The sequence below is a fragment of the Primorskyibacter marinus genome, assembly GCF_003313245.1.
GTDB lineage: Bacteria > Pseudomonadota > Alphaproteobacteria > Rhodobacterales > Rhodobacteraceae > Primorskyibacter > Primorskyibacter marinus.
Genome location: NZ_QJSD01000001.1, coordinates 284,930 through 398,721 on the forward strand (window position 1 = coordinate 284,930; position 113,792 = coordinate 398,721).

The 113,792-nt window shown below is 60.3% G+C and carries 109 protein-coding genes and 3 tRNA genes (2 of these 112 running past the window's edge); 57 read left to right on the plus strand and 55 right to left on the minus strand.

Annotated elements, in window-relative coordinates; translation table 11 throughout:
• The 3 genes from DMZ65_RS01345 to guaB all read right to left on the minus strand — a co-directional run.
• Positions 1-1,443 carry the 5' portion of an ATP-binding protein gene (locus DMZ65_RS01345; protein WP_116597108.1) on the minus strand. Its footprint begins 858 nt before the window's first position, so the window shows 1,443 of its 2,301 coding nt (coding positions 1-1,443); its start codon is at positions 1,441-1,443; its stop codon lies off the left edge, out of view.
• Positions 1,444-1,570: 127 nt separating this feature from the next.
• Positions 1,571-2,722 carry an RsmB/NOP family class I SAM-dependent RNA methyltransferase gene (locus DMZ65_RS01350; protein WP_116597109.1) on the minus strand — a complete coding sequence of 384 codons (1,152 nt, stop codon included), beginning with the start codon at positions 2,720-2,722 and terminating at the stop codon, positions 1,571-1,573.
• A gap of 268 nt (positions 2,723-2,990) precedes the next feature.
• Positions 2,991-4,439 carry an IMP dehydrogenase gene (gene guaB / locus DMZ65_RS01355; protein WP_116597110.1) on the minus strand — a complete coding sequence of 483 codons (1,449 nt, stop codon included), beginning with the start codon at positions 4,437-4,439 and terminating at the stop codon, positions 2,991-2,993.
• Between the two features lie 142 nt (positions 4,440-4,581).
• Here guaB and DMZ65_RS01360 point away from each other — a divergent pair, with 142 nt between their 5' ends.
• The 5 genes from DMZ65_RS01360 to DMZ65_RS01380 all read left to right on the plus strand — a co-directional run bounded on the left by DMZ65_RS01360 (position 4,582) and on the right by DMZ65_RS01380 (position 9,364).
• Entirely contained in the window at positions 4,582-4,863 is a 282-nt protein-coding gene (locus DMZ65_RS01360; protein ID WP_116597111.1) for a hypothetical protein, read from the plus strand.
• A 92-nt stretch (positions 4,864-4,955) separates the two neighbouring features.
• Positions 4,956-6,998 carry an ASKHA domain-containing protein gene (locus tag DMZ65_RS01365; protein WP_116597554.1) on the plus strand — a complete coding sequence of 681 codons (2,043 nt, stop codon included), beginning with the start codon at positions 4,956-4,958 and terminating at the stop codon, positions 6,996-6,998.
• A 353-nt stretch (positions 6,999-7,351) separates the two neighbouring features.
• Complete coding sequence (locus DMZ65_RS01370) at positions 7,352-8,497, plus strand: DNA cytosine methyltransferase (RefSeq protein WP_116597112.1); 1,146 nt, start codon at positions 7,352-7,354, stop codon at positions 8,495-8,497.
• 19 nt (positions 8,498-8,516) lie between these two features.
• Positions 8,517-9,233, plus strand: coding sequence for a GIY-YIG nuclease family protein (locus DMZ65_RS01375; protein ID WP_116597113.1), 717 nt, complete (start codon positions 8,517-8,519; stop codon positions 9,231-9,233).
• A 56-nt stretch (positions 9,234-9,289) separates the two neighbouring features.
• Positions 9,290-9,364: transfer RNA gene (locus tag DMZ65_RS01380), tRNA-Gly, on the plus strand.
• A gap of 210 nt (positions 9,365-9,574) precedes the next feature.
• Here the strand turns inward: DMZ65_RS01380 and DMZ65_RS01385 are convergent.
• Positions 9,575-10,693, minus strand: a complete 1,119-nt coding sequence (locus DMZ65_RS01385; protein ID WP_116597555.1) for an acetoin utilization protein AcuC — start codon at positions 10,691-10,693, stop codon at positions 9,575-9,577.
• Between the two features lie 117 nt (positions 10,694-10,810).
• Between DMZ65_RS01385 and DMZ65_RS01390 the strand changes: the two genes are divergently transcribed.
• Positions 10,811-11,890, plus strand: a complete 1,080-nt coding sequence (locus DMZ65_RS01390) for an AbrB family transcriptional regulator (protein ID WP_116597114.1) — start codon at positions 10,811-10,813, stop codon at positions 11,888-11,890.
• 51 nt (positions 11,891-11,941) lie between these two features.
• On the opposite strand, the gene DMZ65_RS01395 is transcribed toward DMZ65_RS01390, so the two are convergent.
• The 3 genes from DMZ65_RS01395 to DMZ65_RS01405 all read right to left on the minus strand — a co-directional run bounded on the left by DMZ65_RS01395 (position 11,942) and on the right by DMZ65_RS01405 (position 15,161).
• A complete protein-coding gene (locus DMZ65_RS01395; protein WP_116597115.1) occupies positions 11,942-13,762 on the minus strand; it encodes an ABC-F family ATP-binding cassette domain-containing protein in 1,821 nt (606 codons plus the stop codon).
• A 122-nt stretch (positions 13,763-13,884) separates the two neighbouring features.
• Positions 13,885-14,640: a GNAT family N-acetyltransferase gene (locus DMZ65_RS01400; protein ID WP_438942692.1), complete on the minus strand. Its 756-nt coding sequence runs from the start codon at positions 14,638-14,640 to the stop codon at positions 13,885-13,887.
• 59 nt (positions 14,641-14,699) lie between these two features.
• Positions 14,700-15,161, minus strand: coding sequence for an outer membrane protein assembly factor BamE (locus DMZ65_RS01405; RefSeq protein ID WP_116597117.1), 462 nt, complete (start codon positions 15,159-15,161; stop codon positions 14,700-14,702).
• Between the two features lie 86 nt (positions 15,162-15,247).
• On the opposite strand from DMZ65_RS01405, the gene DMZ65_RS01410 reads away from it, so the two are divergent.
• From DMZ65_RS01410 to DMZ65_RS01450, 9 genes are all read left to right on the plus strand, one after another.
• A complete protein-coding gene (locus tag DMZ65_RS01410; RefSeq protein ID WP_116597118.1) occupies positions 15,248-15,814 on the plus strand; it encodes a YceD family protein in 567 nt (188 codons plus the stop codon).
• A gap of 170 nt (positions 15,815-15,984) precedes the next feature.
• Positions 15,985-16,191 (plus strand): 50S ribosomal protein L32, encoded by a 207-nt coding sequence (gene rpmF / locus DMZ65_RS01415; RefSeq protein ID WP_084349852.1) that lies wholly within the window; start codon positions 15,985-15,987, stop codon positions 16,189-16,191.
• A gap of 21 nt (positions 16,192-16,212) precedes the next feature.
• Positions 16,213-17,319 (plus strand): phosphate acyltransferase PlsX, encoded by a 1,107-nt coding sequence (gene plsX, locus DMZ65_RS01420; RefSeq protein ID WP_116597119.1) that lies wholly within the window; start codon positions 16,213-16,215, stop codon positions 17,317-17,319.
• Positions 17,316-18,287, plus strand: a complete 972-nt coding sequence (locus DMZ65_RS01425; RefSeq protein ID WP_116597120.1) for a beta-ketoacyl-ACP synthase III — start codon at positions 17,316-17,318, stop codon at positions 18,285-18,287. Before plsX ends, DMZ65_RS01425 begins: the two co-directional genes overlap by 4 nt.
• Positions 18,288-18,370: 83 nt before the next feature.
• Positions 18,371-18,673 (plus strand): integration host factor subunit alpha, encoded by a 303-nt coding sequence (ihfA, locus tag DMZ65_RS01430; RefSeq protein WP_084349849.1) that lies wholly within the window; start codon positions 18,371-18,373, stop codon positions 18,671-18,673.
• 10 nt (positions 18,674-18,683) lie between these two features.
• The gene (locus DMZ65_RS19805) at positions 18,684-19,739 is read left to right on the plus strand and encodes a MerR family transcriptional regulator (RefSeq protein ID WP_232824844.1); all 1,056 of its coding nucleotides are present in this window, start codon (positions 18,684-18,686) and stop codon (positions 19,737-19,739) included.
• 78 nt (positions 19,740-19,817) lie between these two features.
• A tRNA-Pro gene (locus tag DMZ65_RS01440) sits at positions 19,818-19,894 on the plus strand.
• Between the two features lie 70 nt (positions 19,895-19,964).
• Entirely contained in the window at positions 19,965-21,038 is a 1,074-nt protein-coding gene (locus tag DMZ65_RS01445) for a 2'-deoxycytidine 5'-triphosphate deaminase (RefSeq protein ID WP_116597121.1), read from the plus strand.
• Positions 21,039-21,217: 179 nt separating this feature from the next.
• Positions 21,218-21,880, plus strand: a complete 663-nt coding sequence (locus tag DMZ65_RS01450) for a DUF1236 domain-containing protein (RefSeq protein WP_116597122.1) — start codon at positions 21,218-21,220, stop codon at positions 21,878-21,880.
• A 74-nt stretch (positions 21,881-21,954) separates the two neighbouring features.
• Here the strand turns inward: DMZ65_RS01450 and DMZ65_RS01455 are convergent, their stop codons facing one another.
• The 8 genes from DMZ65_RS01455 to DMZ65_RS01490 form a co-directional block, all read right to left on the minus strand.
• Positions 21,955-22,170, minus strand: coding sequence for a hypothetical protein (locus DMZ65_RS01455; RefSeq protein WP_232824845.1), 216 nt, complete (start codon positions 22,168-22,170; stop codon positions 21,955-21,957).
• 69 nt (positions 22,171-22,239) lie between these two features.
• A complete protein-coding gene (gene scpB, locus DMZ65_RS01460) occupies positions 22,240-22,911 on the minus strand; it encodes an SMC-Scp complex subunit ScpB (protein WP_116597123.1) in 672 nt (223 codons plus the stop codon).
• Positions 22,908-23,705: a segregation and condensation protein A gene (locus tag DMZ65_RS01465; RefSeq protein WP_116597124.1), complete on the minus strand. Its 798-nt coding sequence runs from the start codon at positions 23,703-23,705 to the stop codon at positions 22,908-22,910. The genes scpB and DMZ65_RS01465 overlap by 4 nt, the downstream gene beginning before the upstream one ends.
• Complete coding sequence (locus tag DMZ65_RS01470; protein ID WP_232824846.1) at positions 23,705-24,739, minus strand: glycoside hydrolase family 3 N-terminal domain-containing protein; 1,035 nt, start codon at positions 24,737-24,739, stop codon at positions 23,705-23,707. The genes DMZ65_RS01465 and DMZ65_RS01470 overlap by 1 nt, the downstream gene beginning before the upstream one ends.
• Positions 24,715-25,644 (minus strand): SPOR domain-containing protein, encoded by a 930-nt coding sequence (locus DMZ65_RS01475; protein WP_232824847.1) that lies wholly within the window; start codon positions 25,642-25,644, stop codon positions 24,715-24,717. Before DMZ65_RS01475 ends, DMZ65_RS01470 begins: the two co-directional genes overlap by 25 nt.
• Before the next feature lie 77 nt (positions 25,645-25,721).
• Positions 25,722-27,467 carry an arginine--tRNA ligase gene (gene argS, locus DMZ65_RS01480; RefSeq protein WP_116597126.1) on the minus strand — a complete coding sequence of 582 codons (1,746 nt, stop codon included), beginning with the start codon at positions 27,465-27,467 and terminating at the stop codon, positions 25,722-25,724.
• 52 nt (positions 27,468-27,519) lie between these two features.
• Positions 27,520-29,370, minus strand: coding sequence for a cation:proton antiporter (locus DMZ65_RS01485; protein ID WP_116597558.1), 1,851 nt, complete (start codon positions 29,368-29,370; stop codon positions 27,520-27,522).
• Positions 29,371-29,477: 107 nt separating this feature from the next.
• Entirely contained in the window at positions 29,478-30,641 is a 1,164-nt protein-coding gene (locus tag DMZ65_RS01490) for a deoxyguanosinetriphosphate triphosphohydrolase (RefSeq protein ID WP_116597127.1), read from the minus strand.
• A 77-nt stretch (positions 30,642-30,718) separates the two neighbouring features.
• Between DMZ65_RS01490 and DMZ65_RS01495 the strand changes: the two genes are divergently transcribed.
• Positions 30,719-31,042, plus strand: a complete 324-nt coding sequence (locus DMZ65_RS01495; RefSeq protein WP_084350279.1) for a HesB/IscA family protein — start codon at positions 30,719-30,721, stop codon at positions 31,040-31,042.
• Here the strand turns inward: DMZ65_RS01495 and DMZ65_RS01500 are convergent.
• The 3 genes from DMZ65_RS01500 to DMZ65_RS01510 are packed head-to-tail and all read right to left on the minus strand — an operon-like array spanning position 31,010 to position 33,722.
• The gene (locus DMZ65_RS01500; RefSeq protein ID WP_116597128.1) at positions 31,010-31,930 is read right to left on the minus strand and encodes a DMT family transporter; all 921 of its coding nucleotides are present in this window, start codon (positions 31,928-31,930) and stop codon (positions 31,010-31,012) included. The genes DMZ65_RS01495 and DMZ65_RS01500 overlap by 33 nt on opposite strands.
• On the minus strand, positions 31,927-33,009 hold the full coding sequence (locus DMZ65_RS01505) for a DUF6902 family protein (RefSeq protein WP_116597129.1): 1,083 nt from the start codon (positions 33,007-33,009) through the stop codon (positions 31,927-31,929). Before DMZ65_RS01505 ends, DMZ65_RS01500 begins: the two co-directional genes overlap by 4 nt.
• Before the next feature lie 56 nt (positions 33,010-33,065).
• Positions 33,066-33,722 carry a DUF6749 family protein gene (locus DMZ65_RS01510; protein ID WP_198662601.1) on the minus strand — a complete coding sequence of 219 codons (657 nt, stop codon included), beginning with the start codon at positions 33,720-33,722 and terminating at the stop codon, positions 33,066-33,068.
• A 385-nt stretch (positions 33,723-34,107) separates the two neighbouring features.
• Between DMZ65_RS01510 and xth the strand changes: the two genes are divergently transcribed.
• Positions 34,108-34,887, plus strand: coding sequence for an exodeoxyribonuclease III (xth, locus tag DMZ65_RS01515; RefSeq protein WP_116597130.1), 780 nt, complete (start codon positions 34,108-34,110; stop codon positions 34,885-34,887).
• A 68-nt stretch (positions 34,888-34,955) separates the two neighbouring features.
• Here the strand turns inward: xth and DMZ65_RS01520 are convergent, their stop codons facing one another.
• Both DMZ65_RS01520 and dksA read right to left on the minus strand, forming a co-directional pair.
• Positions 34,956-36,137 carry an FAD-dependent monooxygenase gene (locus DMZ65_RS01520; RefSeq protein ID WP_116597131.1) on the minus strand — a complete coding sequence of 394 codons (1,182 nt, stop codon included), beginning with the start codon at positions 36,135-36,137 and terminating at the stop codon, positions 34,956-34,958.
• A 75-nt stretch (positions 36,138-36,212) separates the two neighbouring features.
• A complete protein-coding gene (gene dksA, locus DMZ65_RS01525) occupies positions 36,213-36,635 on the minus strand; it encodes an RNA polymerase-binding protein DksA (RefSeq protein ID WP_084349835.1) in 423 nt (140 codons plus the stop codon).
• 181 nt (positions 36,636-36,816) lie between these two features.
• On the opposite strand from dksA, the gene DMZ65_RS01530 reads away from it, so the two are divergent.
• From DMZ65_RS01530 to DMZ65_RS01565, 8 genes are all read left to right on the plus strand, one after another.
• Entirely contained in the window at positions 36,817-37,656 is an 840-nt protein-coding gene (locus DMZ65_RS01530) for an AAA family ATPase (protein ID WP_116597132.1), read from the plus strand.
• A gap of 119 nt (positions 37,657-37,775) precedes the next feature.
• The gene (locus DMZ65_RS01535) at positions 37,776-38,669 is read left to right on the plus strand and encodes an AEC family transporter (RefSeq protein WP_116597133.1); all 894 of its coding nucleotides are present in this window, start codon (positions 37,776-37,778) and stop codon (positions 38,667-38,669) included.
• Between the two features lie 273 nt (positions 38,670-38,942).
• Complete coding sequence (locus DMZ65_RS01540) at positions 38,943-39,398, plus strand: GNAT family N-acetyltransferase (protein ID WP_116597559.1); 456 nt, start codon at positions 38,943-38,945, stop codon at positions 39,396-39,398.
• Positions 39,398-40,765, plus strand: coding sequence for a DUF2927 domain-containing protein (locus DMZ65_RS01545; protein WP_116597134.1), 1,368 nt, complete (start codon positions 39,398-39,400; stop codon positions 40,763-40,765). Before DMZ65_RS01540 ends, DMZ65_RS01545 begins: the two co-directional genes overlap by 1 nt.
• Positions 40,762-40,929: an apolipoprotein acyltransferase gene (locus tag DMZ65_RS01550; protein ID WP_116597135.1), complete on the plus strand. Its 168-nt coding sequence runs from the start codon at positions 40,762-40,764 to the stop codon at positions 40,927-40,929. Before DMZ65_RS01545 ends, DMZ65_RS01550 begins: the two co-directional genes overlap by 4 nt.
• A 6-nt stretch (positions 40,930-40,935) precedes the next feature.
• Entirely contained in the window at positions 40,936-42,120 is a 1,185-nt protein-coding gene (locus DMZ65_RS01555; protein WP_116597136.1) for a vWA domain-containing protein, read from the plus strand.
• A gap of 87 nt (positions 42,121-42,207) precedes the next feature.
• A complete protein-coding gene (locus DMZ65_RS01560; RefSeq protein WP_269801524.1) occupies positions 42,208-42,636 on the plus strand; it encodes an OsmC family protein in 429 nt (142 codons plus the stop codon).
• Positions 42,637-42,697: 61 nt separating this feature from the next.
• The gene (locus tag DMZ65_RS01565; RefSeq protein WP_116597137.1) at positions 42,698-43,381 is read left to right on the plus strand and encodes a M48 family metalloprotease; all 684 of its coding nucleotides are present in this window, start codon (positions 42,698-42,700) and stop codon (positions 43,379-43,381) included.
• A gap of 170 nt (positions 43,382-43,551) precedes the next feature.
• Here DMZ65_RS01565 and DMZ65_RS01570 read toward each other — a convergent pair whose 3' ends face one another.
• From DMZ65_RS01570 to DMZ65_RS01585, 4 genes are all read right to left on the minus strand, one after another.
• On the minus strand, positions 43,552-44,094 hold the full coding sequence (locus DMZ65_RS01570; RefSeq protein WP_116597138.1) for an RSP_2648 family PIN domain-containing protein: 543 nt from the start codon (positions 44,092-44,094) through the stop codon (positions 43,552-43,554).
• Entirely contained in the window at positions 44,091-45,287 is a 1,197-nt protein-coding gene (locus DMZ65_RS01575) for an RSP_2647 family RNA methyltransferase (protein ID WP_116597139.1), read from the minus strand. The genes DMZ65_RS01570 and DMZ65_RS01575 overlap by 4 nt, the downstream gene beginning before the upstream one ends.
• A gap of 166 nt (positions 45,288-45,453) precedes the next feature.
• Positions 45,454-45,702: a hypothetical protein gene (locus DMZ65_RS01580; protein WP_116597140.1), complete on the minus strand. Its 249-nt coding sequence runs from the start codon at positions 45,700-45,702 to the stop codon at positions 45,454-45,456.
• Between the two features lie 36 nt (positions 45,703-45,738).
• Positions 45,739-46,113, minus strand: coding sequence for a hypothetical protein (locus tag DMZ65_RS01585; RefSeq protein WP_116597141.1), 375 nt, complete (start codon positions 46,111-46,113; stop codon positions 45,739-45,741).
• Between the two features lie 478 nt (positions 46,114-46,591).
• Here DMZ65_RS01585 and edd point away from each other — a divergent pair, with 478 nt between their 5' ends.
• The 3 genes from edd to DMZ65_RS01600 all read left to right on the plus strand — a co-directional run bounded on the left by edd (position 46,592) and on the right by DMZ65_RS01600 (position 49,846).
• On the plus strand, positions 46,592-48,397 hold the full coding sequence (edd, locus tag DMZ65_RS01590) for a phosphogluconate dehydratase (RefSeq protein WP_116597142.1): 1,806 nt from the start codon (positions 46,592-46,594) through the stop codon (positions 48,395-48,397).
• Between the two features lie 167 nt (positions 48,398-48,564).
• Complete coding sequence (eda, locus tag DMZ65_RS01595; protein WP_116597561.1) at positions 48,565-49,206, plus strand: bifunctional 4-hydroxy-2-oxoglutarate aldolase/2-dehydro-3-deoxy-phosphogluconate aldolase; 642 nt, start codon at positions 48,565-48,567, stop codon at positions 49,204-49,206.
• Between the two features lie 103 nt (positions 49,207-49,309).
• Positions 49,310-49,846: a hypothetical protein gene (locus tag DMZ65_RS01600; protein WP_116597143.1), complete on the plus strand. Its 537-nt coding sequence runs from the start codon at positions 49,310-49,312 to the stop codon at positions 49,844-49,846.
• Here DMZ65_RS01600 and DMZ65_RS01605 read toward each other — a convergent pair.
• A complete protein-coding gene (locus DMZ65_RS01605) occupies positions 49,838-50,110 on the minus strand; it encodes a hypothetical protein (RefSeq protein WP_116597144.1) in 273 nt (90 codons plus the stop codon). The genes DMZ65_RS01600 and DMZ65_RS01605 overlap by 9 nt on opposite strands.
• Positions 50,100-52,907 (minus strand): bifunctional [glutamate--ammonia ligase]-adenylyl-L-tyrosine phosphorylase/[glutamate--ammonia-ligase] adenylyltransferase, encoded by a 2,808-nt coding sequence (glnE, locus tag DMZ65_RS01610; RefSeq protein ID WP_116597145.1) that lies wholly within the window; start codon positions 52,905-52,907, stop codon positions 50,100-50,102. Before glnE ends, DMZ65_RS01605 begins: the two co-directional genes overlap by 11 nt.
• 101 nt (positions 52,908-53,008) lie before the next feature.
• On the opposite strand from glnE, the gene DMZ65_RS01615 reads away from it, so the two are divergent.
• The 4 genes from DMZ65_RS01615 (at position 53,009) to DMZ65_RS01630 (ending at position 55,558) form a co-directional block, all read left to right on the plus strand.
• A complete protein-coding gene (locus tag DMZ65_RS01615) occupies positions 53,009-53,479 on the plus strand; it encodes a YbaK/EbsC family protein (RefSeq protein WP_116597562.1) in 471 nt (156 codons plus the stop codon).
• A 192-nt stretch (positions 53,480-53,671) separates the two neighbouring features.
• Positions 53,672-54,109, plus strand: a complete 438-nt coding sequence (locus tag DMZ65_RS01620; protein ID WP_116597146.1) for a DUF2852 domain-containing protein — start codon at positions 53,672-53,674, stop codon at positions 54,107-54,109.
• 97 nt (positions 54,110-54,206) lie between these two features.
• Positions 54,207-54,653 carry an RDD family protein gene (locus tag DMZ65_RS01625; protein ID WP_116597563.1) on the plus strand — a complete coding sequence of 149 codons (447 nt, stop codon included), beginning with the start codon at positions 54,207-54,209 and terminating at the stop codon, positions 54,651-54,653.
• Positions 54,654-54,739: 86 nt separating this feature from the next.
• Positions 54,740-55,558, plus strand: a complete 819-nt coding sequence (locus DMZ65_RS01630) for an arginyltransferase (protein ID WP_116597147.1) — start codon at positions 54,740-54,742, stop codon at positions 55,556-55,558.
• A 231-nt stretch (positions 55,559-55,789) separates the two neighbouring features.
• On the opposite strand, the gene DMZ65_RS01635 is transcribed toward DMZ65_RS01630, so the two are convergent.
• Entirely contained in the window at positions 55,790-56,770 is a 981-nt protein-coding gene (locus DMZ65_RS01635) for a YihY/virulence factor BrkB family protein (RefSeq protein WP_116597148.1), read from the minus strand.
• 343 nt (positions 56,771-57,113) lie between these two features.
• Here DMZ65_RS01635 and DMZ65_RS01640 point away from each other — a divergent pair, with 343 nt between their 5' ends.
• A complete protein-coding gene (locus DMZ65_RS01640) occupies positions 57,114-58,868 on the plus strand; it encodes an acetolactate synthase 3 large subunit (protein ID WP_116597149.1) in 1,755 nt (584 codons plus the stop codon).
• 88 nt (positions 58,869-58,956) lie between these two features.
• Entirely contained in the window at positions 58,957-59,517 is a 561-nt protein-coding gene (ilvN, locus tag DMZ65_RS01645) for an acetolactate synthase small subunit (protein WP_084350271.1), read from the plus strand.
• A gap of 1 nt (position 59,518) precedes the next feature.
• Here ilvN and DMZ65_RS01650 read toward each other — a convergent pair whose 3' ends face one another.
• On the minus strand, positions 59,519-59,863 hold the full coding sequence (locus DMZ65_RS01650) for a hypothetical protein (protein WP_116597150.1): 345 nt from the start codon (positions 59,861-59,863) through the stop codon (positions 59,519-59,521).
• A 298-nt stretch (positions 59,864-60,161) separates the two neighbouring features.
• On the opposite strand from DMZ65_RS01650, the gene DMZ65_RS01655 reads away from it, so the two are divergent.
• A complete protein-coding gene (locus DMZ65_RS01655) occupies positions 60,162-60,923 on the plus strand; it encodes a helix-turn-helix domain-containing protein (RefSeq protein WP_116597151.1) in 762 nt (253 codons plus the stop codon).
• 37 nt (positions 60,924-60,960) lie between these two features.
• Here DMZ65_RS01655 and DMZ65_RS01660 read toward each other — a convergent pair whose 3' ends face one another.
• The 5 genes from DMZ65_RS01660 to DMZ65_RS01680 form a co-directional block, all read right to left on the minus strand.
• On the minus strand, positions 60,961-61,773 hold the full coding sequence (locus DMZ65_RS01660; RefSeq protein WP_116597152.1) for a DUF2189 domain-containing protein: 813 nt from the start codon (positions 61,771-61,773) through the stop codon (positions 60,961-60,963).
• 180 nt (positions 61,774-61,953) lie between these two features.
• The gene (prfB, locus tag DMZ65_RS01665; protein ID WP_116597153.1) at positions 61,954-63,078 is read right to left on the minus strand and encodes a peptide chain release factor 2; all 1,125 of its coding nucleotides are present in this window, start codon (positions 63,076-63,078) and stop codon (positions 61,954-61,956) included.
• A gap of 146 nt (positions 63,079-63,224) precedes the next feature.
• Positions 63,225-65,747 (minus strand): penicillin-binding protein 1A, encoded by a 2,523-nt coding sequence (locus tag DMZ65_RS01670; protein WP_116597154.1) that lies wholly within the window; start codon positions 65,745-65,747, stop codon positions 63,225-63,227.
• 108 nt (positions 65,748-65,855) lie between these two features.
• Entirely contained in the window at positions 65,856-67,082 is a 1,227-nt protein-coding gene (locus DMZ65_RS01675) for an N-acetylmuramoyl-L-alanine amidase (RefSeq protein WP_116597155.1), read from the minus strand.
• Between the two features lie 134 nt (positions 67,083-67,216).
• Positions 67,217-68,371, minus strand: coding sequence for a pyridoxal phosphate-dependent aminotransferase (locus tag DMZ65_RS01680; RefSeq protein ID WP_116597156.1), 1,155 nt, complete (start codon positions 68,369-68,371; stop codon positions 67,217-67,219).
• Positions 68,372-68,470: 99 nt separating this feature from the next.
• On the opposite strand from DMZ65_RS01680, the gene DMZ65_RS01685 reads away from it, so the two are divergent.
• From DMZ65_RS01685 to DMZ65_RS01695, 3 genes are read left to right on the plus strand one after another with little or no spacing between them, the layout of a single operon-like run.
• A complete protein-coding gene (locus tag DMZ65_RS01685) occupies positions 68,471-69,751 on the plus strand; it encodes a M48 family metalloprotease (RefSeq protein ID WP_232824848.1) in 1,281 nt (426 codons plus the stop codon).
• Positions 69,752-69,784: 33 nt separating this feature from the next.
• Complete coding sequence (locus DMZ65_RS01690; protein ID WP_116597158.1) at positions 69,785-70,540, plus strand: DsbA family protein; 756 nt, start codon at positions 69,785-69,787, stop codon at positions 70,538-70,540.
• A complete protein-coding gene (locus DMZ65_RS01695) occupies positions 70,533-71,222 on the plus strand; it encodes a hypothetical protein (protein ID WP_116597159.1) in 690 nt (229 codons plus the stop codon). The genes DMZ65_RS01690 and DMZ65_RS01695 overlap by 8 nt, the downstream gene beginning before the upstream one ends.
• A gap of 123 nt (positions 71,223-71,345) precedes the next feature.
• Here DMZ65_RS01695 and ispG read toward each other — a convergent pair whose 3' ends face one another.
• The 3 genes from ispG to hemA form a co-directional block, all read right to left on the minus strand.
• On the minus strand, positions 71,346-72,476 hold the full coding sequence (ispG, locus tag DMZ65_RS01700; protein WP_116597160.1) for a flavodoxin-dependent (E)-4-hydroxy-3-methylbut-2-enyl-diphosphate synthase: 1,131 nt from the start codon (positions 72,474-72,476) through the stop codon (positions 71,346-71,348).
• A gap of 84 nt (positions 72,477-72,560) precedes the next feature.
• The gene (locus DMZ65_RS01705; RefSeq protein WP_116597564.1) at positions 72,561-73,784 is read right to left on the minus strand and encodes a helix-turn-helix domain-containing protein; all 1,224 of its coding nucleotides are present in this window, start codon (positions 73,782-73,784) and stop codon (positions 72,561-72,563) included.
• A 126-nt stretch (positions 73,785-73,910) separates the two neighbouring features.
• Entirely contained in the window at positions 73,911-75,134 is a 1,224-nt protein-coding gene (gene hemA / locus DMZ65_RS01710; protein WP_116597565.1) for a 5-aminolevulinate synthase, read from the minus strand.
• 290 nt (positions 75,135-75,424) lie between these two features.
• Here hemA and DMZ65_RS01715 point away from each other — a divergent pair, with 290 nt between their 5' ends.
• Both DMZ65_RS01715 and DMZ65_RS01720 read left to right on the plus strand, forming a co-directional pair.
• A complete protein-coding gene (locus DMZ65_RS01715) occupies positions 75,425-75,757 on the plus strand; it encodes a 5-aminolevulinate synthase (RefSeq protein ID WP_116597161.1) in 333 nt (110 codons plus the stop codon).
• A gap of 66 nt (positions 75,758-75,823) precedes the next feature.
• Complete coding sequence (locus DMZ65_RS01720) at positions 75,824-77,203, plus strand: M20/M25/M40 family metallo-hydrolase (RefSeq protein ID WP_116597162.1); 1,380 nt, start codon at positions 75,824-75,826, stop codon at positions 77,201-77,203.
• Positions 77,204-77,269: 66 nt separating this feature from the next.
• On the opposite strand, the gene DMZ65_RS01725 is transcribed toward DMZ65_RS01720, so the two are convergent.
• On the minus strand, positions 77,270-78,145 hold the full coding sequence (locus DMZ65_RS01725) for a glycosyltransferase family protein (RefSeq protein ID WP_116597163.1): 876 nt from the start codon (positions 78,143-78,145) through the stop codon (positions 77,270-77,272).
• Between the two features lie 147 nt (positions 78,146-78,292).
• On the opposite strand from DMZ65_RS01725, the gene DMZ65_RS01730 reads away from it, so the two are divergent.
• Complete coding sequence (locus DMZ65_RS01730; RefSeq protein WP_116597164.1) at positions 78,293-79,045, plus strand: hypothetical protein; 753 nt, start codon at positions 78,293-78,295, stop codon at positions 79,043-79,045.
• 42 nt (positions 79,046-79,087) lie between these two features.
• Here DMZ65_RS01730 and DMZ65_RS01735 read toward each other — a convergent pair whose 3' ends face one another.
• Positions 79,088-79,714, minus strand: coding sequence for a LysE family translocator (locus DMZ65_RS01735; RefSeq protein WP_116597165.1), 627 nt, complete (start codon positions 79,712-79,714; stop codon positions 79,088-79,090).
• Between the two features lie 348 nt (positions 79,715-80,062).
• Here DMZ65_RS01735 and DMZ65_RS01740 point away from each other — a divergent pair, with 348 nt between their 5' ends.
• Entirely contained in the window at positions 80,063-81,064 is a 1,002-nt protein-coding gene (locus DMZ65_RS01740; RefSeq protein WP_116597166.1) for a LacI family DNA-binding transcriptional regulator, read from the plus strand.
• 33 nt (positions 81,065-81,097) lie between these two features.
• Here the strand turns inward: DMZ65_RS01740 and DMZ65_RS01745 are convergent, their stop codons facing one another.
• From DMZ65_RS01745 to DMZ65_RS01755, 3 genes are read right to left on the minus strand one after another with little or no spacing between them, the layout of a single operon-like run.
• The gene (locus tag DMZ65_RS01745; RefSeq protein ID WP_116597167.1) at positions 81,098-82,231 is read right to left on the minus strand and encodes a Gfo/Idh/MocA family protein; all 1,134 of its coding nucleotides are present in this window, start codon (positions 82,229-82,231) and stop codon (positions 81,098-81,100) included.
• Positions 82,232-82,282: 51 nt separating this feature from the next.
• Positions 82,283-83,173: a sugar phosphate isomerase/epimerase family protein gene (locus DMZ65_RS01750; protein WP_116597168.1), complete on the minus strand. Its 891-nt coding sequence runs from the start codon at positions 83,171-83,173 to the stop codon at positions 82,283-82,285.
• Between the two features lie 21 nt (positions 83,174-83,194).
• Entirely contained in the window at positions 83,195-84,298 is a 1,104-nt protein-coding gene (locus DMZ65_RS01755; protein ID WP_116597169.1) for a Gfo/Idh/MocA family protein, read from the minus strand.
• Between the two features lie 131 nt (positions 84,299-84,429).
• Here DMZ65_RS01755 and iolC point away from each other — a divergent pair, with 131 nt between their 5' ends.
• From iolC to DMZ65_RS01775, 4 genes are all read left to right on the plus strand, one after another.
• Positions 84,430-85,410 (plus strand): 5-dehydro-2-deoxygluconokinase, encoded by a 981-nt coding sequence (iolC, locus tag DMZ65_RS01760; RefSeq protein WP_116597170.1) that lies wholly within the window; start codon positions 84,430-84,432, stop codon positions 85,408-85,410.
• Between the two features lie 14 nt (positions 85,411-85,424).
• Positions 85,425-86,267: a 5-deoxy-glucuronate isomerase gene (locus tag DMZ65_RS01765; protein WP_116597171.1), complete on the plus strand. Its 843-nt coding sequence runs from the start codon at positions 85,425-85,427 to the stop codon at positions 86,265-86,267.
• A complete protein-coding gene (locus DMZ65_RS01770) occupies positions 86,264-87,103 on the plus strand; it encodes a class II fructose-bisphosphate aldolase (RefSeq protein WP_116597172.1) in 840 nt (279 codons plus the stop codon). Before DMZ65_RS01765 ends, DMZ65_RS01770 begins: the two co-directional genes overlap by 4 nt.
• 180 nt (positions 87,104-87,283) lie before the next feature.
• Positions 87,284-88,072: an SDR family oxidoreductase gene (locus DMZ65_RS01775; protein WP_116597173.1), complete on the plus strand. Its 789-nt coding sequence runs from the start codon at positions 87,284-87,286 to the stop codon at positions 88,070-88,072.
• A 111-nt stretch (positions 88,073-88,183) separates the two neighbouring features.
• On the opposite strand, the gene DMZ65_RS01780 is transcribed toward DMZ65_RS01775, so the two are convergent.
• Entirely contained in the window at positions 88,184-88,690 is a 507-nt protein-coding gene (locus DMZ65_RS01780; RefSeq protein ID WP_084349793.1) for a hypothetical protein, read from the minus strand.
• 133 nt (positions 88,691-88,823) lie between these two features.
• On the opposite strand from DMZ65_RS01780, the gene DMZ65_RS01785 reads away from it, so the two are divergent.
• The 4 genes from DMZ65_RS01785 to DMZ65_RS01800 all read left to right on the plus strand — a co-directional run bounded on the left by DMZ65_RS01785 (position 88,824) and on the right by DMZ65_RS01800 (position 93,430).
• Positions 88,824-89,234, plus strand: a complete 411-nt coding sequence (locus tag DMZ65_RS01785; protein ID WP_116597174.1) for a SufE family protein — start codon at positions 88,824-88,826, stop codon at positions 89,232-89,234.
• A 144-nt stretch (positions 89,235-89,378) separates the two neighbouring features.
• Positions 89,379-91,037, plus strand: coding sequence for an alpha/beta hydrolase (locus DMZ65_RS01790; RefSeq protein WP_116597175.1), 1,659 nt, complete (start codon positions 89,379-89,381; stop codon positions 91,035-91,037).
• 289 nt (positions 91,038-91,326) lie between these two features.
• Positions 91,327-91,770, plus strand: a complete 444-nt coding sequence (locus DMZ65_RS01795) for a sugar dehydrogenase complex small subunit (RefSeq protein WP_116597176.1) — start codon at positions 91,327-91,329, stop codon at positions 91,768-91,770.
• 43 nt (positions 91,771-91,813) lie between these two features.
• A complete protein-coding gene (locus DMZ65_RS01800; protein ID WP_116597177.1) occupies positions 91,814-93,430 on the plus strand; it encodes a GMC family oxidoreductase in 1,617 nt (538 codons plus the stop codon).
• 273 nt (positions 93,431-93,703) lie between these two features.
• On the opposite strand, the gene DMZ65_RS01805 is transcribed toward DMZ65_RS01800, so the two are convergent.
• The 4 genes from DMZ65_RS01805 to DMZ65_RS01820 all read right to left on the minus strand — a co-directional run bounded on the left by DMZ65_RS01805 (position 93,704) and on the right by DMZ65_RS01820 (position 97,217).
• Positions 93,704-94,054, minus strand: coding sequence for a DUF488 domain-containing protein (locus DMZ65_RS01805; protein WP_116597178.1), 351 nt, complete (start codon positions 94,052-94,054; stop codon positions 93,704-93,706).
• Between the two features lie 183 nt (positions 94,055-94,237).
• The gene (locus DMZ65_RS01810; protein WP_116597179.1) at positions 94,238-94,894 is read right to left on the minus strand and encodes a 5-formyltetrahydrofolate cyclo-ligase; all 657 of its coding nucleotides are present in this window, start codon (positions 94,892-94,894) and stop codon (positions 94,238-94,240) included.
• 2 nt (positions 94,895-94,896) lie between these two features.
• Positions 94,897-96,084 (minus strand): HPP family protein, encoded by a 1,188-nt coding sequence (locus tag DMZ65_RS01815; protein WP_116597180.1) that lies wholly within the window; start codon positions 96,082-96,084, stop codon positions 94,897-94,899.
• A 200-nt stretch (positions 96,085-96,284) separates the two neighbouring features.
• Entirely contained in the window at positions 96,285-97,217 is a 933-nt protein-coding gene (locus DMZ65_RS01820) for a cation diffusion facilitator family transporter (protein ID WP_116597181.1), read from the minus strand.
• A gap of 219 nt (positions 97,218-97,436) precedes the next feature.
• On the opposite strand from DMZ65_RS01820, the gene DMZ65_RS01825 reads away from it, so the two are divergent.
• The 3 genes from DMZ65_RS01825 to DMZ65_RS01835 are packed head-to-tail and all read left to right on the plus strand — an operon-like array spanning position 97,437 to position 101,496.
• Entirely contained in the window at positions 97,437-98,468 is a 1,032-nt protein-coding gene (locus DMZ65_RS01825; protein WP_116597182.1) for a succinylglutamate desuccinylase/aspartoacylase family protein, read from the plus strand.
• Positions 98,455-99,990, plus strand: a complete 1,536-nt coding sequence (locus DMZ65_RS01830; RefSeq protein ID WP_116597183.1) for a sulfatase family protein — start codon at positions 98,455-98,457, stop codon at positions 99,988-99,990. The genes DMZ65_RS01825 and DMZ65_RS01830 overlap by 14 nt, the downstream gene beginning before the upstream one ends.
• 18 nt (positions 99,991-100,008) lie before the next feature.
• Entirely contained in the window at positions 100,009-101,496 is a 1,488-nt protein-coding gene (locus DMZ65_RS01835) for a M81 family metallopeptidase (RefSeq protein WP_116597184.1), read from the plus strand.
• Here the strand turns inward: DMZ65_RS01835 and DMZ65_RS01840 are convergent.
• The 4 genes from DMZ65_RS01840 to DMZ65_RS01855 form a co-directional block, all read right to left on the minus strand.
• Complete coding sequence (locus DMZ65_RS01840) at positions 101,489-101,911, minus strand: DUF1801 domain-containing protein (RefSeq protein WP_116597185.1); 423 nt, start codon at positions 101,909-101,911, stop codon at positions 101,489-101,491. The two genes, DMZ65_RS01835 and DMZ65_RS01840, sit on opposite strands and share 8 nt — an antisense overlap.
• A 96-nt stretch (positions 101,912-102,007) precedes the next feature.
• Entirely contained in the window at positions 102,008-102,895 is an 888-nt protein-coding gene (locus DMZ65_RS01845) for an ABC transporter permease (RefSeq protein ID WP_116597186.1), read from the minus strand.
• Positions 102,885-103,832, minus strand: coding sequence for an ABC transporter permease (locus tag DMZ65_RS01850; protein ID WP_198662603.1), 948 nt, complete (start codon positions 103,830-103,832; stop codon positions 102,885-102,887). Before DMZ65_RS01850 ends, DMZ65_RS01845 begins: the two co-directional genes overlap by 11 nt.
• Before the next feature lie 108 nt (positions 103,833-103,940).
• Positions 103,941-105,512, minus strand: a complete 1,572-nt coding sequence (locus DMZ65_RS01855; RefSeq protein ID WP_116597566.1) for an ABC transporter substrate-binding protein — start codon at positions 105,510-105,512, stop codon at positions 103,941-103,943.
• A 265-nt stretch (positions 105,513-105,777) separates the two neighbouring features.
• Between DMZ65_RS01855 and DMZ65_RS01860 the strand changes: the two genes are divergently transcribed.
• Positions 105,778-106,446: a GntR family transcriptional regulator gene (locus tag DMZ65_RS01860; RefSeq protein WP_232824849.1), complete on the plus strand. Its 669-nt coding sequence runs from the start codon at positions 105,778-105,780 to the stop codon at positions 106,444-106,446.
• On the opposite strand, the gene DMZ65_RS01865 is transcribed toward DMZ65_RS01860, so the two are convergent.
• Together DMZ65_RS01865 and DMZ65_RS01870 are read right to left on the minus strand one after the other, a co-directional pair.
• A complete protein-coding gene (locus tag DMZ65_RS01865; protein ID WP_116597188.1) occupies positions 106,427-107,842 on the minus strand; it encodes a sulfatase-like hydrolase/transferase in 1,416 nt (471 codons plus the stop codon). The two genes, DMZ65_RS01860 and DMZ65_RS01865, sit on opposite strands and share 20 nt — an antisense overlap.
• Before the next feature lies 1 nt (position 107,843).
• Positions 107,844-108,962, minus strand: a complete 1,119-nt coding sequence (locus tag DMZ65_RS01870; RefSeq protein WP_116597568.1) for a mandelate racemase/muconate lactonizing enzyme family protein — start codon at positions 108,960-108,962, stop codon at positions 107,844-107,846.
• Positions 108,963-109,189: 227 nt separating this feature from the next.
• Between DMZ65_RS01870 and DMZ65_RS01875 the strand changes: the two genes are divergently transcribed.
• The 3 genes from DMZ65_RS01875 to DMZ65_RS01885 are packed head-to-tail and all read left to right on the plus strand — an operon-like array spanning position 109,190 to position 112,438.
• A complete protein-coding gene (locus DMZ65_RS01875) occupies positions 109,190-110,188 on the plus strand; it encodes an ABC transporter ATP-binding protein (RefSeq protein WP_232824850.1) in 999 nt (332 codons plus the stop codon).
• Complete coding sequence (locus tag DMZ65_RS01880) at positions 110,181-111,191, plus strand: ABC transporter ATP-binding protein (protein ID WP_116597190.1); 1,011 nt, start codon at positions 110,181-110,183, stop codon at positions 111,189-111,191. The genes DMZ65_RS01875 and DMZ65_RS01880 overlap by 8 nt, the downstream gene beginning before the upstream one ends.
• Complete coding sequence (locus tag DMZ65_RS01885; RefSeq protein WP_116597191.1) at positions 111,188-112,438, plus strand: sulfatase family protein; 1,251 nt, start codon at positions 111,188-111,190, stop codon at positions 112,436-112,438. The genes DMZ65_RS01880 and DMZ65_RS01885 overlap by 4 nt, the downstream gene beginning before the upstream one ends.
• A 207-nt stretch (positions 112,439-112,645) precedes the next feature.
• Here DMZ65_RS01885 and DMZ65_RS01890 read toward each other — a convergent pair.
• The 3 genes from DMZ65_RS01890 to DMZ65_RS01900 form a co-directional block, all read right to left on the minus strand.
• Positions 112,646-112,731, minus strand: a tRNA-Leu gene (locus DMZ65_RS01890).
• A 77-nt stretch (positions 112,732-112,808) separates the two neighbouring features.
• Positions 112,809-113,615, minus strand: a complete 807-nt coding sequence (locus DMZ65_RS01895; RefSeq protein ID WP_116597192.1) for a metallophosphoesterase family protein — start codon at positions 113,613-113,615, stop codon at positions 112,809-112,811.
• On the minus strand, positions 113,612-113,792 hold the 3' portion of the coding sequence (locus DMZ65_RS01900; protein WP_116597193.1) for a diacylglycerol/lipid kinase family protein. The gene runs 737 nt beyond the window's last position; only the last 181 of its 918 coding nucleotides appear in the window; the start codon falls outside the window, past its right edge — the gene reads right to left on this strand; the stop codon is at positions 113,612-113,614. The genes DMZ65_RS01895 and DMZ65_RS01900 overlap by 4 nt, the downstream gene beginning before the upstream one ends.

Consider the following 113,792-nt stretch of genomic DNA (forward strand, 5'->3'; position numbering starts at 1 on the left):
CAATCCGACTTTCTCACCGACAAGGCGGTTCAGAAGATGGGTAAGGTCAGACAATGTGTCGCGCAGATCAAGAACTTCCGGTCGCAAGGTCTGCTTGCGGGAAAACGCCAGCAACTGACCCACCAGCGCCGCGGCTCGGTTGGCGTTCTGATTGATCTGCACCAGGTCGCTGAAATCCGGATCCCCCTGATCGTGCCGCAGCAACAACAGGTCGCAATGCCCTGAAATCGCGGTCAAAAGGTTATTGAAGTCATGCGCCACCCCACCCGCCAACTGACCAATTGCCTGCATTTTCTGGCTTTGCACGAATTGCGCTTCAAGCGTCTTCAATTCGGTCGCGTCATTGATGACTGCAATCAACGCGGTCTGCCCGTTCTCGGAAATCCGGTTCAATGTGACCTGAACGAAAACTTCCTTGTCCGCCCGCGTCAACCGGAGAAACTCTGAATGGCTGGTGCCACGTCCCGAAGCCATTTCCTGTATCCAGTCGGTCAGCGGTCGCCCCAGGCCTTCCATATAGTCCGACAGTTGTTTTCCATTGGTGCAGGTGTCGCCAAAAAGCGCCCGCGCCTCTTTGTTGGACCGCAGCACCGCGCCGTTTGGTGAAAGTTTGAGAAGGCCCACCGGCAGCGCATCAAACGCAGCCGCGGCATCATCGGTCGCGGTTTGCCTGGGTGCGGGCAGCAAGAACAGTTCTGACTTGCCGACACCCGCCGGAACGCAAGTCGCCAAACGCGGCACAACGCCATCTTCGGTCTGAATACGATGCACGGTTCCCGACACAAGCGGCGGATCAAGAATCAGGCGATCAAGCGATGTAATCCTATGGCCAGCCATCTCACGCGCGGCTGCGTTCAGGGAAATGACAACGTTATTGCGCCCAAGTGTCAGCATCGGCACATGTTTCATTGCGGCACAGGACGACGGCTTTTCGGTCGCGGTGCCTTCCTCGACACGCCACAGCAAGCCGGAGCGGCCAAGCGCGTGCACCGAAATGCGCACGCTACCCTGCCGGGTCACGACCTCTTCGCGTGCGGTCCCACCCGCGTTGATGCGCGTTTGCAGCCGGTAAAGCACATTGCCGGGATTGGCGAGGATATCCCGCAACTCACCGGCCAGCGTCGTGCCTTCGCTTTTTCCATAACGTGCCTCGGCCGCTTGGTTGCGAAAGATGATTTCCCCCTCGGGATCCGTGAAAAATGCAAAGGCGCTGTCATGGGCGATAACCTCGGCCAAGGCATCATATGCACGGTCGCGGCGACGTTTGTGAAGATATGTCAAAGATCTGGACAGCGCCGCCAGACAAGCCGCCGTCAGCCCGCCAACCGATAACGCCAACTGTAATTGGTACGAACTGACCAGAAAGGACAGGGCCAATAGCAAACCGGCGGCCATCAACAACCAGCCAAGCCGTTGCGAGACGCGGTCAGAAGCGCGCGTCATCGGTCCGGGATTCAATGCCGTATAGGCCAAGGCGACCCCCTGTGTTTCTCATCCCGGCCATTACGACGAGAGATTCGTTAACCGCTCGTTAAAGCTGAAAATATCGTCTCAAGGTTGTGCGTCCCGGTCAAGCATCCGCCGACATCAGCGCCAGGAAAAAGCCGTCACCGCCATCGACAGGCAGAAACTGTCGCCGGTCTGCAACGCGCCAGTCCGGGCGATCCGCCAGAAACCGGTCAATCACAATGTCATTTTCATCGGACAGGATCGAACATGTGACATAGGCCAAATGCCCATCCGTGGTCAGATATGCCGACGCCTCACGAAGAATATCCAGCTGAATATCCTGCAATTCCTGCAACCGGGCCTCGGTCAACGCCCACTTGCCCTCAGGCGAACGACGCCACGCACCGGAGCCTGAACAGGGCGCATCGCAGAGGATCAGATCGTAGAGCCCGTCGGGCTTGTCAATCCGCGCGATCTGCGCCCCCGCCCGCGCTGCGCGTTTCGGCAGATCAGACATGCGGCGCGGATCTGCGTCATGGGCTTCGACCGGGCCGCACAGGTGTGCCGCCATCGCGAGCGCTTTGCCACCGCCGCCAGCGCAATAATCCAGCACGCGCATTCCCGCGCGCAACGGCAATTGATCGACGACGGCCTGGCTGGCGGCGTCCTGAAGCTCTACCAGACCCTCGGCATAGGCCTGAGACAGATGCACCCGGCGCGCGCCCTCTGTGACGTCCAGCGCAGAGGGAGACAAACCATGCGGTTGCGTGGCGATCCCCTCGGCCAAAAGAGACTCTAGTGCCACCTCAACTGTTCCGCGCAACCTGTTGACGCGCAAGAAAACAGGGGCCCGTTCCCGAAGAGCCAGCGCGGTCGGCTCCACCTCGGGCAGTGACGCCTTGAGCCGTGGAAGCAGCCAGTCCGGCATGTCCAGGGCTTCGGCGCTGTCTGGCGCGCGCCCCGCGGACAGTTCAGCACCAGTCAGCGGCTCTGGCCCGTAGCCTTCGCCCGTAAATACGTCAGCCGGGTCCGCACCTTCATCGCGCAGCAAACCAAGGATCAGCGCGCGACCGGCTTCGCCTCCGCCGAGCGCCGCGCAGCTTCGTTTGCGCCGGATCACGGTGTAGACGTGGTCGCGGACCGCCGCGCGGTCTTTGGACCCGGCGAAACGTGCGCCGCGTGCCCAGTTGGTCAGTGCTTGCTCGGCAGCGACCCCCGTGGTGACACGGTCCAGAACCTCGATGGCAGCTTGGTAGCGGGCAGCAGGCGTCACGTCAGAACCTCATGCGTCATTTCAAAATCGCTTCCTGATAGATCGTCTTCAATGCCGAAATTGATCGAAGCCAGAGACCTCTGCGCGAGCCATACTGTCAGAAGACGTGAAGGGCTGCGTCATAAAGCCAATATGCCGTGATGACCGCCACTGTTCTACGAACATACCCTTTACAGAGCGCGACACGCCGCGGAACCGGAGCCAGTGAGCCGCGCGGATCATCGCCAGCCGCAGATTGACGCTGCCAGACGCAGACGTCGCGCCCCGATTAGCCAATCCGGTAGTTCGGCGACTCCCGGGTGATCTGCACGTCATGCACATGGCTTTCGTGAAGCCCTGCCCCGGTGATCTTTACGAACTGACAGTTCCGGCGCATTTCATCGACCGTGGCGCAACCTGTATAGCCCATCGCCGCGCGCAAGCCCCCGACCAGTTGATGGATCACCGCCGTCGCCGTGCCCTTGTAGGGAACCTGACCCTCGATGCCTTCCGGCACCAGCTTGTCGCTGGCGGCGTCTTTCTGAAAATACCGGTCGGCAGAACCGCTTGCCATCGCGCCCAATGACCCCATGCCGCGATAGCTTTTGAAGGTGCGGCCCTGATAAAGGATGACTTCGCCGGGGCTTTCATCCGTACCCGCAATCATGCTGCCGACCATCGCGCAGGACGCGCCTGCGGCAATCGCCTTGGCAAAATCACCCGAAAACTTGATCCCGCCATCGGCGATCACCGGAATATCCCCCGCCCCTCGGGCGCAATCCATGATCGCGGTCAGCTGCGGTACGCCGACGCCTGCAACCATGCGCGTGGTACAGATGGATCCCGGCCCGATGCCCACCTTGACCGCATCCGCCCCCGCGCCGATCAGCGCGCGTGTCGCCTCTGCCGTGGCGACATTGCCGGCGACGACCTGAACCTCGTTGGACAGCGCCTTGGCACGCTCGACGGCGATCGCCACGCCCTCGGAATGGCCATGCGCCGTGTCGATCACGATCATGTCGGCACCGGCATCGACCAGCGCCTGACTGCGTTCAAACCCGGCATCGCCCACGGTCGAGGCCGCAGCAACGCGCAGCCGCCCCAGATCGTCCTTGCAGGCGGTCGGGTTCAGCACGGCCTTCTCTGTATCTTTCAGCGTCAGAAGGCCCGTCAGCTTGCCGCTTTTGTCGGTGACCAGCAGCTTTTCGATCCGCCGGCCCTTCATCAGGTTCTTGGCCTCGTCCCGATCCGCGGGTTCCTGAAGGATCGCCAGATTGTCCGAGGTCATCATCACCCGCACGGGCGTGTCATCATGTTCGGCAAAGCGCATGTCGCGGTTGGTGACGATGCCGACCACCCGGCCCTTTTCGTCCACCACGGGAAAGCCGGTGAAGTTATAGCGTTCGATCAGCGCCTTGGCATCCGCCAGCGTCTGATCCGGCGTCAACGTTACCGGGCTGTAGACGATGCCGGATTCGAACCGCTTGACCCGGCGCACTTCACGGGCCTGCTGTTCGATATCAAGATTGCGGTGGATCACCCCCATCCCGCCGGCCTGTGCCATCGTTATCGCCATCCGACTTTCAGTGACCGTGTCCATGGCAGAGCTGAGCAGCGGAATGTTCAGCGCAATCGCCTTGGTCACCTGTGTGCGGGTGTCGGCGGTGCTGGGCAGCACGCTGGAAGCTGCGGGAACAAGCAGAACATCGTCGAAGGTAAGCGCCTCGCGAATCTCCATGGCAGTAACCTTTCGGTGGGAGCGTCGTTTGACGCGTCCCTATCTCACGAGGTGGCCGAAAAGGAAAGGGTGAAACGTGCAACCACGCCCCATCCGGCACCTGCCAATTGCCGTTGCTCTGGCCGGGACCGACACGGCCGCCATGATGACGCACCTAGATGACACCGGCATCTGGGCCCCGGCAAGAACCCCAAGGGCACCGCATTGCAACGCAATCGACATCGGCCTGGCCAGCCCTGGCGCAGCCTCTTGTGCCGTGCAAACCGAAGATTGCGCGACGCTCGACGAGACCAGATCCATGCGGCGCAAGCCTGCGTGGACGCAGCGCAGATCCTTTTCCACAAACGCGCGGGCCGTGCATTTGCGCGGCCGGTATGCGGATGTGTCAGGCAGACAGATTGACGCGAATGCCGGTGTCGCCTGATGTTCCGGCGTTTCCGGCCTTTCACCTTTCGCCGCAATGGCTATGGTCGCCGCACACCCAGTTGCGGCAGAACAGCAGACAGGCAGGCGCAGATGAGCACCGATCCCCTCGTGATTTTCACCCCCTCCGGCAAACGCGGACGGTTTGCCGTTGGCACACCCGTCCTGACTGCGGCGCGCAAGCTGGGCGTTGATCTCGATTCCGTCTGCGGCGGTCGCGGCATCTGCTCGAAATGTCAGGTCACGCCGTCTTATGGCGAATTCTCCAAGCATGGCGTGACGGTGGCCCCCGATGCGCTGTCGCCGTGGAACGCGGTCGAGGAACGCTATGACAGCAAGCGCGGGCTGAAATCCGGCCGCCGCCTGGGCTGTCAGGCGACCATCCAGCGCGACGTGGTGATCGACGTGCCTGCCGAAAGCCAGGTCCACCGGCAGGTGGTGCGCAAGGCAGCCTCGGCCCGCGTGATCGAGATGGACCCCGCCACGCGGCTTTACTATGTCGAGGTGGAGGAGCCCGACATGCACGAACCCACAGGCGACTTCGAGCGTCTGGAACGCGCCTTGAAGGCGCAGTGGGACATTCCGGAAATCAAGACGGATCTGGCCACGCTTGCCCGCCTGCAACCGGTTCTGCGCAAGGGCAACTGGAAGATCACCGTTGCCCTGCACAAATCGCATCTGCCGGGCGCGCATCACCTGATCGATGTCTGGCCGGGCCTGCATGAGGACGGGCTTTACGGGCTGGCGATTGATCTTGGATCCACCACCATCGCCGCGCATCTGACCGATCTTGCGACGGGCGAGGTCAAGGCATCGTCGGGCATCATGAACCCGCAGATCCGGTTCGGCGAGGATCTGATGAGCCGGGTCAGCTATGTGATGATGAACCCCGGCGGCGATGTCGAGATGACGCAAGCCGTGCGCGAGGCGCTTGATACATTGATCCGCGAACTGGCGGCAGAGACCGGCGTGGCCGAACGCCTGATCGTCGAGGCGGTCTTTGTCTGCAATCCGGTCATGCATCACCTTCTGCTTGGCATCGACCCGCTCGAACTGGGTCAGGCGCCTTTTGCGCTGGCAACCTCCGACAGCCTGTCCTTCCCCGCCCGCGATCTGGATCTGACGGCGCTCAACACCAGCGCGCAGGTCTATATCCTGCCCTGTATCGCGGGCCATGTCGGTGCGGATGCCGCCGCCGTGGCGCTGTCCGAAGAGCCGGGCAAACGCGAGGATCTGTCGCTGATCGTGGATGTCGGCACCAATGCCGAGATCTTTCTGGGCAACTCGACCCGTGTGCTGGCCTGTTCCTCCCCCACCGGTCCCGCCTTTGAGGGTGCACAGATCAGTTCCGGCCAGCGCGCCGCCCCCGGCGCGATCGAGGCGATCCGGATTGACCCGCAAACCCGCGAGCCGCGGTTTCGCGTCATCGGATGCGAGCTTTGGTCCGATGAGGACGGCTTTGCTGCCGCGACGGCAGCGACCGGCATCACCGGTATCTGCGGATCCGGCATCATCGAGGCTGTGGCAGAAATGCGCATGGCGGGTCTGCTGGACCCTTCCGGGTTGATCGGGTCGGCGGCGCAGACCGGCACAGCGCGCAACATCCCCGAAGGCCGGACGCATTCCTATGTCATCCATGACGCCAGCGCCGAGGGCGGCCCGCTGATCACCGTGACCCAAGGGGACATCCGCGCCATTCAACTTGCGAAATCGGCGCTTTATGCAGGCTCTCGCCTGCTGATGGACGAGATGGGCGTGGATCAGGTTGACCGTGTGGTGCTGACGGGTGCCTTCGGCGCGCATATCTCGCCCCTGCATGCGATGGTGCTGGGGATGATCCCGGACGTGCCGCTTGACCAGGTGACCAGCGCCGGAAATGCCGCCGGCACCGGCGCGCGGATCGCGTTGTGCAATGTCGCGGCGCGCGCCGAGATCGAGACCACAGTGCGCAACGTCGTCAAGGTGGAAACCGCGATCGAGCCGAAATTCCAGGAACATTTCGTCAATGCCAACGCCATCCCCCATGCGACCGATCCGTTCCCGAACCTGTCCGCAATCGCGCCCCTGCCCGCCGTTAATTTCAATTCCGGCGGCGAGGATAAAGGCGGACGACGCAGACGCCGGCGCAGCAACTGATCGGAACGTCGCGGATTTCAGCGCCAAGGGATAACGGGCGCTGTGGCGAAGCTGCTGCGTGAACGTTGTTGTACAAGTCCGGCGACGGGGCTTCACTTCGCGACGTCATGCCGTGTCTGGCGAACGTGCATCTGCTATGGATCCACCCACATCCGAGATCGCCTGCACCGGCTTCACGTCAAAGAGCCAGGCGGCATTCACACCTTCAGCGGAATTCGCCCAGAAATGCCCTAAAGGTTCCACTTTTGTTCTTGCTCCGCAGAACTTTTCAGGCCACCTTCCGCAGGCACCGAAGGTTAACCTTGGACAAGCGATATTGGCTTGGGCTAATCACATTTAGCGAAGGAGGGATCATGCCGCACACATACTACGATTTCTTTGCAGGTGGCGGCATGGCCGGGTTCGGCCTCGGGTCGGATTGGCGATGTCTGTTTGCAAACGACATAGACCCGAAGAAGGCAGCAAGCTATCGCGCTAACCACGATGGCGGGAAAGAATTGCTGCTTAAGGATGTCTCTCAGGTCACGGTGGATGAACTGCCCGGATCGCCAGACCTTGTGTGGGCGTCCTTCCCTTGCCAGGATCTTTCACTCGCGGGCAATGGCGCGGGCCTTGCGGGCAAGCGTAGCGGTATGTTCAAACCGTTCTGGAAACTGATGCGCTCGCTTCACGCCGGCGGTCGCGGCCCCAAGATCATCGCGCTCGAAAATGTCTATGGGGCGATCACCAGCAACGGTGGTCGCGATTTCGCAACGCTTTGTGCTGCTTTCTCAGGCCTCGGGTATAGATTCGGGGCGGTCGTTGTCGATGCGGTTCACTTCCTGCCCCAGTCGCGCCCACGGTTTTTCATGGTGGGCATTCGCGGCGACCTGACGATCCCGGAGGGGCAGACAGCAGATGGGCCTTGTGCGCTGTGGCATCCGGCCGCGTTGGTCGAGGGGTGCAACCTGCTTTCACGAACAGCCGCGTCGCGTTGGCGCTGGTGGAGTCTTCCGACGCCCCCGGCACGGAATACGAACCTGGCTTCGCTGATCGAAGATAAGCCAACAGGTGTGAAATGGCACACCAAAGCAGAAACGAAGTATCTGCTCGACATGATGACCGATCACAACCGCAAGAAGGTTGACGCAGCCAAACAGTGTAAAGGGCGCGTGGTTGGAACGATATACAGGCGCACGCGCGCCGATGCCAACGGTGTGAAGCGGCAGCGCGCGGAGGTGCGCTTTGACCAGATTGCTGGATGCCTACGCACGCCCGCCGGAGGATCGAGCCGTCAGACAATCATGCTGGTAGAGGGAAAAAAGGTGCGCTCGCGCCTGCTCTCGACACGCGAAGCGGCTTCTCTTATGGGCCTGCCTGACACTTACGTCCTGCCAGAGCGCTACAACGACGCCTACAAGCTCGCAGGGGACGGTGTTGCCGCTCCGGTGGTTCGGCATCTGGCCGAGGCAATCTTTGAACCGATCCTGAAGCGGAATCGACTCGCCTTGGTTGCCTGAAATCCGGTAAGTGTCGGTCATGGCTGACCGAAATCCCGACGACACCAATTATCCGCCTTTTGAGACCGAGGATCTTCGGTCAAATTTGACCAAGTTTCTAATTCAGGAATTCGATGATCCGATCACGGGAAAGCCGCGCGCAATCGGCAGTTTCAAGTGGGGCGTCTATGCGTTCTTCGATTATGATGGCGAACCTATCTACGTCGGACAGACAAAGGAAAAGGTGAGCACCCGAATTAGGCGGCACCTGACAAATCAGCGGACAGACGCCGTTGCAATGTCGGTCCTTGATCCGTTCGAGGTTTACGAGGTCGAAGTTTGGCCGCTTCCCCAGTTTCAGAAAACCGGCGCAACCGACCCCGACGCGAAAGCGCATTTAGACGCGCTGGAAGATCTTGTGTATCAGGAGGCGATAGCAGGCAGCACGTTCAAGGCGGTTCTAAATGAAAAGGATCCACCAGCGCCGACAATGGTGATCACGAAGCCACCTTCGCTCCGCTTTCGGCTCGTCTCGGACGACGTTCACAAGATCAGGTCACACCCCGACTTTCGCATTGCTCGGCGCGCCTTGATCATCTCGCGCCTTGCGCAAGTCATATCAGAGCGCAAGGTCCAAGGCGGGCTTCGTCGCGTCCTTGTCACGCAGGCGAAACGTCTGCAATGGTTGGCCGAACGCCGCTACAACGCTCTGGGCGGTGCGTCGTCGGTCGAAACCGAAGACGACGAAAACAACTAGCGGCACTCACTTGATGCCTTGCGAAGTCCCCCACGAGACAGTATCAGAACTGTGTCGCGGGTGTAGCTCAGGGGTAGAGCGTCTGCTTCCCAAGCAGAATGTCGTGAGTTCGAATCTCATCACCCGCTCCACCATCAAATTGCAGGCACACCGGACCTGCCTTCATATTGCCGGCGAAATTGATCGTTAAACCAACCTAACCCACGACAAGCAAAGCAGTAATCCTGCCTGGCACACATGTTTTCCAAGCTCCGGGCGAGGGTTGATTTTGCCTCACCCGCTTCAACGCGCCTTGCGTACATCCTGCGTATGTTACCCCCGTCAGCGCGTTAATCCGCATGTCAAACCTGCACAAGCAGCCGCGCTGTCAGAGCTTTTGCACGCATGCGAACCTCTTCGCGGATCAGGCCATTGCGCGGCGCATCGCGCAGGGTGGTGAACCAATGCTCGGGCGGGTTGCGACCGGCGGCGCGGCTCCAGGTCAGGCCGCGCAGCACAGTCTCTGCCTCGGGCGGCAGATGGTCCGGGATTGCGTGCCCGTTCAGGGTCGCCCAAACCCCCGTCCAAAGGCGCCCGACCGACCACGGATTATATCCCCCGCCCCCCAGGACAAGCAGCCGTGGTGCGAGATTACGCAGCCTTTTGACGGCCTGCCAATGCGCGTTGTTGGACAGCGACAGCCGCGATAACGGATCTTCGGCCACCGCGTCAGCACCGCATTGCAGCACAACCGCGCCGGGCCGGAACGCCGCAGCGGCAGGCAAGATCACCTCGTGCAGCACCAGCGCGAACTCATCGTCGTTGAATCCGCGCGGCACCGGCAGGTTCAGCGCAGCCCCTCCTGCCACATCCCCCAGCGCGCCGGTGAAGGGCCAGCGCGCTTCTTCATGGACAGAGATCATCCGCACATCCTCGGCACCGTCAAAGGCACTGGCGACGCCATCGCAATGATGCGCGTCGATGTCGATATAGACGACAGGCCCGCAGCCCAGGGCAAGCAGGCGTTGAATGGCCAGAACCGGATCGTTGAGATAGCAAAAACCGCCTGCCCGATCCGCCATTCCGTGATGCGTGCCGCCACCGGGATTATAAACCGTGCCGCCGTGGACCAGCAGCTCGGCCGCAAGGAGCGCCCCGCCCGCAGCGGTGGCCGGCCTGCGAAACATCTCGGGGAAGACCGGGTTCGACAAAGTTCCCAGCCCGTGACGCGCCTGTGTTTGTGTATCCACGGCCTGTGCGGTCTCTGCCGCCTGAAGGGCAGCGATATAGGCCGGAGTGTGAAATGTGGTCAGTCCGGCGGGACGCGCGCGCGGCGAGACCCTGTATTGCGCGTGCGGCAGCCACCCCATGGCGCGGGCGAGGTCCATCACGGTCGGCACGCGCGGAATGGACAGCGGGTGCATCCGCCCGTAGCTGGACCCGCGATAGATATTGGAACCGATGAACAAGGGCGTTTGCATGTAACCGCAGATTAGCGCCCTGCCCGCGCTTGCCAAGGCCGCAACCCGCCAAGCCCCGATTGCAAGCCACCGGCCATGGCGATATTCGGAGAGCATGTTCAAGAACCGGCGCGGAATATGAGACCGCGATTCCTACTCATCACCTGGATCATGCTTTTGGCCGGCGCTGCCGGGGGCGTTCTGGCTGCGAGCCTACATCTGCCGATGCCGTGGATGCTGGGCAGTCTCGCGGCAATTGCCGTGATCGTGGCCACGACACCTGATCGGCTGCTCGGCGATTATGTCTTTCCGCGCAGGCTGCGAGAGACCTTCACAGGCGTGATCGGCGTGATGATCGGCACCCAGGTGTCACCAGAGATGATCGCGCATCTGGGGTTTCTACCGCTCAGCGTGGTCGCGCTGACGCTGTTCGTGATCCTGGCGCATGGAGGCAACTATCTGATTTTCCGACATATCGGCGGCATGGAAAAATCGACCGCCTTCTTCAGCGGGTCGCCCGGCGGGCTGATGGAAAGCATTGCGCTTGGCGATGCCTCTGGTGCCGATATCCGGGTGTTGTCGATTCAACAGTTCCTGCGGATCATTCTGGTGGTGGGTCTTCTGCCTCTGGGATTTTCGATCTGGCGAGGCGCCCCGGTTGGCAGCGCCGCCGGGATGGCACCGATGGGCCATACGGCCGGGGATCTGCCACTTTGGGCCGGGTTGGTGCTGATGGGGCTTTTGGTATTTCTGGGCCAGGCCGTCGGGCGCCGCATACGGCTGCCAGCCGCCCAGCTGATCGGGCCGCTGGTTCTGACCGGCGCGCTTAACGTGACGGGGTTGATGCCACTGCATCTGCCGGGATGGGTCATCGGCGTGGCGCAGGTGGTGGTCGGGGTCGGGCTTGGCATGCGGTTTGTCGGCGTGACCGGGCGGATGCTGACACGATCAGTGGGGCTAAGCCTGTTATCGGTGTCCTATATGATGGTGATCGGCGCGGGGTTTGCATGGGCACTACATGCCGCCACCGGCATTCCGTTCGAGCATATGCTACTGAGCTTTGCGCCGGGCGGTGTGACAGAGATGTCGCTGGTGGCCCTCAGCCTTTCGGCCAATCCGGCGCTGGTCAGCATACACCATCTGATCCGCATCCTGCTGACAGTGCTGGAACTCAGCCTCGTTGCGCGTCGGTTGAATTTAAGCCAACGCATCCCATAGCTGGACGAACACGTCAAACTTGCCGCGCAAGCCACTGATCTGTAGTTATTTTCAGCTTTCCGCCTTCTCGGCCAGCTCCAGCCATTCTTCCTCTGCCGCGGCAAGCGCCTGCTGACGTTCTGCCAAGGCTTCGGTCGCCTTCTTGAATTTCAGCGGCTCAGCGGTGAACATATCTGGCGCAGAGAGGTATTCCTCCAGCTTGCCGATCTCGGCTTCCAGACGCTCCAGCAGTTTTGGCAACGCGTCCAGCCGGTGCTTTTCGGTAAAACTCAACTGGTTGGGCGCGGGTCTTGAAGCACTGGCGGCAGGCTTGCTCGGCTTGTTCTTCTGCTTCGCACCCCCCGAAACGGCCCCGCCATCAGAGCCTGCTTTCTGGGATTGATAATCGCTCCACCCGCCGGCGTAGATGGTGGCGCGCCCGTTACCTTCCATCGCCACGGTGCTCGTGGCGACCCGGTCGATGAAATCGCGGTCGTGGCTGACCAGAAGCACGGTGCCCGGATAATCGCCAAGGATGTCCTGCAACAGATCCAGCGTCTCGACATCCAGATCGTTGGTCGGTTCGTCCAGCACCAGCAGGTTCGATTCGCGCGCCATTATCTTGGCCAGCAACAGCCGCGCCTTTTCGCCCCCCGACAGCGACCGGACGGGTGCGCGCGCCTGCGCATCGTCGAACAGGAATTCCTTGAGATAGCCCACCACATGTTTCGGCTGTCCGCGGACCATGATCTGATCGGCCTTGCCGCTGACGCGCATGTCGGGGTCGCCGGTCAAGCTGTCCCACAGCGTCATGTTCGGATCAAGCTGCGCACGGCTTTGGTCAAACACTGCCATGGCGAGATTGGTGCCCAGCGACACCTTGCCTGCATCCGGCTCGATCTCTCCGGTCAGCATGCGGATCAAGGTGGTCTTGCCCACCCCGTTGGGTCCGACAAAGGCCACACGATCGCCGCGCTGCACCTTCAGATCAAAGCTCCGCAAGATCGGCACGTCGCCGAACGCCTTGGCGATTCCCTCGGCCTCGATCACCTTCTTGCCGGATTTCGGGCCAGCCGCCAGATCCATCGCTGCCGTGCCCTGCCGCCGGATCATGCCCGCGCGCTCTGCCCGCAGATCCTGAAGCGCACGAACCCGACCCATATTGCGCTTGCGCCGGGCGCTGATGCCTTCGACGGCCCAACGCGCCTCGGCCTTGATCTTGCGGTTCAGCTTGTGGCGGCTCTGGTCTTCTTCCTCCCAGATCTTGTCGCGCCACGCCTCGAATCCGCCAAAGCCGGTTTCCTGCCGCCGCACCTGCCCCCGGTCGATCCACAAGGTCGCACGGGTCAGTTCGGTCAGAAAGCGCCGATCATGCGAGATCAGGACAAAGGCAGCACGGGTGGTTTTCAGTTCCGTCTCCAGCCAGCCGATCGCCTCGATATCCAGATGGTTGGTCGGCTCATCCAGCAGCATCAGTTCCGGCCTGCCAGCCATCAAGCGCGCCAGTGCAGCCCGCCGCCGTTCACCGCCAGAGGCAGACCGGATCAGGCGGTCGGGGTCGAATTTCAGCCCCTCACCCGCGCGTTCCACCATATACATTTCGCCCGGCTCCAGCCCATATGCGGCAAAATCGCCGAGCGTTTCGAACCCCGTCAGGTCCGGTTCCTGCTCCATATATCCAACGCTGACGCCGGGGCTGACAACACGGGTCCCTGTGTCAACCTCGACCAGCCCGGCCATGACCTTCATCAAGGTGGATTTGCCAGATCCGTTGCGCCCGACCAGTGCCACTCGGTCCCCCGGATGAACCACCAGCGAAAGATCGTCGAAAACCGGGTCGCCGCCAAAGGTCAGCGCGATATCGGAGAGTTGTAAAAGAGGAGCTTGTGCCATGCCGCTCCGCTAGGCCCGCGAGGTCGAAAGGTCAAGGCCGTGTGGCTGTTCGCGTGTCGGTAAACCAGCAAATCAGCCGCCCGGCCGGATTTGCAAGCGGCACGCGCCACGGACAAATCAGTTTAGCCCACCATCGCCCGCAATAACCGTTTTCGTGCGGCCGGAATGGCGCTGATCTCGACACCCGTAAACACATGCAGCGTGTTCATGTCGCGGTCGACCACGGCATGATCGCTGACCTTTCCGCCCATTTGCAGATAGCTTCGCAGCAAGGACGGCATTCGCTGCAACCCCGACTGTTCGTCGAATCCCCCCCCGTCGTCAGGCCACGACCTGACGACCTCTGCCGCCTTGCGCCCCGGACGCCAGCGGTCTGGTGCCACATACCGCGCTGCCAGAACGGCCAGACTGTCACGATGAAGCGTCGCCTCTGTCCCCGGTAAGGACGCACATCCGAACAACATCGTGACATCGTGCTGGTCAACCAGACGCGTTATCGCGGCCCATGCCAAGCGCAAGATGTCCGGATCATACAGGCCGGGACGGCTGCAAAACCGGCCCATCTCGACCATCCGACCGTCAAGACGCGACAGCGCGGACAGATCGTAAAACTGGGCCACATAGCCCTGTTGGATTTCCGCCCCGGATTGCAGCACCAAGAATCGGTAACAGCAAACCACCTGCCCGGTCACCTGCACCTCGACCAGCATATGCGAAAATACCGAGTCAAAGATGTCTTCATCCCAAGCGTCTGTTGCCGCACGACCACGAAACGCCAGTTGCCGCAGCGACTGTGCCGCCCGAATATCTTGCGGGGTTTCGGCAATCCTCACCTGGTAGCGCCCGCAGCGGATCATCTTCATCAACCTATCACTCACACTCCCTCCGCACGCGAAAGGCACATGCCGATCATACGGCGAGACGGCGGCGCAGGCCCTCAGCCGTCGCCGAGCAAATCCGCAGCCGACAGACGTCCGACATTCCCGAAGAGTTTGCGAATGAAGCTGATATCGCCATCGGTGGTTCGGGTAATGCGGCGCGTAAGCGGCACGACACGGCCGTCTTCCAGCCCGTAGCGTTCAATATTCGTGACCACGCCCGCCTGGTCGAAGGAAATCGCCAGAACGGTGCGGTCGATCACCTCGGGCTTCCTGTAGGCAAAACGCCGCACTTCGCTTTCAACGTAATAAAAGCCGCTGTCATTCTGCACGCCGGTCGTTGACGGCACGCCGGCCACATCCTCGACCGTGGCCCGGGTATCCACCCCAACCACGATTTCTGACAACACGTCCTCCGGCGGCACATAACCATGGCTGCGATGCTGCGCCACGCAAGCCCCGAGAAACAGAAGTGCTGCGCCGCCAATTGCCGCTTTCAGCCCGATAATCCTGCCTTGCATTCTGCCCTCTTGCCTTGGCCCGTCTGCCCTTCTATCCCGATTACAGAAGGAATGCACCCCGTTCAAGAAAGGAAGCGCACGCTTTCATGGCAGATCATCCGGAAGACGCAGGGATTTTTCGTGCGGCAGCACTCTCAACCCGGCACCCGACACCATTTTCATTGACCCCCGACGCTGCGGCCCGCGCCGAATTGGCGCAGGCACTGGGCATCGAAGCGATCCGCAAGCTGACCTTTGCGGGCAGCCTCGCGCCCATCGGACGACGCGGCTGGCGGCTGGAAGGCAAGCTGGGCGCGACGGTCGTGCAATCATGCATTGTGACGCTTGCACCGGTCGTCACCCGTATCGACGAGCCGGTGTTGCGAAAATACGAACCCGTTTCAGCCGACGATCAGCCAGAATCAGGGTCCGAGCTTGAAATGCCCGAGGATGACACGATCGAACCATTGCGCGATGTCATAGATGCAGGCGCGGTGATGGCCGAGGCCCTGTCTCTGGCCCTGCCGCCCTATCCCCGCGCCGCCGATGCCGAACTGGAACGCGCGGTCTTTGCCGAGCCCGGCGTCACACCGATGTCGGATGAGGACGTCAAACCCTTTGCCGGCCTTGCCGGCCTTGCCGGCCTGCGCGACAAGCTCAAGGACAAAGAATAGTCACCGCAATGGCACGAATCCCTTGCGCGCAGATGATTTCACTGTATTTTCGCGCCTTCACCCGATTTCAGGGCTTGTGCCAGACCCCGCTTCCACACTAAGAGGCGCGGCACAGTTGAATGACACCGGGCATGACCGCCATGCCCCCGAATATAGACCGAGGTTGAGACATGGCCGTCCAACAGAACAAAGTATCCAAATCGCGCCGCAACAACCGTCGCGCGCATGACTCGCTGGTTGCAGCCAACCCGAACGAATGCGACAATTGCGGCGAACTCAAGCGTCCGCACCACGTCTGCCCCGCATGTGGCCACTACGCCGAGCGCGAAGTGATCGCGCAGGCGGACGAGATCGACCTGGAAGACGACGCAGCTTAACGTCAGGACCCGCGGCCCTTCATGACCGGTTTGCACGACACAACCGGAAACGGATCCGGGCCGACCGTTGTTTCGATCGACGCCATGGGTGGCGACCGGGGACCGGTGGCAGTTGTCGCCGGTATTTCTCTGGCCGCAGACAAAAGTCCGAACCTGCGGTTTCTTCTGCACGGCCCCGCCGAAGAGCTTGAGCGACTGGTCGCCAAGCGCAAGGATCTGGCGGGACGCTGTGAGATTCGCGACGCGACCGGCGTTGTCACCATGGAAGACAAGCCCGCCCAGGTTATGCGCAACGGCAAGAACACCTCGATGTGGTCTGCCATTGATTCGGTGCGCGCGGGCGAAGCGACGGTTTGCGTCAGTTGCGGCAATACCGGCGCGCTGATGGCGCTGTCGATGGTGCGCCTGCGCAAGCTGCCCGGCGTCAACCGCCCCGCCATTGCCGTGCTCTGGCCCTCGCGCAGCGCGTCCGGATTCAACGTGATGCTGGATGTGGGCGCCGATATTCGCGCCGACGCACATGACCTTCTGCAATACGCACTTATGGGCACCTCCTACGCCCGCAACGGCATGGGCATAGCGCATCCCCGAGTCGGGCTGCTGAATGTCGGGACCGAGGAACACAAGGGCCGTGCAGAGCTGAAAGAAGCCCATGACCTGATCGGCGCACAGGCCGAAGAGGCGAGTTTCAACTTCGTCGGATTCGTCGAGGGCGGCGATCTTCCCGGCGATGTCGCTGACGTGATCGTCACGGATGGATTTACCGGCAATGTTGCCCTGAAAACCGGGGAAGGCACCGCCAGCCTGATCGGTGACCTGCTGAAAGAAGCCTTTGCTTACTCCCTTCTTTCACGGCTGGCCTCGATCCTCGCGCTCAGTTCGCTGAAGCGGCTGCGCAAGCGTATTGACCCGCGACGGGTGAATGGCGGCGTCTTTCTGGGCCTCAACGGCACGGTTGTGAAATCACACGGGGCCGCCGATGCCACCGGTGTCGCGGCCGCTGTGCGGCTGGCAGAACAACTCGCACTTTCCGGTTTTTCTCACAAACTCGCCGCACGGGTTGCATCTACCGCTCCGCAAGCCCACCATGCGCCACCTGACGACGAAGAAAACGGAAAGACACCATGACAAAGCGCGCCGTAGTGGCCGGGATCGGCCACTACCTGCCCGAACGGGTAGTGCCCAATTCGGAATTCGAGAAGTCGCTCGACACTTCTGACGAATGGATTCGCGCGCGGTCGGGGATAGAGCGGCGACATTTCGCCGCCGAAGGCCAGACGACCTCGAACCTCGCAACCCAGGCCGCGCAAGCCGCCCTGGATGATGCCGGGCTGACGCCGGACGATCTTGATGCGCTGATCGTTGCGACATCCACCGCTGACCTCACCTTCCCTTCTGCCGCGACGATGGTGCAGGCCCAGCTTGGCATGCGACAGGGGTTTGCCTTTGACGTCCAGGCGGTCTGTGCGGGCTTCGTCTTTGCGATGGCCAATGCCAACGCGCTGATCGTGTCCGGTCAGGTCAAGCGTGTCATGGTGATCGGTGCCGAGACGTTCAGCCGGATCATGGATTGGACCGACCGCTCAACCTGTGTGCTGTTCGGCGACGGTGCAGGCGCGATGATTCTCGAGGCGCAGGACGGCACCGGCGACAATGCCGACCGGGGCATCCTGTCGGTCGATCTGAACTCTGACGGGAATTACCGCGATATTCTGTATGTCGATGGTGGCGTTTCGACGAATACGACCGGCTATCTGCGCATGGAAGGCAAAGAAGTCTTTCGCCACGCGATTGAAAAGCTCGCCGCCACCGCCGCCACCGCGCTTGGGAAGATCGGATTGAGCGGCAGCGATATTGACTGGATCGTACCGCATCAGGCGAATATCCGTATCATTCAGGGCACCGCCCGCAAGATGGGCCTGTCGATGGATAACGTGGTCGTCACCGTGCAGGACCATGGCAATACGTCGGCCGCGTCGATCCCGCTGGCATTGTCGGTCGGCAAGGCGCGCGGACAGATCAAGACCGGCGATCTTCTGGTCACCGAGGCGATCGGCGGAGGCCTTGCATGGGGGTCGGTTGTGCTGCGCTGGTAGGCGCATAAACGCACCTCTGCAACCCATTGATATTGACTCGGAAAATGCTCTGCCGCATTCTCTGCGGAAACCGGAGGGATGTGATGAGCGAAAAAACATTAACGCGGATGGATCTGAGCGAAGCGGTTTTCCGCGAAGTCGGCTTGTCACGCAATGAATCTGCTGAACTTGTTGAAAGCGTTCTGGGGCATATTTCTGATTCGCTTGTCGAGGGCGAGCAGGTGAAGATCTCGTCTTTCGGCACATTCAGCGTGCGCGGCAAGGCGGCCCGCATCGGCCGCAATCCGAAAACCGGCGAAGAAGTGCCGATCCAGCCGCGCCGCGTGCTGACCTTTCGGCCTTCGCATCTGATGAAAGATCGCGTCGCCGCAGGCAATAAAAGCTGAGGCCTGAGCGATGAGCAAATCGCCCGACGCGTTCCGCACGATCAGCGAAGTCGCCGAGTGGCTGGAAACACCCGCGCATGTGCTGCGGTTCTGGGAGAGTAAATTCACCCAAGTGAAACCGGTCAAACGTGCCGGCGGGCGCAGATATTATCGTCCCGCCGATATGGAACTGATCGGCGGCATCAAGAAACTGCTGCACGACGATGGCATGACCATCAAGGGTGTGCAGAAAATACTGCGCGAACAGGGTGTGCGCAAGGTTTCGAAACTGTCGCAAGCCATTGACCATACAATGGAACCCGAAATCGAGCCTGCTCCGTTTCACGAGATGGCCGAAGCCGAAGGCACCGTCGTGCCCTTCGGTGTGCGCGAGACGCCTTCCCATGGTGCATCCCCTGCTGAAACCAGTGCGGACCTTCCACCCCCGGTGACTGAGCCGCCAAACCCGGAGGCGCAAGCGCCGTCAGCTCCTGTGGACATTCCAACGGAGATGGCTGCTTCCCAACCTGTCGCCCAGAAAGCTCCGTCGCCGGAACCGAATATGGTTGCACAAACGTCGGCGCAAGCCGAACGGCCCTCTGAGCCAGATGAGGGTGCCTCGCCTTTGACGGCCCCCGAACACCGTCCGGATCTTCCGACGGATATGAAGGCCGCGCAACGGGACGAACCTTTGCAAGAAGCCGCGATACCCGCTGCTGACACCGCCGACTTGCCGGAATTTCTGACCAGCCCGACCTTTTCCGATCCCGGCTCAGAACACCCAGAGCCGAATTTGCCCCCCGAAACGCCGACCCCTGTCGCGGAAGAGCCAAAGCTTGCCGATGCACCGGAAGACGCAGATCACATCGAGGATGTCATCCCTGATCCGCAGCACGATCCAGAACCCGCCTCCGGGGCGCAGATGACCGAAGTCGCCTTTGTCCCGCCGGATGCGAAGATCAAGGCGCAGCCCGGCGCGTTGACGCTTCTGTCGCGTCTCCATCGCCTGACACTGGAGGACGCCGTGAAGATCAATGACGTCGCCGAGCGACTGCGCGAGATCAACGACCGTTCCTTCAACCACTGACACCGGGCCATGGTTTTTCACAAAGCCGGGATTTTGGGCTTGCTCACAGCGCCAGAAACAGTAAGAAGCGCCCTATGTCGGGCTATAGCGCAGCCTGGTAGCGCGTCCGTCTGGGGGACGGAAGGTCGCAGGTTCGAGTCCTGCTAGCCCGACCAAACAAAATCGCCCGTGGCTTCTTGGCCCGGGCGTTTTTTATAAGAGCCAGAGCATTTTTCGGAGAAGCACATGACCGGCGTCATTCCCAGCCAGCAGATCCAGAACATGATCGACGGCGGAGCGATTGCCGCCGATACGGAATTTCTGGATGGTCAGGTACAGCCCGCCAGCCTTGATTTGCGGTTGGGCACCGTCGCCTACCGCGTGCGTGCCTCTTTCCTTGCCGGACATGGACGCAAGGTCACTGAGCGGATCGACGAGTTCAAGATGCACGAGATCGATCTGACCGGCGGTGCCGTTCTGGAAAAAGGCTGCGTCTATGTCGTGCCGTTGATGGAGCGGCTTGCCCTGCCCGATGACGTTCAGGCCGTGGCAAACGCCAAAAGCTCGACCGGACGGCTGGACCTGCTGACCCGCGCGATTACCGATGGCGGCACCGAGTTTGACCGAATCTCCACCGGCTATGCCGGCCCGCTTTATGCCGAGATTTGCCCGCGCAGTTTTTCGGTTCTTGTGCGTCCCGGAATGCGACTGAACCAGATCCGGTTCCGTGAAGGTCAGGCCGTTCTGGACGATGTCGCCCTGCGCGCGCTGCACGATGACAGCCCGCTGGTCGATTGTCCCCCGGTGATCGACGAAGGCCTGGGCTTTTCGGTCGATCTTAAACCGGACAGTGGCGATCTGGTCGGCTACCGCGCCAAGCCCCACACCGGCGTGATCGATCTTGATCTGATCGACCATTACGATCCCGCAGAATTCTGGGAGGATGTGCGCAGCACCAATGGTCGCATCATCCTTGATCCCGGCGCGTTCTACATCCTTGTCAGTCGCGAAGCCGTGACCATCCCGCCCAGCCACGCCGCCGAAATGGCACCCTATCTGGCCATGGTCGGAGAGTTCCGCGTGCATTACGCAGGCTTCTTCGATCCCGGCTTTGGCTACGCGCTGGCGGGCGGTGCCGGGGCACGCGGCGTGCTTGAAGTGCGCTGCCATGAGGCACCCTTCGTGCTGGAGCACGGACAGATCGTCGGACGTTTGGTCTATGAGAAAATGGCCGAGATACCCGCACAACTTTATGGTCAGGGCATCAAGTCAAACTACCAGGGTCAGGGGCTGAAGCTGGCCAAACATTTTCGCAGCTAGGCAGGTTCCGGTCAGCCCAGCCATCCGGCGAAGATTTGCCATTTGAAGGACGTGTCAGCAAGAACCTGCTGCTGCAAAAAAACTGTCGGGATTATTCAGGAACACCGAACGGCTCTTCGTCATTGGGGCGTCGAGAAGGCAATGCCCTTTTCGGACGATCCAAAGTAGGAGAGACCAAAATGAAACCGATGAAACTCGCACTCGCAACCACCGCCCTGACAGGCTTGGCCGCAGCCCCTGTTGCCGCAGCTCTCAGCGCGAACGCCACCACGGATCTGAACCTGCGCGCAGGGCCCGGACCGCAATTCCAGATCGAAGAGGTCATTGCGGCCGAGGACGAAGTGACGGTCGAGGGATGCCTCGACAGTGGCGATTGGTGCGAGGTCAGCTATGATGGCACCACCGGATGGGCTTATTCGGCGTATCTGACAACGCCAGGCGAGAATGAGCCAGTGGTGATTTACGAAAACCAGGATGACATGGATGTTGCCATTGTCGAACATGAAGAGGGCAACAAGGCCCTGGGTGCCGCAGCGGGCGGAACTTGGGGTGCCGCAGCAGGCTCGCTGCTGGTCGGCGGTCCGGCGGCAGTTGCCGCAGGGGCCGTGCTTGGCGGCATGACTGGCGCTGCCTCCACGCTTGATGAAACGACCGTGACCTATGTCGAGAAGAATCCGGTCGATCCGGTCTATCTGAACGGTGAGGTCGCTGTTGGCGCGGGCATCCCGCAGGAAGTCGAACTCTATTCTGTGCCCGAAAGCGACTACGACTACATCAACGTGAACGAGCAATATGTTCTGGTGAACCCGGAGAACCGCCGCATTGTTACGGTTGTCCGCTGAAGCTGAGATACTTGTGACCTGGCAATACAAAAGGGCGGCGTCGTGGCGTCGCCCTTATTCACGTCCCACGTCGTTCAAAACCGCCGGATTTTCCGGGTCGCGCGCATCGCCTGCTTGGCCTGTCTTGTCTGCTGACGCATTTTGCGACGCTGTTTTCGCTCTTCCGGCGTCAAGTTTTCCTGTGGTTTTTTCGGTCCCATCGCCTTGTCGATCCCCGCATTGACGCCGCGCCCGATCAGCCGACGCGTCACCATCCGAAAGATCCTCTGCAAGATCCGGTCTGCATTCATGTCACTCTCCTGTTCGTTTGCGAATGCCGGCGTTTCGGCCCTGCCAGTCTGTTAGCATAACGCAGACGGTCAATCTTCGAACAACTCGCTTTGGCCCTCGGCGGTTTCTTCCTCGGCATCGACATCGCCTTCGCCAGTTTTCGGCATCATGCTTGGGGGCGGACGATTTTCCAACAATCCGGCAGCGCGCAGTTCCTTCAGCCCCGGCAGATCGCGGGCCGATTCCAGTCCGAAATGGTCCAGAAAATTCTGTGTGACGACAAAGGTCACGGGCCGTCCCGGTGTCATCTTGCGTCGCCCGAACCGGATCCATTCCATCTCCAGCAGTTGATCGACAGTCCCCCGACTGACCGAGACGCCCCGGATTTCTTCGATTTCCGCACGGGTCACAGGCTGGTGGTACGAGATGATCGCCAGGGTCTCGATCGCAGCGCGTGACAGTTTGCGCGTCTCGACGGTTTCCTTCTGCATCAGAAACGCAAGGTCCGGGGCCGTGCGAACCGCCCAGGCATCGCCCACCCGCACCACCCGCACGCCGCGCCCTTCATAGCGTTTGCGCAAATGCGCAAGTGCTTCGGCAGGGTCGCATCCATGCGGCATGCGCGCCTCAAGCTCTCGCACGGTCACGGGTTCGGACGTGGCAAAAAGGATCGCCTCGACCATCCGTTCCTGTTCGGCAATTGGCGGCGCTTCAAAAAGGCTTTTCTCTACGTCTTCAGGTGCTTCGGCCTCTTTGTTCATTCTCTGGGATCCCTTCGACGCAGCTGGATCGGGGCAAAGCTTTCGGATTGGCGGATCTCGACCTTACCCTCTTTTGCCAATTCCAGTGAGGCCGCAAAAGTCGCAGCCGTGGCGGAACGCCGGCGGATGGGGTCGTCGCTCCAGCCATCGGGCATATAGTTGGAAATCTCGGTCCAGGTTCCGGCAAACCCGATCAGGCCGCGCATGCGTTCCAGCGCCTGTTCCATCGTGAAGACATGATCCCGGTCCATGACAAAGGGTCGGAACTCGTCACGCGTGCGTATTCGGGCATATCCCTGCATCAGGTCCAGAAGTGTGGCCGTGTAATGCACTTTGCGAACGCGTTCCACGGATTCCGGCAAGCCGCGCACGAAGATCTCACGCCCCAGACGGTCGCGTGCCATCAATCGCGCTGCGGCATCGCGCATGGCTTGCAGTCTCTCCAGTTGAAAGGCCAGATGCGCGGCCAGTTCCTCACCCGAGGGGCCTTCCTCGGTAGGGTCCGGCGGCAGAAGCAACCGGGACTTCAAAAACGCAAGCCAGGCGGCCATCACCAGATAATCGGCGGCCAGCTCGATCCGCAGCGTCTTGGCCTTGTCCACAAAGGACAGATATTGCCGCGCCAGATCCAGCACCGAGATCTTGCGCAGATCCACCTTTTGCGTCCGGCTGAGCGTCAGCAGCAGATCAAGCGGGCCTTCAAACCCGTCGACGTCAACGATCAGCGCCTCTGACGCCAGCCGTTCCGCGACGCTGAGATGCGCGGTCGTGTTTTCGACATCCTCTTCCGCCATTATGCGACATCCCCAAGAAGCGCGTCCAGCTTGGCGCTGAGCGCTTCGATGTTAACTGTCGTGGCGTCAGGCCGCGCGGCAATTGCGTCGGCTGCGCGATCCTTCGCCAGCCCGGCAAGCGGGTCCAGCGCGCCCATCAGCGCCCGCATTTCCGCCAGCTCGCCGTTGCAATGCAAGATCACATCGCAGCCTGCTTTTTGGGCCGCCGCCCCCCGGTCAGCGACGCTGCCGGACAGCGCCTGCATCGATATGTCGTCGGTCATGATCAGCCCGCCAAAGCCGATCTCGCCACGGATCAGTGCCATCATCAACGGCGAGATCGTGGCAGGTGCCTCGTCATAGGCCTCATAGACCAGATGCGCCGTCATTCCCATCGGCAGGTCGCGCAGTGCCCGAAACGCGGCAAAGTCCTGCGCCTGAAGCGTGGCGCGATCGGCAGAAATGCGCGGAAGATCGAGATGGCTGTCCAGTTGCGCCAACCCATGGCCGGGGATGTGTTTGACCACCGGCAGGCAACCGCCCGCCAGCGTGCCTTCGGCCACGGCCCGCCCGAGGGCAACCACCGTGTTCAGGGTCTCGCCATAGCAGCGGTTGCGCAGAAACGCATGCGTGTCCGGCCGGGCAATATCAACCATCGGTGCGCAATTGCTGTCGATGCCAAGCGCGCGCAGTTCCGCCGCGATGATCGCATAGCGCAGGCGCATCGCCTCGGCCGCACGCGGACCGGCGACCGCGGCAAAATCAAGCGGTGGCGTCCAGTCACGGGCCAGTGGCGCGCGCAATCGTTGCACCCGCCCGCCTTCCTGATCAATCAGGATCGGTGCATCCCGGCCGACGGCCCCTCGAAGATCGCGGCACAGACGCCGGACTTGATCCGGCGTCTCTAGGTTTCGGGAAAACAGGATGAATCCGAACGGATCGGCTTGCGCGAAAAAACGATGCTCTTCAGCCTGCAAGACTGTCCCGGCGCAGCCCAAAATGGCCGCTCCCTTGCCCGTCGCTACGGGTCTCAGCGCGTTGTTACCGGAATGCACTCGGCTCTCCCGGCCTGCAACGCAGCACATAACCTGCGCGCGTCGTTTATGTCGACGAACCCATGCGCACGCAGCCGATAGAACGTCCGCCCGCCCGAGTTTGCTTTCTGAACGACCCGTGATTTATCTTCCAGAAAATCGCTGAACCGGCCGCTCAGCCGGTCCCATTCGGCGCGGGCAATCTCTGCGCTGTCAAAGGCCCCAAGCTGCACGACAGGTGTTCCGGCCGCGATGGTTTCGGGCGCAAGCTCTGCCACCGTCTGGCTGACAGGCACCGCCGCCAATGACACCGCCCGAAGATCCTGAGGCCGCAGGCGTGGACGAAGCGAACGCGTCAGGGATCCCGCGAAACGCGGCGCGGCGGAAGCCTCTTCTACCTCGAACGCAGCGCCTCCGCCCTCCGCGCCAGCGTTGAGTTTGGCCGCTGCATCCGCCGCGATCTGATCTGCCAGCGACTGGATCGCCGCGTCAGAACCCGGCTCGGCTTTGCTGTCCTCTGAAAGCTGCAACCGGGCGTTCATGTCACGGTCGGATGCGTTGTCTGCCTTGGCAGACAGCATCGGTTGCGGGGCGTCCTCCTGCGCCAGATCAAGCGGTCGTGGCGCAAGCGTCAGTTGATCCGGCGGCGGTGCGGAGGTGCCTGTGCCGGCAATCTGATTGACGGCCAGGCCCTGATGCGCCGCAGAACTGCCGCCGGGATTGTCCGGTGCCACACGCATTGGCCCCTCGGCCGCGCGCACCACAGGCACGCCGCTCACGTCGCGCATGATCAGTTTGTAGCCCCAGATCCCGACGCCGACCAGCAGTGCCATCGACACTGCCGCGCCGGCCCAATTGGCCATCGTCGTAAATCCATGGGCTGACGAGGGCCCGTTGCCGTGCCCGGTCATCTGCATTTCCGCCATGTCTGCCTCTCTGCCCCGGACGCTGGTACGATCCGCGGATTACTTGCACTGCCTCACCCGGCCATGGCGCGATTTTGTCATCGCATCTCTTCGGCCGGTGCTACGCCCAAGATACCAAGACCGGCGGAAATAACAACCGTAACGGCCCGCGCCAGCGCGATTTTCGACTGGCTGGTGGCGGCATCGTCATCTTGCAGAAAACGCAGCGACGGCTCTTCGTTGCCCCGGTTCCACAGCGCATGCAGGTCCGATGCCAGATCGTAGAGATAAAAGGCCACGCGGTGCGGCTCGTGCGTGCGCGCGGCAATTTCCACCAGGCGCGGCCATTCGGCCAACTTCTTTGCAACAGCCAATTCCGACGGGTGCGTCAGGCCGGACAGGTCGGTGCCTGCCAATGTGGCATCATCGACCGCAATTCCGGCCTCTACCGCTTTGCGCAACACCGAACAGATCCGCGCATGGGCGTATTGAACGTAGAAAACCGGGTTCTCGCGACTTTGCTCCAACACCTTGTCAAAGTCGAAATCCAGCGTGGCGTCATTCTTGCGCGTCAGCATGACAAAGCGGGTCACGTCCGGGCCGACCTGTTCGACCACATCGCGCAGGGTGACAAACGTCCCTGCCCGCTTCGACATCTTGAACGGCTTGCCATTCTTGTACAGCTTGACCAGCTGCGTCAGCTTCACATCCAGCGGCACACGACCTTCCGACAGCGCAGAAACCGCCGCCTTCATGCGCTTGACATAGCCACCATGGTCGGCACCGAACACGTCGATAAGCGCGTCGAAGCCTCTGGTCACCTTGTTATAATGATAAGCGATGTCGGGCGCGAAATAGGTCCAGCCGCCATCCGATTTCTTGATCGGACGATCAACATCGTCGCCATGCGCCGTGGACCGGAACAGCGTCTGTTCGCGCGGCTCCCAATCGTCGGGCACCTTGCCTTTGGGCGGCTCCAGCGTGCCGCGATAGATCAGCCCCTTGGCGTCCAGATCGGCGATCGCCGCCTCGATCAGCCCGGTGCCGTATAGCGATTTCTCCGAGAAGAAACTGTCCATCTCGACGCCCAGCATTTTCAGGTCGGCGCGGATCAGGTTCATCATGGCTTCGGTCGAAAATTCGCGGATTTCGGACAGCCAGACCTCTTCGCCCTTGCCGATATAGGCGTCGCCAACCTTCGCTTTCAGCGCCTCGCCGACATCCACGAGGTAATCACCGGGGTAAGTGCCGTCCGGAAACTCGACCTCCTGCCCATGCGCTTCGAGATACCGAAGATAGACCGACCGCGCCAGAACATCGACCTGTGCGCCGCCATCGTTGACATAGTATTCGCGTGTCACCTCATGGCCGGAATAGGCCAGCAGACTGGCAAGCGCATCCCCGAAGACCGCGCCCCGCGTGTGGCCGACATGCAAGGGACCGGTGGGGTTGGCGCTGACATATTCGACATTGACCTTTTGCCCCTGCCCCATCTGGGACCGGCCGAATTCGGTTCCGGCAGTCAGCACCGCCTTGGGCACGGATTGCCAGACCGATACATCCAGCCGCAGATTCAGAAAGCCCGGCCCCGCCACTTCGGCAGAGGCAATGCGCGGATCATCGGTCAGCTTTGCGGCCAGTGCTTCAGCAATATCGCGCGGCTTCAGACGCGCCGGCTTGGCAAGCACCATCGCGGCATTGGTCGCCATGTCACCATGGGCCGGATCACGGGGCGGCTCGACCGTGACATTGGCAAGATCCAGCCCCTCGGGCAACATGCCTTCGGCGGCCATCGAGGCAAGCGCTTCGTTCACAAGCGCGCGGATATCGGCAAACAGGTTCATACCGTACTTTCCTTAACGGGGCGGCGTGGGTCTAGCATCTTTGTTCCCGAGGTCAATCCTGCGCAGCGGCTTCATCCTCGGCGGGGCGCGAGGCCGTCTCTGATTTCGGGGAAAGATGGATCAGCCGCGCTTCCTTGCTGGGTTCGGGTGCCTCATCGGGATTAACCTCGAAAATCCGCAAGCCATTGCGGTCCTGCAATTCGCCGACAAGGATGCCGTCGGGGTTGCGGTCGCGGAAGTTTTCGATGGTGAATTCGTCGCTCAGCCGCGTGCTGCGCAGTTGCCAACCTTCGCGGATTTTCTGTTGCAGTTCCCCATAGGTCAGCCCGCCGACAAAGCGTTTGCCCCCCAGCGTCGAGGGTAGGCTGTGACGGCCGGTTTCAGGATTGTCGCGTCGCAGCTGGAACACGTTCTCCCGACCGTATTCCGGCGCAAGGTCGGTGGCCACCAAAGTGTTGTAGGCATCATTATCGGTCGCGGCGATAACCTTTTCATAGCCGATCAGGTCCAGACCGAATTCCGCCGTTTCCGACAGAATGTCGCCGTAGAACGTCTTGACGCCGGCGTTTCGCGCGGCGCGCAGTCGTGCGAGATTGTAATCCGAAATCAGCACCGGCACATCGAGCTTGTCCAGCACCTCTGCCATGGCCTTCGCAAAGGGCGATCCGCCGACGATCACCACGCCCGGCTGGCCTGCCGCCGTCAGCCCCAGAAGCCGTGCAAGCGGTGCCAGCGTGAACCCGTGCAGCACCACGGTTGCCGTCACGATGACAAAGGCAAGCGGCGCAATGATGGCACCGTCCTCCATCCCCAGCGCCGTGATGCGTTCGCCGAACAGCCCCGCCACGGCCACCAGCACAACACCGCGCGGCCCGGTGAATGCCACCAGCAGACGTTCCTTCCACGGCACCTTGGTGAAGGACAGCGCCAACAGGACCGAAACAGGCCGCGCCAAGACGATGATGACCACAACGAAAAGCCCCGCGCGCCAGGTCAGCACCGAAAGCGTGTCCAGGTTCATGCTCGCGGCCAGAAGGATGAACACACCCGACACGAGCAGAATGGTGGCATGCTCCTTGAACCGCCGCATCTCTGCATAGGATGGCAAATCGGCATTGGCGATCCAGATGCCCATGATCGTCACCGCCAGCAGGCCGGATTCGTGCAACATGGTGTCGGCCAGCGCGAATGTGCCCAGAAGCAGCGCAAAAAGCACCGGCACCTTCATGTATTCCGGCACTTTTCCACGTTTGAAACTTTGCGAGATGCCCCAACCGGCGGCAACACCGATTAACGTTGCAAACCCGATGCCGCGCACCAGCTCCCAGATTGCATGACCCGCCTCCAGATCGCTTTGCGTGACGACAAGAACCTCGAATGCCAGCACGGCGGCCAAGGCCCCCACGGGGTCGTTGACGATCGCCTCCCATTGCAGCAGCGCCGAGGGGCGACGTTGTAGCCGTGCCGTGCGCAAAAGCGGTGCGATGACGGTAGGTCCGGTGACAATCAGGATACCACCGAACACCGCCGCACTGCCCCAACCCAGCCCCGCAACGTAATGCAGCGCCAGAGTCGAAGTCAGCCAACCCAATGGAGCGCCCAGCACCACGAGTCGTCGTACCCCTTCGGCGGCACCGACCAGCGAATGGATATTCAGCGTCAAGCCGCCTTCGAACAGGATGATGGCCACTGCAATGGAAATCATCGGTGTCATCAGCGGGCCAATATCGCGCACCGGATCGAAAACACCCAGCACCGGCCCGATCAACAGTCCCGCCGCCAGCATAAGCACGATGGCAGGCAGCCGCAGCTTCCAGGCCAACCATTGCGAGCCCACACCAAGCGCGCCGACCAGTGCAAAAGCCGTCACCGGCGTCAAAGCGCCATCTGCGGGTGTCGCCATCATTCGTCCCTTCGTTCACCCGAAAAACGATCAAATCGACCGCAAACGGTGCTGTTTGCATTTACCTATCACCGCCGAGAAGCCCACTGAAACGCAACAAAAGACTTTCAGGAGAACAATCGCTCATGCTCCTGAAGGGCAAACCGGTCGGTCATTCCAGCAATATAGTCCGATACCAGCCGCGCCAAGGTGGTTTCGTCCTGCGCCTCGGCCACGTCCTTACGCCATTGTTTCGGCAACAGATCCGGACGCGAGATGAACAGCGGGAAAAGGTCGCGCACAACTTGTGTGACCTGCTTGCGCATTTCCACGACTTCCGGCGCGCGGTACATCCGATGAAACAGAAATTTTCGTGTGACCTTGAGGTCCGCCCAAACTGCCGGGGTGAAGCGGATCATCATCCGTCCTGCCGCGCGAATGTCATCCACCGATTGCGGCTGCAACTGGGCCAGATTGGCATTGGCGACGCCGATCACGTCCTCGACCAGCACGCCGAAGAACCGTCGCAGCGCCTCATGCCGACGGCGGTAGTAATTGAGACCGGGATATTTCTTGTCCACTGCCGCGAAACAATCGTGCAGGATCGGCAGGTCGGCAAGTTCATCGGTCGAGAAAAGCTCTGCGCGAAGACCGTCGTGCAAGTCATGGTTATTATAGGCAATATCGTCAGCCAACGCGGCGACCTGTGCCTCGGCGCTGGCATGGGTGTGCAGTTCCAGATCGTGCCGCTGGTTATAGGCTGCCAGCGCATATGGGATCTCTCCCACCAGCTTTCCACCCGCGCCAAGCGACGCAACCGGGCCGTTGTGTTTTGCAATCCCTTCAAGGGCTTCCCAGCTAAGGTTCAACCCGTCGAATTCGGCATAATGCCGTTCCAGCGCGGTCACGATGCGAATGGCCTGAGCGTTATGGTCGAACCCGCCGTACTCCTGCATCAGATCGGCAAGCGCCTCTTCCCCAGTATGGCCGAACGGCGTGTGACCAAGGTCATGCGCCAGCGCCACGGCCTCTGTCAGCTCGCTGTTCAGGCCCAGCACACCGGCAATGGTTCGTGCGACCTGTGCCACTTCGATGGAATGAGTCAGTCGGGTGCGATAGAAGTCACCCTCATGCTCCACAAAGACCTGTGTCTTGTGTTTCAGACGCCGAAAGGCGCTGGAATGAATGATCCTGTCGCGATCACGCTGAAAGCATGAGCGGAAAGTGCTTTCCTCCTCCGGATACAGCCGTCCCTTGCTGTTTGCCGGATCGGAGGCATATGGGGCACGCATTTGCCTGTAATCCTTGTCGCCTGTCCTTGTCGCCCATATATACTGACAGACGCGGAAATGGAAACGCCGAGGATATGATGCAATTGCCCCCAAAGGTTACGGAACGCGCGTTCGAGCGCCTGTCGGAAATTGGTGCCGCCGGCCAGGGTCAGGCCCTGCGCGTCGCGGTCGAGGGCGGCGGCTGTTCCGGCTTTCAATATGAGATCAAGCTGGACGCTCCCGCCGACGACGATCTGGTGCTGGAAGGCAATGGCGAACGGGTTGTGGTGGATTCCGTGTCACTGCCATTTCTGTCCAACGCCGTGATAGATTTCACAGAAGAGCTGATCGGTGCCCGGTTCGTTATCGAAAATCCGAACGCCTCCAGTTCATGCGGATGCGGGACGAGCTTTTCCATGTGAGGGCTGTGGTGCCTTCGCTGCCATCCCGATCTGATCGTAAAGCAGCCAGACGCCCGACGCGATGACGATCCCGACCCCAAGCAACGTGCCGACGCTTGGCAGTTCATCGAAAAACAGCGCGCCAATGACGACCATCCAGACAAATTGCAGATTCATCAACGGCGTCGCCACATAGGCAGGCAACAGGCGAAGTGCGATCACCACGACCCACCGTGCGGCGAACAGAAAGACCGCATAGGCCCCGGCCCAGCCCAGATCCGCCAGCCCCATCGGGGCGATGACGAAGGGCAGCGCCAGCGACATGGCCGCGAAGATCGCCAGGTTGGGATAGAAGACCTGCGCCAGCGCGTTGGTTTCAAACCGCCCGATATAGCGCGCGGCCACCATTGATCCGGTCCCGCTCACAGCTGCGGTCAGCGCCCAAAGATGGCCAGTGCTGACCCCGTGTATTCCACCTGGCATCAGGCACAGCATACCGATCACCCCGGCAACCAGCGCGGCCCAGACCTGCGGTCGCACCGGCTCGCCCAGGACAGGGCCACTCAGCAGCCCGGCGATAATCGGCATCAGGCCGATAAACAGGAAAACATCCGCGAGTGGCAGATCCCGAAACGCGTTGAAAAACGCAATACAGGCCAGCACGGTCAAGCCAGAGCGGATCGCCATGGCGCGCGGCGCGGATGTCCGCAGCCCTTCGCGCAAACGGCCCCGCCCGGACGACAGCCGGGTGAAGCCGATGGACAGCGCCATCACGATTGCCGAGGACAGGACAAACAGTTGTGGCGCAGCATAACTGCCTGCGATCAGCTTGGTGATCCCGTCCGCGGACGAGATCATCAGCGTATAAAGTGCAACAAGCCCGGCCCCAACTGCGACCCCGCCTTTCATAGCGCAGGTCCGGCGCTCGCGGTTCCGGCGCGGGCAAAGCCCTCGAAGAACCCGGCAAACTGATCCGACGACGTTTCGGCCGCCTCCAGCACGAAACGCGCATCCTCGGACAGGGTGTCATTGACCAGATCGCGCATCACATGCCAATCGCCCGAGCGTTGATCGTCCAGTTGGTATATGCATTCCGAAAGTTCGCGCAACGGTCCGGCGCGGTGCGTGCCACGGTCAAACCGCATACGCCCATGCTCTACAGGTTTGTTGAAGGCGCGCCCCCCCACGATGGCCTGATGCCAGTTGCAGACAAGGAATTCATGGTAATCGTCCGCGATCGACACATCCTCGGCGGCGGTTAGCCCATAAAGATTGGTCTCGCGGTCAAGCCAGGCTTCCCAGACGCTGGGTGGCGTCTGACCGGCAAAGCGCATCGCCACGCAGACCTCTGCCAGAAGATCGGCATTCTGGTCGATGAAGGCCAGCAACCCGGCATAGTGCAGGCTGGTCAGCGTTTCGGGTGCCAACTCTGGGTCGCGGCGTCCGTATTCGCTGAGGTAGAAAATGATATGCGTCAGTTCATACGCGGCTTTCTTGTTTGGCAACGCGAAGGTCGCGGGACGTTGCGTGAAGGCGCGCGTCCGATCCTCCAGCGTGGTATCCTGTGGCAGCGGATCGACGCCGCGGCGCATCATCAACCGACGGGCCTCCAGACGTTGCAGATCTGACAGTTCAGCCTGCGCCAGCCCTTGATCATCGGCCCATTTCACCAGTTGTGCGGCCTTGTCGCCTTTCATTCCCAACGCTTCCAGGTCCAGCGTGATTGACAGAAGGAAGCGATAATACTGCGGAAAGAACCCAAGGCGCTTTTCAACAGTTCCGTAGAAGTTTTCATGCGCCTCGAACGCGCCATTTCCGACTTCCGCACCAGAAGTTTCCAAAATGTTAAGAATTTCCGCGTTCTCCTTCAGCCAGAACACGTCATCGCCAAAACGACGGTGCTCGGCGAAGCAGGCCAGGAGCGCGGCATTCCGCGCCTCCTGAGGCTGAAACTGGGACGAAGCGCGCAGATGAACAACATTGGACATGGTTTATTTCCTTTGTCTATGCGCCCGCTGGCGCTTCGTCCCGGTTTGGGTTTGGCTTACGAACCCGAGGTGAAGAGCGCGGTGGCTTCGCCGTCCGTGATACGGGCGTCGGCCACAGGGGCGGAACCCGAGGTGTACATCTCGACCGCGTCACCGGTTGTCGCGTCGCTGGTCACCGGAGCGGAACCCGAAGTGAACATCTCGACCGCATCACCGGTTGTCGCATCGCTGGTCACAGGGGCGGAACCCGAAGTGAACATCTCGACCGCATCGCCGGTTGTCGCGTCGCTGGTCAAAGGGGCGGAACCCGAAGTGAACATCTCGACCGCATCGCCGGTTGTCGCGTCGCTGGTCACCGGAGCGGAACCCGAAGTGAACATCTCGACCGCATCGCCGGTTGTCGCATCGCTGGTCACAGGGGCGGAACCCGAGGTGAACATTTCAACCGCTTCGCCGACCAGGGCTGCCGAGGACGTTGCGGGTGCAGAACCGGATGTGAAAAGACCGGTCGCTTCACCGGCGAATGCTTCGGATGTCACGGGTGCAGAGCCCGAGGTGAACAAGTCAGCGGCATCGCCCAAAAACGCATCGGCACCTGCTGGGGCAGAGCCGGAAGTGAACAGCGCAGTGGCCTCGCCATCGTGGATGCTTTCTTCGAATGTATCTTTTGTTTCAAAGGCTTCGGCGATTTTGAAGTTTGTTGAGGCAGTCATTTTGTCTCTCCGTTTGAGCAGAATTTGCCCCTTAACGCTTGCACGGGAAAATTGAACTTCATAGCCCCTTTTCTTGCTATGCTTGCATACCCACAGACTTATCCACATTAACTCTGATAGGTAGAAATCTGATACAAATCCGGAAAACTGCGGTCCTGACTGTCCCAAATTTTTTTCGATCTGGCTGATAAATTCGTGATTTTGAGCATTCATTTGGCCGAATCGTATCGCGAATCGGTCAGCATCAGGAACGGATTCTCGGCACCTGACCCATTTGCGTCGCAGGCCGACTCCAACTGGCGTCAAATATGACGCCAGATCGCAACACGCCTTGCGTGCCATGCGCAGGTGCGGGATAGAGGGGTAATTCGCGGAAGGTCACGCCATGAAAATTGCCACATTCAACATCAACGGCGTCAAGGCGCGCATGACGGCCTTGACCGATTGGTTAAGTGAATCCCGGCCTGACGTCGCGCTGCTGCAAGAGATCAAATCCGTGGACGACGGCTTTCCCCGCGAACCTCTGGAAGATCTCGGTTATCAGGTGGAAACGCATGGGCAAAAAGGCTTCAACGGCGTCGCCATTCTGTCGAAACTCCCGCTCGAAGATATCAGCCGCGGGCTGCCCGGCGATGACGATGACGCACAGGCCCGCTGGATCGAAGCGACGGTGATCGGCAAGACGGCGATCAGGCTTTGCGGGCTTTACCTGCCCAACGGAAACCCCGCGCCCGGCCCCAAATATGACTATAAACTCAATTGGATGAAACGCCTGCAAACCCGCGCACAGGCGCTTCTGGACGCAGAAATGCCGGCCCTCATGGCAGGGGATTACAACGTCATCCCACAAGCCGAGGACGCGGCCCGCCCCGCAGCCTGGGAAGAAGACGCCCTCTTCTTGCCACAGAGCCGGGACGCCTTTCGCCGCATCCTGAATCTCGGCTTCACCGAGGCATTCCGCGCCACGACACAGGGGCCGGGCCATTACAGTTTCTGGGATTATCAGGCCGGCGCCTGGAACAAGAATAACGGCATCCGCATCGACCATTTTCTGCTGACGCCTGGCTGCGCCGACCTGATGACAGGCTGCTGGATCGAGAAAGACCTGCGCGGCCGCGAAAAACCGTCAGATCACGTCCCGGTCTGGATTGAACTCGACAATTAGTCGGGCAAACCGGTGCGTCCGGGTGCCAATCACGCATTCAGTGTGCGCGGAACGCGCACTCCGCTGGATCAGACCCGCCCATCTTTTGTGACATCGTGACGATAGAGCCAGTCGAAACGGCGCAACATGAAATCCGGACTGAACCGCCCCAACGCCCGCAGGCCGAGATGCGCCGCAAAACGCACCGGTCCGGGTTTCAGATGATAATTCCGCGCATTGGCACTGGCGGCATCGACCACCCGCCGGACCCGCGGCAATCTCCGCGCCTGATAATTGGCAAGGCGATCTGCCAGCGGACCCGGAGCGTCGAGCGCATCCGCCAGAACCCACGCATCTTCCAGCGCCATATTGGCCCCCTGTGCCAGGAAAGGCAGCGTTGGATGCGCTGCGTCCCCCAATAGTACGACGCCCTCTTGTGCCCACACCGCAGCCACCGGGTGGCGGAAAAGGCCCCACAGGATCGGCTCTTGGACCTGCGCCAATATCTGATGAACCTCCGCGTCGAACCCCGCAAATGCGCGCTTCAAATTGACCGGATCGTCCGGATGGCTCCAGCCTTCGGCCGCCCATTCACGCCGTTCCTGAACGGCCACGATGTTCAGGGCCTGCCCATCCCGTAGCGGATAGGTGACGACATGACGTCCCGGCCCCATGTGGACACGCGCATGCGGCGGATGGCAAATCGTATTGTCGATCACAGCGCGCCACGCGACCTGTCCAGTGAAGAATGGTGCAGAGACGCCATTCAGCACCGGGCGTAAGATGGAGTTGATTCCATCCGCACCAACGGCGAGATCACAGGCGAAATCGCTGCCATTGGCGAAGGTCAGACCCGTTCCAGCGGCCCCGATCACACCAGTCACACGTTGGTTCGTGCGCAGTATAACCCCAGCATCTTGTGCCGCCTCGGCCAGAACAGAGATCAGATCGGCCCGATGCACGAACCAATAGCTTTCATCTTCAGGCAAAGCTTTAAGATCGACCCGGAGCACTTCGTTACTTCTACGAAAATCACGCAGTGAAATGGCGCGGGCTTGCATCGACCGGACCGTTAGCGCCTCCGCCACACCAAGCGCTTCCAACACGCGCATCCCATTGGGAGAGACCTGCAAGCCAGCCCCGACTTCACTTAGCGCCTCGGCTTGCTCAAACACGCAAACCTCAGCACCTTTCGCACGCAAGGCCAGGGCCGCAGCAAGCCCGCCGATGCCGCCCCCAACAATTGCGATTTTGCTGCCCTGAATCGTCATGCGCCCAGCTATCGATGAAAAAACGCCGGAGCAACAGCCCCGGCGCTTTCTAAACTACAAAATCACACCCCGACCTCAGTCGTCGCGGTGAACTTTCTCACGCCGTTCGTGACGCTCTTGTGCTTCCAGACTCATCGTCGCAATCGGACGTGCGTCCAGCCGTTTCAGGCTAATCGGCTCGCCGGTCACTTCGCAATACCCGAACTCGCCCTCGTCGATGCGGCGCAATGCCGAGTCGATCTTGGCAACCAGCTTGCGCTGGCGATCCCGCGTGCGAAGCTCCAACGCGCGGTCGGTTTCTTCACTGGCGCGATCGGCCACATCGGGAATGTTTCGCGTACCGTCCTGCAAACCTTCGATCGTGTCCCGAGTATCAGCGAGAAGATCATTTTTCCAACCAAGTAATTTCACACGAAAATACTCAAGCTGGCGTTCGTTCATGAATGGTTCATCTTCGGCCGGCTGATAATTGTCGGGAAGAAAGGATTCCACTTTCATCTTCGCTCCCTCATGCAGACCATTATCTGAGTAGTTAACATTTTCAGACATCTGGCACCCCTCTGCGCGCAGCACTTACCGCAACCCCCAATGCTTGTCACTACACAATAGCATCGCGTTGCGGTGAAATTATGGCCACGATAAGGTGCCGACCAAACGCAGGCCCAACAGGCGGGAACACATGAAATTCAAAGGCACACGCGACTATGTCGCAACCGATGATCTGACCATGGCGGTGAACGCCGCGGTCACACTTGAACGTCCCCTTCTGGTCAAGGGAGAACCCGGAACCGGCAAGACGGAACTGGCCCGTCAGGTCGCGGATGCGCTGGGGTTGGAGATCATTGAGTGGAACATTAAATCCACCACCAAGGCGCAACAGGGGCTTTATGAATACGACGCGGTCAGCCGGTTGCGCGACAGCCAGCTGGGCGAAGAGCGCGTGCATGACGTGGCCAACTATATCCGCAAGGGCAAACTGTGGCAGGCGTTCGAGACCGACAGGAAAGTCGTGCTGCTGATTGACGAGGTCGACAAGGCCGATATCGAGTTTCCCAACGATCTGCTGCAAGAGCTCGACCGGATGGAATTTCACGTCTACGAGACCGGAGAGACCATTCGCGCGCGCCACCGCCCGATTGTCATCATTACCTCGAACAACGAAAAAGAGCTGCCCGACGCCTTCCTGCGGCGCTGCTTTTTTCACTATATCCGTTTTCCCGACCCCGAAACGCTGCGCAAGATCGTCGAGGTCCACCATCCCGCAATCAAGGACGCGCTTCTGACAACGGCCTTGACGCAATTCTACGAGTTGCGCGATCAGCCGGGGCTGAAGAAGAAACCGTCAACATCCGAGGTGCTCGACTGGCTCAAATTGCTTCTGGCCGAAGACCTTGGGCCCGAAGACCTCAAGCGTGACGGCACCAACGCCCTTCCCAGATTGCACGGCGCACTCTTGAAGAACGAACAGGACGTGCATCTGTTCGAGCGTCTTGCCTTCATGGCGCGCGGTCAAAGATGAACCTGTTAATCCCGGCCACTTCGTTTTTCTTGAGAGCGCGGCAAAGAATAGTCGGCGTGGCTGGAGGGCGGGCCGCTGCCGCAGGCAGCCGGGGCGTCCGGTTGCCCGCCGAGGCATAAGTGCTCCACGTCCTGACCCACAACATTCTGCCGGTCTTCTCGATGCTGGCATTGGGTTTCGTTCTCGGACGCACGGGCCGGATCAGTTTTGAAGAGGCCCGCACCCTCAACCGGGTCGCCTTTCTCGTGCTGCAACCGGCGCTGATCTTTCCGCTGATCGCAGGCGTGGATTTTCACCAGTTCGATTTCGCTGCCCTTGCCGGCTACGCATTGTGTCAAGCAATCGCGTTCACGCTGGCGTATCTGGCGGCGCGTCGATTATTTGGCCGTGAGCACCTGGAATCCTGGCTGCTGGCAATGTGCGTCGTCTTCGTGAACACATTGCTCTATATCTGGCCGATCTCCTTCCTGATATATGGCGAGGCCGCAGCCCTTCCGATCACCGCCATCGTCGCCTGGGATTCCGCCTTTTCCTTTGCGTTCTTCATCATCACCACGGACGTCATGGCCGGTCGGTCCGAAGGTGCGCTGCGCCGCGTCGCTGGCAACCCGGTCCTCATCGCCATTCTGCTTGGGGCCATCGTCAACCTGGCTGCTCTGTCCCTGCCAGAGCCGATTTTGACGGCCGCGCGTTTCGCAGGTGCTGGCGCGGCACCGCTCACCTTGCTGGCCCTGGGTGTGATCCTGTCCCGGCACGCGTTGACGCCGTCGCCGGTGATCCTCGGCATAAGCGGGTTGAAGCTGCTGGGGTTTCCGCTGCTTGTCTGGCTGACGCTGACACTCTGGCAGGCCGACACCGCGTGGCAACCGCTTTTGGTGCTGACGGCCGCCGGTCCTTCGGGGGCGATGGCCTTTTCGCTGGCGATGTTGCACGGCATCCGCACCGATATCATTGCGCCGGTGGTGATCTGGACCAGTATCCTGTCACTGCTCTCCTTGTCATGGCTTGCATGAGGGTCTGGCTGGCACAAGGCCCCGGATCAGGTCCGGGGCGCGTGACGCTTTGCCAACGCTGTCAGGCAACTGCGCAGGCCGACAGTCGTCAGAGCCATTGCGCGACGTCATGCCTGTGGCAGCTGTCGCAAAACCGACCTTTGCCGACAAAATTCCGCTCATCCCGTTCCACCATCATATGCAAGATTGAAAAACTCGTTCTATACTGCCTGCAATATTGGGCAGACAAAATCACGGATGATCCAATACATCCGGTCGAGCAGGCAGGCAGACATGACTCAACACAAGCAGGTATCGGTGCGTGCCTTGCACATTTCGGACGAATCCGAATGGCGGCGCCTTTGGACCGGCTATCTTGAATATTACGAGGCAAAGGTGTCCGAAGAAGTCTATGCGAGCAGTTTCGCGCGGCTTCTGGGCGATGATCCGCGCGATTTCAACGGAATGCTCGCTGTCCTTGACGGCACGCCGGTGGGGCTTGTGCACTACCTATTTCATCGTCACGGCTGGAAAGTCGAAAATGTCTGCTATCTTCAGGACCTTTACGCAGATCCGTCTGTGCGGGGCATTGGAATTGGCCGCGCATTGATAGAAGCCGTCTATGCGAAAGCCGACGCTGCGGGCGCGCCGTCCGTGTATTGGCTGACGCAGGATTTCAACCATTCGGCGCGGAAACTTTACGACAAGGTCGGACAGCTGACCCCCTTCATCAAGTATCAGCGTCCGTAATGCGCCATGTTCTCCTGCCGGTGCTGATCGCGCTGTCAGGCTGCGTCCCATTGCCCGGTGACACGCCTGTAAATGCCGCTGTACAAAACGAAACGTTCCCGCCGGTGGCGCGCTTCGTCGCTAAGCCCCAGTCCCTGCCCGCGCTGTCCAATGCCGATCTTGCGCGGGATTTTCTGGATCTGAGCTTTCAGCTTGAGTCGGGTCGCGAATTGCCGGTGCTGACCCGGTTCGAAGGCCCGATCCGCATCCGCATCACAGGGGCTCCGTCGGCCTCTTTGGGCGGCGATCTGGGCCGCCTCCTGTATCGGTTGCGCAGCGAGGCCGGGCTGGACATTTCAACCACCAACCGGTCATCGGCGGACATCACCATTCAGGCCGTGCCGCGGAGCGACATCCAACGCGCCTTGCCGACAGCGGCGTGTTTCGTGGCACCGAACGTGACTTCACTGGCCCAATACCGCCGCATGAAGCACAGCACCAAGATCAACTGGAGCCGCCTGAAACGCCGTGAGCGCCTTGCGATTTTCGTGCCCAACGATGTCAGCCCGCAAGAGATCCGCGACTGCCTGCATGAAGAGCTGGCACAGGCGATTGGGCCGTTGAATGACCTTTATCGCCTGCCGGATTCAGTGTTCAATGATGACAATGTCCACACCATCCTGACAGCGCATGACATGCTGATCCTGCGGACCTATTATCACCCGACCCTGCGCAACGGCATGACCCGCGAGGAGGTAGCGGCAGAGCTGCCAGGCATCTTGGCAACGCTCAATCCTCGCGGAAAGAACCGCGCACCTCGATACCTGCCGCCCACGCCGCGCAGCTGGATCGCGGCTATCGAGACCGCCCTTGGTCCCGGTGCCTCCCCGACCGAACGTCGGGACGCGGGCGCAGAGGCGGTGAAGATCGCCGGCAACCTGCGCTGGACCGATCACCGCCGCGCGTTTTCACATTTCGCAATGGGGCGCCTGTTGCTGGATGTCGATGCAAAGGAAGCCTTGGAACAGTTCAAGCTGGCGGATCGCTACTATGCCCGAACCCCACAAACAGCGCTGCACCGCGCCTATGTCGCCGCACAGCTTGCGGCCCACGCGGTTGCCAACGCCAACGGCAAACGCGCTCTGGCCCTTCTCGCCCCCCATTTCGACACGGCGGCACGCCACGAAAATGCCGCCCTTCTGTCCACCCTGATGTTGCTGCGCGTTGAAGCACTGGACCTTCGGGGCCGCACCGCCGAGGCACAGGCGGAGCGACTGGACAGTCTGGGCTGGGCGCGATACGGGTTCGGAGAAGATTGGGCAGTGCGCGCGAAGATGTATGAAATCAGCGCGCTCAACCCGCTGAAGAATAACACGGGCGGATCATGATCTACATCATCTTTGGCATTATCGGCGCGGTCATTGGCGGGATGACCGCAAAACGGCGCAAGGGTGCGGCTGCGGATATTGCGCAATACGCCGTCGTTTACTTCATCGCCTTTGCGCTTGTCGGCTTGGTGCTGACGCTGCTGCTCGACCGTTTTATCGTATAGCGCCCCATGTTCGTTCCGTTCTTTGAAAAATTGCGGGACGCGGGCGTACCGGTCTCCCTGCGCGAATACCTGACCTTTCTGGAGGCGATGAAGGCGGGTCTTGCGACCTATGATGTCGAAGGTTTCTACTATCTCGCTCGCAGCGCGATGGTGAAGGATGAGCGCAATATAGACAAGTTCGACCGCGCATTCGCTGCCGCCTTCGAAGGGCTGGAAAACATCACCCTCGATCAGGTGCTTGAAGCCGTGGACCTGCCCGCCGACTGGCTGGAAAAGCGGGCGGAAAAACATCTGACGCCCGAGGAACGTGCCGAGATCGAAGCGCTAGGCGGCTTCGACAAGCTGATGGAGACGCTGCGCGAACGCCTGAAAGAGCAGCAGGGCCGTCATCAGGGTGGCAACAAATGGATCGGGACCGGCGGCACCTCGCCCTTCGGCGCACATGGTTATAACCCCGAAGGTGTGCGCATCGGTCAGGACAAATCGCGCCATCAGCGCGCGGTCAAGGTCTGGGATAAACGCGAGTTTCGCAATCTCGACGGGTCGATCGAGCTGGGCACCCGCAACATCAAGGTCGCCCTGAAACGCCTGCGCCAATGGGCACGCGACGGCGCGGCCGACGAACTCGACCTTGATGGCACCATCCGCTCCACGGCCGAGCATGGCTATCTGGACGTGCAAACCCGCCCGGAACGCCGCAACGCGGTCAAGGTGCTGCTGTTTCTTGATGTGGGCGGCAGCATGGATGCGCATATCCGCGTCGTGGAAGAGCTGTTCAGCGCAGCGCGTGCCGAATTCAAGCATATGGAATATTTCTACTTCCATAACTGCCTGTATGAGGGCGTCTGGCGTGACAATCGCCGCCGCTGGAACGCCCAGACCCCAACGCAGGAGGTGCTGCGCACCTACGGGTCGGACTACAAATGCATCTTTGTCGGGGATGCCTCGATGTCCCCCTACGAAATCGCCTATCCCGGCGGTGCCAACGAACACTGGAATGCCGAATCCGGTCAGACCTGGCTGGCGCGCGCGCGCGAACAATGGCCCTCCAACCTCTGGCTCAACCCCGTGCCGCAAAGGCAATGGGACTACACGCATTCCATCTCGATGATCCGCGAAATATTCGAGGACAACATGGTGCCGATGACGCTTGAAGGCCTGGAACGCGGGATGCGCAGCCTGACGCGCTGAACAAATCCGCCGCTCGCTGGAACGGTATCGCGCTTCGGGGCGTTGAACTTGCGACTGCAAACGATTTACCAAAGAAGGAGCGTACTGATGATTACCAAAAAAGGATCCGCCAAATGGTCCGGAGATCTGAAAAGCGGCAAGGGTCACGTCTCGACTGAATCCGGCGCGCTTGACGATCAGCCCTACGGTTTCAACACCCGTTTCGACGGCCAGCCCGGCACCAATCCCGAAGAACTGATCGGGGCCGCACATGCCAGTTGTTTCTCGATGGCTCTGTCGCTGGTTCTTGCAGATCACGGTGCCACAGCTGACGAGATCAAGACCACCGCCACAGTCTCGCTCGACAAGGATGGCGACGGGTTTGCAGTCAAGAAAGTACATCTGGAGATGACGGCAAAGATCCCCGATCTGGACGAAGCCGCCTTCAACACGGCCGCCAATGCCGCGAAAGAAGGCTGTCCCATTTCCAAACTGTTCAAAGGCACCGAGATCACGCTGGACGCAAAACTGATCTAAGACCTGACGCGCGCGCCATTTGACGCTTGCCGCAAGGGCGCGCGCGCCCCATATCAGGTCTATGCTGAAGTTCACCCCGATCCTTCTTGCCTTGCTCTACGCGTTCGCGATGTACCATTTCTCGGCGTGGCGCACCCGCAAAGAGCTTGACGCGAAGTCCACAGAATTGGCGGACTCGCGTCTCAAGGCGATAACGGACCGCTTGGCAGCCGCGCTTGATCTAAAGCGTATTCGCGTTCATATCTATGAAATCGACCCCGTCAACGGTCTGGCCGCCCCGGACGGGCGTATCTTCATCACCCGAGGTTTTTACCGGAAATATCAATCCGGCGAGGTCACAGCCGAAGAAATCGCTTCGGTCATCGCGCATGAGCTTGGCCATGTCGCCCTTGGACATTCGCGTCGCAGAATGATCGATTTTTCCGGCCAGAACGCCCTGCGCACTGCCTTGGCGATGGTTCTCAGCCGTTTCCTGCCCGGTGTCGGCGTGCTGATCGCAAATGCCCTGACCAGCCTGCTCGCCGCGCGTCTCAGCCGGGGCGACGAATACGAAGCAGATGCCTATGCTGCTGCCCTACTGACCAAAACCGGCATCGGCACAGCCCCGCAAATCTCGCTTTTTGAAAAACTGGATGCGCTTACCGCAGCGCGTTCCGGCGCGGCCCCTGCCTGGCTGATGAGCCACCCGAAAACACCCGAACGCATCGCCGCCATCCAAACCCTGTCATCGCGCTGGCAAAGCTGACAACACGCGCCCGGCCCGTCTGCATCTTCTTCTTGGCAAAAATACTCCGGGGAGCGCGAGGGGCTGGCCCCTCGCTTCGGCCATTCATCAAGATCACCGCATCCGTCTACCTTGCAAACCGCGTCACAAAGCGCCCGATTCCCGGCTCTGGAAAAGACCCGTCGCTCCGGTCAAGCCGCCAACGCTTTACCCAGCCGCGGCAAACGGGCTTTCTTGAACAAACGACGCGTATCCCATTCTTCCCCGGACAACCGGCAGGCCTCGGCCAGCACGGCGTCGGCCACCTTGCGAACCGGCTCTGCTTCCGCCTCGAAACAGCCAAGCAGAAACCCGTCCGGATCGGCGCGGGACAGACCTTCTTCGGCCAATAAACCACGAGGAAAATCTTTGGCGTTCATCGTCAGGATAACATCCGCCGAGCCTGCAATCGCCGCTGCCAGAACATGTATGTCATTTGGATCGGGCAACCATAACCGGCGCATCAGACCTTCAGGCACCTTCACCTCGGCCCGCGGCCACGCAGCTTGCAAGAGCGCGATTTCACCACGCGCCAGTGCCTCGCCTTCGGGCCCCAGTTTCCGCGCGGCAAGCGCCCATTCTTCCAGCAATCGCGTCGACCATTGTGGCGCGAAGACACCCTGAGCCGCGACGCCCAGAACCATTTCCCGCATCACCGTGGGGTAGAGCACACAGGCGTCGATCAGCACCCTCACAGGCGGAAAACCAACGCCTTGAGATAGCCGCTTTCGATCATCTGCGGCAGTTGCGGATGGTCCGGCCCGGCAAAGCCGGTATGCAGCAAAACCGGCCGCCGTCCGGCGCGTCCGATACCGCGCAGGCAGGCACCGGTAAATTTCTCTAGATCAGCGGCGTGGGAGCATGAACACAGCACCAGATAGCCGCCCTCTTCCACAAGCCCCGCCGACAGACGTGCAATGCGCTCATAGGCGCGCAGCCCGGCCTCCAATGTGGGCTTGCTGGGCGCAAATGCGGGTGGATCACAGATCACCACATCAAACCGTTCAGCCTCTGCCGCCAATGCTGCGAGCGTCTCAAACGCGTCCCCACGCCGCGTTGCGAACCGGTCCGAAGCGCCCATGCGTTCTGCCCCTTCGGCGGCCAATGCCAATGCCGGGGCCGAGGCGTCAACAGCCAACGCAGAGGCCGCACCGCCTGCCAGCCCTGCCAGAGCAAAGCCGCCAACATGGCTGAACACATCCAGAACCCGTGCGTCGTGGCACAGGCGCGCGGCCATGGCGTGATTTGGACGTTGGTCATAGAAAAGCCCGGTCTTCTGCCCGCCGGTGAGGTCGGCCATATAAGTGGCTCCGTTCATCTCGACCGGAACCGCGGCGTCTGGCGCGGAGCCGCGCAACACGGCATTGACATCGTCCAGACCCTCCAGCTGTCTGCCGCGTCCACCAGAGCTTTTGAGGACGCAAGTGGCACCCGTCACGCGCACCAAGGCTGCGGCCAGATCGTCCAGAAGCAGGTCCGCCCATGCGGCATTGGGTTGAATCACGCAAGTATCGCCGAACCGGTCGATGATGACGCCCGGCAGGCCGTCCGCTTCTGCATGGACAAGGCGGTAGAACGGAGCATCGAACAACCGGATCCGCAACTCCAACGCGCGTGTCAGCCGTGCTACGAACCAGTCGACATCCGGCATCGGACCATCGGCTAGCCCCAGAATCCGGGCGATGATTTTTGACGCGGGATTGACCGCGACCATCGCCAGAGGCGCGCGCTCGGCATCCTCCAGCACCGCGATGGTTCCGGGCGCAAGCGCCTTGGTCCGGCGGTCAAGCACGGTTTCATTGGCAAAAACCCAAGGCGCGCCGCGACGGATCGCGCGGACGTTGGCGTTGGGACGAAGGCGGATTACGGGCAATGTGGGCAATGTCATGCCCACCTCTTACGCGCGCCGGCGCGCGGGGGAAAGCCCAACCGGCACGCCGCGCTTTCCTGATTGCATAATGTGGATTTGCAACACAGCCTAATGTGGCAGCCGCCAATACAGGCATGCCAAATCCGATCACATGACCGCAATGACACGCCCGTCAGCGGGGCAATCAGGAGGTTTGCTTGCGCGCGGCCCCTTCGGCCTTGCAAACCTGATCTGCCAACTCGACAGACATGGCGCTGGGTCGATTGATCGAGCGATCCCAATCCAGCACCTCTTTTGTGTAAAGCTGGCATGTGACCACACCTTGCTTTGTCTGCACCTGAACCGGTTCGGTTTCGAAATATTCAGGTGAAGTGCATCCTGCCAAAGCGATCGCGCCCACAAGCATCAGTCCGGATTTTGTTACTATTGTCATATCTCTCTCACTCATTAGTTTACGCGAAGATTTTGCCTAGCTGTCGGAAGGGACGATCGCCGCGGCCGCAATCCCCGCATCAAGATTGCGTTGTGCGTACGGGTTTTCCAGCTTGGATTCGCGACAATATTGACGTGCGAGCCGCGCTGCGGTGCGTCGGTCGCCACCGATTCTGGTCTGGATTTGCGTGACAAACGCCCGTGTGCCGCGGTCCCACCAGACCAGGGTGTCAATATATCTGATGCATGGGTGCGTCGCGGCTTGAACTGCGGCCGGTGCCGTGACCGCTGGCTCGACAACCGGGTCGGACAAGGCACCAGCGAATGCAGGAGATGCCGCCAGAGCACAGGCAAAGACCCCGACCTTGCAGCGCAATAGGCGTTTGGACAGTTTTACCGAGCTTAGTTTCATGGCGGTTTTCTCACAGTTGATATTTGGCCGACATCGCGAAGACAGTATTAGCCGACCTTTTGTCAATTAGGATTCCATGGGATGTTCAGGATCGCATTTCGTCACCAATAAAATTACGACAAGTGGATGAAATTTCAACCGGATCGGAAAGCCCTGTATAGAGGCAGATTAGCGCAGTGGTCATCGGTTATTTCGCCACGGGCTGAATATTGCGAGGTAGTCTACATCGCCTGCCGCCGAGCCCGCATCATTATTACATTCCTTAACCGTCATAAAACTGGCCTCCATCGCGAGACGTCTAATTCCATATCGTAAACGTATCGTTCTAAGCGGCACGCATCTCTCGGCAATCGCACAAAGTGACGACAGTTTTTTCGCGACTGCCGCATAGATGACACAGATGATGCCCTTTTGCCTTTACTGTTAGCGCTAACTAAACTAGATCATCAGCAAAACTCCCCTGTCACTGGAGCCCGACATGAGCCTCAACGCCACCGTTTCCCGTGTCACCAAGCGGATCGAGGATCGATCCGCCGATCACCGCGCCGCCTATATGGAGAAGATGCGCCGCGCGGCCGAAGAAGGCCCGCGCCGCGCGCATCTGACCTGCGGCAATCAGGCCCACGCTTTCGCCGCCGCCCTGTCCGATCAGGACACACTGGCGGCAGGTCGCGTGCCGAATATCGGGATTGTCACCGCGTTCAACGACATGCTGTCCGCACATCAACCGTTCGAGACCTATCCCGCGATTATCAAGGATGCGGCCCGCGCTGCCGGAGGGACTGCTCAGGTCGCGGGCGGTGTCCCCGCAATGTGCGATGGCGTCACGCAGGGCCAGGTGGGCATGGAACTGTCGCTGTTTTCGCGCGACGTGATCGCGCTGGCGACCGGCGTCGCGCTGTCTCATAACGTGTTCGACTCGGCGGTCTATCTGGGTGTGTGCGACAAGATCGTTCCCGGACTGGTGATCGCTGCGGCGACCTTCGGTTATATTCCGGGCATCTTCCTCCCGGCGGGTCCGATGCCCTCTGGCCTGCCCAATGACGAGAAAGCCAAGGTGCGCCAGAAATTCGCCACCGGCGAGGTCGGGCGTGACGCGCTGATGAAGGCCGAGATGGAAAGCTACCACTCGCCCGGCACCTGCACCTTCTACGGCACTGCCAACTCCAACCAGATGCTGATGGAATTCATGGGGCTACACCTGCCCGGCGCGTCCTTCGTCAATCCGGGCACGCCGCTGCGGGATGCCCTGACCGTCGCGGGCGCAGAACGTGCGCTGGAGATCACGGCACTTGGCAATGACTACCGTCCGGTGTGCGACGTGCTGGACGAAAAAGCCTTTGTGAACGGCATTGTCGGCTTGATGGCCACCGGCGGGTCGACCAACCTTGTGCTGCATCTGCCTGCCATGGCGCGCGCCGCTGGCGTGCACCTGGCGCTGGAGGATTTCGACGAGCTGTCCTCTGTTACGCCGCTGATGGCCAAGGTCTACCCCAATGGTCTGGCCGACGTGAACCATTTCCATGCGGCTGGCGGGCTTGGCTACATGATTGGCGAGCTGCTGGAGGCGGGGCTGCTGCATCCCGATACCAAAACCGTCGCGGGCGATGGCTTGTCGCTCTATGCTCAGGAACCCAAGCTGAAGGATGGCCGCGTCACCTGGGAACCTGGTCCGCGCGAAAGCCAGAACGAGCGCATCCTGCGCCCGGTCACCGACCCGTTCCAACCGTCAGGTGGTCTTGCACAGATGTATGGCAACCTCGGCCACGGCATGATGAAGGTCTCGGCCGTCGCGGAAGAGCGCCGGGTGATCGAGGCCCCTGCCCGCGTTTTCCACGATCAGGACAGCGTCAAGGCCGCCTTCAAGGCCGGAGAAATCACCACCGATACGATTGTCGTGGTACGCTTTCAGGGACCACAGGCCAATGGCATGCCCGAACTGCACGGCCTGACGCCGACGCTTGCCGTGCTTCAGGATCGGGGTCTGAAAGTGGCGCTGGTTACCGACGGTCGCATGTCCGGCGCCTCCGGCAAGGTGCCGTCGGCCATCCATATCAGCCCCGAAGCCGCCGCAGGCGGTCCGCTGGCAAAAGTGCGCGACGGCGACATCATTCGCGTCGATGCGACCAATGGAAAAATCGAGTGTCTGGCACCCGATTTCGACGACCGCGAGGTTGTGACCGTAGATCTGACCGGCAACGGCCATGGCGTCGGGCGGGAATTGTTCGAGGTTTTCCGGCGCAATGCGGGCATCGCCGCCACCGGTGCCGGGGTGGTTGTGTGAACCTCTTGCCGTCGCAGCAGATTTGACACGCCTGAAGGCAGGCGCTAACGCTGCCTTCAAATTCTCAATCCCGCAAGACATGACGCTTTCGTCGGTTTCCAGCATCGCGCGCTCCTTGCGGTAAACGCTATTCCAATTGCCTCCAACAGCAACAGGTTTGAATCATGATCACTCCTCAAGACGCCAGCAAACGCACCCAAGAAGTTTGCCGCCTTGCCCCTGTCATTCCGGTTCTGGTCATCGAAGATGCCAAGATCGCCCGTCCTTTGGCAGAAGCCTTGGTGGCAGGCGGCCTGCCCGCGCTGGAGGTCACCTTGCGCACCCCCGCCGCGCTTGATGCGATCCGCGAGATGGCGAAGGTCGACGGTGCGCATGTCGGTGTCGGCACCCTGCTGACGCCCGAAGATGTCACGGCTGCGATTGAGGCAGGCGCGCGGTTCGGCGTCTCGCCCGGTGCGACCGACCGTATTCTCGACGCCGCCGAAGCGGCCGATCTGCCCACCCTGCCCGGTGCGGCCACCGCCTCTGAAGCGATGCGCCTGCTGGAGCGCGGCTATACGGTGCAGAAATTCTTTCCGGCCGAGGCCAATGGCGGTGTCCCGGCGCTGAAAGCCATCGGTTCGCCTATCCCGCAGGTCAAATTCTGCCCCACCGGCGGCGTGTCACTGAAAAACGCGCCGGACTATCTGGGCCTGTCCAACACGCTCTGTGTAGGCGGCAGCTGGGTTGCCCCGAAGAACCTGATTGACGCAGGCGATTGGGCTGGGATCGAGGCACTGGCACGCGAGGCCGCGGCACTGGCGCGTTAAGGACAATTTGCCGAATACTTGACCAAAATTAGCGCTTCTTGTTAAAACCCATACAGTTATTCAGTCTGATCGCAGTGTATTTTGCGATCATCAGAGGTGTTGTATGGTATTGAGTGCAAAAGATTTTCGCGCGGATTGCGCGAACTGTGTCGGGCTATGCTGTGTCGCGTTCGTCTTCGATTCATCTGACGATTTCGCAATCGACAAGCCCGCAGATGTGCCCTGCCCCAATCTGCGCGATGACTATCTATGCAGCATCCACGATTCCCTTGAAAAGGAAGGGTTCGGAGGATGTGCGCGCTATGATTGTCTGGGCGCAGGGCAGCTTGTGACACAAGAGCTGTTCGAAGGGCGCGGCTGGCGCGAAAACCCGGCCCAGTTCGCCCCGATGATGCAGACTTTCCGTAACGCCCGCGAGGTACAATCGCTGCGGGCCATGCTGGTCTCGGCAGGTCGGTTCCCACTTTCCAAGGCGGAGAACGAAAAGCGCCTTGGCCTTTTGGCGGAATGTGAGCCAGGCGGCGATTGGAGCAGAGCCTGGATCGACGGCATCCTCGCAGGGACGGTTCCGAGACGCGTCAAGAACTTTCTGACCTCCCTCAGGCACCATATCGAGCGCGGCCGCCGCCCCTTACGATGATTGACGCCGCCCGCGCCATCCCCCCCGGCGCCGTGCCGTGGTCTTCTCTGCCAAGCCTTCGGTCAAAACCTGCGTCATGGGATGATCCGCGCGGCCCGACGCGTAGCGGTCAAGCAACAGTCCGATATTCGAAGACGTGTCCGCGTCCACCGGCAGGGCCAAAGCCCAATCCAAGAGGATGGACCGGCATTCTTCCAGGCTGATGCCGTCAATCCGGTATGATTCCTGTATCAGACCCTTGGGGTCAATCGCGTCACCCTTCATCGTCACGCCTTTCCTTTTCGTCAACCATTGGCAGCGCCTCGTCTATGATCCTCGCGGCGGCCCCCGTCAACGTGTCCAGCTTGTCGCGCAGACCCGCGATGGTGTCCGCCTCTGTCAGCCGCATCAGAAATGTGCCGGCGCCAGCGCCAAGATCGTCCACATCCAGCGGTGCCTCCGACAACAGCCGCGAAGCCAGTTGCAGCGACCAGCACAGCGCGTAGGCTTCGCGCAGTGTCACGACATCCTTCGCAGTCAACCACCCGCTATTCGCAGCACCGCTCAGCCCTTCGCGGACACGGCGCTGGCCCTTGCCGGCAAGCAATGCGCCGGCCTGGGACACCAGTTCGATATCCTGAAGCCGCCCGACCCCGATCTTGGCATCCCAATCGCTGACCTTTGATTTGGCTGACGCAATCCGAACGCGCATCTTTGCCAGTTCGGTCAGCACCACCTCTTGCGAGGGCGGGGTTGAAAGCACCTCACGCCGCAATGCTTCGACATCCTGACACAGCGCACTTGGCCCGGCCAAGGGACGCGCACGGGTCAGGGCCAAATGCTCCCAGATCCAGGCATCTTCCCTCTGGTAGGCCTTGAAACTGTCCAGACTGGTCGCCACTGGCCCCTGTTTGCCGGACGGGCGAAGCCGCATATCCATTTCGTATAGCCGCCCCTCGGCGGTCGAGGCGGTCACGGCGGTGATCAGCGCCTGTGTCAGCCGTGCATAATAGCTGCGGGCATTCAGCGGGCGCCGCCCGTCAGAGTTTTCAACCCCGTCGGCATCGTAAATCACGATGACATCCAGATCCGAGGTCGCATGCAGCCGCGCCGCCCCGATCGACCCCATGCCCAGAACCATCGCTCCTCGCCCCGGCGGATCGCCATGTTTGGCGGCGAATTGCGCCACCACGTCAGGGTAGAGCCCCGACAGCGACGCTTCGGCCAGATCGGCATATTGCAGCGCGGCCTCTTCGGCATCGCTGAGCCCGCGCAGAAGATGGACGCCGATGCGAAAATGCCATTCCTTGCCCCAGCGACGGGTGGCATCGAGCTTGCGCTCATAATCGTCTTCGCGGGCCAGATGGTCGCGCAATTCGCGAACCAAAGCCGCCTTGCCAGGCCAGACGGAAAAGAAATCGCCGCCGATCACCGCATCGAAAACGCCCGAATTGCGTGACAGGTGCCGCGCCAGCGCGGGGGCGGTCCCGACAATATCCACCAGAAGATCAATAAGCTGCGGGTTGGCATCGAACAGGGAAAATAGCTGCACCCCGGCGGGCAAGCCCTTGAGAAAGCCATCAAACGCGGCCAGTGCTTCGTCGGGGCGACCGGACTTGGCCAGCCGGGCCATGATCTCGGGGCGCAGGCGTTTGAAGATGGACATGGCGCGCCCCGACCGCAAGGCAGGATAGCGCGGCCAGGCAGAGGTGATCTCGGCTTCATTCTCGAACTGGGCTTGGTAACTTTCGCCCCGGTCGCTGTCAGGCGCGAAGAACCCTTCCGTCAACTCGTGGACCTCGGCCAGCCTGTCCGTCAACTCGCGGCGCATCGTCGTCTCGTCCATCCCCATGAAGGCCGCAAGCCGGGACATTCCTTCGGCCGAGTTTGGCAGCAGATGGGTCTGGGCATCCTGGATCATCTGCACCCGGTGCTCGACTTCCCGGTGGCTTCGGTAATGCGCGGCCAGCTTGTCCGAAGTATCGCGCGGCAGCCACCCCTTGTCGGCCAGCACCGACAGTCCCGGCACTGTGCCCCGCACCCGCAAATCCGGATCACGTCCGCCTGCGATGATCTGGCGGGTCTGGGTAAAGAACTCGATCTCGCGGATGCCGCCGCGACCGAGTTTCATATTGTGATCCTCCAGCCGGATCGCCCTGCCCAGCCCTTTGTGTTCGCGGATCCGCAGCCGCATGTCATGCGCATCCTGAATCGCCGCGAAATCCAGATGTTTGCGCCACACAAAAGGCGTCAGAAGCTCCAGAAACTTCTTGCCCGCCGCAATATCACCCGCGCAGGGCCGCGCCTTGATATAGGCGGCACGCTCCCACGTCCGACCAAGGCTTTCATAATAGCGTTCCGCGGCCTCCATCGCGATGCAGACAGGTGTGACCGAAGGGTCGGGACGCAGCCGCAAATCGGTGCGAAAGACATAGCCGTCGCCCGTCAGATCGTTCAGCATCGCCGCCATTTTACGCGTCGCCCGCACCAGACTGGCGCGGGCATCGTAGAAATCATCCGGAGCAAAGCGGGTTTCATCGAACAGGCAGATCAGGTCTATATCGGACGAATAGTTCAGCTCGCCCGCGCCCATCTTGCCCATTGCCAGCACCGTCATACCGCCTGCGGTGGCAATATCGTCCTCGCCCTGCCCCGGCAGTTTTCCACGCCGGATTTCCGCGCCCACGGTCGCGCGCAGCGCCGTGGCGCAGGCGGTATCAGCCAGATCAGTCAACGTGCCCGTGACGGTCTCCAGCGGCCAGACGCCGCCAAGATCGGCCAGCGCCGTCAGCAGGGCGATGCGGCGCTTGGCTCGGCGCAGCTCTACCGGCAGCACGTCGGGTGCCAGATCGTTCAGCCGGGCAATCTCGGTCGTGGCGGCCCCCTCGGCATCATTCAGCGCGCCTTGCAGCCAGTCGGGTTCTTTCCCGATCAAACTCGCCAGATAGGGTGAACAGGCCGCGGTGCCTTCGATCAGCCGGGCAATATCGCCCTCTGCCCACGGCGTCGATGCAAGAGCATCCGCACCGCGGTCAGGCTCGAACGGTATTGGACAGCGGGTGATACGATTGGCAAAGCTCATGGTGGGCAAGATGCGCCGCGCATCGAGAGAGGTCAATCCGCCTTGCTGCCATGAACGGGCTGGGTCAGATTGCATCCAATCAAGCTATGACCGGAGGGATTATGTCCAAATCATTGAAACGCGTGCGCGCCGCGCTGGAAGCCGCTGGCATCGCTCCGGACATCCGGGAGATGGGCCAGACCCGCACCGCACAGGAAGCCGCAGATGCCGCTGGGTGCGCATTGGACCAGATCGTCAAATCCATCATCTTTCGCGGCCATGATAGCGGTCAGGCGCTGCTGTTTCTGACGGCTGGCGGCAATCGCGTGGACGCAAATAAAGCAAGCACGGTCGCGGGCGAAGTGCTCGACAAGGCGGATGCGGCGCTGATCCGGGCGCAAACGGGCTTTGCGATCGGTGGGGTCGCGCCGGTAGGTCACCTGAACCCGATCCGATCCTGGATGGACCCGCGCCTGATGCAGTTCGATCAGGTCTGGGCAGCAGCCGGCACACCGCGCCACATTTTCCCAATCGACCCGACGGTGATTATCCGCCTGACAGGGGCTGAAACCGCACAGTTCACCCAGATATAGGCAGATATTCTGATGTATTTCAGGCTGAAAAACCGCTTACTATTTCAGTTTTTTCACCATTTTTTATTTTTATAACAGATCGTTGCATAGAAAATGTAAATCTCATTCACATAAACCCTTGCAAAGCCGCGGAGCAATGCCAATCTAGATAATGTGAAAGCACTTCACATTGACACGCAAACGGAGAGACACATGAACACCGCCGCCGCTTATGAACCCTATGCCAGCACCGGTCGGAGCTGGTTGTCGCGCAGCGAAGCGTGGCTCGACAGCAAAGGCAAGGGTGCCTGGATTGCCGTCATGGTACTCGGCTTTATCTTTTTCTGGCCTGTCGGCCTCGCCTTTCTTGCCTATATGATCTGGAGCAAACGAATGTTCGGAAAATCCTGTCGCAATTCCCGCAGCACCGTGCTGAGCCAAGGCTTCAAGGCCTCGCGCACCACCGGTAACGCCGTCTTTGACGCCTATAAGGCAGATACGCTGCGCCGTCTGGAAGAGGAACAGGAGCAGTTTGAAAGCTTCCTGGAACGTCTGCGCGAAGCCAAGGACAAGGCCGAGTTCGACCAGTTCATGGAAGACCGCTCGCGCCGCGTCGCGGAAACCCAAAAGACCGAGGACGAAAACGCCTGATCTCCTCCCAGGTGCGAAATGTCCCTCTGGCATGGCCAGCCCGGCCATGCCGATCCGATCTGAAAACCGATACCAGAGGCTCTGATCACAGATGACGATGACCCAAACCCGATACATACTGCCCGATCCGGCGATGCAGCCGGAATTTTACGCCGGCATCCCGACGAAACGGCTATTTGCGTGGGTTGTCGACACCGCCGTGATCGTCACGTTGATGGTGCCTGCCGTGATGCTGACCGCCTTCACCGGATTGTTCTTCCTGCCTTTCCTCTACCTCGTGGTTGGCTTCGCCTACCGGGTTGCAACGCTGTCCGGCGGCTCTGCCACATGGGGCATGCGGATGATGTCGATGGAATTGCGCGACCAGCAAGGTGCCCGGTTCGACTTTGGTCAAGCGTTTCTGCACACGCTGGGCTACAGCCTGTCCTGGGCCTTTGCGCCTGCACAACTGGTATCCATGGTCTTGATGCTGACCACGGACCGCGCGCAGGGTTTGACCGACATCTTCATGGGCTCGGTCGCGATCAATCGTCGGGCGCTTTGACCCTGTGCCACAGCTTCCTGCGCTAGGGGGTTGGCGGCCGAAACGACTGTTGTTAGTCTTTATGACGATCTTACGAAGTTGCACACATGCGCCACTCTCTTCCTCTCGCCCCGCAATTCTATGTGACGGCTCCTCAACCCTGCCCCTATCTTGAGGGGCGGATGGAACGAAAGCTGTTCACTGCCCTTCAGGGCGAGACGGCCGAGACGCTGAACAACGCCCTGTCGAAGCAGGGCTTTCGGCGATCGCAGAATGTGCTGTACCGGCCATCCTGTGCCGATTGCGCGGCCTGCCTTTCGGCACGGATCGACGTCGCCTCATTCCGTCCGTCGAAAAGCCAACGCCGGGCGATGAAACGCAATGCTGATCTCAAACGCCGGGCAACCTCGCCCTGGGCCACGGAGCAACAATATGAGCTGTTCAGATCCTATCTGGACGAGCGTCACGCCGATGGCGGCATGGCCGATATGGATGTGTTCGAATTCGCCGCAATGATCGAGGAAACACCGATCCGGTCGCGGGTCATAGAATACGCCGATGAAGAGGACACGCTGACCGCCGTATGCTTGACGGACGTTCTGGATGACGGGGTCAGCATGGTATATTCCTTCTATCGTCCCGACCAGGCCTGGCGCAGCTTTGGCACATTCATGATCCTCGATCATATCGAAATCGCGCGCGAGGCCGGGTTGCCCTATGTCTACCTTGGCTACTGGGTGCCGGGCAGCGCCAAGATGGGCTACAAGGCCCGGTTTTCCGGGTTGGAAGTGTTTCGCGGAAACCGCTGGCAGCAGGTTCCCGATCCCGCGGGGGTCGAAGCCGACAGCCACCCCCTTTCAACCGATCCGATTGCCGAGCAGGTTGCCAATATCACCCTGCCCGGCGTGCGCCCCGCCAAAGGCTGATCACACCGACAGGACATGACGAAGATGGCCGCCGCAATTCCGGACATCCCATTTTTGCTTCAGTCAGAACAGTGTCGGCACGATAACTGCGCCGAAATGTAACGCGGATTTACGCAGTTTTCTGCCTCTCGGATAGCCATAGGTCTAGCCCTCCGTGCAACGCGCCCCGGGCTTGACCCGGGGCCTCTTTTTCCGGCAAAGGCCCGGACCATCCTGAAGACCGGCGGCACCTCAAACCTGTCCAATATGTTCTGGCGTCGGGTCATTATCGACAGCGACACCGCCCACCCGGTTTGCCGCCCTCGCGCCGCGACGTCCCAGCCTACGCGTCGGACCAACCGTTGTATCCTGCGCGGTCTGCGCCTCGGTCTCGGCATCCAGTTCCGCGCCCAGCAGGATGATGAAGGCAGAGACCCACATCCACATCAACAAAACGATAACGCCAGACAAGGCCCCGAAGGTTTCGTTGTAACCGGCAAAATTGCGGGCGTAGAAGGAAAATCCCAAAGTGCCTGCGACCCACAACACGCAACTCAACAGGACACCCGGCGTGATCCAGCGCCACCGCGCCGGCGTCCGGCTTGGCCCCCAGCGAAAAAGAAGCGCTATGCCAAGCCCCGCAGCGATCATAAGAAGCGGCCATCGCAAAATTTGTGCCAACCAGTCCGCGACCGCTCCAAGCGAAAGATAGCTGAGCGCCACCGGCAACGCGACGACCGCCGCCACCGCCATCAGAAAGCCGAAAATCAATCCCAAGGTCAGAACCACACGCATGAAATATATCCGCACGATCGAACGTTTTTCAGCCTCGCCAAAAGCCACGTTCAATCCCTGCATCAGCGCCTGAACCGCGAGTGACGCGGAATAGACGGCAAGCGCAAAACCGATCCAAGCGGCAAAGGTCAGCCCGGAAGAGCTTGCTCCCGCCACCTCGGCGGCCTGATCTATCATGATATTGGCCGCATTTTCCGGCAGGCCCTCGGTGATTTCACCAAGCTGCTGAACAACGATATCCGGCTGCGAGACCAGCCCGGCAATCGCCATGATGGCTGTGATAGCGGGAAACAGTGCAAGCAGCCCATAAAAGGCACATCCGGCAGCGATCAGCCCCAGATGATCTTCATTCATGCCCTTGTAGACACGTTTGAGTATTTCCCACCAGCCTCGCAAGGGGATTTGCGTCGGGGTTTGTGCGTCGTGACCTCTGTCCATGTCTTGAAATTCTCCATTGGCGAATAAACGCCCCGCCGGTCCTTTGGTTCCCACCTCGATAGGATATCTCCGCGCATGTTGGAAATAAAGTTGCGAAACAAGCGCCCGTGACGACATTTTATCCGCGCAGCCGGTTGACGATCCTTTGCTGCAAATGCATAAGGTTTCAGCACACAGAAAAAAGGTCCGCAAGGATGGAATCGCTAGTCGTAATTGTAGATGAAAGGCGCATGGGCCGGTAACGGCAACCTTGTTGGTTCCCCATGCGCCCCCGGTTGACCCTCGGGGGCTTTTTTGTGCGTAAAGAAAACGAAGTGATCTCGTTGCAAAACGGAGCAAGGCAATGACACGTGAGATGACCGGAGCGAAAATGGTGGTTCAGGCCCTGATCGACCAGGGTGTGGATACAGTATTCGGATATCCCGGTGGCGCCGTGCTACCGATTTACGACGAGGTGTTCCAACAAAATGCCATTCGTCATATTCTGGTGCGCCATGAACAAGGAGCGGTCCATGCGGCCGAAGGCTATGCCCGATCCACCGGCAAACCCGGTGTTGTTCTTGTGACCTCTGGCCCCGGTGCCACCAATGCAGTCACCGGGCTGACAGATGCGCTGATGGATTCGATCCCGATCATCGTTCTGACGGGCCAGGTGCCCACCTTCATGATCGGCTCGGACGCCTTTCAGGAGGCCGACACCGTTGGCATTACCCGCCCCTGCACCAAGCATAACTGGCTGGTGAAGGATACCGCCGACCTTTCTGCAAAGATCCACGAGGCGTTTCACGTCGCGACATCCGGCCGGCCCGGCCCGGTTCTGGTCGACATCCCCAAGGATGTCCAATTTGCCAGCGCGACCTATATCCCGCCCTCCAAGACGCCCGTTGGCCACTATCAGCCGCAGGTCAAAGGCGACATGGAAACGATCACGGAACTGGTCGCCGCGTTGGAAACGGCCCAGCGTCCGATCTTCTATACCGGCGGCGGGGTCATCAATTCCGGCCCCGGTGCCAGCCAGCTTTTGCGAGAGTTGGTGGACGCGACCGGATTTCCGATCACCTCCACCCTGATGGGTCTGGGTGCCTATCCTGCTTCGGGCAAGGGATGGTTGGGGATGTTGGGGATGCACGGGCTCTACGAGGCCAATCTCGCGATGCATGGCTGCGACCTGATGATCAATGTCGGCGCGCGGTTTGACGACCGTATCACCGGCAGGCTTGACGCGTTCAGCCCGAAATCCCGCAAGGCGCATATCGACATCGACCCCTCCTCGATCAACAAGGTCATCCATGTCGACATGCCGATTGTCGGCGATATCGGCCATGTTCTTGAGGATGTTCTGAAGGTCTGGAAAGCCCGTGGCCGCAAGGTCAATTCGGAAGGCGTTGCCAAATGGTGGCGTCAGATCGAGACGTGGAAAGAGGTCAACTGCCTCAAATTCGCGTCGGACGAGAAAAGCATCAAGCCGCAACATGCCCTGTCCCGGCTGGAAGCACTGACCAAGGATCGTGACCGCTATATCTGCACCGAAGTTGGCCAGCACCAGATGTGGGCTGCGCAATACCTCAATTTCGAGGACCCCAATCGCTGGATGACGTCTGGCGGACTGGGCACAATGGGCTACGGCTTTCCCGCCTCCATCGGCGTGCAGATCGCACATCCGGACGCTCTGGTGATCAATGTCGCCGGAGAAGCGTCCTGGTTGATGAATATGCAGGAAATGGGCACGGCGGTGCAATATCGCTTGCCGGTCAAGCAGTTCATCCTCAACAATGAGCGCCTTGGCATGGTGCGCCAGTGGCAGGAACTGCTGCATGGCGAACGCTATTCGCAAAGCTGGTCAGAGGCCCTGCCCGATTTCGTGAAGCTCGCCGAAGCGTTTGGCGCAAAAGGCATCATCTGCAAGGATCCGGCCGATCTTGACGACGCAATCATGGAAATGCTGGACCATGACGGCCCGGTCATCTTTGACTGCCTTGTCGAGAAGCACGAGAACTGCTTCCCGATGATCCCCTCGGGCGAGCCGCATAACAAGATGCTTCTGGGTGAGGTCTCACTCAAGGACGCCATCGGAACCAAGGGTGCCGTGCTGGTCTGATCCAGCATCGATTTAGTTTTCGGGAAAACCATTCCAGGGCTTGTTGCAAAAAGCCTTGGAAGCGGTCCCCGCCGGAAAGGAAGCTCAGATGTCCGCGCTACATATCAAGAAGGGTTCGAACAAGCATTCGGCCTATAACCTGCGTCCCAACTTTTCGGATGTTACCGAAAAACACACGCTTGCCATTCTGGTCGATAACGAAGCGGGCGTGCTGGCCCGCGTCATCGGCTTGTTTTCGGGGCGGGGCTATAACATCGAAAGCCTGACCGTGGCAGAGGTGGATCATACCGGCCATCTCAGCCGGATTACCATCGTGACCACCGGCACGCCGCAGGTGATTGAACAGATCAAGGCACAGCTTGGCCGGATCGTTCCGGTGCACAAGGTGCATGACCTCACCGTCGAAGGACCGTTTGTCGAACGGGAACTGGCGCTTCTCAAAGTCGAGGGCAGTGGCGAAAAGCGCGTCGAGGCGCTCCGCCTTGCAGACATTTTCCGTGCGCATGTCGTCGACAGCACGTTGGAAAGCTTTGTGTTTCAGCTGACAGGCGCACCCGACAAGATCGATGCTTTCGCGGATCTCATGCGCCCCTTGGGTCTACAGGAAATTGCAAGAACGGGCGTCGCTGCCCTGTCGCGGGGCCTGTAGGTCAGGCCATCGCCACAGTGCCACGGAAGGTGTCGATCGACACAACGTTCGACGCCTTCGCCACAAATCTGTCCATGTTGCGCTGCCGAGTTCTGGGTGCCACCGGCGCGGACAGCTTGCTTGCCAGATCAGGATATTCCTGCTCCACCACCAGTTGCGGATTACGCGCCAGACGCAGATGCGCATCCTGACGCATATCGAACTGTATCAAATCCCCCGCATCAAGTGACACACCGTCCAAGGCACTTTGGTCGGCACCGACATAATACGCCAGATCGCCGTGATCCTCGCACCAGATCACCGCCTTGCGATCCTTCGCGTCACTCCACAAAACAACTCCAAACATGCTTTTACAGCTCATTTTTACTATACCTTCGAACTTTTCTTAAGTTTCGAACAATTCGATGCGGCTGCACATGATTTTACAAGCGTCGTGGTCTTGCTTTTTGTGTCGTTTGGCTTCAGAGTTGGTGCCATATAGCAACAGATGTGATGCTGTATGACGTCAATCATTACTGTATAAATGATTAGTTTAGAACTATTGGTTAAATTACGATCTATCAAATCAACCCGAGGGTGAATAGCCGATGGCGAGGCCTAAGAGAAATGGACATCCAGCACCAAGTCCGTCCGATTTACGCAACATGCTGGGTGCCAACCTGCGTCAGCTGACCAAAGAAGCCGCGTCGATCTCAGGTCTATGCAGGGATCTGGGGATCAACCGGACGCAATTCAACAGATACCTCACCGGCGAAAGCTTTCCACGCCCGGACGTCCTGCACAGGATTTGCAGCTTCTTCAGGGTTGATGCGCGCATCCTTCTGGAACCCGTCTCTCAGATCAGCACGGTGAAGCACGACCTTTTGAACCATCCCGAGATCGCGGATTTTGTCGGCGCGGGCAGCACGAAGGTTGACGAAGCCATGTTTCCGCCGGGTTTCTATCGGTTCACCCGGCGCAGCTTCACGGATGACGAGATGTTCGTGCAAGGCTTGGTCTATGTCTACCGCGAGGACGATTACACGTTTATCCGTGGCTACGAAGCAAAAGAGGCAATGCGCCAGCAGGGTCTCAGCACCGACGCGCGAACGCGGGAATTCCGCGGTTTCATGGTGCCCCAGGAAGGCGGCGTCGCGTCACTGATCAGCCGCCGCAACTCGCTTACCTTTTCGTTCAACTTCCTCGCGCGCGAACCCTCGTTCGAGAATAATTTCTGGATCGGTTACGCAACAAGAACAGTGCGCGAATCAATGTCCGGCCGCCGCGTTGCGCGTCAGGTCTATGAACATCTTGGTCAGAATCTGCGGGATGTATTGAAAGCGGCGCGAGGCTCGGGCTTCGTGCGCGCCGAAGATCTGCTGACCTATCACCGCACCCATCTGCGTGTGAACGATCCGTTCAGGTAGCGTCGGGGGCGCGGGGCGCGCCACGATGCAATCGGCGTCATGCAGACACTAATGCGCCCGTCCCTCCCTCAGCCGCTATTCCGCGCTCGACCGTCAGCCGATACAGATGCCAGGTGGCATGCCCCAACAATGGCAGCACCAAGAACAGACCCAGAAACCCCGGTAACATCGCGACAAAGGTCAGTGCCGCGATAAACCCGCCCCAGCACAGCATCGGCACCGGGTTCTGGGCGACCACCTGAAAGCTCGTAATCATCGCCGTCACAAAATCAACTTCCCGGTCCAGCAACAATGGCAACGCCATCACCGTGATCATGTAAAGCAACAGGGCAAAGCCCGCCCCAACCAATGTCCCGACGGTCAGCATCGCAAGCCCGCGAGTCGTCACAAACACCTCAACCGAGCTTGAGACATTGGTCATCGTGCTCAGCCCCAGAAACAGCGCAAAGATCATATGCGCAAGAAAGAACCAGAACAGGAAAACCATCACGATGATGGCGCAGATCGACGGCAATTGACGGCGTGACTGCCGCAAGATGACGCTGACGATCTGCATCCAGTCCAGCGGTTGTCCCTGCTCCAAACGGCGACTGACGTCATAAAATGCGACGGCCGCGAAAGGGCCAAGCAATGGAAAGGCGATCGTTGCCAGCACGAGCCAAAACGTGGTTCCGGTTGTCCAGGTGATCCAGGCCATTGTCAAACCGCCCAACACATAGACCCCCGCGAAGACCAGCGCAAAGCCCGGCGCCCGAAGCATATCGGAAAAGCCGCGCCTCAGCGCCTCTCTCAACATGGAAAACTCGATCGGACCAAAGGGCGGCAAGCCCAATTGTGGCGTCTCTGGCATAAGGCCATCCCCCAATAGGTGCGCGCGCTGTTTCCAGATCTATTGGAGCGTCAAATCACGCAAGGATCAAGAGGCATCGGCTGTGTCCCAACCACGATTGTCGCATCCGCGCGCCCTGCGCTTCTTCTTGGTCCAAATACTCAACTGCATGACGTCGGTCGCGCAGACAGCCCTTGCAATTTATTCGCCCTGCGCCTCTGACCGGCTCTTGCCCGATACCTTCTGCGCAAGCGTCGCCGCCATGAACTGATCCAGATCCCCGTCCAGCACACCCTTGGTGTCCGAGGTTTCGACCTGCGTGCGCAGATCTTTCACCATCTGGTAGGGGTGCAACACATATGACCGGATCTGATTGCCCCATCCGGCATCGCCCTTGGCCTCATGCGCCTCGTTTATGGCGGCGTTCCGGCGGTCCAGTTCCATCTGGTAAAGCCGTGATTTCAGCGCCTTCATCGCGATATCGCGGTTCTGATGCTGGGATTTTTCCGAACTCGTCACCACAATGCCCGTGGGGGTATGGGTGATCCGCACCGCGGAATCGGTGGTGTTGACATGCTGTCCGCCTGCGCCGGACGATCTGTAGGTATCGACGCGAATGTCAGCCGGGTTGACCTCGATATCAATATTGTCATCGACCACCGGATAGACCCAGACCGAACAGAATGAAGTATGCCGTTTGGCCGCGGAGTCAAATGGCGAGATCCGCACCAGCCGGTGCACACCCGACTCCGACTTCAACCAACCATAAGCGTTGGGACCGGAAATCTTGTAGGACGCGGATTTGATCCCCGCTTCGTCGCCAGAAGATTCCGATTGCAATTCGACCTTGTAGCCATGCTTTTCGGCCCAGCGGACAAACATCCGCGCCAGCATCGCGGCCCAGTCGCAGGATTCCGTGCCACCTGCCCCTGCGTTGATCTCCAGAAACGTGTCGTTGCCGTCGGCCTCGCCGTCCAGCAGTGCCTCCAGCTCTTTCTGGGCGGCCCGCTTTTCAAGATTGCGCAGGGCGTCCTCGGCGTCAGAGATGACCTCCTGATCGTCTTCCATCTCGCCCAGTTCGATCATCTCTATATTGTCGCGCATATCCTGCTGGATGGCGTTGTGGGTGTCAAAGGCATCGACCAGCATCTGACGGTCACGCATCAGCTTTTGTGCGGCATCGGGATCATTCCACAGGTCCGGGTCTTCAACGCGCGCGTTGAATTCTTCCAACCGGTGCGGCGCGGTTTCCCAATTCATTCGCTGCCGCAAAAGCTCGAGCGATTTCTCGATCTTCTCGACGGTATTCTGAACGTCTGCGCGCATGAGGGACCCTTGCCTGTCTGTGTCAGATCTGCGTGATAGCAAGCGTTGCGAGGCGGGACAAGACGGGCCGCACATCCGCCCGCCGGTTCAGCGCCTCAAGCGCCGCGGGCAAACGGGACCGCCCGTCGCCCGCAACATCTTGTCTCTTAATACAGCCCGCCTGAGCTCATCGAGCCGAAGGTCGCCTTGGGGCCGACAATCGCCTTCTTGCCGGTCGAGGTGGTAACCTCACGCGACGTGCTGCCGCCAGTCGGGCTGATCAGGTCAAAGTTTGATCCCATCGCAAAGCCGCCGTCGAACTGGATGCCGAAGATCGGCTCTTCGCCTTGGCGGAAACATTCTGAAACCACATTCACGCCGCGTGCGCTATCCGACAGGCGCGCACCGGTCGTGCGGTCGATATTGATGAACTGACACGCATTGGGAACCTTGAACGCGGTGCCGCCGTATTTTTCCACGGCCTTTGTCATGAACCGCTGGAATACCGGGCCGCAAAAGCCGCCGCCCGACGCCCCGCGCCCCAGGCTGCGCGGCTGGTCATATCCGATATAGCAGCCCGCGACGATGTTGGAGGTAAAGCCGATGAACCAAACGTCCTTTGCGTCATTGGTCGTCCCGGTCTTGCCCGCCGTGGGAACGGATAGATTGACCACCCTGGAGGCCGTCCCGCGCTCCACCACGCCTTCCATCATCGAGGTCAGCTGATAGGCCGTCACGGCATTCATGACCCGTTCGCGGTTGGAGGTGATGCGCGGGCTGCGATTTGCAGCAATGGAGGGATCGGCGCAATCCTCGCAGACGCGCTGGTCATGCCGGTAAAGCGTCTCGCCATAGCGATCCTGCACCCGGTCCACCAGCGTGGGTTCGACCCGCTCTCCGCCATTGGCGAACATCGCATAGGCCGCGACCATCTGGAACAACGTCGTTTCCTGACTACCCAGAGCATTGGCCAAGACATGTTGCAGATGATCGTATACGCCAAACCGCTCGGCATAGCTTGCGACCACGTTCATGCCGACCTCTTGCGCCAGACGAACGGTCATCAGGTTCCGCGAGCGTTCGATGCCGGTGCGCAGGGGTGTGGGGCCATAAAACTGGTTCGACGCATTCTTGGGCCGCCAGACCCCCTGAGGCGTGTTAATCTCAATCGGCGCATCCACGATGATCGTGGCCGGCGTATAACCGGAATCCAGCGCCGAGGCATAGACGAAGGGTTTGAAGCTCGACCCCGGTTGACGCTTGGCCTGTGTGGCGCGGTTGAACACCGAATGCTGGTAGCTGAAGCCCCCCTGCATCGCCAGAACGCGGCCTGTATTCACGTCCATCGCCATGAACCCGCCCTGCACCTGCGGCACCTGTCGCAGCGTCCAGCGGATGAAGGCACCAGAGCCGTCCTCGACCATGCGGCGCACATGCACCACATCGCCGACTTCAAAATTGTCAAAGAAGTTGCCCTTGATCCAGGAGATGTCCTTGCGCGGCACGACAAAAGGTTCTTCCGCCGTTTCCGTGACACCTTCGATGCCAAGGCGCAGTTGCTGGTCTTCGATGCCCAGAACCACCGCCGGATGCCAGACCGCTTCCAGATCAATGTCGCGCGCGACCCGCACATCGGCAAGCGCGGCACGCCATGCCTCTTCGCTGTTCAGCTTGTCGGCTGCAATCGTCTTGCCTGATCCGCGCCAGCGCCCAAGCCCCCGGTCATACTGTTCCAGCTGCCGCCGCAGCGCCTCGGCGGCTTCGACCTGCATTTCCGGGTCAAGCGTGGCGCGAATGGTCAGGCCACCGGAAAAGAACTCGCCCTCGCCGAAATCATCCTGCAACTGGCGGCGAATCTCGTCGGTGAAGTAATCGCGGGGCGGCAGTTGCGCCTGAAAGCTCTCGAAATCGCCATTCTGGACAGAGCGCAGCGGTTGCGCGACTTCCTGCTTGTAGACGGCTTGCGTCAGATAGCCGTTCTCATACATCTCTTTCAGGACAAAATCGCGGCGCTGGGTCAGACGCTCCTTGCGGCGCACCGGGTGATAATCCGACGGTGCCTTGGGCAATGAGGCCAGAAACGCGGCTTCATGCGGGGCAAGGTCGCTGAGCGGCTTGTTGAAATATGTCTGGCTGGCAGCGGCCACGCCGTAGGAGTTTTGCCCGAGGTAGATCTCGTTCATATAGAGTTCGAGGATCTCTTCCTTGGTCAGTGTCGCCTCAAGCCGGGTCGCAAGGATGATTTCCTTGATCTTGCGCTCCAGCTGGCGGTCGCCGGACAGAAGGAAGTTCTTCATCACCTGCTGGGTGATGGTCGAGGCACCGCGCACGTCGCGGCCACGGCTGCGCACCGCATCATAGGCAGCCGAGGCGATGCCGCGCAGGTCATAGCCCTGATGTTCATAAAAATTCTTGTCCTCGGCGGAGATGAACGCCTGCTTGACCAGGTCCGGAATCTCTTCGGCGGGGGCAAACAGGCGACGTTCCTTGGCAAATTCGTCGATGATACGGCCTTCGGTTGAATAGATCCGGCTGATCGTCGGCGGGCGGTATTGCGCGAGGGATTCGTGGCTGGGCAAATCGCGGCCGTAAATCCAGAAAATCGCACCAAGGCTCAGCGCGACAATCATCGCGCCCAGCGTCAGAACGCTGAAAATACCGCCAAAAAAGGATAGGATGAACCTGAGCACGCGAGCGGCCCCCTGTCTGATTGTTGTGACTTTCTATACATAGCCCTGCAAAGGGTCAAAACACATCCACCTGAAGATGCGCGCGTTTCCCCCAAAACGCGGCTGGCGTCAGCGTCGGCGCAGCTGTGACGTTGCGGCATCTTCTGCCGCCCAGGCGCTCAGCCCGTCGCGGATCCCTGCCGCCATGTTGGCCCGCCACATCGGATCGCGAAGTTTTCGCAACTCTCCCGAGGTGGACAGGAACGCCACCTCGATCAGGACAGAGGGGATATCGGCGGCCTTCAGTACCGAAAACCCGGCCTGCCGCTGCGGGTGTTTGTACACCTCGCCCACTGCGTTGCGGATGCCTGTCACCAAATGGCCCGACAGCGCCCGCGAACGCGGCGCATTGTCCAGCCGTGCAAGATCTATCAGGACATTGGTCAACCGATCATCCGCATCTGTCAGGTCCAGCCCCGACAGAAGGTTGTCGCGGTCGTGGCGCTGTGCCAGCGCGGCACTGGCGGCATCCGAGGCTGTTTCGGCCAGCGTATAGACCGACGCACCCCGCGCCACCCCCTCTTCCAGCGCGTCGGCATGCAGCGAGATAAACACATCTGCCCCGACGTCATGCGCGATGTCCACGCGGGCCTCGAGCGAGATGAAAACATCCGAATCGCGCGTCAGGATCACCTCGAATCCACCCGCACGCTGAAGCGTTTCCCTCACTTCGCGCGCAAGCGTCAGCATCAATCGCGCCTCGGTCGTTCCATCCGCTTCTGCCCCTGGATCAAGCCCGCCATGGCCGGGATCAAGCACAACCCGCAGCAACCGGGCATCGCTGCGATCTTGCAATTGTTGCACCTCTGCGAAGGCTGGCAAATTCCGGTTCGGGTCTTGCACATCGTCTGCCCGCGCATCGAAATCCGTCTGATCGGCATTGTCCAGGCGGACATGCAGCCGCGCCGCGCCGGTGCCTGCGTCGATTGTCATGGCCGATTGCGCCACGATCATCGGCCGCGCCATCCGGGCCGTCAGACGCGACCAGCCCGGCCGCGATGGCCCGAAATGAAGGCTTGAGAACCTGCCGGAATCCAACAATGCGTCGGGATCTACGCCTGCCAAATCGACATCTTCGAGATCAATTACCATCCGGTTTGGCTGGCTCTGCGTGTAGACCCGGTACGGCACGCCCTTGCTGAGCGTCAGGTCAACATTGGCCCCGCCAAATAGCCGATTCTGTATCACGCTGTTACGCGGATCCAGCCGGACAGGCGCCGTCAGATCCTGAGCAAACCCAACCTGTGCCAGCACCCCCAGAAACAACGCGGCGGTCCATGTTCTCAAACTGCTCATCCGTCTCTTCCCGTGCGGTTGAAACACACCCATACGCCCGACAGGCCTGGTTTTCCTACCACACAGGCGCGAGATGAATTGCCGCAGATCCCCCACCACGGAAGCGAGGTTTTCTGCCCTATGGCAGAAACGCTTTACGGTTTCTGCTGACGTGTGGCCATGTAGGTTTGCAGCCGCGCCAGACCTTCGATGATGTCGGCGGTCGACCGGGCATAGGAAAAGCGCAGCGTTCCCGCCCCTCTGGCCGGATCGAAATCCAGCCCCGGCGTCACCGCCACCCCTGTCCCGTCGAGAATCTCTGCCGCGAATGCCCGGCTGTCATCGGTCAGATGCGACACATCCGCATAGATGTAGAAGGCCCCGTCAGGTGGTGCGATCCGGTCGAATCCGGCCTTTGGCAGCCCCTCAAGCATCAGCTTTCGATTGGCGGCATAGACCGCAAGATTGCCTTGCAACTCTTCCTCGCAATCCATCGCCGCAAGCGCCGTCACCTGCGAGGCATGCGGTGCGCAGATAAACAGGTTCTGCGCCAGTCTTTCGATTTGTCGGACCATGCCGGGGGGCACAACCATCCAACCCGCCCGCCATCCGGTCATGCTGAAATATTTCGAGAACGAGTTTATGACGACGACATCATCGGACACTTCCAGCGCCGTGACCGCCTTCGCCTCATATTCGACGCCGTGGTAAATCTCGTCCGAGATAAAGGCCGCGCCCTTGTCGGCGCAAAGCCCGACCAGGGCTTCCATCGCGTCCTTGTTCAGCATGGTCCCGGTCGGGTTTGACGGTGAGGCCACCAGCAACCCGTCAAATGCCGTATCGCGCAATTCGGCAGGCACGGGTTGCAAGCGGTTTTCCGGCTTCGTCTCGATCTCGACCGGTTCAAGATCCAGTGCGCGAAGGATTTGCCGATAGGACGGATATCCCGGCTTGCCAAGCACGACACGGTCGCCCGCATCGAAAAGCCCGGTGAATGCCAAAAGAAACGCGCCCGAAGATCCCGGCGTCACCACGACCCGCGCAGGATCGAGGTCTACGTTGTACCATTCGCCATAAAGCTTCGCGATCCGGGCGCGCAGCGCGGGAAGGCCCAAAGCCACTGTGTAGCCCAACGCGTCCTCTTCCAGTGCCTTTGCCAATGCGCGCCGCGCGCCTTCCGGCGCGGGCGTTCCGGGCTGGCCGACCTCCATGTGGATCACGCTGCGTCCGGCAGCCTCGGCCGCCCGCGCGGCCTCCATCACGTCCATCACAATGAAGGGATCGACCGCTCCACGCCTTGAGTTCTGCATCGCAACATCCCTAAACTGTGCATCCAGAGGCTCTTATTCGAGCGAAACACCGGGGCGTCAATGCATCTGATAAAAACTCTTTGCCTCGCGGTCGGTGTCATGGCGCTTGCAGCCGTGCCAGCACGGGCGGCGTCGCTGATCCGGGATGCCGATATTGAATACGCTTTGGCGCAACTTGCAGATCCGATCCTGCGCGCAGCGGGGCTGAGCCCGGCACAGGTGCGGGTGATTTTGGTCAATGATTCGTCGCTGAATGCCTTTGTGGCGGACACGCAGCACATTTTCATCCACACTGGCCTTCTGCTGAAACTGCCCAATGCGCGCTCCCTGCAAGCCGTCATCGCGCATGAAGCCGCTCATATCACCAACGGGCACCTGACGCGCCGGGCCGGCAATGTCGCCAGCGCCCGGACGGCGGCAGGCCTTGGCATGATCCTTGCCGCGGCTGCGGCTGCGGCGGGTGGCGGTCAGGCCGCCGCCGGTGTCGCCATAGGCACGCAATCCTCTGCGCTCCGGGTGCTGCTGAGCCATAGCCGCGCCGAGGAAGCCTCTGCCGATCAAAGCTCTGTCCGCTATATGGTGCGTGCCGGTGTCAACCCACAGGGTGCCGTCGAAGTGCATGAGATGTTCAAGGGCCAAGAGGCGTTAAGCGTCAGCCGTCAGGATCCTTATATGCGGTCGCATCCATTGAACCGCGACCGGATGCGCGCCATGCAGGGGTTTGTTGCGGCCTACGGCAAGGACTTGCCCGACAGCAATGCCGCGCTCTATTGGTTTGCCCGCGCGCAGGGCAAGCTGTCGGCCTTTACCCGCGCGCCGGGATGGACGCTGCGGCGCGCGAAGGACAGCGCCACGCAGGACATCGCGCTTATGCGCCAAGCCGCAGCCCATCACCGCCAGTCGGATCTGAAAAACGCACTTGCCAGCATTGACGGCGCGTTGAAGCTGCGCCCGCGCGATCCGTTCTACATGGACCTCAAGGGGCAGATTCTGCTGGAGAGTCGGCAGGCGGCTGGCGCCGTCAACACCTATGCGCAGGCCTCGAAGCTTGCCCCGCGCAATGCGTTGATCCTTGGCGGGTTGGGCCGCGCCCTGCTGGCGGCTGATCGTCCCCGCGATGCCCTGTCGGCGCTGGAAAAGGCCCGCGACCGCGACTGGCGCGACGCGCGGGTGTTGCGCGACCTGTCGGTGGCCTACGCCAAGACCGGCCAGACCGGTATGGCCTCTGTGGTCACGGCGGAACGCTATGCCCTTCAAGGGCGCATGAAAGACGCAGGGCTGCACGCCAAACGTGCCGTAGACCTGTTGCCGCGTGGGTCCGGCCCATGGCAACGCGCACAGGATGTGCTATTGACCGCGGAACGCGCCACAAAACGGTAGCCCCGACCTCAGACATACCGATCGGAGAATGACATGAAATATCCCCTCGCCGCTTCCACACTTGTCCTTGGGATGGCGCTGGCTGCCCCCGCAATGGCCTTTGACATCACCTCGATGAGCGATGCCGAGCGTGACACCTTTCGCCAGGAAGTGCGCAGCTATCTTCTGGAAAACCCGGAAATCATCATCGAGGCGGTCAACACGCTTGAAGCGCGTCAGGCGGAACAGGCCGCGATGGACGATCGCACGATGGTCGAGGTCAATGCCGAAGCGCTCTTCAATGACGGATTTTCGTGGGAGGGTGGCAATCCCGAAGGCGATGTGACGCTGGTCGAGTTTCTGGACTACCGCTGCGGCTATTGCCGCAAGGCGCATGAAGAGGTCAAGGAACTGGTCAGCAGCGACGGCAATATCCGCTACATCGTCAAGGAATTCCCGATCCTTGGCGAGGCTTCCGTGACATCGTCGCGCTTTGCCATTGCGACCAAGCAAATCGCCGGCGACGAAGCCTATGCCTCGGTTTATGACACGCTGATGAACTTCAAGGGCGAAGTGACAGAGACCGCCCTGCGCCGTATCGCCGATACATTGGACCTGGAGGCCGACCCGATCATCGCGCAGATGCAGGCCGATGAGGTAAGCAAGGTGATCGAAGAGACACGCGCGCTGGCACAGCGGTTGCAAATCAACGGCACGCCGACCTTCGTCATGCAGGACGAAATGCTGCGCGGCTATGTCCCGCTGGACGGGATGCGACAGGTGGTCGAGACGCTTCGCGAAAATGGCTGAGACATCGCTGGCGGTCAGCGCATTGCTATTCGCCAGCCTTTTCGCATCACCCTGCGCAGCAGAACGCCTGTTCGAGACGCCTGCCGCGCAAATGGCGTTGGGGGCAGAACTTCGGGCAGTGCTTGCCGATCATCCCGAAATTGTCGAGACGGCCCTGAGCGCGCCGCCACCGGTTGATCCGTATGCCGCTGAAAAAGCCGCCGACCTTGAATTGATCGGTGGCTATGCCCCGCGACTGTTTGCCCGCGACGCGCCGGGTTTGGGCTCGGTGGAGGCTGGTACGGTCTGGGCCGTGTTTCTGAAGCCGGGCTGTGAAAACTGCACGGATGTGCTGGCGGATCTGAAGGCGCTTGTCGAAAGGCGCGACTTGCGGATCAATGTGCTGCTTTTGCCGGTGGGACCAGAGGACACACGGCCGGGACTGTTGCGCGCGCTTGCGCGTCGTCAGGATGGGTCCGCTTTGCTGGCGCTGAACACGATCATGGCACGGCCAAGGGTCACGGCTGCACAGATTGTTGGCCGTCTTGAGATGGAAGTGATGCCGGACGGCGCTGAGGCAGATGCCGATCTGGCAATGTTTGACCGCATGGGGTTGGACAAAACGCCCAGCTATGTCTTGCCCGATATGATGATCCGCGGGCAGATGCCGGTCTTCGTTCTGGAACGCTATTTCGACAGATAGCGCGAATTTTTTCGGGATATTGCGACCTTGGCTGGGGTCGGAGCGAGGGGCCAGCCCCTCGCGCTCCCCGGAGTATTTTGGCCAAGAAGAAGATGGACGGTTTGGGGTAAAACCGCAGTCTTCTTATTCGGCGGCGTGGGCGTTTTCTTCGGCGGCGTCAAGCTGGGCGGCACGCTCTTCGACCTGCTCGACAATATGGTCGATCATCTGCGCGTTCGAGAGTTTGTGACTTTGCTTGCCTGCAAGATAAACCATTCCTGCACCGTTCCCGCCGCCGGTAAAGCCCACATCGGTCATCAACGCCTCGCCCGGGCCGTTGACGACGCAGCCGATGATCGACAGGCTCATCGGTGTCTTGATATGTTCGAGGCGTTTTTCAAGCTCGGCCACGGTGGCAATGACGTCAAAGCCCTGGCGCGCGCAGCTGGGGCAGGAGATGATGTTCACCCCGCGATGACGCAGGCCCAGGGATTTGAGGATCTCAAAGCCGACTTTGACCTCTTCGACCGGATCGGCCGAGAGCGACACGCGGATCGTATCGCCAATGCCCATCCACAGCAGGTTGCCCAGCCCGATGGCCGATTTGATCGTGCCGGACACCAGCCCGCCCGCTTCGGTGATGCCAAGGTGGATCGGTGCGTCGGTGGCTTCGGCGATGCCCTGATAGGCGGCCGCGGCCATGAACACGTCGCTGGCCTTGACGCTGATCTTGTAGTCCTGGAAGTTATTGTCTTCGAGGATGCGGATATGATCGAGACCGGATTCCACCATCGCATCGGGACAGGGCTCGCCGTATTTTTCCAGCAGATGCCGTTCAAGGCTGCCGGCATTGACGCCGATCCGGATGGAGCAGCCATTGTCACGCGCGGCGGCGATCACCTCGCGGACGCGGTCGGCGCTGCCGATATTGCCGGGGTTGATCCGCAGGCAGGCGGCCCCTGCCAGCGCGGATTCGATGCCACGCTTATAGTGGAAGTGAATGTCGGCCACGATCGGCACCGGGCTTTCGCGGGTGATGTCGGCCAAGGCTTTTGACGACGCCTCGTCCGGGACCGAGATGCGGACAATATCCGCCCCCGCCTCTGCCGCGGCCTGCACCTGCGCCACGGTGGCGGCCACATCGGTTGTGTCGGTGTTGGTCATGGTCTGAACCGAGATCGGCGCGTCGCCGCCGACAGGCACATTTCCAACCATGATCTGACGGGATTTGCGGCGATAGATATTACGCCACGGGCGGATGTGGTTGAGGCTCATGTCACTGTGATTCCGGGTTGTGGACGGTCCTTGCGCCTATGTAGTCCGGCACCGGGCGGTTTGCCACCCTTGCCGGCTACGATGTTACTGAGATGGTTGCAGCGGATTGACCTCGGCCGCGTTAAGCTCTGCCACGACACGCGCAAGGTCGGAATCGGCATTCGGCACGGCCACGGCATAGGTCTGTGTCAGGTGGTCAATCGAAAGCGCCACCTTTGATGTAACAGATCCATTCGGGCCTGCCGGGCCGTAGGTTTGCCCGTTGACGGCGAAATAGACCGCGCCGGAATCGCCCACGCGCAGCGAGGCGGGGTTCTGCGTGCTCGGCACGTCATAGGTGTCGCCCGCGTTCATTATGCCTTCGAAAATCACCGATCCGTCAGCGGCACGCACCCGCACCCATGCCGGACGAACGGCGACCATCATCACACCTGGAACCGCGTCTTCAAGAACTTTAGGGCCGTTCGGTGCCACTTCCACATCCGGTGCGGCCATCGCAAAATCGACCTGCTCGCGGATCTCGACCTCGTCTTTCCGGAGCCGGTGCGCATAGGCCCCCACAGTCGAAGGATCGAGTGTCGAGATGGGTGCGTCCCGAGCAACCAGCACCGGCACATCCAGTGCCTCGGGCCGGTAAAGACGGTCAAGCGCATCGTTGCGAGGCGGGTCAAAAACGCCCGCCACGGCGGGATCGTCAGATGTGGGGGCGGCAGCCCCACTGATCGGATCAAGATCGGACAAGACAACGGGTGTCTGGTCAACCGGGGCAAGCTGTACACGCTGTACTTCTTGCAGAACGCTCCATGCGCCGTAACCGATACCGCCGACCAGCGCCAATAACACAAAGGTCGAGCCGATCGCGCGCGGCTCAATCTGCGACAGCACGGATGCACCGACCGGCGCGAAGGGCATCGCAGGTTCGGTAAACGGGTCCTTGCCGATACGCGACGGTTTTTCCTGCTTCTTGATGCTGGAGGCACGGTCGGACATGCCATGTGCGGTCTCGAACTCGCTTTCCTGACAGAACGCCACAAAGGTATCGTCGGGGTCCATGTTCAGATAACGCGCGTAAGAACGCACATAACCCGCAATGAAACCGGGCGTATCAAACGCGGAAGGATCGCAGTTTTCGATAGCGGCGATGTAGCTGGCCTTGATGCGCAATTCGCGCTGCACATCCAGCAAAGATTTGCCGAGAGTCGCGCGTTCGCCGCGCATGAGATCACCAAGACGCAGATCGAAATCATCAAAACTGCGTGGGCCGCTTACTAACGGCTTCGGTTCCGGAGGTGGTTTCCTTCCGATCATGCCCAGCTGCCCCATCCACGGTTCGTGGTTCTTGTCATATCTTAGCGCGTCAAAACTCGATTCGTCTCGCGCACTTTATTTGGGGCAAGATAGCATATCACAAGTATATTTACACCGATGAACGGCTCAGGCGCTGAGTTCGGCACGATTCAGCGCACAATGCGACCACAGGGCGTCCATCGCGGAAACCAGCGCGTCCATCTCGCGCGGCCCATGAACCGGCGACGGCGTAAAGCGCAGACGCTCTGTCCCGCGGGGAACTGTCGGAAAATTGATCGGCTGCACATAGATGCCGTAACCTTCCAGCAGAAGATCCGACAATTTCTTTGTATGAACCGGATCACCGACGATCACCGGCACAATATGGCTACCGTGGTCGATGATCGGAAGTCCCATCGCCTTCAGCCGGGTCTTTAGGATCTTCGCTTGTGTCTGCTGTTGTTCACGCAGCCCTTGATCGCGCTTCAAATGCGCGACAGAGGCTGCGGCCCCCGCAGCAACCGCAGGCGGCAGCGACGTGGTAAAGATGAAGCCCGGCGCGTAAGACCTTATGGCGTCACACATTTTATGCGATGCGGCGACATACCCGCCCATCACGCCATAGGCCTTGGCCAGCGTGCCATTGATGATGTCAAGCCGGTGCATCAGACGGTCACGTTCCGCAACCCCTGCCCCGCGCGGTCCGTACATGCCAACCGCATGGACCTCATCGATATAGGTCAGAGCGCCGAATTCGTCGGCCACGTCGCAGATTGCTTCGATCGGACCGAAATCGCCATCCATCGAGTAGATCGACTCGAAGGCGATCAACTTGGGCGCGGCGGGGTCGTCCGCCGCCATAAGCTCGCGCAGATGCTCAACATCATTGTGGCGGAAAATACGCTTGGCACCGCCGTTGCGGCGCACACCTTCGATCATCGAGGCGTGGTTAAGCGCATCGGAATAGATGATCAGGCCGGGGAACAGTTTTGGCAGCGTCGAAAGCGTCGCGTCATTGGCAATATAGGCAGAGGTGAACAGCAGCGCCGATTCCTTGCCATGCAGATCGGCCAGTTCGGCCTCCAACGCCTTGTGGTAAACCGTGGTGCCGGAAATGTTGCGCGTGCCACCTGATCCGGCACCCGTCGCGTCCAGCGCTTCATGCATCGCCGCCAGAATAACCGGGTGCTGGCCCATGCCCAGATAATCGTTGCCGCACCACACCGTCACCGGCGTCTCCGACCCATCCGGTCTGCGCCATGTGGCGTGCGGGAAATGACCGTTCTTACGCTCGATATCAATGAAGGTACGATAACGGCCCTCAACATGCAGGTGATTCAGGGCTTCGTCTAGCTTCGCGGTGTAGTCCACCGGCTCCTCCATCATTCGGTCGCTGGCGCGGTCAGCGGCATAGCTTGCAGAGAGGCTCCGCATTCAAGTTAGTGAATGGATATAGGGCGCGCGTCCATCTGACAACCTTTTCACCCATGACCCGGTGTCGCAGCCTTGATTTAGATCAAGCGCAACCGACATCGCCGTCAAAGGCAAGGTATCCATTACTTTCCAGGCTTCTCCGATCAAGATATACTGAAACCCTATTCTGCGAACTCTAACACCATTTGACCACCAAGACTTTTCGGTAAATCCATAAGGACTTTACGATGTCCCAGATCCTTATCCACCCGCTGACGGCGACGCTTCTGGTGGTTGGGGCCGCTGTCGGATACGCGGTCGCGACGGTCGGCATGAAAGCCGCGTCAGACGGGTTTACGCCGGTCGGTATCAGTTTGGGAATAATCGGTTTTTCCATAGCGTTCCTGGCCGAGATTGTGCTGCTTCGCCGGGCCGACCTGTCGGTGATCTATATCATCATCGTAGCGGCCGAGACGCTGCTGATCCTCGCTTATGCGGCATGGATTGGCGAAGGGCTTAATCTTCGGCAAGCGTTTGGGGCAACGATGGTGCTGGGCGGATTGGTGGCGATTTCGCTTTGATGCACTGGACAGTGGGCACGCCGCTGATACGTTGCGGCAAAACCTCACTTGAACGGAGCGTCCCCCATGTCACTTGATGATGTCCTGGCCCGTATCGACGCCGATCTCGACGGCGCGACCGACCGCCTGCTTGATTTGCTGCGAATCCCCTCGATCTCGACCGATCCTGCTTACAAGGCCGAGTGTGATCGCGCGGCGGACTGGCTGGTGGCCGATCTCGCCTCTATCGGCGTGAAGGCGGAAAAACGCCCCACCCCCGGCCATCCGATGGTGGTCGGCCATGTCGACGGCGACGGCCCGCATGTATTGTTCTACGGTCATTATGATGTGCAGCCCGTCGATCCGCTGAACCTGTGGGATCGTGACCCGTTTGATCCCACGATCGAGGAGACACCCGCGGGCAAGGTGATCCGCGGGCGCGGGTCATCCGATGACAAGGGCCAGTTGATGACCTTTGTCGAGGCCTGCCGCGCCTATCACACAGTCACGGGCAAACTGCCCTGCCGCATCACGTTCTTCTTCGAGGGCGAAGAGGAATCCGGCTCGCCCAGCCTTGTGCCGTTCATGAAAGACAATGCCGAAGAGCTTAAATCCGACGTCGCGCTGATCTGCGACACCGGGCTGTTTCAGTCGAAAACACCATCAATCGTGACCATGCTCCGCGGGCTTCTGGGCGAACAGCTGACCATCACCGGTCCTGACAAGGACCTGCATTCCGGCATGTATGGCGGGGCTTCGATCAACCCGATTCGCGTGTTGTCGCGCATCATCGCAGGGCTGCATGACGACCAGGGTCGCGTCACCGTGCCGGGGTTCTATGACGGCGTGCCGGACTTGCCCGACGAGATCATGGAACAATGGCGCGGGCTGAATTTCGACCATGCGGGCTTTCTGGGCGATGTCGGCCTGTCCCACCCGGCGGGCGAGCAGGACCGCAGCGCGCTGGAGATGATCTGGTCGCGCCCGACCTGCGAGGCCAACGGCATCATCGGTGGTTATACCGGCGAAGGTTTCAAGACGGTGCTGCCGTCGCAAGCCTCCGCCAAGATCAGCTTTCGTCTGGTCGGCACGCAGGATCCGCATGCCATCCGCGAAAGTTTCCGCGCCTATGTGCAGTCGATGCTGCCGCCCGATTGCACGGCAGAGTTCCACGGTCACGGTGCCTCGCCTGCGTCGCAAATGTCGACGGACCATCCCGCATTCGAGGCCGCGCGCGGCGCGCTGTCTGACGAATGGCCAGAGGACGCGGCCTATACCGGCTGCGGTGGGTCCATTCCGATTGCAGGATATTTCAAACAGATCCTCGGAACGGACGCGATGCTGATCGGCTTTGCCAAGGACAATGACCAGATCCATTCGCCCAACGAGAAATACGACCTTGAGAGCTTTCACAAGGGCACACGCAGTTGGGCGCGCATTCTGGACGCGCTGGCGAAAAAGGCCTGAAACCTGTGCGGCAGGGGCGAAACGGACCCCTGCCAACCTTGCTTACTCGAAGAGCGCGGCGAATGCTCAGAACAGGCCGTTGAACCGATCCGGCAGCAGATATTGTCTGGCAATGTCCGGACGGTCGAAATGCCAATACCCCGTCTCGCCGCGCTTTTGCCAGGTCCTGTGCATGCGCTTGCGGACCCAAGCCAGATCGAACCCCTCCTCCATCGGCAGATCGGCAAACGCTTCGAACACCGCGCGATCCTCGCCGCGCGCCTCGGCAAACCAGTGCCTGCCGATAGAGGCATCCTGCACACTCGCCCCGGTCTGCGCCGTGACGGCATTCCGGGCATTCATCGTTGTCACATAGTTGTCGAAATCGCAGAATTTCAGATGCATCAGATACAGCGGATCCGGCGTGACCAGTTTGCTGGCCTGGGTAAAATGCCCGCCGCGCGCAATCTTCGTGCCGACGCTGACGATGCAGGGCTTGGAATAATGTGGTGCCAGCCGGACATGCCGACGTGGACCAAGGATCTGGTCGGTAACGGGCGCATCCTCTCTATCTATGCGGTGGATCACTTCCAGCCCGACCGGCGTCAACACGCGCCGGATCGGCTGATCGCGTAGATAGTCCAGCAGCCCCAGCCCGGTTTCCGGATCAACCACCACCAACTCGTCAACATCGCCAACGATGACATGATCGTAATAGCTGCGCAGCCCATGCACGAGGTTGTTCAGCAGCCGCCAGCGTTTCATATCGAAATTCTTGTGCGCGTCGCCGGGGATGCCAATCAGATTGCAACCTTGGGCAAGCTCTGCCACCTCTGCGCCGCGACCATGGTTGACGATATAGCAATTCTCGCGCCCCAGCGCCTCGCCGTAGTGGCGCAGCCACGCCTTTAGAAAAAACGCGTCATCCCGCACCATCGTCACGGCGGCTGCCACTGTCTGCATTTTGCCCTGCCTTCCGCTGCCCGCCCGCTGAGGCGATGTCTTGCAAGAACCTAACGGATTACGCTGTATAAGAGAATCGCAAATTGCTGCCCGTGCAGCTATCGTGACACCAATGGCCTGACGGCGCGTGAAACAAGGCAAGCGGCAGTGACCGACGACGCATTTCGACAGACCGGATGGCAAATCCGGGGGCTTGGTGCCCCGATCACCCGGTTTCAGGTGTTCGGAGAACGATCCTCTGGCACGAATTTCGTCAAACGGCTGATCGGGCGCAATACCGGCCTGACACCGATCGAGGATCTTGGCTGGAAGCACGGGTTTCCGCATATGACGGCCATTCCGCGCGACGTGGCGGTGATCTGCGTGGTGCGCAACGCAGTAGATTGGGCGCGGTCGATGTTCACCAAACCCTGGCACTGTACGCCCGCCATGCAATCCCTGCCCTTTGACGCATTCATCCGGGCCGAGTGGGACACGATTGCCGACCGACCGCGCTATTTCCCGCAGGTCGAGGCGCTTGGCGGCGCGGGCGCTCCACTGCAACTGGACCGGCACCCGCTGACCGGACGCAGGTTCAACAATATTTTTGACCTGCGGCGGCATAAACTTGAAGGGCTTCTGGGGCTTGCAGAGCGCGAATGTTGCGTGGTTTTCGTACGGCTCGAATCTGCGCAAGCCGCACCCGAAGCGTTCCTGTCCGATCTGTGCGCAGGGCTGCATCTGCCTTTGCTTGACGCGCCTTTCCGACCGGTCAGCAAGCGTCTGGGATCGCGCTTCAAGCCTTCGGTCCCGTCACGCCCCGATCTGCCGAACCAGATGAGCGCAAGGGATCGCGCATTCATGCTGTCCTGTCTCGACACAGCGATGGAGACGGGTCTGGGCTATGGCTACAACAGCTAAAGATTTACGCCAAAACCCCTGCGTAAGATATTGGCAAAGCTGTCAAAAAGACCGCTTCTCAAGCAACAACTTTATCGCCAGACCGATCAACACAAAGCCGGTGACCGCATCCAGGATACGCGGCACAACCGGCCCTTGCAGTGCCCGCGTAAAAGGGCGCGTCGCCAAGGTCAGCCCGCCAAACCATAGCAGGCTCATGCCGACATGCAGGCATGCCAGCAGCATGGTGAATCCCGCGACCGGAGCCCCTGTGGGCACGAATTGTGGCAGAAAACTGACGTAGAAAACACCGATCTTGGGATTAAGCAAATTGGTCAACAGGCCGCGCAGGAACCAATTGGGGACACGGTCTATCCGTCCGGGTTTATGCGCCGCCGGTTTGCGTGCCGCCCATAACATCTGTCCGCCAAGCCAGATCAGATAGGCGGCACCCAAGGTCTGCACCACGCGGTATCCCAATTCGGAAACCGCGATCAGCGCACCCAGCCCAAGCGCCACGACCACCCCCCAGATCATCAACCCGGTGACAATTCCGGCACTGGCCAACACGGCGCGCCGTTGCCCGTCTACCGCTGCGGTCCGCAATACCAGCGCCGTATCCAGCCCCGGCGTGACCGTGACCAATGCGGCGGCGGCTGAAAACCCCAGAAGCGCTGTCGATAGATCCATGCAAAACCCCTGCCACTTGCCCTGACAAAACCGGCTGCCGATCAGGTTACGCGTTGCTGGCAGCTATCGGACATGATGTAATGCGACCAGTATCTGAACCTGGCGAACTTGTCTCGCAGCCGCACATTAAATTACACTGTCACCTGTTATTTCCGGTCGGGCCCGCGCGCCCCCACAGCTGACAAATGTCGGTATCCCTGATGCGGGCAGCTATCCCGCGTGCATGACGAAACGTCTCTGACGTTGTTTCCCTTTAATTCCGTGCCGAAGCTTGCTGCAACACGTTGCAATAGGTGTCGTGTCTTCTAATATAATCTTTGCGAAACTGTTCCGGAGCACCGCCCCCCCATGGCAGCGACCCTGAAAGACGTTGCCGAACGCGCGGGTGTATCGCGCTCTGCGGTGTCGCGGACATTTACCGACGGGGCATCGGTCTCCGCCACAATGCGCAGCCGTGTCGAAAAAGCCGCGGCCGAACTTGGCTATAGCCCGAACGCGCTGGCCTCCAGCCTGACAACCGGACGGACAAAGCTGCTCGGGCTGGTGTCCAACAACTTCAAGAACCCGATTTTTCTGGAGGTTTTTGATCTTTTCACACGCGCGCTTCAAGATCAGGGGCTGCGCCCGCTTCTGGTGAACCTCTCCGATGAGACCGACCCGCAAAGCTCTGTGAAGATGCTGCGGCAATATTCCGTCGACGGTGTCATCGTCGCCTCCTCCACTTTGCCGCCGGGATTCTCAAGCGCCTTTCGCGATGCGGGCATACCTGTTGTGCATGCCTTTGGCCGCCCGTCGGGCACCCCATCGGTGCATGTCGTTGGTATCGACAATTTCGCCTGTGGTCAGATGGCGGCACGGACGCTGATCGCACGCGGTTACAGCCGGGTGGGCTTTCTCGGGGGGCCGGAAGTCGCAACCTCCACCCAGGACCGGTTGGGCGGCTTCATGGATGAAATCGCCAACCATCCCGATGTTTGCGCCAGCCATTCCTTCGCCGCCGCCTATTCCTTCGCGGCGGGCCGCAACGAGATGTTGCGCCTGTTGGAAGGCCCTGCTGCGCAGGCCTATTTCTGCGGCGATGATGTGCTGTCCATCGGTGCCTTGTCAGCAATCGGCGAAAGCGGTCTGGCCGTGCCCGATGATATTGGCATCATCGGGCTGAACGACATGGCGATGGCCGGCTGGCAGAATATCAATCTGACGACAATCCACATGCCCGTTGAGAAAATCGTGGCGTCATCGATAGAGCTGATCATGGGCATGTTGACGGATCCCGACCTGCCACCAGAGGCCCGGATCTTCGCCTGCGACATCATCGAGCGCGGAACCTTGCGCGCTATGCCCGCCTAAACCGGGCGAAGACCCGGTTTCTTGCGGCTACCTTCAGCGAAACATCGGCGGTCGGGCATCGACCCAGGCACCGTCCGCTTTGGCAGAGACGACGGCGGCGTGCACGGCCGCCATGGATCTCAGCCCATCGGACGCACCGGGCAGTCCGTCACGCACCTCGCCCCGGATCGCATCGGCAAGATCGCAATAGATATTCGCCACCGCCAGCGGGAAGCCCTCGGGATGCGCAATCGACACGCGCGACAGCCGTTGCGCATCCTCGTGCAAGCCGCCCTCGCCCTTTTCGATGATCTGGGTACGCCCCCCGACAGGTGTGTAGATCAGCTGGTTGGGCTGTTCGGAATGCCAGCGCAGCCCACCCGTCTCGCCAAAGACCTGAATATCGAACCCGTGCTGACGTCCGATGGCAACCGATGACGTCCAAAGCCGTCCGACCGTGCCGCGCCCCATACGGAAGTTGACCATCGCATCGTCTTCCAGTTCCCGGCTTGCAATGGTCGATGCGAAATCGGCAGAGAGTTTTTCCACCGCGTCATCGCAGATGAAGCTGGCCATGTGCAGCGCATGGATGCCGCAATCGGCAAACTGGCCCGAGACACCCGCCATCGCCGGATCATAGCGCCAGCGCACCCGAGGGTTATCGGCATCCGTGGCGTCGCCGTGATGACCGTGGCTGAAGTTGGTCACAACCAGACGCACCTTGCCAATCTCACCCGCTGCAACCATCGCGCGGGCCTGTCGCACCATCGGATAGGCCGAATAGCAGTAATTCACCGCGCAGATCTTGCCGGTGGCCTCGGCGATGCGGACGATCTCTTCGCCCTCGTCAACCTGCATTGTCATCGGCTTTTCGCACAGCACGTTGAACCCGGCCTCAAGAAACGCCTTTGTGATCTCGAAATGGGTCGAGTTGGGCGTCGCGACCGTGACCAGATCCACCCGATCATCACGGGCCCGTTCGCGCTCCAGCATTTCTGTCCAGTCCCCATAGGCACGATCGGAGGCCACGCCCAACCGCCGAGCGTATTCCCTTCCGACATCGGCGCGGTGATCCAGCGCGCCGGCCGTGAACTCGAAAAAACCATCCGCCAGTGCGCCCAAGCGATGCGCCGGTCCGATCTGGCTGCCTTCACCGCCGCCGATCATGCCCCATTTCAACTTTGCCATGTCATTGCCTTTCCTTGCGCGTTGCCAGGGCCTTATGCCCCGGTGTTGCGCCTAAAACCCGATGGATTGCAGATATTCGCGATTGGCCCGCGCGTCTTCAAATGGCGTACCCGGCATGGACGGGTCGCAGTCCTGCTCGACCGTACACCAGCCACTGAAACCGGCCTCCAGAAGACGCTGCCGAACAGCTGGGAAATCCACGTCTCCCTGACCCAGATTGCAGAAGATACCCTGTCCGCAAGCCGTATAGAAATCGGTCCGTCTGGCGACCACATCCGCCTTCACTACCGGATCTATATCCTTGAAATGCATGTAGGAAATACGATCCATATGGCGATCCATGAAGGCCACCGGATCAAAGCCTGCATAAGAGTGATGCCCGGTATCAAAACAAATTTTCAAGAGGCTTTCGTCAACCTCGTCCAGCAGACGCTCCAACTCTGGCTCGAAATCCATGAACCCTGCGGCGTGGGCGTGGATGGCAACGGTCAGTCCAAACTCCTCGGTTCCAAGTTTCGCAATTGACGCGATGCGGTCGCGAAACGCCTCCCATTCGTCCGCGTCCATCTGTTCCGCCTCATCCGCGCGCCCCGCCGTGGGCGCACGGCGCGGCGAGATGCTGTCGATCAGTACCAGATGCTCTGCCCCATGTGCGACCAGCGCCTTGCAGGTACGCTGGCTGGCATCCTGCACTGCGTCCCATTTCGCCGGATCATGAAACGGCTGAAAGACAACGCCGCCGATGATTTCCAGATCACGCGCGGCCAATGCGGGCGCAAGGATCGCGGGGTTCTCGGGCATGTAACCGATGGGGCCAAGCTCTATCCCCCGATAGCCCGCCCCCGCGCATTGATCCAAGACCGACTGCCAGTTGGGATAAGACGGATCGCTGGGAAATTCGATACCCCAGGAACAGGGCGCATTGCCGATACGAATGGTCATGTGATGAAGCTCTTTACAGATTCAGAACGCCGAGACGTCCTGCCAGGTTTTCAAGTCTGACGACGCAAACGCCGTGGCGATGATACGATTGACCTCCATCCCGTCACGAAAGGTCGGCCAGATCGCCTTGCCGGTGTCGATGGCGGTCAGGAAATCCTTGGCCTCGATGATGATCTGATCCTGATACCCGGTGCCATGTCCCGGCCCCTGACAGAAGGGTTCATAATCCGGATGCTCCGGTCCGGTCAGGATCTTGGTGAAGCCGCGCGTTGCCTCCGGCCCCTCCATCCGGTAAAGCCAAAGGGCGTTCTGATCCTCCTGATCGAAGCGGATCGCGCCTTTCGTGCCGGTGATCTCATAGGCGTAGCCCATCTTGCGCCCGGTCGAGACGCGGCTGAAATACATCTGCCCCATGGCTCCGTTTTCAAACCGGCACATCATCTGACCGTGATCGTCATTTGTCACGCGTCCGCCGGGGCGTTCGGCATGTACGGTCTCGACCTCTGCGATCAGTCGCGTGATTGGCCCGACAAGCGCCAGCGCACCATTGATCATATGCGGAGCAAGATCACCCATCGTCCCGTTCGATATGCCCTGTGCGCGCCATGTCGCCGGGATCTGCGGATCGGCGTAGAAATCCTCGGTATGTTCGCCCCGGAACCAGGTGATGTCTCCGATGGCACCTTCGGCGATCAACTGGCGCGCAAATTGGCTGGCGGGGGTGCGGATATAGTTGAACCCCACCATATTGACCGCGCCACTGGCATCTGCCGCGGCCACCATCGCGCGGCTGTCTTCCAGCGTCGCGCCAAGTGGCTTTTCGCAAAACACCGGCTTGCCCAGTTCGAACGCCGCCTCAGCCGCAGCGCGATGTGTCTCTTGCGGCGAGGCGATGACGATGGCCTCGACCTTCGGATCGGCGACCAATACCCGCCAGTCGGCCGTCGCCCGTGCAAACCCATAAGCTTGCCTGTAGCGTTCGGCGCTCTGTTCACTGGTGGCGCAAACCATCTCAAGCCGCGGGCGCAGGGAAGTTGCGAAAACCGCCCCGACGCAGGACATCGCCACCGCATGTGCCTTGCCCATGTAGCCACCGCCGATAATCCCTATCCCGATGTCCCGCATCCGACCCTCCCACGGCTTTCCATTTGCAACCGGTTGCAAAAACGGTATCGTGGGATTCGACACGCTGCAAGCGGCAATCGGTTTGCTGCACGATTTTCCGAACCGTGCCACCCAAGGATGAAGGACGAAAGATGGCTGATCTTGAGCGCATCGGCGGTAACAGCTTTGTCGTGCTTGGCCGCGCCGGGATGGATCTGTATGCCGACCCGCCCGGCGCAAAGGTCGAAGACGCGGCGCAATTCACCACGGCGCTTGGCGGATCTTCGGCCAATATAAGTGCGGCCATTACGCGGCATGGCGGACAGGCGGCGCTGGTCACTTGCGTGTCCGATGACGCGATTGGCCGTTTCGCGCTGAACCAGCTTGATCGCTACGGGATCGACCGCCGCCATGTCCGGCCTGTGGGCGGCGAGGCCCGCAATTCACTCGCCGTCGTGGAAACCCGGCTGGAGGACACGCAATCGGTGATCTATCGCAACGGTGCCGCGGATTTCGCGATGACCGCAAAAGATGTCGCTGCCGTTGACTACGCGCAATTCTCCGCGCTTATGACCACCGGCACCGTCTTTGCGGCAGAGCCTTCGCGCAGTGCAACCTTCCACGCCTTCGATCTTGCCGGTGCCGCCGGTCTGCCGCTGATCTTCGATGTGGATTACCGTCCCTATTCCTGGCCCACGGCCAAGATCGCCTCTGAAACATATTCTCGTGCCGCGGCAATGTGCGACATCATCATCGGCAATGATGTGGAATTTGGCTTCATGGCCGGGGATTACCACAAGGGGTTGGACAAGGCGCGCGAACTTGCAGCCACGACCGCGCAGATCGTCATCTACAAGATGGGCGAAGAAGGCGCGATCACCATCACCCCCGACGATGAATTCCGAACCGGAATCTATCCGGTTCAGGCGCTCAAACCCACCGGGGCCGGTGACAGTTTCATGGGCGGGTTCATTGCCGCGCTTGCCGCCGGCCTGCCGCTGCGCGACGCGGTGCTGCGCGGCTCTGCCTGCGCCGCCATCGTGGTTGGCCGCGTCGGCTGCGCGCCCGCCATGCCCACCCCGACCGAGCTGGAGGCGTTCCTGTCCGCGCATCCCGGCCCGACAACGCCCTGAATAGGATCGCAGATATGCATATCGCCCCCCATGACAACCGGAATGCGCCCATCGTCGATGTGGACAACGCGCTGGTCCCGCTGAACTATTTCAATATCGTCAAGTTGAAGAAGGGCGAGGCTTTTGAATATCAGGTGCCGGGGTACGAGACCTGCATCGTGCCAGCGACCGGCACCGTGGATGTGGATGTGGAAGGCGTCAAATTCGCCAGCCTTGGCAGACGTGGAGTGGACGTCTGGGACGGCGAGCCCGAGGGTGTCTATGTGCCGTCCGGTGCCAAGGTGACGTTCAACTGCACTTCGGACGAAACCGAAGTTTTCGTCGCGGGTGCCAAATACGACAAGGTGCTGGACCCGTTCGATGTGCGCGGCGATGGCATCGACCTTGTGCAATACGGATCCGACGACACCAAGACGCATCGCAAGATCAAACACATCCTTGGCGCGAACCAGCATGACAAGGTGGGCCGCCTTCTGGTCAGCGAACTTTATACCGTGGGTCAGGGCGGCTGGTCAGGGTTTCCCAGCCACAAGCATGACACCGACCGACTGCCGACCGAGTCTCGACATGACGAGACCTACAATTTCCGGTTCCGGCCCAATTACGGGTCCGGCGTGCAGATGCTTCAGCGCGCGGACAACACACCTGGCGATGCGTATCACATCATGGACGGATCGACGATCTGCATCGACAAGGGCTATCACCCTTGCGCGGTTCTGCCGGGATACGAGATGTATTATTTCACCATCCTGGGCGGGCTGAGCCAACGGTCACTGGTGCAGTATTTCCAGCCGACCCATGCGGCACAGCTGGAAACCATTCCCGGCATCAAGGACATGATCGCGAAATTCAAATGACACTCGTGACGCTCGCCGATGTCCTTCAGCCCGCTCTGAAAGGTGGCTATGCCGTGGCCGGGCTGGTGACATTGGGGTGGGAAGATATGCGCGCTTTCGTGGCGGCCGCCGAGGCCGAAGGCGTGCCCGTCATTCTGCAAGCCGGTCCGGGCTGCCGCGATCATACGCCCCTGCCCGTTCTGGCCGCGATGTTCAGGCAACTGGCCGAAAATACGTCGGTTCCGGTCGTCGCGCATCTCGATCACGGGTATACGTTCGAGGAATGCAGACAGGCGCTGGATTGCGGATTTACCTCTGTCATGTTCGACGGGTCGCGCAAGCCACTTCAGCAGAATATCGACGAGACCGCCGCGATTGCACAGATGGCCCATGCGGCGGGAATGTCCTGCGAGGGCGAGATCGGATTTGTCGGCTATGCAGGTGGCGAAAGCTCTGCCGGTACGGACCCAGAAGAGGCGGCGCGCTTTGCCCGAGAAACCGCTGTGGACGCGATGGCAATCTCGGTCGGCAATCTGCATCTGCAACAGAACAGATCTGGTGCCGGGCTGGATGAGGCGCGCATCCGCGCGATCGAGGCTGTTACACAGGTGCCGTTGGTGATCCATGGCGGCTCTGGCGTGCCAATGGCGCAACGGCAGGCGCTGGCGCACGGATCAGCGATCTGCAAATTCAACATCGGTACGGAGTTGCGCATGGCCTTTGGCGACGCCTTGCGGTCGGCCGTGAACGCGGACCCGTCCCGGTTTGACAGAAATGAGATACTGGCGGAGACCCACACCCCCATGGTTGCGGCCACCCGACAGGTGCTGCGTATGTTGAAACCAAAGTCTTCATAACCATTCGTCGCGATGATGCACCCAGTGCCCAACGCGCATTTGCATCCGCGATCAACGCTGTTTTGTCGATGTACGATGATCTACAATCTGGTCAATACAGTTTAGAAACAGGTCAGCGGGGCGCGCGCGCATCCTCCGCCACAGATTGAATATTTTCTCTACTTTTGCAACGGAACCGATATGGACCGACTGACAGGAAAGATCTGCATCGTCACCGGCAGTGGCCGCGGCATTGGCGCGGCCATCGCGCGCGCCTTTGCAACAGAGGGCGCAAAGGTGGTTGTCACCGACAGACATGCCGAAAGCGCCAAAGCCGTCGCCTCTGAACTGGACTGCGACTTCCTGCGGCTCGACGTGTCGTCAGAGGCCGATTGGAACATGTTGCAAACGTCGTTTCCGCATTGCGATGTGCTGGTCAATAACGCAGGCGTCACCGGGTTCGAGGATGCAATGCGCCCGCATGACCCAGAAAACGCCACACTTGAAGACTGGCGCGCCGTCCATGCGGTGAATCTGGACGGCACATTTCTGGGTTGCCGCTACGCGATCGGGGCGATGCGCGACAAGGGCGCAGGATCGATCGTCAATATCTCGTCCCGGTCTGGTCTGGTGGGGATTCCGGCGGCGGCGGCCTATGCCTCTTCCAAGGCGGCGGTGCGCAATCATACGAAATCCGTGGCGCTGTACTGCGCCGAACAGGGGCTGAACATCCGCTGCAACTCGATCCATCCTGCGGCTGTCCTGACCCCGATGTGGGAGCCGATGCTGGGTGACGGCCCGGACCGCAAAGCGCGCATGGCCGCCTTTGTCGCCGACACGCCACTGCGCCGTTTCGGCGATCCGGCGGAGGTGGCTGCACTCGCGGTCCTGCTTGCATCTGACGAGGCTGCCTATATGACAGGTGCCGAATTGAACATCGACGGCGGCCTGCTGGCAGGCAGTGCGGCAACCCCCAACGCCAGCGGCTGAGACGTCGGTTTGGCACCCCGCTTGCGCAGGCGGTCGCAAGGCAACACTGCCTGCAACACATGCGGGCCAGTCCAGGTCAAAAGCGATCAGGCTTTCGAAAGACCTGCCCCGCTATCGGCGGCTGGTCTGAATTTTGCGAGCAGATTTCACCCGGATCTCGCGAATGTCGCGCAGTTCCTGATCGGTCAGGTAAACAGCGACAGTGACTGTCCGGGGCCAATCGCTTTGAGTGGTGGGATTTGCAGGCTGGTAGGCGCGCATATCATAGGTCAGCGTATCTGCGTCCGTCTCATCGTCATTCTTGACCAGCTTCGCCTCGAACGGCCCCAACCGATCGGACACGCCCGTGGCCCGGATCACGGCACCGCCGGGACGCCGTTCAATCAACAGTTCCGAGACCTCGCCGATCAGTTGACCGGAATAGGCCGCCGCCTCCGGCCGAAAGATAGAGGCGCGCCGGCGCGGGATCAGCGGATTGACCGCACCGGTGCCATCCGTGACCACCGTGGCTTGACTGCGCCCGAACCAATTGAACGGGTTGAGACGAGACTCGCGGATCGTGCCGCAGCTTGCCAGAACCAAAGCCGAAACCACCAGAGCCGAAAGTGCCTTTTGCATGCGCTGCCTGCCTTTGTTACCGTCCTCAACCCGGTTACCGCATTGCGCAGCGCTTGAAAAGCGTGAAGGCGGGCTGGACCTTTGGCTATGCGCGACTTAGGTCACAAACAGACAGGCAAAAAGGGTGTCCGCCATGGCGCAAACCGCATTTGAGGATATCGCCGAAGACTTCGAGTTTCTCGACGATTGGGAAGATCGCTATCGCATGGTGATCGAACTTGGCCGCGATATGGATCCGCTGGCCGAGGAACTGAAAGTCCCCGCCACGAAAGTCGAGGGTTGTGCCAGCCAAGTCTGGCTGTTCCCGAACTGGCAGGAAAAGGCCTTTCATTTTGACGGCGACAGCGACGCGATGATTGTGCGTGGCCTGATCGCGGTATTGCGTACGCTCTACAACGGCCTGTCACCTGCTGAGGTGCTGAAGGTCGACGCTCGCGCAGAACTGGGCCGATTGGGGCTTAACGATCATCTATCCGCACAGCGTTCGAACGGACTGCGCGCAATGGTCGAAAGAATCCGCGAGGTTAACCAAGCGCAGATCTGAACCGCTTGTGTTGTCTCGAACCAGACCACGCTTAGTTTGTCCTTTGGCATGATGTGTCGCAGAAAACAGGGCCGCGGAAAAAACCGGACGTCGGGCTGTCTGCCTTGAGAAAGCTGGCACCGCAAGAATAGCAGAAAGCAAGAGATGCGCATTTTCGATAGATCCGGCCTGAAAATACTGCCTTTCCTGCTGGGTCTGCTGTTTTTCGCGGCATCCTTGACCCCGTCCCTTATTCCACGCGAATGGAGTGTTCAGGGCGCGCTTGGCGGTTTGGTCATGGCACTGGGCTACCTGATCGGGCGGATCATCATGGGCGGCTGGTGGGCGATGGAATTGCCAACGCTCAAAGGGCGTGCCGCGAAGATCTTCCATGCAGTGCTCAGCCTTCCCGTTCTGATCGTTCTTTTCATCAGTCTGAAGCAATCGAATGGTTGGCAGAACGACATTCGGTCGCGCATGGGGATGGAACTGGCCGACAGCAGTCAAACCGTCCAGATGGTATTGGTCGCAGCGGCCGTATTCGGCGCACTTTACCTGCTCGGTTTTTTGCTGCGCATCACCTTCAATGCTATGCAACGTCGATTGTATCTGTTCATGCCCGCGCGCACCGCCAATATCATTGGCGTCACGCTGATGGCGATCCTTGTGGTCATCGTCACCCGTGACGGCATATTGGACAGGGTCATTGCCAATCTGGATGAATCGGTCACGATAGCGCAGGATCTGTTCGACACAGCCCCGCCCGCCCCCACCGATGAAGGAACCGTCGGTGGAAAAGCGTCACTGATAGACTGGGATGCGATGGGCAAGCCGGGCCGTGATTATGTGACACGAGGCCCCAACGCGGATGACATCGCACAGTTCACGGGCCGGGATGCTTTGCAACCCATCCGCGTCTATGCCGGGCTGGCCCAGGCCGACACCCCACAGAAGCGCGCTGACATCGCGTTGGAGGAACTCAAGCGGCTTGGTGGATTTGATCGGAAGGTGCTGATCGTCGCATTGCCGACGGGCACGGGATGGCTCGATCCGGGTGCGGTCGATACCGTTGAATACATGCATGGCGGCGACATCGCCACGATTGCCGTGCAATATTCCTATCTGCAATCGCCGCTGGCGCTTATCCTGGAAACACGCTCTGGTTTGGATCAGGCGGTCGCGCTGATTTCAGCCGTTCACAGCTACTGGAAAACCCTGCCCGAGGACGCGCGCCCGAAGCTATATATACATGGTCTCAGCCTTGGGGCATGGTCGTCGATGCACGGAACGGGGTTGTTCGCCCTGCTGGACGATCCGATCAACGGCGCGTTGTGGGCCGGGCCGCCATTTCCGTCGGACAGGTGGATCAGGATCTATGCCGACAGGGATCCCGACAGCCCGTATGTGCGGCCAACCGTCGGAGACGGGCGCATCGTGCGCTTTGCCTCTCACACAGAGGATGCGGGCGGGCCCGATGGTTGGGGGGCGATACGGATTGTCTATCTGCAATATTCAAGCGACCCGATCGTGTTTTACGAACCTGCTTCGCTGTTTCGCCGCCCTGAATGGATGCGCGAGCCTGCGGCCGAAGATGTGTCGGCGCATATGACATTCATGCCTGTGGTCACGCAATTTCAGTTGGCCGTCGATATGGCGCTTGCGACGTCCGCGCCTGCTGGACACGGACACGCCTATTATGGGCCGGATTATGTGCGCCCCTGGGTCGCCGTCACCGATCCCGAGAATTGGTCCGAGGCTGACAGCGCAAGACTGGCCGCCCATTGCAATGGCGGGTTCAAGCTTGGGTGCAGGAACTCTGACTGACGCCCATCGTTGTGCGACGCACCGGCGGGCCGTATGTCTCATGTGCTGGTTAGACGCCCCAAAGCAGCCGTCTCGCTTGCCCCGTCATCAACTGCGTTCACGGTACCGTCGCGGTGCCGGTGCCATGCGTTCAGGTCAACGCCCTGTCAGCCTTGTTGGTTGCAGGACAGTATAAACCTTGGGCCATTTTCCGGAATGCTCATGGAACCGTTGCTCTACGTCGCGCGTTGGTCATTTACAATCGGCCCTTTCCGAGAAGAAACAGACACACCGCAAAGGAGAGAACCTGATGCCCCCTCCCAATCCCAAAGCATCGAATACCGTTACCCGCAGAACGCTTTTGTCTGCTGTTTCTGCCATGTCGGTCCTGTCTCTTTCTCAATGGCCCGGTCGCGCATTCGCTGCGGATCTGGATGTCGATGCCTTTCTTGCACTATCGCAAAAATTGACACAGCAGGACGATCTGTCCGCCGATATCGCAGCCGACATGCTGGCGGCGTTTTCGGCGACAGGTCGAGCAGAGGATCTTGCCGTTTTGGCCGAGGATGCAGCCGATGAGGCATTGGCAAATGCAGTCGTGGCATCGTGGTATAGCGGCGTTTCGCCCGATCAGGACGATCTACAGGTGTTGACCTATACGGATGCGTTGATCTGGCAGGCGATGGATTACACCAAACCCATGGCCTATTGCGGCGGCGAAGTGGGCTATTGGGCGGATCCACCCAGCGCGTAAATCGCATCCCTAGATCCCACTCACGACCCGAGGTATTTCAGCAATGGCAAACGACATCACGGCAGATATTCTGATTATCGGCACTGGCATCGCTGGCGCGATTGCAGGTGCGAAACTGGCGCAAAAGGGGCTGAAGGTCGCTTTTCTGGAAAGCGGCAGGCGTATCGACAGATATGATGCGGTAGAAACCTTCTGGAAAGCAAAGATCAAGGTGCCGGAATCGGCTTACCCCAACGACCCCACCGCGCCGCATCCTTTGACCCACCGCATCAGCGATTATTACCAACAAATGGGGCCGGAAAATTTCAAGTCGACCTACATCAAGGTCGTCGGCGGCACCACATGGCATTGGCTGGGAACGACGCTGCGCAATGTGCCCGGTGATTTCAAACTCAACTCGCTTTACGGACACGGCGTCGATTGGCCGTTTGATTATGACGCGCTAGAGCCGTTCTACCTGGCTGCTGAACAGGAAATCGGTGTCGCGGGTGACAGCAGCGAGGATTTGGGTTCTCCACGGTCTGGCGATTTTCCAATGGACATGATCCCGCCAACATATCTGGACAAGCAGGTTGGCAAGGCGCTTGAGGGCACAAAATTTCAACTGCGCGCCACACCTCAGGGACGCAACTCAACCTTTCACGCAGACCGTCCGGAATGCTGCGGTAACGCGTCATGCATCCCGATTTGCCCGATCCAGGCGAAATATGACGCGACGGTGCATGTGAAGCAGGCCGAAGAGGCCGGTGCCGTCGTCTACGATGAGACGACAGCCACGCATCTTAATCTGGGCGATGACAGTGTCATCAAGTCGGTTGATTTCAAACGTGCCGATGGCAGCACCGGAACCGCCACGGGCAAAGTGGTTGTGGTTGCCGCACATGGGATCGAAACCCCGCGCCTGTTGCTGAATTCGGCCCAGGAAGGTGCCCAGAACGGTGTCGCGAACAGCTCTGACCAGGTGGGCCGCAACCTGATGGACCATCCCAGCAAGCTCAGCTGGGCAGAAACGCCAGAGCCGGTCTGGCCATATCGCGGGCCTCTTTCAACATCCGGCATCGAAAATCTGCGCGACGGCGCGTTTCGCAAGGATTATGCGGCATTCCGGATCGAGCTTGGCAATGACGGCCACGCCTGGCCCACCGGTGCGCCACAGTCGACGGCTGACGAACTGGCGAAATCCGGCCTGCGCGGTGCCGAGCTGGACGCGGCGATCAAGGACGCGACATCGCGCCAGGTCCGTCTGGCATCCCTGGTCGAGCAATCGCCCGACCCAGAGAACCGGGTGACGCTTGACCCTGAAAAACGCGATGCCAACGGGATGCCGCTGCCCCGTATCAACTATGATTATTCCGACTACACGCGTGCAGGTCTGGACGCCGCGCAAAAGGCACATGACGAAGTGTTTGCGGCAATGGGCGCGACCAATATCAATCATTCCCCGGACGCTCAGGGATCGGGCCACATCATCGGAACGGTGCGCATGGGCACCGACGCCAAAACGGCGGTGGTGGATGCCGATCTGCGCAGCTTTGACCATCGCAACCTGTTCGTGTTGGGGTCAGGCACGTTTCCCACGTCGGCCACCGCCAACCCCAGCCTTACGATTGCCGCCTTATCGCTGCGTGCGGTAGATGTGATCGCAGCAAGCGTCACATAAAGCGACATGGGCGGACCAGACTGTGCAATTTAGCAAAGGTGTCACAAACCCCCGGCCTGATTGAACCGGAGCGCAGGCGAAATGGTCCATTCGACTTTGCAGACCTGACTAAAGGGAAAGCTCGGCAGCGTCATATCCAATAGACGCTGCCGAGTAGTTGCTGAAAGTCGGTGGATATTCGTGTCATAACGCGCGCCCACCCTGCCCGCAGCTGATTAGCACGGTGCGCAATGGGCGAGGGATACATTGGAACCGCTGCAATTGCAGTATGCGCTAGTCAGCTTCCAGATACGCTTTCAAGGCAACGGCATTGTTGTGTTCTTCGTCCTTCGCTCCGAAAACCAACGTGACGCGCCCGGCATCGACACGTTTGCGCAAGGCGTCGACGTCTTCTTTGTTGGCGTCCAGTTCCTTGGCATATTTTTTCTTGAACCCGTCCCATTTGTCCGGGTCGTGATCGAACCAGTCACGCAGATCGTCGCTGGGGGCGATCTCTTTCATCCAGTCGTCCAGTTGCAAGTCTTCTTTGGAAACACCGCGCGGCCAGATCCGATCCACAAGAATCCGCTGTCCGTCTGCGTCACCGACCTCGTCATAGGCGCGTCTCAACCAGATTTGGGTCATGTCCGTTCTCCTTTATTGTCTGATTGAAGAACGGCGTCAGCAGGGTTCAGGTTCCAATCACGACCTGTCTCAACCGGCCGACGAGACATCAAGACGCTGCGCCGCGGTCAGGCTTGCCGGAAAGCTGCCATCCCGTCCCTAGCGTTTGGCGCAGCTGTTGTTGCCGCCTTGGGCCGCCTGATGTCAGGAACGGTGACAAACGGAACCGTCGGCAAGAACGACAATATCCATTGGAACATCCCACGGCATCGGAAAAATTGTCGAGATGATGCAATCGGCAAATCCGACACCGATCACCTTTGGCATCGGGTCGAGCAGCGCCAAGGTGCGGTCGTAATACCCGCCACCATTGCCAAGCCGAAAACATGCCTCATCCGCGCCCAGCAATGGTGAAATCACGACATCCGGCTTCATGGCTTCGCCCTTGGCAGGCACCGGGATGTTCCACACACCGCGTTCCATTGCACAGCCCGGCGACCAGTCGCGGAAGATCAACGGAGCATTCTTTTTGACCACGACCGGAAGAAGCACATTGGCACCGGCATCATGCGCCCGCGCCATCCAGTCACGAAGATCCGGTTCGCCCCGAATGGGCCAATAGGCCGCGATGCGCATGCCTTGTTGCGGCGCGACAATGGTCTCAAGCGTCCGGGATAGTTTTGTGGTCATCGCGGCGCGCTGCGGCGTCGAAATGCGCCGCCGGGCATCCATCAGCCGGGCCCGCTCTGCGCTGCGAAAGCGGGCCACATCCCGCATCGTCGCGGGGTCCACGGGGTTTCCATCAACCAGAAGATGCGCCATGCATGGGTCCGACCCACCGCTGTCGCCGTCATCTTCCATGTTCATCCCTCTTGTGGTGCAGCCACGGTTTTTTGGTCCGACGGTGCCGGTGCGTTCAATGTGCTCCGCGCGAGCGCGCTGATCAAGTCCGTGCGGGTCACGATCCCGATGATGCGGTCAGCTTCCAGCACCGGCACGGCATCTACCTCGCCATCCGCCATCAACGGCAGAAGCGCCGCGAGGGATGTCGATGGGCGCGCGCAGGGACCGTCAGCCGCCATGATGTCGGATGCTGTCAGTGGCGCATCGCCGGTTCTGTCCATCAAACGTCGCATGGCAGACCGAAAGGTGCGCCGACTCTGGTTCGTTTCCCGGCTCGCGCGGTCGATCAGATGCATCTGGAAAATGACCCCCAGATAATAATTGCCCGCGCCGATAACCGGCAAACAGGTGAATCTGTGCTGTCGGAACAACCCCGCGATCTCCGCCAATTTTGTATTACTGCGGACCGTCACCAGATTGCGGGACATGATGTCGGCCGCCGCCATCGGGTTCGTCCGATGCGTGGCCGCCTGAATTTCCGCGGCCCCGATCAGCCTGGCCAGATCCTCGACGCCCAGGTTGAACGACTGCCGATACCGGTTGAGAAGGTTGGTCAGTTCTTCCTCGGACAGCCCCAGACGTTCCATCGGTTCGGGGTCAGAGGTGCCGTGCGTGTTCGGGTCGTCGAATTGCCGGAACGGGTAATGCCGACCCGTCAATCTTCCATATGCGATTGCAATCAGAACAAGCAGAACCGTGCCCAGGGCAATCGGCGTCAATGCGAACATGAAGCCCAGTTCATCGACCGCATCGGGGCTCATTGCGACGGTCATCGCGACTGCACCCGCCGGAGGATGCAACGCCCGGCACAGAATCGTGGCGGCGATGGCAAGCCCTACGGACAGGGCGATACGAAGCATCGGTTCCGCGACGATCAGACACACAGCGACCGCCACGACGGCGGCAACCGAATTGCCGACAATCGCCGACCAGGGCTGTGCCAAGGGGCTGTTCGGTACGGCAAAAAGAAGGACGGAACTTGCGCCGAACGGCGCCACAAGGAACAGGCCCAGGTTGAAATCAACCGAGGATGACAGGACCAACAGCCCACAGATCGCAAGTCCGACAAAGGCACCAAGACCCGCCCGCGCAGCTTCAAGTGGAGATGTGCCCGCGACTGCTGGACCAAATGAGCTAAGTTTTGACAAAGATCCACCCCGGCGAATTTTGCAACCTCAACGCGACCTGTGCTTGCTAAGGCAAGCGCCGCACGAGTGCCCGCTTATTCAGGGCAACGACCCGATTGTAAATATTGAAGATACGGTTAAGAAACATCTTTCAGGTGCGGTGAACGCGGTCGCGACCATTTCGAAGATCAGCAATCAGCCTTGTGACCTTCTCTGTAGCTTCAATCCGGGATCAGCACGCAATCATCTTCGCGATGTTCCCAATCAATTTCCACCGTCGCATGCGCAATGCCGAACGTGGTGGACAGGCAGTGCTTGATCGCGGCTGTGGTCGCGGCCGGATCAGCGCCGTCTCTCAGGCGCACCTCCATCGTGGCGACGGGCTGCCCGGAGGTGATCGACCACACATGCACATGCTGAACATCTTCGACACCCGGCACGTCGGCCACCAGCGTCTGCTGCATGTCCGACACGACGATATTGTTCGGCGCGCCCTCCATCAGCACATTCATCGACGCCTTGAGCAACATCCACGCGCTGCGCAGCACAATCATCGACAGCAGCACCGACAGGATAGGATCAATCGGCGTCCAACCCGTCAGCCAGATCGTGATCGCCGCCACAATTGCCGCAACCGAGCCCAGAAGGTCACCCAAGACATGCACCATCGCGCCGCGGATATTGACATGATCGCGGTCGCCGCGGCGGAGCATCCAATAGACGCCGATATTGACCACCAAGCCCAGCACCGCAATCACCAGCATTGGCCCTGCCAAAACCGGGCTGGGGGCTATCAGGCGCATCACCGCCTCCCACGCGATCCAGCCGACGAGCAAAATCAACGTCACCGCGTTGACGAACCCGGCCAGAATCTCAAACCGCATATAGCCGAACGTCCGGCGATCATCGCTCTTTCGGCGACCAAAGCGAAACCCTGCCCAGGCCAAAGCCAGCGCTGCCGCATCGGTCAGCATATGCCCGGCATCGGCGATCAGCGCCAGCGAGCCGGACAGCAGCCCACCGATCAGTTCCGCGAGCATGAAACAGAAGGTCAGCAGAAAGGCGACCAGCACCACCTTTTCGTTTTCCGAACGCACCTTGGGTGCATGGTGGTGGCCACCCGAGGAATGATCGTGATTGTGATCGTGTGGCATACTGGCTCTCTGAGACGGCCGCACCGGCAAGATGTACAATGGACATGCGGACAAATCCCGCATTTGAAAGTAGCATTCGAATGAAGCGGATAAAACGCACGATTTGTGCAATTGTTCCCGCGTCCTAACAGCACGCGTTCATGGACATCTGTAATGCGTCACGATTGACTCGGCAAGGATAGTATACAATCATACGAAACTAATGAGAGGATCATTCGATTGGCCGTACCGACCTTCAGCCGAATTAGCTGTCCGATCGACTTTGACAAGGATGGACGGCAGGCAGGATATGCACGCGCCCCGCTGTCACGCAACACAGCAGGATGGGGCGTGATCGAAATTCCGATAATCAGCATCAAGAATGGCACGGGACCAACAATCCTGCTGACCGGCGGCGTGCATGGCGACGAATATGAGGGTCAGATTGCCATTTCCCGGCTGGCCCAGACATTGGACCCCGGCGAGGTTCAGGGCCGCGTTATCATGCTGCCTTGCGTAAACGTCCCTGCGGCATTGGCGGACACGCGGCTTTCTCCGATAGACGGGTTTGACATCAACCGGTGTTTTCCAGGCGATCCACGCGGCACATTCAGCCCGATGCTGGCGCATTTTCTGGACAGCGTCGTGCTCCCCTACGCCGATGTGTCCATTGATATGCACACCGCTGGCCACAGCTGCGATTCCGCCTTATCGACCAACATGCATCACTCGAAAGACGCGGAAATGCTGCACAAGACCCTGCGGGCAGCCGAAGCCTTTGGCGCGCCTTACAACGTGGTCTTCGCGGGCGTTGACGAGGGCGCGACCTTCACCTCCTGCGTCGAGGCGCGCGGGCTGGTGTCTTTGGGAACGGAACTGGGCGGCTGGGGACGGGTCAGCATTGACGGCGTGCGGGTCGGCTCTTGCGGCATCCGAAATATCCTGAAACACTTCAATGTTCTGGAGGGCACTCCGAAGGCAAGGCATGAAGACGGAACCCCGGTCACGCGCCACATGATGGTGCGCGGTTCCGACGCCTATCTGACCGCACCACGCACAGGCATATTCGAGCCCACACATTATCACGGTGCCACGGTGTCTGCGGGTCAGATTGCGGGGTATCTGCACTTTCCCGAAGACATCGACACACCCGCGCATATCCTGCACTACCCGCGTTCCGGCGTGATCTGGATGGGGGCAGGTCCGGGGCGCGTGACGCGCGGTGATCCCGTCGCCGTCCTTATGGAAGATTTCCGCGATGACTGGCCGTAAAGCCGCCACCAAACCTGGCAGAACCGCAGCGCAACGCAGCGCAGCGCCGCGACCGAACATCCTGTACATCATGTCCGACCAGCATTCACGCCGCGTGGCCGGGTGCTATGGCGACCCGGTCGCCCAAACGCCCAACCTGGACCGGTTGGCCGCGCGCGGTATGCGGTTTGACAACGCCTACTGTCCGTCGCCGATCTGCGTGCCCAGCCGGATGTCGGCCTTTACCGGGCAATACCCGTATGAGCAGCGATGCTGGACGCTTCAGGACCATCTTGGCAGCGACCGCCCGACCTGGATGCATGCGCTTGGCGCGGCAGGATACCGGCCCACCCTGATCGGCCGCATGCATTCTGTCGGCCCCGACCAGATGCACGGGTTTTGCGAACGGCTGGGCGGAGACGCAGGGCCAAACTGGCCCGGTGTCCCGACGCAAGGCCTTGGCCCGCTGGCTTGGGCGCAGGGGCCGGGGGCCACCTCGTTGCAGCGGTCGGGTGCGGGGCGGTCTGGCTATCAGACGGTTGACGAGGAAACGGCCGCGCTCGCCTGTGACTGGCTTGGTGCCAAAGGCGGCGAGACCACGAAGACTCGCGATCCGTTCTGCCTGATGGTCGGGTTTCTGTTGCCACATTGCCCGTTTGTTGCCGACCCCAAGGATTACGCGGTCTTTGAGGGCAAGGTGCCGCCACCGTCACAGCCGACCCCCGATCCGGAACATCCCTGGCTGGCCAGATGGCGCAAGGATTGCGGCCTTGAAAAGACCAGTGTCGAGGATATGACCCGCGCCCGCGCCGCCTATTACGCGCTGGTCATGCGGATGGACCGGCTTATTGGCCAAGTGCTGGATGCGCTTGCGAAGGCAGGGCTGGATGACAACACATTGATTGTTTATTGCTCCGATCACGGGGAACAGATCGGCGAACACGGCCATTGGTGGAAAAACACCTTCTACGAGGACTCCGTCGCCATCCCGTTAATCCTGTCCTGGCCCGGTCGCGTTCCTGAAGGCACGCAACGCAGCCAAGTCACCAATCTGATGGATATTGGCGCGACGCTGATCGACGCCGCTGGCGCACCTGCCCTGCCCGCCTCGCACGGGCGCAGCCTGCTGCGGCTCTGCAAACAGCCCGTACCAAGATGGGACAACGTCACCTTCTCGGAATATGTCACCGATACAACCGCCAACTGGTGCGGGTCCGAACCGACGCGCCAGCGGATGATCCGCAAAGGGCGTTACAAGCTGATCTATATCGATGGCTATGAACCGATGCTGTTCGATCTGGAAACCGACCCCCATGAGGCCGACGATCTGGCGGATGTGCCAGAGCTTGCCGACATCCGCTCACAATTGACTGCCGAAGTGCTGGAGGACTGGGATCCGGTCAAGATCGCGCAAGAGGTCCGTAACCGTGAGCGCGAGAAAGCGATCCTGCATGAATGGGCCAGCCGGACCCGGCCGGAACAACGCCATGTCAGGCCTCTTGATCCCGCCGAAAGCTGGCTGGAACCGCCGGTCTCGAAATAACTGCTGAAAGGGTTGCCGATGAAACGTATTCTGATCGTCGCCCTTCAGCAGGAGGTATCCAGCTTCAACCCGGTTCGCAGCACCCGCGCCGATTTCCAAGAGCATCCGGGCCAGGATATGCGGCAGGCCTTTGCAGGCACCGACACCTATGCCGGAGGCGCGCTGGAAGTGCTGGAACGTGCGGCCGATGTCACGCCGATTTGCGTCTACTCCGCCACCGCGTGCAGCGCCGGGACATTGCAGCATGAGGATTTTCTTGCTTTGAAAGCGACGCTGCTTGACGCCGTGCGTGAACACATGGCCGACGGCATCGACGGTATTCTGTTCCTGCTGCACGGCGCGATGGCCACAACGGCAGAGACCGACCCCGAGGGCGATATTCTGGAAACCGTCCGCGCGCTTGTCGGCCCAAAGCCCGCCTTTACCATGTCATTGGATCTGCACGGCATTCTGACCGCGCGGATGATCGCCGCCTGCCCCGCATTCGAGACATTGCGCACCTATCCGCATGTGGATTTCGCCGATACGGGTGCGCGGGCGGCGCGGTTGATGCTGCGTCTGCTGCGCGAGGATCTGTGCCCTGTCGTGGCACGGCTGCGCATTCCGATGCTGGTGCGCGGCGACGAATGCATCACCGAGACCGGCATATACGGTCAATACATGGCCCGCGCGATGGCGCGCGCCGCCTCCGACGGGCTGCTTGCGGCCACCGTGATGATCGGCAATCCTTTCACCGATGTGCCAGAACTGTGCTGTCAGGTTCTGGCCATCAGCGATGGCGATGCCCAGAAAGCCGAGACTGCGGTGCGCGACATTGCCGACGGGTTCTTCGATCACCGTGCCACCATGCAGGCCGATCTTGTCTCGCTGAATGACGCGATTGGGTTGGCCCGAGACGGGCGATTTCCGCTGATATTGAAGGACGCCGCAGACGCGCCCAGTTCCGGCGCATCGGGCGACAGCGCAGAACTGATCCATGCGCTGCTTGACGCCGATGTGACCGCTACGATCCTCGCCCCCATTGTCGATGCGCCCACGGTGGCGCGGGCATTCGAGCTGGGCGTCGGTGTCACCGCCTGTTTCCATCTTGGCGGAAGCGGCGACAGACGGTTCACGCCGGTCAAGGTGAAGGCGAAAGTCGCGATGCTTTCGGACGGTCACTACCGAATGGAGACTTGGGGTACTTGGGACAGTGCAGGCCCCTGCGCCAAACTGCGCAGTGGCAATCTGACCGTGATCGCTTCGACCCGGCCGGTGCAACTATTTGATCGGTCTCTGTTTCTTGGTCATGGCGAAGATCCGCGTGGATTTGACATCACGGTGGTAAAGTCCCCGCATTGCCAGCACCGCTATTTCGACGCCTGGGCCGATACGGTTGTGTCCGTGGATGCGCAAGGTGCGACATCTGCCCGGATCGAGACGCTGGGCCACAGGCTGTGCCAACGGCCGATATATCCGCTCGATCCGATCACAACATTTACACCGCAGATCGAGATTTTCAGCTGACCCGTTTGCGCAGGTGATAGGTCAGCGCGCTGGCAATGAACATCCGCAACCTGTCCTCTTGCAGCGGCTCCCCGGTGTCGAGAAGAATGGCGCGATTGCCCTCATACCGGAACGCATCGGGCAGGATGGCGCGGAAATCCGAAATCAGTGTCGTTTGGCAATGGGTATAAAGCGCCACCCCGCCCGTTTTCGGCACCCCCAGCCGGATGGTGGAACCGGACTTGCTCTGTTCTGTAAGATAGGCAGGCTGGCCCCATTTCAGCACTTCCTGCAATGCCCCCACGCCCGGCGTCTGGGTCGCCGTTTCCAATATCAGCCGACGCAAACCCAGAAGATGCGGGCGCGCCGGTTCTGGAAACGCAGCGAATGCGGCGGCGACGGACGGGGTCTGAAAGGCGGGCTCGGCATTGGTCATGTGGCAAGGCTATGGCGCGCGCGGCGGCCTGTCAAAGCCGCATCAGTTCTCGTCGTCTTGCGGCCCGCGCACATATCCATCGCCATCATGGCTATATCAAAGGTTGCGCAAGCGCGGGTCCAGCGTATCGCGCAGCCCGTCGCCAATGATATTCAACCCCAGCACCGTCATCGCGATGGCAATGCCGGGCATCAACGCAACCCAGGGCGCTTCCTGAATATAGGACCGCCCCTCGGCGATGATGTTCCCAAGGCTCGGCGTCGGCGGCGGCGGACCGACGCCCATGAAGCTCAGCACCGCTTCGGCCAGGATCGAGACCGAAAAGACAAAGGTCAACTGCACGATCAGCGGTGGCAGCGCGTTGGGCAATATGTGTTTCAACACGATCCGCGCATGGCTGGCCCCGCAGGCTTTTGCTGCCTCGACATAAGGCATTTCGCGCAACACCAGCACGGACCCACGCACGATCCGGGCGGTGCGCGGCGTGAAGGTGATGGTCAGCGCAAGCGCCGCGTTGGTCACGGACGGCCCCAGAACCGCCGCCAAGGCAATCGCCAGAAGGATACCCGGAAAGGCCATCAACCCGTCCATCACCCGCATGACCGGGCCATCAAGCCACCTGACATAGCCGGTGAGCGTCCCGACGATGACCCCCAGAACGCCAGTGGCGACAACCACAAGCAGCCCGACCAGCAACGACAGCCGCGTGCCATGAATCACCCGGCTGAGGATGTCGCGCCCGAAAGCGTCGGTGCCAAAGATATTCACCGCGTCAGGCGCGCTCAGCAAGGCGCGGAAGTTGTTCTTGTTGGGATCGAACGGGGCGATGAGATCGGCGAATATCGCCAGAAGCACGATGAACCCGAACAGCGCCCCGCCCACCTGGATGGATCGGTGCCGAGCGGCCGTGCCAAGGCCTTGCTTCAGATGCGCCACCCACGCGCGGCTTGCGCTTATGTCGGGAACAGTGGCCTCAACGGTCATTGCGGACACGCGGATCGACGATGGTGTAGAGTATATCCACCGCTATGTTGACGAAAACAAAGATGCCCGCCGTCATCAGCAGCCCGCCTTGCACAATCGGGTAGTCGCGGTTCTGGATCGCACCGATGATCAGCCGCCCGACGCCGGGCAGCGAATAGACCACCTCGATCACGACGGTGCCGCCAAGCAGCAGCCCTGTCATGATCCCCACCAGCGTGATCACCGGGATCAGCGCATTGCGCAGCGCATGCTTGAACAGCACGAGGCCACGCGGCAATCCCTTGGCCTTGGCGGTGCGGATATAATCCTGGCCCATTTGCTCCAGCATGCTGGACCGGACCATGCGCGCGATCACCCCCATCTGGGTGAAGGCCAGCGTGCAGGCCGGCAGGGTCATGCTGCGCAGCCAGCCAAGCGGGCTTTCGGTGAACGGCGTGTAGCCGCCGGTGGGAAACCAGCCCATGCCGACCGCGAAGAAGAAAATCAGCACCAGACCGAACCAGAAATCCGGCAATGACAGGCCCAGCAGCGCCCCGGTCATGGTGACCTGATCAATCCAGTTGTTGTGGTTTGTCGCCGCCAGCACGCCCAGCAGAACCCCGAAAATGACGGCCAGCACAAGCGACATGAAGGCCAGCGACAGCGTGACCGGCAGGCGTTCGAACACCGCGTCCACAACCGAGCGGTGCAACAGGTAACTTTGGCCCAGATCGCCCTGCAACAGGTTCCCGTACCAGCGAAACGCCTGAATATGGATAGGCTGATCAAGCTGGAGGCGTTGGCGTATCGCCTCCAGCTCGGCTGCCGTGGCGTCCGGACCGGCGATCTGGGAGGCGACATCGCCGGGCACAAGCCACATCAGAAGAAAGGTCACTAGCGACACCACGAAAAGCACCGGGATCGCCGAAAGCACGCGGGAGAGGATGTATCTCGTCACTAAAGGCATCTCCTGGGCCTATTCCGGTCCCCGTCCCGCCACGCGCTTGTCGGTCCGGGGGCTTTCAACGCCGGCCAGTCGTTCCGGCAGGCGTATGATCTTATACGTTCAGTCTTCCAGCCAGATGTCGTTCAGACGCGGCGCGCGAAACGGCTTGAACCCTTTCAGCCGGGCAGAGCCCGCCTGCATCCGCCCGACATCGCCGATCTTGATCTGCGGAACCAGATCGTAAATCGCGGTCTGGATTTCGGCAAAGGCTTTCTGCCGGTCCTCTACCGTCTTGCCGGTGATCAGGCGGTTATAGCTTTCTTCGAACACATCCGCCGTGCCGCGCATATGGGTCTGGTCGCCCCGCATCTTGGCGGCAATGCCATATGGTCCCAGGAACGGCTCCAGCCCCTGCATCAGCGTCCAGCCGTTCCAGCCTTCGTCTGTCAGGCGGATCTTCAGCACAGTCGCCCAGTCCAGCTGTTTGACCACGGCGTTGATGCCGATAGGTTTCAGTTGCTCTGCCAGCACGACCGCGGCGCGGCTGTGTTCGGCATAGTTTGGATCGGTGAGGATCAGGAACTCTTCGCCGTCATAATCCGACTTCGCCAGAAATTCCTTGGCCTTGTCGATATGCGCGCCTTCGTAGATCTCCTTGCCGATGTCCCCGGCATTGTAGGTCCGGCCCGGATATTGCCAGCCATGATTGAGGTCATAAAAGCCTTCGGTGGCGATCGCCATCACCTCTTCCGGCTCTATCGCATACAGCACCGCGCGGCGGAAATTCACATCATCCGTCGGCGGCAGGTTCCAGTTCATGATGAAGGTCAGGAAGGCCCATTGCCGCGCCTCGTAGACGTTCAGGCTGTCATCGGAACTCATCCGCTTGGCGGCGGGCACCGGGATCTGGTCGGCCCATTGCACCTCTCCGGCTTCAAGCGCCGCGATACGCGCGCCGGCCTCGGGGATGATCCGGAAAACGGCGCTGTCCAGATAGGCGGTTTTCTTGCCGCCAAAGCCAGTGGGGCCGTCGAAATCCTCGTTCGGGACGTAATCGGCAAACTTTTCCAGCGTCACATGATCGTCGGGGACAAATTCCACGAACTTGAAGGGGCCGGTGCCGATGATCTCGATCTCATTGGCGGGTTTTGCGGCCTCTTCGGCGGGGATGATGACGGCAGGTGCCCGAGGCGACGAGAACCCCTCGATAAAGGTGGGTGTCGCCTCTGACATATGGAACGTCACCTCGTAATCGCCGGTGATCTCAATCTCTTCGACCTTGTCCAGCATGCCGCGCGTGGCCCCGACCTCGCGGTAGCGTTCAAGCGAGGCCTTGACGTCCTCGGCCGTCATTTCCTTGCCGTTATGGAACAGAACCCCCTGTCGCAGCGGAAAGACATAGGTCAGCAGATCATCGGATGGCTCGATGCTCTTGGCCAGCATCGGGATCGGGTTGACGTTTTCATCAATGGCGACCAGCGGCTCATAAATGTTCATGTTGATGTTGCGCGCCGTTTCCGACGAAGAGGTCATGGCGTCAAGACTGGGCGGGTTTGCGCTTTGCGCCAAGACAAGCTTGCCGCCTTCAACCTGCCCCACGACCGGAGAGGCCGCAATGCCCAGCACCAAAGCGGGAATTGCCAGCGCCTTGCGCAGCCTGGCCTTGTTGGTGATCCGTTTCTGTTTACGCATAGCTTTCTCCCCTGATTGAACACGGCTCAGCCCGATCAGCATGCAACGTAAAAATGCAGCGGCCCTTGTTTTTTCGTATTATCGTATACGATGAAAGGCTTGATGCAATCCATATTTGAGAATAGATTTCAATTGCGCGCATGTCATGGCAAGACGCGGCCCGAGGCTGGCCCCGAACCATGTGCAGACCGACAAGGATCAAGATAAGATGAAACCGCCATCACGGCAGAGAATAAAGACCCAGCTTGCTCCGATCGCGCCCAGGATGCTTGCAGAAACCATTGTCGATGCGATTGTCGAGGCTGCGGCCAAGGGACAATTCCTGCCCGGCGACCGCATCATCGAAGCCGATCTTGCCCGCCAGTTGAATGTCAGCCGTGTACCGGTGCGCGAAGCGCTGCGCCTGTTGGAAAGCCGCGGTGTGGTGGAAAACACGCCCTATCGTGGCATGCGCCTTATGGAAGTCTCCAAGGACAGCATGCGCAGCCTGCGCAAGGTTCGCCTGACGCTGGAAATGCTGGCTGCGACCGAGATTCAGAACCGCGCGGAAAAGGAACCCGAACTTCTGGGTCCACTGGCCGAATGCGTGCAATCACTTCGCGATGCCTCTCGTGCCAAGGATTATTACCGCGTCGCCATCCACGACATAGAATTTCATCGCCGTCTCTGTCAGGTGCCGGGCAATCGCGCGCTGATGCAGGCATGGGAACCGCTGGCGCAACAATTGACCATCGTGATCGGGCTTTCGACTTTTCTTCAACCCACACTGGTCAACATCATCGAGGAACATGAAGAATTGCTGGGGATCCTACAGAAAGGCACCCACGAAGAGCTGGAACGCAATATGCAAACCCATATCCTCGAAGTGCCCGATGCGGTAAATTACGAACGGCTTCGCGCCAATCGCGACAACGTCAAAAAGCAAGATCCGTGATCGGGTAATCATCCCCGGCCTCGGCCAGAAGTCGGATCAGCTTTTGGTGCATATCGCGTACGCGTTCGGGGTCTTGCTCGATCAGGTTGCGCTGCTCGAACGGATCGGTAGCAAGATCATGCAGCATCCACGGCCGGACCCCATTTGTGGCGTTACCCAACACGGTGTATTTTGTATCCCGCGTGCGAATGCCGCGCCAGGTCTCGTCATGGTAACGCCGGTTCGGGCGCAGTTCTGCTGTGAATTCCAACAGGACGCCATCGCGATCCGGTAACGCCCCCTGCCCGGTCACAAAGCCAGAGACATCCAGCCCCGGCAGGTTTGGCGACGCGCCGCCGCCAAGGCCCACCACTGTCGGAAAAAGATCTTCGGTACACAGCGGTATGTCGCTGTGACGTCCAGGGGGGACCAGCCCGGCATCCGTGGACCACAAGACAAACGGCACACCGATGGATTCCTCGAACGGCTCTCCCTTTCCCAGCATACCGTGGCTGCCGCCCAACTCGCCGTGGTCGGACAGGAAGACCACGATGGTTTCCCGATCCGATGGCATCTCCTGCACCGTCTTCAGAAGTGTCCCCATATTGCGATCGATCTCTTCGATCATTGCGTAATAGATCTGCATGTTTGCGACAAAGATCGCATCGCGCTCCGCGCCCCGGACCGCATCGAGCGTCGATCCATCCTTCGCCATTTTTTGCCATTCCGGCGGGAAGGTGCGGATCGCCTGCACATCGACATTCGGTCGTCTCGCATACCCCCCGCGGGAGGCCACCCTCCGGATGGCCTCCTCTGGTGCCGTGAAGGGCGGGTGCGGAGCCTCCACGGACAAAATCAGGAAAGACGGGTCATCACGCGGCACTGACAGCCAGTCACGGGCGCGCTGAAACAGCGCGTCGGTCTGATACCCCTCCAGGGGGACGGACTGATCCGCCTCGCCTTCGAACAAATGCGTGTCGTAGAAATCATTGCGCAGCTCGAACCCCTGCCAATCCGCAAAGCCGCGCCTATGGCTGGCCGGGATTGGCGTCCGGTTGGCCTCTTGCAAGCTCTGCCCGCCAACGATGCCGTACAGCGAATAAAGATGCCATTTGCCAAGATAGCCAGTGTGATAGCCGCAATCCTGCATGGCCTCGCCCAGTGTGCGCTCTGCCGGTGACATGCGGTAGCCCAGCGCGGGGACCATCCGGCTATGCGCATATTCTCCGGTCAGAAACGAAAACCGAAACGGCACACAGGCCGGAAAGGTCGAGGACATGGCATCGAACACCAGCCCTTCTGCGGCCATGCGGTCTATGACCGGCGTGCGCAAATTGCTGTCGCCGTAAAAGCCCAGCGCGTCGCGGCGAAGCTGATCCACCAGCACCACAACGATATTCGGTGCCGCACCCCTCATATCAAAGGCTGCTGACCGCAAATTTCTCAATCACCTCGTAATTAGGTTCAAAACCCAGGCCCGGTGCATCCGGCACATCCATGAATCCGTCTTTCTGCTTGAATGGCTCGCGGGCCAGGTTGCGGGAAATCTCGGACGGCTCCACACAGTATTCCAGCACATAGGCGTTGGGCACGGCAGCAAGAAAGGTCAGCGACGCGGCGGTATTGAGATCCGTGGTAAAGTTGTGATTGGCCACCAGCACCCCCTTGTCGGCGGCATATTGCGCGATCTTCATGGCCTGCGTCAGGCCACAGCGCGTCAGGTCGATCTGCGCCAAACCGATACCGCCTTCATCGATCAACCGCTGAAACCCGCGCAGGGTACATTCTTCTTCTCCTGCCGCCAGACGCTGGGTGATGTTTTCGGAAATCCGTCGATAGCCATTCAGGTCGTCGGGATGCACCGGTTCTTCGATCCAGGCGAGGTTGTAGGGTTCGAACAGCTTGGCGCGCTGGATGGTAGTGGTCGCGTCCCAGATCAGACCGACATCCAGCATGATGTCGAAATCGTCGCCCGCCGCCTTGCGCAGCGCATCAAGATAGGCGCAATCAGTGGCCGGGTCCTTGCCAAACGGCTCCCACCCGAATTTGGCGGCGCTGAACCCTTCATCCCTGGCGGCGCGCAGCCGTTCGGCCGTATCCTCGGGCGTGAACTGGAACATGTTGGAAGAATAGACCCGCAGCTTGTCGCGGTAGCGCCCGCCCAGAAGTTTCCATACCGGTTGATCCAGCGCCTTGCCCTTGATGTCCCATAGGGCCAGATCACAGCCCGCCATCGCCTGAATGACCGCGCCCTCGCGCCCGTAATACAGCGTGCCCTCATACATCTTTGTCCACAACCGCGCGACATCCATCGGATCCTCCCCGATCAGCAGGTTGCGCAATCCGGTCACGATGGTGTGGGACATTGGCGCGTCGATGATTGCCTTCACCACCCAGGGGCAGCCGTCCACTTCGCCCCAGCCGGTCACCCCCGCATCGGTATCGATCCGCACCAGCAAGGCATCCTGCGAACTGTCGGTGCGCGCCTCGATCTCTGGGAGCCGGAGATAAATCGCGGTGACGTCGGTAATCTTCATTCCTGGCTCCAATATCTTTGTTTGCCCCAGCAGGCCCATCCGCGCAACGTCGGCAGCTTTCGGGATCAATGGCCGTAAAGCGCCGCCCTTGTGCAGATGCCGCACAGGTTGACTCGCATTTTTCGGATTGTATAAACGTATACGAAGAGCGCAAGCTGCTATTTTGTAACGCGTCTTTTCGAACGGCTATGTGCATAATGGCCGACATGCAGATTCGGAGATCCGACATGGCGGTTACGCCTTTGCTTTCGGTCCGCGGACTAGGCGTCAGCCTTGGGCGCGCGGCGCTGATCGAAGGGGTCGATCTGGACTTGATGATGGGCAAGACCCACGGGCTGGTCGGAGAATCCGGCAGTGGCAAGTCGGTGTCGGCCATGGCGATCATGCGCCTGCTTGAGCCCAGGCAATTCCGCGTCGAGGCCCAGCGCATCACCTTTGACGGGCGCGACCTGTCGGCGCTTGGCACGACTGAAATGCGGCGCGTGCGCGGGGCAGAAATCTCGATGATCTTTCAAGAGCCGATGACCGCGCTGAATCCCGTGCTTCCGGTGGGCGAGCAAATCGTCGAAACCTTGCGCGTGCATCAAGGGCTAAATCGCGCGACGGCCCGGAAACGCGCGTTGGAAATGCTGGAATGGGTCCGCATTCCCGCAGCCGACAGGCGGATTGACGAATACCCACATCAGCTATCGGGTGGCATGCGGCAGCGTGTGATGATCGCCATCGCCATCGCCTGCCAGCCCAAGCTGCTGATCGCGGACGAACCGACAACGGCGCTGGATGTGACCATTCAGGCACAGATCCTTGAATTGCTGCACGAGTTGCAGCGCGAGTTGGGCATGGGTATTCTGTTGATTACCCATGACCTGGGCGTGGTTGCAGGCTATGCCGACGATGTCTCGGTGATGTATGCTGGCCGGATCATCGAGACCGGGACGACGTCACAGATTTTCGAGCACGCGCTGCACCCCTATACCCAAGGACTGTTGCGCAGCCATCCGCCGGTGGATCGTGATGTGGACGAATTACCAACCATTCCCGGCACTGTACCGCAACCGCATGAACGCCCCAATGGCTGCCGGTTTGGACCGCGTTGCGCGCATTTTCGTCAGATCTGCGACCAGACTGATCCGCGACTGATGGGTTTTGAACATCAGCATCGTGCCGCCTGCATACGCCCCAAAGGTTACCTCTTTGACGAACCGCTGGAGGTCAGTGATGGATGATCGCGGCACGCCCTATCTGCGCATCACCAACCTGACAAAGCACTTTCGGGTCGGACGTGGCGGGCTGCTTGGTCGCAAACGCCCGGTCGTGCGGGCAGTTGACGACGTGTCCTTTTCGATCGCGCGCGGCGAGACGCTGGCCGTGGTCGGCGAATCCGGCTGCGGCAAGACCACTCTGGGCCGTCTGGTGCTGCGTTTGATCGAGGCTGACTCCGGCCGGATCGAGATCGCAGGCACCGAGATACGCGGCCTGGATCATCGCGCCATGCAAGAGTTCCGCCGCCGCGTCCAGATCGTCATCCAGGATCCGTTCGGCTCGCTCAATCCGCGTATGCTGATCGGGCAGGCGATCATGGAACCGCTGGACATTCACTCTGTCGGTACGGCCAAAGCGCGGCGGGCACGGCTTGCCGAACTGCTTGACCTTGTGGGTCTACCGCAAGAGTTTGCCGCGCGCTTTCCGCACCAGTTGTCGGGCGGTCAGCGCCAGCGCGTCGGCATTGCCCGCGCGCTTGCCTTGGAAACCGATCTGCTGATCTGCGATGAGGCCGTTTCGGCGCTTGATGTCAGCGTGCAGGCGCAAATCGTCAACCTTTTGCAAAAGCTCAAGCACGAGCGCCACCTGACCTACCTGTTCATCAGCCATGACATGGCCATTGTCCGTCACATCGCCGACCATATTGCGGTGATGTATCTGGGCGAAATTGTCGAGATCGCACCGAAGGCACAGCTTTTTGCGGCACCCGCGCATCCCTACACCCAGGCATTGCTGAAATCCGTCCCGCGCGCGCGTGTCCAGGAACGGCCAAAACTTGCCATAAAGGGCGACATTCCCAGCCCGATCGACCCGCCCTCGGGCTGCCGATTTCACACCCGCTGCCCGCATGTGATGCAGATCTGCCGCAGCACGCCCCCCCCGCGAACGACTGTTGGCCCGAACCACGGTGCCAACTGCCACCTTCTGACCCCCGCCCTGCCCGCTGCAAAAGGACAGTCCGCATGACCAAACAGCCCAATATCGTCGTGATCTTCTCGGACCAGCACCGCGCCGATGCGATGGGCTGCGCAGGCAGCGCCTTTGTTGAAACGCCCAATCTGGACCGGCTGGGCGCAGAGGGTGTGCGGTTCCAGAACGCCTACACCCCCTGGCCCGTCTGCACCCCCGCCCGCGCGACGATGTGGACCGGCGTCTACCCCCACACCCATCGGATCATCGACAACGTCTACGGCATCGACAATGCGTTCGAAAGCGTCGGCGCGGTCAAACGAACAGTCTTCGACCAGCTACAGGATGCAGGCTACCTGACCGCGCATTTCGGGAAATGGCATCTGGGCGAAGGCCACCCGCCGTTCTTCGACATCTGGGAAGAGAGCTTCAACAGCCGTGTCGGGCATTGGGTGGACGGTCGTCTTGACGGCCAATACCGACCCACCGTGCAGACCGACGCCTGCATCGATTTTCTGCAAGAACAGGCGCATGCGGCCAAAGATCAACCCTTCGTCATGGTCCAAAGCTACTACCCGCCGCATGATCCTTTCACCGCACCTGCGCGTTTCTACGAACCCTATCGCAACAAGGGCGTGCCTTTCGCGGGTTATTACGCCGCTGTCTCCGCGCTTGACCATGAGATCGGGCGCATACTGGACACGCTGGAATCCACAGGACTGCGCGAGAACACGATTGTCCTGTATTACTCCGACCACGGAGAGACCTTCCGCTACCGCCCCGAGGGCGAGCATAAATTCGTCTGCACCGACGATTCGATCCGCATCCCGATGCTGATCTCATGTCCGGGCACAATCGCCGCCGGTGACGTGCGAACGGATCTGGTGGGGTTGCAGGATCTGACACCAACCCTGCTGGAATTCGCCAAGGTGCCGTCGCTGGACCAATGTCACGGGCAAAGTCTCAAACCCTTGCTCGACGGCATGCCCGCCCCGGATTGGCGGCGCGGGTTCTACGTTCAGAACATCACCCATGTCAGCGCATTGCACCAACGCGCATGGCTATCCGAGGGTTGGAAACTCATCGTCTCGGATGATGGCAACCACGAGCTTTACAACCGACATGCCGATCCCGAGGAAGAGCTGAACCTTTTCACCACGCCCCGCACCGATCCCGGTTTCGATCGCTACACCCATTATCCATCTTATCGACCCGTGATCGAACAGATGGTGCGCGACGCCAAGCAATTTGCGCACCGCATAGACGACCACGAAGGTCTTGCGCTCTTGCGGTTGGTGGCCTGACGCGCGATTTTGGTCTTTTTCTCATACGGTTCTGATCGGAATCGTCGTCACAGAGGTGGCGGATTCGACTGTGGATAAGCCCCTGCCAATTCGTCAACATGCTTCAGTTTCATGACTACAGCCATGCAAAATGCCCCAATTTTCATCTCGGGAGGGGGCACCAAGGTCATGTCATGCTTGAAAAACAACACCCTCGAGGGGTGGTGATGGTGCGGTCGGAGAGACTCGAACTCTCACGGGTATTACCCCACAGCGACCTCAACGCTGCGCGTCTACCATTCCGCCACGACCGCACATGATCGGGTAGTGTCGCGGCGTATATCCAAGCGCGTGGACGATGTGAAGGGCATTTTTACGCAAAATCCACCGATCATCTGCAAAGCTCCCATGTTCCGTCAATCTTCTCATATGTTTGGCGTGAAATTCGACTGAAATCCTGCGCATCAATATCTGCGGCGTGACGTTCCACCGTCAGACGCTTTCCGTCTATTTCCAGTAGGTTGAGGTCGTTCGGTTCGCCTCTTACACGACTGGACAGGCCGGTGCCTGCCTGAAGCAACAAGATGCCTTCGGCATCGCGCAGAATCCGTGTGCTCCAAGTGTGCAGATGACCGCACAGCACAATATCCGCGCCACAGCTGTTCAATTCTCGCAAGCCGACGTCGGCATTGCGCATCGGACGTTTATGGGTGTCCGGTTGATGTTCGGGCGGATGGTGCATCATGACGATGCCCAAGCGGTCGTCGCGGCGTCCATCGGGGCCGCACAACAGATGATTGCAAACCCGGCGCAGACTGGTCCGGCGCAACTTGCCACGCTGCCATGCACGGGAATCGGCGGTATTGATGCCGTTGACCAGAACATCGTCCGATTGCCAGCAAGGCTCCAGATCGCGGGCGATGTGCTTGCGAAAGCGCGACCACGGCCACAAAAACCGAACAAGCAGGTTATCAAGCGGCGTGTCGTGATTGCCCGGCACCGACAGCACTTGCGGTGACAAGCGGTCAATAAAGGCCCGTGCGTCCTTGAACTGGTTATGGCGGGCACGCTGCGTCAAATCGCCGGACAGCAGAACAAGGGCCGCCCCTGACCCGTTGATGAAGCGCACCAAGGGATCCAGCAGTTCTGGCCGGTCCTTGCCGAAATGCAGGTCCGAGATATGAACGATGCGCGTCATGCCGGGGCGATCACCCGCAACGCATCATCCCGCAGCCGAAAATTGAACGGTCCCGTCATCGGGAAACGCTCGCCGTCCATGGCGATCACATGGCTTGGTTGCAGCGTTTCAATCTGGATGTCATGTCCGCAGATCAGCTCGAAGTCGCGCTGTGGGTCCATGCCTCTGCGTGCAAGC

Bases quoted from the DNA above. Each gene is read 5' to 3' on its own strand.
- DMZ65_RS01360 (WP_116597111.1), top strand. From the start codon at position 4,582: ATGATGACGCACCTAGATGACACCGGCATCTGGGCCCCGGCAAGAACC.
- DMZ65_RS01505 (WP_116597129.1), bottom strand. From the start codon at position 33,009: ATGTCCAATGTTGTTCATCTGCGCGCTTCGTCCCAGTTTCAGCCTCAG.
- DMZ65_RS01510 (WP_198662601.1), bottom strand. From the start codon at position 33,722: ATGACTGCCTCAACAAACTTCAAAATCGCCGAAGCCTTTGAAACAAAA.
- DMZ65_RS01810 (WP_116597179.1), bottom strand. From the start codon at position 94,894: ATGGAAGATGACGGCGACAGCGGTGGGTCGGACCCATGCATGGCGCAT.
- DMZ65_RS01490 (WP_116597127.1), bottom strand. From the start codon at position 30,641: ATGCGTGCCCCATATGCCTCCGATCCGGCAAACAGCAAGGGACGGCTG.
- DMZ65_RS01425 (WP_116597120.1), top strand. From the start codon at position 17,316: ATGACAAAGCGCGCCGTAGTGGCCGGGATCGGCCACTACCTGCCCGAA.
- ihfA (WP_084349849.1), top strand. From the start codon at position 18,371: ATGAGCGAAAAAACATTAACGCGGATGGATCTGAGCGAAGCGGTTTTC.
- DMZ65_RS01630 (WP_116597147.1), top strand. From the start codon at position 54,740: ATGCGCCACTCTCTTCCTCTCGCCCCGCAATTCTATGTGACGGCTCCT.
- DMZ65_RS01805 (WP_116597178.1), bottom strand. From the start codon at position 94,054: ATGACCCAAATCTGGTTGAGACGCGCCTATGACGAGGTCGGTGACGCA.
- DMZ65_RS01860 (WP_232824849.1), top strand. From the start codon at position 105,778: ATGCTTGCAGAAACCATTGTCGATGCGATTGTCGAGGCTGCGGCCAAG.
- DMZ65_RS01885 (WP_116597191.1), top strand. From the start codon at position 111,188: ATGACCAAACAGCCCAATATCGTCGTGATCTTCTCGGACCAGCACCGC.
- DMZ65_RS01690 (WP_116597158.1), top strand. From the start codon at position 69,785: ATGAAATATCCCCTCGCCGCTTCCACACTTGTCCTTGGGATGGCGCTG.
- DMZ65_RS01735 (WP_116597165.1), bottom strand. From the start codon at position 79,714: ATGGATCTATCGACAGCGCTTCTGGGGTTTTCAGCCGCCGCCGCATTG.
- DMZ65_RS01615 (WP_116597562.1), top strand. From the start codon at position 53,009: ATGTCCAAATCATTGAAACGCGTGCGCGCCGCGCTGGAAGCCGCTGGC.
- DMZ65_RS01795 (WP_116597176.1), top strand. From the start codon at position 91,327: ATGCCCCCTCCCAATCCCAAAGCATCGAATACCGTTACCCGCAGAACG.
- DMZ65_RS01780 (WP_084349793.1), bottom strand. From the start codon at position 88,690: ATGCAAAAGGCACTTTCGGCTCTGGTGGTTTCGGCTTTGGTTCTGGCA.
- DMZ65_RS01745 (WP_116597167.1), bottom strand. From the start codon at position 82,231: ATGGCAAAGTTGAAATGGGGCATGATCGGCGGCGGTGAAGGCAGCCAG.
- plsX (WP_116597119.1), top strand. From the start codon at position 16,213: ATGACCGGTTTGCACGACACAACCGGAAACGGATCCGGGCCGACCGTT.
- DMZ65_RS01755 (WP_116597169.1), bottom strand. From the start codon at position 84,298: ATGCGGGACATCGGGATAGGGATTATCGGCGGTGGCTACATGGGCAAG.
- DMZ65_RS01465 (WP_116597124.1), bottom strand. From the start codon at position 23,705: ATGGCGGAAGAGGATGTCGAAAACACGACCGCGCATCTCAGCGTCGCG.
- DMZ65_RS01575 (WP_116597139.1), bottom strand. From the start codon at position 45,287: ATGACATTGCCCACATTGCCCGTAATCCGCCTTCGTCCCAACGCCAAC.
- DMZ65_RS01385 (WP_116597555.1), bottom strand. From the start codon at position 10,693: ATGCAAACGCCCTTGTTCATCGGTTCCAATATCTATCGCGGGTCCAGC.
- DMZ65_RS01455 (WP_232824845.1), bottom strand. From the start codon at position 22,170: ATGAATGCAGACCGGATCTTGCAGAGGATCTTTCGGATGGTGACGCGT.
- DMZ65_RS01555 (WP_116597136.1), top strand. From the start codon at position 40,936: ATGTTCGTTCCGTTCTTTGAAAAATTGCGGGACGCGGGCGTACCGGTC.
- DMZ65_RS01650 (WP_116597150.1), bottom strand. From the start codon at position 59,863: ATGTTTGGAGTTGTTTTGTGGAGTGACGCGAAGGATCGCAAGGCGGTG.
- DMZ65_RS01845 (WP_116597186.1), bottom strand. From the start codon at position 102,895: ATGACCGTTGAGGCCACTGTTCCCGACATAAGCGCAAGCCGCGCGTGG.
- DMZ65_RS01365 (WP_116597554.1), top strand. From the start codon at position 4,956: ATGAGCACCGATCCCCTCGTGATTTTCACCCCCTCCGGCAAACGCGGA.
- guaB (WP_116597110.1), bottom strand. From the start codon at position 4,439: ATGGAGATTCGCGAGGCGCTTACCTTCGACGATGTTCTGCTTGTTCCC.
- DMZ65_RS01750 (WP_116597168.1), bottom strand. From the start codon at position 83,173: ATGACCATTCGTATCGGCAATGCGCCCTGTTCCTGGGGTATCGAATTT.
- edd (WP_116597142.1), top strand. From the start codon at position 46,592: ATGAGCCTCAACGCCACCGTTTCCCGTGTCACCAAGCGGATCGAGGAT.
- DMZ65_RS01565 (WP_116597137.1), top strand. From the start codon at position 42,698: ATGCTGAAGTTCACCCCGATCCTTCTTGCCTTGCTCTACGCGTTCGCG.
- DMZ65_RS01820 (WP_116597181.1), bottom strand. From the start codon at position 97,217: ATGCCACACGATCACAATCACGATCATTCCTCGGGTGGCCACCACCAT.
- DMZ65_RS01720 (WP_116597162.1), top strand. From the start codon at position 75,824: ATGTCACTTGATGATGTCCTGGCCCGTATCGACGCCGATCTCGACGGC.
- DMZ65_RS01530 (WP_116597132.1), top strand. From the start codon at position 36,817: ATGAAATTCAAAGGCACACGCGACTATGTCGCAACCGATGATCTGACC.
- DMZ65_RS01675 (WP_116597155.1), bottom strand. From the start codon at position 67,082: ATGAGCAGTTTGAGAACATGGACCGCCGCGTTGTTTCTGGGGGTGCTG.
- DMZ65_RS01450 (WP_116597122.1), top strand. From the start codon at position 21,218: ATGAAACCGATGAAACTCGCACTCGCAACCACCGCCCTGACAGGCTTG.
- dksA (WP_084349835.1), bottom strand. From the start codon at position 36,635: ATGAAAGTGGAATCCTTTCTTCCCGACAATTATCAGCCGGCCGAAGAT.
- DMZ65_RS01495 (WP_084350279.1), top strand. From the start codon at position 30,719: ATGCAATTGCCCCCAAAGGTTACGGAACGCGCGTTCGAGCGCCTGTCG.
- DMZ65_RS01485 (WP_116597558.1), bottom strand. From the start codon at position 29,370: ATGGCGACACCCGCAGATGGCGCTTTGACGCCGGTGACGGCTTTTGCA.
- DMZ65_RS01375 (WP_116597113.1), top strand. From the start codon at position 8,517: ATGGCTGACCGAAATCCCGACGACACCAATTATCCGCCTTTTGAGACC.
- DMZ65_RS01545 (WP_116597134.1), top strand. From the start codon at position 39,398: ATGCGCCATGTTCTCCTGCCGGTGCTGATCGCGCTGTCAGGCTGCGTC.
- DMZ65_RS01540 (WP_116597559.1), top strand. From the start codon at position 38,943: ATGACTCAACACAAGCAGGTATCGGTGCGTGCCTTGCACATTTCGGAC.
- DMZ65_RS01370 (WP_116597112.1), top strand. From the start codon at position 7,352: ATGCCGCACACATACTACGATTTCTTTGCAGGTGGCGGCATGGCCGGG.
- DMZ65_RS01660 (WP_116597152.1), bottom strand. From the start codon at position 61,773: ATGCCAGAGACGCCACAATTGGGCTTGCCGCCCTTTGGTCCGATCGAG.
- prfB (WP_116597153.1), bottom strand. From the start codon at position 63,078: ATGCGCGCAGACGTTCAGAATACCGTCGAGAAGATCGAGAAATCGCTC.
- rpmF (WP_084349852.1), top strand. From the start codon at position 15,985: ATGGCCGTCCAACAGAACAAAGTATCCAAATCGCGCCGCAACAACCGT.
- DMZ65_RS01790 (WP_116597175.1), top strand. From the start codon at position 89,379: ATGCGCATTTTCGATAGATCCGGCCTGAAAATACTGCCTTTCCTGCTG.
- DMZ65_RS01725 (WP_116597163.1), bottom strand. From the start codon at position 78,145: ATGCAGACAGTGGCAGCCGCCGTGACGATGGTGCGGGATGACGCGTTT.
- argS (WP_116597126.1), bottom strand. From the start codon at position 27,467: ATGAACCTGTTTGCCGATATCCGCGCGCTTGTGAACGAAGCGCTTGCC.
- DMZ65_RS01680 (WP_116597156.1), bottom strand. From the start codon at position 68,371: ATGCAGAACTCAAGGCGTGGAGCGGTCGATCCCTTCATTGTGATGGAC.
- DMZ65_RS01800 (WP_116597177.1), top strand. From the start codon at position 91,814: ATGGCAAACGACATCACGGCAGATATTCTGATTATCGGCACTGGCATC.
- DMZ65_RS01840 (WP_116597185.1), bottom strand. From the start codon at position 101,911: ATGACCAATGCCGAGCCCGCCTTTCAGACCCCGTCCGTCGCCGCCGCA.
- glnE (WP_116597145.1), bottom strand. From the start codon at position 52,907: ATGAGCTTTGCCAATCGTATCACCCGCTGTCCAATACCGTTCGAGCCT.
- DMZ65_RS01600 (WP_116597143.1), top strand. From the start codon at position 49,310: ATGGTATTGAGTGCAAAAGATTTTCGCGCGGATTGCGCGAACTGTGTC.
- ispG (WP_116597160.1), bottom strand. From the start codon at position 72,476: ATGAGCCTCAACCACATCCGCCCGTGGCGTAATATCTATCGCCGCAAA.
- DMZ65_RS01835 (WP_116597184.1), top strand. From the start codon at position 100,009: ATGAAACGTATTCTGATCGTCGCCCTTCAGCAGGAGGTATCCAGCTTC.
- xth (WP_116597130.1), top strand. From the start codon at position 34,108: ATGAAAATTGCCACATTCAACATCAACGGCGTCAAGGCGCGCATGACG.
- DMZ65_RS19805 (WP_232824844.1), top strand. From the start codon at position 18,684: ATGAGCAAATCGCCCGACGCGTTCCGCACGATCAGCGAAGTCGCCGAG.
- DMZ65_RS01875 (WP_232824850.1), top strand. From the start codon at position 109,190: ATGGCGGTTACGCCTTTGCTTTCGGTCCGCGGACTAGGCGTCAGCCTT.
- scpB (WP_116597123.1), bottom strand. From the start codon at position 22,911: ATGAACAAAGAGGCCGAAGCACCTGAAGACGTAGAGAAAAGCCTTTTT.
- DMZ65_RS01695 (WP_116597159.1), top strand. From the start codon at position 70,533: ATGGCTGAGACATCGCTGGCGGTCAGCGCATTGCTATTCGCCAGCCTT.
- DMZ65_RS01635 (WP_116597148.1), bottom strand. From the start codon at position 56,770: ATGGACAGAGGTCACGACGCACAAACCCCGACGCAAATCCCCTTGCGA.
- DMZ65_RS01585 (WP_116597141.1), bottom strand. From the start codon at position 46,113: ATGAAACTAAGCTCGGTAAAACTGTCCAAACGCCTATTGCGCTGCAAG.
- DMZ65_RS01405 (WP_116597117.1), bottom strand. From the start codon at position 15,161: ATGCAAGGCAGGATTATCGGGCTGAAAGCGGCAATTGGCGGCGCAGCA.
- DMZ65_RS01740 (WP_116597166.1), top strand. From the start codon at position 80,063: ATGGCAGCGACCCTGAAAGACGTTGCCGAACGCGCGGGTGTATCGCGC.
- DMZ65_RS01500 (WP_116597128.1), bottom strand. From the start codon at position 31,930: ATGAAAGGCGGGGTCGCAGTTGGGGCCGGGCTTGTTGCACTTTATACG.
- DMZ65_RS01410 (WP_116597118.1), top strand. From the start codon at position 15,248: ATGGCAGATCATCCGGAAGACGCAGGGATTTTTCGTGCGGCAGCACTC.
- DMZ65_RS01390 (WP_116597114.1), top strand. From the start codon at position 10,811: ATGAGACCGCGATTCCTACTCATCACCTGGATCATGCTTTTGGCCGGC.
- DMZ65_RS01770 (WP_116597172.1), top strand. From the start codon at position 86,264: ATGACACTCGTGACGCTCGCCGATGTCCTTCAGCCCGCTCTGAAAGGT.
- iolC (WP_116597170.1), top strand. From the start codon at position 84,430: ATGGCTGATCTTGAGCGCATCGGCGGTAACAGCTTTGTCGTGCTTGGC.
- DMZ65_RS01445 (WP_116597121.1), top strand. From the start codon at position 19,965: ATGACCGGCGTCATTCCCAGCCAGCAGATCCAGAACATGATCGACGGC.
- DMZ65_RS01625 (WP_116597563.1), top strand. From the start codon at position 54,207: ATGACCCAAACCCGATACATACTGCCCGATCCGGCGATGCAGCCGGAA.
- DMZ65_RS01765 (WP_116597171.1), top strand. From the start codon at position 85,425: ATGCATATCGCCCCCCATGACAACCGGAATGCGCCCATCGTCGATGTG.
- DMZ65_RS01715 (WP_116597161.1), top strand. From the start codon at position 75,425: ATGTCCCAGATCCTTATCCACCCGCTGACGGCGACGCTTCTGGTGGTT.
- DMZ65_RS01870 (WP_116597568.1), bottom strand. From the start codon at position 108,962: ATGAAGATTACCGACGTCACCGCGATTTATCTCCGGCTCCCAGAGATC.
- DMZ65_RS01550 (WP_116597135.1), top strand. From the start codon at position 40,762: ATGATCTACATCATCTTTGGCATTATCGGCGCGGTCATTGGCGGGATG.
- DMZ65_RS01855 (WP_116597566.1), bottom strand. From the start codon at position 105,512: ATGCGTAAACAGAAACGGATCACCAACAAGGCCAGGCTGCGCAAGGCG.
- DMZ65_RS01640 (WP_116597149.1), top strand. From the start codon at position 57,114: ATGACACGTGAGATGACCGGAGCGAAAATGGTGGTTCAGGCCCTGATC.
- DMZ65_RS01685 (WP_232824848.1), top strand. From the start codon at position 68,471: ATGGCGCTTGCAGCCGTGCCAGCACGGGCGGCGTCGCTGATCCGGGAT.
- DMZ65_RS01520 (WP_116597131.1), bottom strand. From the start codon at position 36,137: ATGACGATTCAGGGCAGCAAAATCGCAATTGTTGGGGGCGGCATCGGC.
- DMZ65_RS01830 (WP_116597183.1), top strand. From the start codon at position 98,455: ATGACTGGCCGTAAAGCCGCCACCAAACCTGGCAGAACCGCAGCGCAA.
- DMZ65_RS01895 (WP_116597192.1), bottom strand. From the start codon at position 113,615: ATGACGCGCATCGTTCATATCTCGGACCTGCATTTCGGCAAGGACCGG.
- DMZ65_RS01880 (WP_116597190.1), top strand. From the start codon at position 110,181: ATGGATGATCGCGGCACGCCCTATCTGCGCATCACCAACCTGACAAAG.
- DMZ65_RS01580 (WP_116597140.1), bottom strand. From the start codon at position 45,702: ATGACAATAGTAACAAAATCCGGACTGATGCTTGTGGGCGCGATCGCT.
- DMZ65_RS01705 (WP_116597564.1), bottom strand. From the start codon at position 73,784: ATGATCGGAAGGAAACCACCTCCGGAACCGAAGCCGTTAGTAAGCGGC.
- ilvN (WP_084350271.1), top strand. From the start codon at position 58,957: ATGTCCGCGCTACATATCAAGAAGGGTTCGAACAAGCATTCGGCCTAT.
- DMZ65_RS01475 (WP_232824847.1), bottom strand. From the start codon at position 25,644: ATGGCGGAAATGCAGATGACCGGGCACGGCAACGGGCCCTCGTCAGCC.
- DMZ65_RS01785 (WP_116597174.1), top strand. From the start codon at position 88,824: ATGGCGCAAACCGCATTTGAGGATATCGCCGAAGACTTCGAGTTTCTC.
- DMZ65_RS01655 (WP_116597151.1), top strand. From the start codon at position 60,162: ATGCTGGGTGCCAACCTGCGTCAGCTGACCAAAGAAGCCGCGTCGATC.
- DMZ65_RS01775 (WP_116597173.1), top strand. From the start codon at position 87,284: ATGGACCGACTGACAGGAAAGATCTGCATCGTCACCGGCAGTGGCCGC.
- DMZ65_RS01865 (WP_116597188.1), bottom strand. From the start codon at position 107,842: ATGAGGGGTGCGGCACCGAATATCGTTGTGGTGCTGGTGGATCAGCTT.
- DMZ65_RS01560 (WP_269801524.1), top strand. From the start codon at position 42,208: ATGATTACCAAAAAAGGATCCGCCAAATGGTCCGGAGATCTGAAAAGC.
- DMZ65_RS01605 (WP_116597144.1), bottom strand. From the start codon at position 50,110: ATGAAGGGTGACGCGATTGACCCCAAGGGTCTGATACAGGAATCATAC.
- DMZ65_RS01620 (WP_116597146.1), top strand. From the start codon at position 53,672: ATGAACACCGCCGCCGCTTATGAACCCTATGCCAGCACCGGTCGGAGC.
- DMZ65_RS01395 (WP_116597115.1), bottom strand. From the start codon at position 13,762: ATGGCACAAGCTCCTCTTTTACAACTCTCCGATATCGCGCTGACCTTT.